Genomic DNA, 90,046 nt, shown 5'->3' with positions numbered 1-90,046 from the left:
TGTTTTTCCCCCCCCCCCTTGTCCCTCCCCCCCCCCCCCCCCTCCCCCCCCCCCCCCCCCCCCCCCCCCCCCCCCCCCCCCCCGGCCACGCGCACGCTCACCGCGTCAGAGCAGTCCGTCCCACATCTGCTCCAGCAGCACCGACCACCAGCTCTCCGGCGAAGCCAGCGCCGCACTGTCCAGACCGGCCAGATTCGCCTGGAAATCGACGGTCCAACGCCCCGCCTGTTCCGGCGTCAGATGCTGCCTCAGCCGCCACATGTGACCCAGCATCGCCAGCGAACGCGCGAACTGCGGCAGGCTCGAATTCACGAACTGCGGCGGCACGGGCGCCCCGCCGGGACCGGCCTCCACCGGCACCGCCACTATGTGCGCCGTCCCGTACTGCACGCACAGCGCCTTGCCGAAGTCGCTGCCGACCACCAGGTACGAGCCCGCGTCCGACGCCGGCTGCACACCGCGCTGCGCGGCCAGCTCGGCCAGCGTCGGCACCGGCTGGCCCGGCACCGCCTGCGCCCAGAAGAACGGCCCGAAATCGACCGGCAGACCCGCCCACATCAGGGTCTGCGCCACGATCTCCGGCACGCCCTGACGGGACACCGCCCGCTGGTCGAAACGGAAGACCCCCTGCGGCCCGAAGGCACCCGCCAGCTCCTGCGCGATCGCGTCCATCGGGATCGCCGGCTGGAGCGGGACCTGCTGCAGCGGCGCCCGGACCGGCGCGGGACGCGCGGGCCCGTCCGCCACCTGGTGCAGCTCACCCTGATGGGTGAGCAGATGGCGCATGCCCTGCTGACGGCCCGCGTGGTCGGTCCCGTACGGGGCCACGCTCGTGATCCGCACCTGCGGCCAGGTCTCCCGGATCATCCGGGCGCAGTAACCGCCGGGCAGCTCACAGGAAGCCAGCTCGGTGTGCAGCTCCAGCACCTGCTGCGGCGGCACGTTCATGGCGCGCAGCTCGTACAGGATCTGCCACTCCGGGTGCGGGGTACCGGGCGCCGAGCGGCGGATCAGCTGCTGCTCGGAGCCGTCGGGCGCGCGGTAGCGCAGCACGGCCTGGTAGCCGGGGCCGACCGTGGGCGCGCCGGACGGGGCCTGCGGCGGCTGCCCCGCCGGACCGGGCGGCGGGCCGGGGGGCGTGCCGGGCGGACCGGGCGGCTGCACCGCACCGGGACCGGCCAGCATGGTCGCGGCATGGTGCGCACCGGCCCCGGGCGCACCGGGAGCCCCAGGCGCACCGGGAGCACCGGGCGGCCCAGGCGGCTGCACGACGGCGGGACCGGCGAGCATCGTCGCGGCATGGTCCAGCCCCCCGCCCAGCGAACCGGACGCACCAGGAGCACCGGGCGGGCCAGGAGGCGTCGGCGCACCGGGAGGCCCGGGCGGGCCGGGCGGCTGCACCACACCGGGCGCCGCCAGCATGGTCGCGGCATGATGCGCACCGGCCCCGGGCGCACCGGGAGCCCCGGGAGCACCCGGGGGCGCCGGCGGAGCCGGAGGACCGGGAGGACCGGGCGGGCCGGGAGGAGCCGGCGGGCCGGGCGGCTGCACGACGGCCGGACCGGCGAGCATCGTCGCGGCATGGTCCAGCCCCCCGCCCAGCGAACCGGACGCACCAGGAGCACCAGGAGCACCGGGCGGGCCAGGAGGCGCCGGCGGACCGGGCGGACCGGGAGGCGCAGGCGGCGCACCCGGCGTCATGCCCGGCGCGGCCAGCATCGTGGCGGCGTACTGCGCCCCACCACCGGGCGCCCCAGGCACCCCGGGCGCACCCGGAGCCCCGGGCGCACCGGCCGGCGGCACCGGCGGCGCCACCGGGGGCTGCTGCGGGGCCGGCGGCGCCTGCGGAGGCTGCGGCGTCTGCGCGACGCCTCCCGGCGGGGACACCCGGGCCCGGCTCGTCGGCGCGTCGGCGATGGACCCGGCATCCGCCGGAACCGCCAACGCCGGGGCCACGGTCGTCTTCGGCAGCTGGCTGCCACCCGCCATCAGCGTGGTCTTGGCCTCCGGGGCCACCCGCGAGGCGGAGGGCGCGTCGTCCAGATCGGAGCCGGACAGCGGCGGCGCGAACACCGTGGCGGGCAGCGGAACGGAGCCGTCCTCGGCACCGGAGTTCACGTCCGTGCCGGCCCACGGCGTGGACCCGGCCGGCACCCCGTCGTTCGCGGTCGGCTCGTACGGCACCTCGCCCCCGCGCCCGAGCGGAACGGGACCCGCACCAGGAACCGGACCCGCACCGGAAGCCCCGGCACCGGCACCGGCCCCGGCCCCGGCGGCACCCGCCCCGGCAGCCGGTCCACCCGCCGGCGGGATCCCCGCCCGGTCCGCCGCCTCCTGCAGCCACTGCGGCGGCGTCAGCATGAACGAGGTCTGCTCCGAATCGATCCGCGGCGGCGGAACCGAAGCCTCCGAAGCCGCCGACGCGGCAGCGGCCCCGTACTCCTCCTCGTACCGCCGGATCACCTCACCCACCGGCAGCCCCGGCCACAGCGTCACCTCGCCGCTGTCCCGCGCGATGACCAGCCGCTGCCGCCCACCACCGGACACCGGACCGGCCGCCCGGTCCTCGGCCCACACCACGAACCCGAGCCCGAACTCCCTTACCCGCACCTCACGGTGCTGGTACGCGGGCACGTCCCCGTTGATCCACTCTTCGGCGCGCTCCTGCGCCTGCGCGAACGTCACCACGACGCCGTCACCCCTCACCCATGCCCGCGCCGGACACTGCAACCGAACGCGCGAATCCGCCGTCCACCATCAGACCGGCCACCGTCTCCAGCTCCGGCGGATTACCCGCCAACCGCTCCAGGAAGGCATCGAAATCGGCACCGCACGGCAGCAACAGACGCTCCACCCGCTCCTGCACCGTCCAGCCGTCCCGGTCGCGCGCGTCGTCGTACGGGGAGAACCAGACGGAGCCCACGCCCTCGCCCTTCACCTTCACCGCGAGCAGCCCGCCCTGTACGAAGGCCACGCACAGGTAGTCCTTCGTCAGGTGGTCCCGCAGACACTTGTTCACGTACACCAGGTCGTTGACCGCCGCCTCCTCACGCACCGTGAAGAACGGCTGGTCCACCAGCAGCCCCAGCTCCACCAGCAGCCCCGCGCCCACCGGCGCGCAGCCGCCCGCCGCCTTCAGGAAGGAGCGGTACGCCTCGGGCAGCCGGTAGCCGAGGTCCTCCTCGACGCCCTGCACCTGCGTCTCCGACACCGACACCAGGGCCTTCGGCAGCCCCAGGTGCGCCGGACGCGCCTCCTGGAGCGGGCGCGCCCCGCGCTTGTCGTGGTCCACCGGAGCCGTCGCCAGACCCGCGTGGTGCCGCAGCAGCGCCTTCACCTCGACCGGGACCAGCTCCATCCGCCGCGAGCCCGCGACGTGGTGCCAGGTCCAGCCGTGCGGGGTCGCCACCGGACCCACCGTGTCCCACAGCGGGTGCCCGGCGGCACGCATCGCCGCGTTGGCGGACACGAAGTCCGTCAGGCGCAGCTCGTCGACGCCGAAGCCCTCCGGGGGCTCGGCGATCTCCACGGCCGCGCGCGCGTAGCGCGAGAAATCGGGATGACCGTTGCCGTCCATCCGCACCCCGTGGGGATGCCGAGCGGCCCGGACCGGGTCCGGGAAATGCACGACCTGCCCCGAGTAAGCGGCGTTGGGTGGCGCGGCCTGCTGCCCGAGCCGACCTGTCGTCATGGCGGTAGCCCCCTGCTGGATCTGGCTGGTTCACCACAGCCTATGTGCTGCGGCAAGACCCTCACCCGCCCCCGGGTCACGCGTGTGCCGAGGGGGCGGGAACATCCGAATTGATACGAATATTCGACCCCGCTTCCGCGCGACAGGTGACATTTGACAGGCTGTCCCGCAGCACGGGGGCGTGCGCGACAGCGACCACCACCGCCGCCACGGGAGGGAAGAGCAACCATGCAGACCGCGACCACACGGACCGCGACCACACAGACTGCGGCCACACAGAACGCGGCACCCCGCACGGGCCGCCCGCAGCCGGCCGACACCGGCGCCGCCGGCGACCCCCGCCTGCGCTGGAGCAGCACCGGCACCGCCCAGACCACACCCGTGCTGCGCTTCCGCCGCGACGGCATCCTGCCCACCGTCGCCGCCGCGCTCTCCGTCCGCGGCGAGACCCTCACCGGCACCGCCGGCAAGGGCGACCAGCCGCCCGCCCTGCACCCCCTGGTCCAGGACTTCCACGACACCCTCACCAGCGGCCAGCGCGAACGCTTCACGGGACGGTGCCCCGAGGCGATCCTGCTCTCCCGCCACCTCACCGCCGTCGAGGGCGCCCGCAGCAAGCGCGCCTCCCGCAAGCCCCTCTCCGCGAGCGAGGCCCGCCGCTCCCTCAAGCACGCCCGCATAACCGCCCGCCACATCCGCGAGGACGGCGACCCCCTGCACGGCACCTACGCGCCGCCCTGCCGCTCCTGCGACGCGCTCCTCAACCACTTCGGCGTACGCCCCGTCGACCTCACCCACCCCGAGTAGCCACCATGACCGCGTCCTCCGCCTCCTACGACCGCTCCTCGGCCACCCGCTTCCCCGGGCCCGTGGACTCCGCCCTGCGCACCGCCGGATGGGAACCCGGCCGCTGGGACATCAAGCAGGCCGAATACTGGGCCGACGCCCTGCGCGACCACACCACCCCCGCCGGGCACCGGCACACCGTCTTCCCCGCCGCCGTCGAGGCCTGGGCCGAATTCGGCGGCCTCACCCTCGGCGCACCGGGCCCGGGCCGCCAGATAGCCCCGACGGCCGTCCGCGTCGACCCGCTGACCGGCCTCCACCTCGCCCGCACCTTCGCCGACCTCGGACGCGCCCTGTCCACTGAGCTCAGTCCGCTCGGCGCCGGCACCGACGGCGGCTCCCACCTCGCCATCGACCGCGAGGGCCGCGTCTACCTCGTCGACCACACCGGCGACTGGTACCTCGGCTCCGGACTCGACGAGGCCCTCACCCTCCTCCTCACCGGCCTCCAGCCCGCCCGCCTCACCACCGGCTGACCCGCCCGCCGCAGCTACCGGGCCGGCAGCACCGCCGACACCTTGAACCCGCCCCCGTCCGTCGGCCCGGAGACGAACACCCCGCCCAGCCCCACGACCCGCTCCCGCATCCCGAGCAGCCCGTTCCCCCCGCTGGGCAGATCGGCACCCCGCGCCTCCCCCTCGCACGGCCCGTTCTCCACCTGCATGGCCACCTCCCCCTCCCGGTGCGCCAGCCGTACGACGACCCGCGCGCCCGGAGCGTGCTTGTGGCAGTTGGTCAGCGCCTCCTGCACCACCCGGTACGCCGTCTGCTCCACCTCCGGCCGGTAACCGCCGCACTCGCCCTGCACCAGCACCTCCACGGCCATCCCGGCCGCCCGCGACTGCCCCACCAGCGCCTCCAGCTCCTTGAGCGTCGGCCCCTCCTCCAGCGCCACCGGCGCCGCCGGCACCGCCCGCGCCGCCGGCTGCTTCTCCGGGGCCCGCAACACGCCCAGCATCTCCCGCAGCTCCGTCAACGCCTGGCGCCCCATGTCACCCACCAGCGCCGCGTTCCGCACCGCCTTCACCGGGTCCTTCGCCGCCACCGCCTGCAGCGCCGCCGCGTGCACCACCATCAGCGACACCCGGTGCGCCACCACGTCGTGCATCTCCCGCGCGATGCGCGTCCGCTCCTCCTGACGGGCCCACTCCGCCCGCTCCTCCGCCCGGTCCGCCAGCAGCGACAGCTCCCGCTCCAGCGAGTCCGCCCGCTCCTGCAGGCTCTCCATCAGCCGGCGCCGCGCGCCCACGTACAGCCCGAGCAGCACCGGCGGCACGGTCAGCGCCACCGCCATGAACACGGACAGCACGATCACGAGCGTGCCGTCGGCCTCCACGTCCCCGCGGGTCTGCACGTACGTCACCACGAACGTCCCGGCCAGCGACATCGCTGCCAGCGTCGCCAGGACCCGCCGCGACACCTCGCACGCCGCCAGCGTGTACAGCCCCACCACGCCGAGCAGGAAGCCCATCGTGGCCGGCGCGACGGCGATGCCCACGAGCACCACCGCCACCGGCCGGCGCCGGCGCAGCACCAGGGTGGACCCCGCCAGCGCCCCGAAGAGCACCCCGGCCCACACCGGCACCCCGGCCTCACGCGCGGTCGGCACCCCTTCGAAGGCGCACTCGACGGCCGAGACCACCCCGAGCCCCACGTCGAGCACGGCCCCCCGCCGCCGCTCCCACCACCAGGGCCCGTCCCGGCCCGTCCCCTCGCGCTCATCCCCCGTACTGGTCATGCCGTCCAGCGTACGCAGCGGGCCCCGCCCAGCGGCGGGCCGAAATCCCGTGAACCGCCGACGGCCGAAAGGCGCCGGTCCGCACCGCCGATTGACCGTCGCGTCGAGGGGGCAGGGTGCGGCATAGTAGGAGCGATCAACTTGGACCAGGACGATGAGCTGTCCCATTCGAGTTGATTGGCTGTCCCCTGTGGTGTAATTGGCAGCACTGAGGCTTTTGGTGCCTTATGTCCGGGTTCGAGTCCTGGCGGGGGAGCCACGCACGTCCGGGTCCCGACCTCACGGTCGGGACCCGGCCTCGTTTTCGGACTGTGACCCCCCGCTATCCTTCACGGGTCCACCCCCGAAGCCGAAGGGCCCACCCGTGAGCGCAACCCGCCCGGCAGCCGTCGTCGTACTCGCAGCGGGTGAGGGCACCCGCATGAGGTCGGCCACACCCAAGGTTCTGCACGAGATCGCCGGGCGCTCGCTCGTCGGTCACGTGGTCGCGGCCTCCCGCGAGCTGGACCCGACCCACCTCGTGGTCGTCGTGGGCCACGCCCGCGAGCAGGTCACCGCGCACCTCGCCGACGTAGACGCCGGCGTCCGCACCGCCGTCCAGTACGAGCAGAACGGCACCGGCCACGCCGTCCGCATGGCCCTGGAGGAGCTCGGCGGCCAGCTGACCGGCACCGTGATCGTCGTCTGCGGCGACACCCCGCTGCTCACCGGCGAGACCCTGCGCGCCCTCGCGGCCACCCACGAGGCCGACGGCAACGCCGTCACCGTGCTCACCGCCGAGGTCCCCGACTCCACCGGCTACGGCCGCATCGTCCGCGACCCGGCCACCGGCGCCGTGACCGCCATCGTCGAGCACAAGGACGCCACCGACGCGCAGCGCGCGATCCGGGAGATCAACTCCGGGGTCTTCGCCTTCGACGGCGCGCTGCTCGCGGACGCGCTCGGCAAGGTGCGCACGGACAACAGCCAGGGCGAGGAGTACCTCACCGACGTGCTCGGGATCCTGCGCGAGGCGGGGCACCGCGTCGGCGCGGCGGTCGGCAGCGACCACCGGCAGATCCTCGGGATCAACAACCGGGTGCAGCTGGCCGAGGCGCGCGCGCTGCTGAACGCGCGGCTGCTGGAGCGGGCGATGCTGGCGGGCGTGACGGTGGTGGACCCGGCGAGCGTGTTCGTCGACGTGACGGTCACCTTCGGGCAGGACGCGGTGGTCCACCCGGGCACGCAGCTGCTCGGTGCGACGCACATCGGCGAGGGGGCCGAGGTCGGCCCGAACACCCGCCTGAAGGACACGCGCGTGGGCGCCGGCGCCCGGGTGGACAACGCGGTGGCGGACTCGGCGGTGATCGGGGACCTGGCTTCGGTGGGTCCGTTCGCGTACCTGCGTCCGGGGACGAACCTGGGTGTGAAGTCGAAGGCCGGCACGTACGTCGAGATGAAGAACGCGACGATCGGCGAGGGCACGAAGGTGCCGCACCTGTCGTACGTGGGTGACGCGACGATCGGCGAGTACTCGAACATCGGCGCGGCGAGCGTGTTCGTCAACTACGACGGTGAGCACAAGCACCACACCACGGTCGGCTCACACTGCAAGACGGGTTCGGACAACATGTTTGTGGCTCCCGTCACCATCGGGGACGGCGCCTACACGGCCGCCGGCTCGGTGATCACGAAGGACGTGCCGCCCGGCGCGCTGGCCGTGGCCCGTGGCCAGCAGCGGAATATCGAGGGTTGGGTGGCCCGCAAGCGTCCCGGCAGCGCGGCGGCGACGGCCGCGCAGTCGTCGGCGGAGAAGGACTCCGGCAGCCATTGAGGTGAACTGACCGGAAACAGGTACGCCCAGGACGGCGTACCGTGATAGGTGCACGCAATTCGGCTGGCTCACCGTGTGCGGGACGGACGCACACGGGGGCGAGCAGCTTTCACACGTCTGAGGAGACAGTGCTGTGACCGGGATCAAGACGACCGGCGAGAAGAAGCTGATGCTCTTCTCCGGCCGCGCCCACCCCGAGCTGGCCGAGGAGGTCGCGCACCAGCTCGGTGTCGGTCTCGTGCCGACCAAGGCTTTCGACTTCGCGAACGGCGAGATCTACGTCCGCTTCCAGGAGTCGGCTCGCGGCGCGGACTGCTTCCTGATCCAGAGCCACACGGCTCCGATCAACAAGTGGATCATGGAGCAGCTGATCATGATCGACGCGCTGAAGCGCGCGTCGGCCCGCTCCATCACCGTGATCATCCCGTCCTACGGGTACGCCCGCCAGGACAAGAAGCACAAGGGCCGCGAGCCGATCTCGGCCCGCCTGGTCGCGGACCTGCTGAAGACCTCGGGTGCGGACCGCATCCTGACGGTTGACCTGCACACCGACCAGATCCAGGGCTTCTTCGACGGTCCGGTGGACCACCTGTCGGCCCTGAACGTCCTCGCGGACTACGTGGGCGCCAAGGTGGACCGCTCGAAGCTGACGGTCGTCTCCCCGGACGCCGGCCGCGTCCGCGTGGCCGACCGCTGGTGCGACCGCCTGGACGCGCCGCTGGCGATCGTGCACAAGCGCCGCGACAAGGACGTCGCCAACCAGGTGACCGTCCACGAGGTCGTGGGTGAGGTCAAGGGCCGCGTCTGCGTCCTGGTCGACGACATGATCGACACGGGCGGCACGATCTGCGCCGCCGCCGAGGCGCTGTTCGCGCACGGCGCGGAGGACGTCATCGTGACGGCCACGCACGGCATCCTGTCGGGTCCGGCGGCCGACCGCCTGAAGAACTCGAAGGTCAGCGAGTTCATCTTCACCAACACCCTGCCAGACCCGTCCGACCTGGAGCTCGACAAGATCACGGTCCTGTCGATCGCCCCGATGATCGCCCGCGCGGTGCGCGAGGTCTTCGAGGACGGTTCGGTGACGAGCCTGTTCGAGGAACAGCAGTAGGGCTCGATGCCCCAGGGCTAGATCCTTTTGGGCGCGGCCTCCCCGCCGGGTACACTCGATGAGTTGCTCGGCGAGGGAGGCCGTACCTGTTTTCCGGTACGGGTACTCCGTTATCGACGCGCTCTTCGTAGCAGGCCGTTCCGGCCGGGTGACTCAGTCCGCATTTCCGTCACCCCACGAGGAGTGAACATGTCCGAGATCAAGCTTTCCGCGAAGCTCCGCGACACCTTCGGCAAGGGCTCGGCCCGCCAGGCGCGTCGCGACGCCCTGACCCCGGGTGTCATCTACGGCCACGGCAGCACCCCGAAGCACGTCAACGTCGAGGCCCACGCCCTGATGATGGCCCTGAAGACCCCGAACGCGCTGCTCTCCCTGGACATCGAGGGCGACGGCACCGAGCTGGTCATCCCCAAGGCCGTCCAGCGCCACCCCCTCAAGCGCACCATCTCGCACGTCGACTTCCTGATCGTCCAGAAGGGCGAGAAGGTCACGGTCGAGGTCCCGGTCGTGACCGAGGGCGACCTGGCCGCCGGCGGCAACCTGCTGGAGACCCTCCTCGCCACCGTCTCCGTCGAGGCCGAGGCCACCCACATCCCGACCGAGATCACCGTCTCGATCGCGGGCCTGGAGGCCGGTGCCACGGTGCACGCCTCCGACCTGGTCCTGCCGGCCGGCACCACGCTGGCCGTCGACGGTGAGACCGCCGTCCTGCAGGTCGTGGCCCCGCAGGCCGAGGAGCCGGCCGCCGAGGCCGCCGAGGGCGACGAGGCCTGAGCCTCGCCCCACCTCAGCAGTTGCTGACCGACCGCCGTCCGGCTCCACTGGAGCGGGACGGCGGTCGTTCTCGTTCACGGGCTGGTTCACGGGTTTAAGGAGCTTTTGATGTCGGACGACGCGGCGCCGTGGCTGATCGTCGGTCTCGGTAACCCGGGCGCGGAGTACGCCGGCAACCGCCACAACATCGGTTTCATGGTGGCGGACCTGCTGGCGGAGCGGATCGGCGGCAAGTTCAAGGCGCACAAGGCGCGGGCGCAGGTGCTTGAGGGCCGGATGGGCCCGCCGGGACCGCTGAACCGCCGGGTGGTGATCGCGAAGCCCATGTCGTTCATGAACCTGTCGGGTGGTCCGGTGACGGCACTGCGGGACTTCTACAAGGTTCCGCTGGAGCGGATCGTCGCGGTCCACGACGAGCTGGACATCGACTACGCGACGCTGCGGCTGAAGCTGGGCGGCGGGGACAACGGCCACAACGGGCTGAAGTCGATGACGAAGTCGATGGGCGCGGACTACCACCGGGTGCGGTGCGGGATCGGCCGTCCGCCGGGCCGGATGCAGGTCGCGGACTTCGTCCTGAAGGACTTCTCCTCGACGGAGCGCAAGGAGCTGGACTGGTTCGTGGACCGGTCGGCCGACGCGGTGGAGTGCCTGGTCCAGGAGGGCCTGGAGCGCGCCCAGTCGGCGTACAACTCCTGATCCGACGCTCCACGAGGAAGCCCCCCGCCTGCGGCGGGGGGCTTCCTGCGCGTACGGGGCCGGTCAGCCGGTGTTGCGCAGGCCGGCGGCGACGCCGTTGACCGTGAGCAGCAGGGCCCGGGCCAGCAGCGGGTCGGGGTCCTCGCCGCGGGCGGCGGCCTGGCGCTGGCGGGCCAGCAGGGAGACCTGGAGGTAGGAGATCGGGTCCAGGTAGGCGTCGCGGACGGCGAACGTCTGCTGGAGGGCGGGCTGGGAGTCGAGGAGCTGCTCCCCGCCGGTGATCCGCAGCACCTCGCGGACGGTCAGCTCGTGTTCGGCCTGGATGCGGTCGAAGACGTGCTTGAGCTCGTCGGGGACGAGGGTCTCCACGTAGTGGCGGGCGATCCGCAGGTCCGTCTTGGCCAGCGTCATCTCGACGTTGGACAGGAAGTTGCGGAAGAAGTGCCAGCGCTCGCCCATCTCGGCGAGGACGGTGTCCTGGCCGGCTTCGCGCAGGGCCTTGAGTCCGGAGCCGACGCCGTACCAGCCGGGGACGATCTGGCGGGACTGGGTCCAGCCGAACACCCACGGGATGGCGCGCAGGCCGTCGAGGCCGGCGCCGGAGTCGGGGCGGCGGGAGGGCCGGGAGCCGAGGTGGAGGTCGGCGAGCTGGTCGACGGGGGTGGCCGCGAAGAAGTACGCGGGCAGGTCGGGGTCCTCGACGAGCTCGCGGTAGGCGCCGTGGGCGGCGTCCGAGACGATCTCCATGGCCGCGTCCCAGCGGGTGAGGGCGTCGTCGGACTGGCGGGGGGCGGTGTGCAGGGCGGAGGCCTGGAGGGTGGCCGCGACGGTCAGCTCCAGGTTCTCGCGGGCCAGGGAGGGGACGAGGTACTTGTCCGAGATGACCTCGCCCTGCTCGGTGACCTTGATCTCGCCTTCGAGGGTGCCCCAGGGCTGGGCGAGGATCGCGTCGTGCGAGGGGCCGCCGCCGCGGCCGACGGTGCCGCCGCGGCCGTGGAAGAGGCGCAGGCGGACGCCGTGGCGGTGGGCCACGTCGCGCAGGCGCCGCTGGGCCCGGTGGATCTCCCACTGGCTGGTGGTGATGCCGCCGAACTTGCTGGAGTCGGAGTAGCCGAGCATGACCTCCTGGACGTCGCCGCGCAGGGAGACGAGGCGGCGGTAGGAGGGGTCGGCGAGCATCTCGTCGAGGATGACGTCGGCGGCGCGGAGCTCGTCGGTGGTCTCCAGGAGCGGGACGATGCCGATCTTGGCCCAGCCGGCGTGCAGGTCGACGAGGCCGGCCTCGCGGGCGAGGACGGCGGCCGCGAAGACGTCGTCGGCGCCCTGGCACATCGAGATGATGTAGGACTCGATGACCTCGGGGCCGAACTTCTCGAAGGCGTCCTTGACGGCGAAGAAGACGCCGAGGGTCTTCTGGCCGGCCGCGTCGAGGGGCGCCGGGGTGGGGGCGAGGGGGCGGCGGGAGCGGAGTTCCTTCGCGAGGAGCTTCTGCCGGTAGTCGCGCGGCATGTCGGCGTAGCGCCAGGACTCCTCGCCGAGGCGGTCGAAGAGCTGGCCGAGGGCGTGGTGGTGGGCGTCGGCGTGCTCGCGTACGTCCATCGTGGCGAGCTGGAGGCCGAACGCGGCCAGGGTGCGGATGGTGCGGTCCATGCGGCCGTCGGCGAAGAGGGCGCCGCGGTGTTCGCGCAGGGAGGTCTGGATGAGGGTGAGGTCGGCGAGGAGCTCGGCGGTGCCGAGGTAGTCGCGGCCTTCCTCGTGGGGCGTGCCCTTGGCGAGGCGTTCGCGGGTGTTGAGGAGCTTCTGCCGGATGCAGGTGGCCTTGAGCCGGTAGGGCTCCTCGGCGTTCAGCCGCTTGTAGCGGGGGCTGATCTCGGGGAGGCGCTCCAGGTCGGCCTGGAGGGAGGCGAGAAGCTCCTCGGTGGCGCCGGCGATGCGGATGGAGTTGGAGAGCAGGCTCCGCAGGAAGTCGACGAGTTCGAGGGCGTCGGTGATGCCGTGCTCGTGCTGGAGGATCAGCACGTCCCGGGTGACCTGGGGGGTGACGTTGGGGTTGCCGTCGCGGTCGCCGCCGATCCAGGTGCCGAAGGTGAGGGGGCGGGTGCCGGCGGGCAGTTCGACGCCGACGCGCTGGAGTTCGGCGGCGAGGTCCTCCAGGACGTCGCCGACGGCGCCGGCGTGGAGCTCGTCGAGGTAGTAGATGGCGTTGCGGGCCTCGTCGGCGGGCTCCGGGCGTACGACGCGCAGTTCGTCGGTCTGCCAGACGAGGTCGATGTTCTCGGCGAGCCGCAGGTCGTGGCGGCGGCGGTCGCCGGCACCGGAGACGGGCTCTTCGAGGAGGGCGGCGATGCGGCGCAGCTTGTTCAGGACGCTGCGGCGGGCCGCCTCGGTCGGGTGCGCGGTGAAGACGGGGCGGACGTTGAGGTTCTTGACCGTCTCGCGCAGGTGCTCGGGGTCGGCGTCCTTGAGCATGTCGGCGGTGCGGGCGAGGAGCCCGCCCTCGGCGGCGCGGTGGGCGCGCAGTTCCTTGCCTCGGTGCACCTGCTCGGTGACGTTGGCGAGGTGGAAGTAGGTGGAGAAGGCGCGCACCAGCTTGGCGGCGGTCTCCAGGTCGATGTCGCCGAGGAGGGCCGCGGCGGCCTCGCCGTCGGTGCGGGTCAGGGCGCGGACCCGTTCGACGAGGTCGAGGAGTTCCTGGCCTTCCTGGCGGACGAGGGTCTCGCCGAGGAGGTCGCCGAGGCGGCGGATGTCCGCGCGCAGCTCCGCGTTCGCCGTCTGCGCCGTCCGCGTGGGGGCGGAGGGGTCGGCGGGCTGGTTGACGGGGGCCTGGGCGGCCTGGTCAGCACTGCTCACAGGTGCGGCTCCTTGCAGTGTTCGAGCGCTACTGGGCTGTGGGCTCCCGGGGGTGTGCGGCCGTGCCGGTCGTGCTGCGCAGCCCGGGCTGCCCGTGCGGACCGCGCTGTCCGACGACACCAGGATAGGTGGACCGTCCCTGTGCCCTGGCAGAGCGCCCGCTCTTTGGACTCGGGTCGCGCGGGTGGCGTCGTCGTGTTGCCGCGAGGGCCGTCTTTGCCATACTTACGTTGCCGTAGGTTACGGATCCGTAGGTCCGTGGCGCGGCGCCTGCCGGCTTCTCACCCCCCAGGGGAACCCCACCATGACCATCAGTCCCGGATTGATCGAGGATTCCGCGGCGGCTTCCACGCCCTCCGCGACGCGCGGGGGTGAGCAGAAGCGCTCCGTGGAGCAGGTCGCGCTGCTGCTGTTCATCACCGTGCCGTTCCTGGCGCTGCTGGCGGCGGTGCCGCTGGCCTGGGGCTGGGGGGTGACCTGGCTGGACCTGGGCCTGATGGTGTTCATGTACTTCCTGGCGTGCCACGGGATCACCATCGGCTTCCACCGCTACTTCACGCACGGTTCCTTCAAGGCGAAGCGGCCGCTGCGGATCGCGCTGGCGGTCATGGGGTCGATGGCGGTGGAGGGGCCGCTGGTGCGGTGGGTGGCCGATCACCGCAAGCACCACAAGTACTCCGACCACGAGGGCGACCCGCATTCGCCGTGGCGGTTCGGGGAGACGTTGCCGGCGCTGATGAAGGGCCTGTGGTGGGCGCACATCGGCTGGCTGTTCGACGAGGAGCAGACCAACCAGCAGAAGTACGCCCCGGACCTGATCAAGGACCCGGCGATCCGGCGGATCAGCCGCGACTTCGTGTTCTGGACGGTGCTGTCGCTGGCGATCCCGCCGCTGGTGGGCGGTCTGGTGACGATGTCCTGGTGGGGTGCGTTCACGGCGTTCTTCTGGGGTTCGCTGGTGCGCGTGGCGCTGCTGCACCACGTGACGTGGTCGATCAACTCGATCTGTCACGCGGTGGGCAAGCGGCCGTTCAAGTCGCGGGACCGCAGCGGCAACGTGTGGTGGCTGGCGGTGCTGTCGTGCGGTGAGTCGTGGCACAACCTGCACCACGCGGACCCGACGTCCGCGCGGCACGGCGTGCTGCGCGGCCAGGTGGATTCGAGTGCGCGGCTGATCCGCTGGTTCGAGCTGCTGGGGTGGGCCTCCGACGTGCGCTGGCCGTCCGGGGCGAGGATCGACGCCCGGCGCAGGGAAACGACGTCGAACGCGGCATGATGGGGGACGTGGCGATCGACGGCAGCAGTTCCAGCAGCGACAAGCCCAGGCGAGGACGCCGGGTCCGGATGACGGGCGCCGAACGGCGCCAGCAACTGCTGGACATCGGCCGCACCCTGTTCGCGGAGAAGGGTTTCGAGGGCACTTCGGTGGAGGAGATCGCGGCGAAGGCCGGGGTGTCCAAGCCGGTGGTGTACGAGCACTTCGGCGGCAAGGAGGGCCTGTACGCGGTGGTCGTGGACCGCGAGATGCGGCAGTTGCTGGACGGGGTGACGGGCGCGCTGACGGCCGGGCATCCGCGGGAGCTGCTGGAGCAGGCGGCGTTCGCACTGCTGGACTACATCGAGAGCTACACGGACGGTTTCCGGATCCTGGTGCGGGATTCGCCGGTGGCGCAGTCGACGGGCACGTTCGCGTCGCTGATCAGTGACATCGCCACGCAGGTGGAGGACATCCTGGGGCTGGAGTTCAAGGCCCGGGGGTTCGATCCGAAGCTGGCGCCGCTGTACGCGCAGGCGCTGGTCGGGATGGTGGCGCTGACGGGCCAGTGGTGGCTGGAGACGCGGCGGCCGAAGAAGGCGGAGGTGGCGGCGCACCTGGTGAACCTGGCCTGGCACGGGCTGGAGAACCTGGAGCCGCGGCCGCGGCTGGTGGGCCACCGCAAGAGCTGAGGCCGTAGGGATACGGACGCGGACGCGACGGCGCCCCGTCACCGGGTTTCCCCGGCGGCGGGGCGCCGTCGCGTCGTCGTGCCGTCGTACCGGGCCGGGCGGGCCGGGCGGTACGCCACCGTCCGCGGGGCCGTCAGCCGTCCGTCGGGCCGTCAGCCGTCCGTCGGGCCGCCGGCGTCGGGGGCGTGGGGCTCCAGGAATTCGAGCCGGTTGCCCACGGGGTCGTGGGAGTAGAAGCGCCGGTGGCCCGGCAGGTTGTCGTCCCAGACGACGTCGGCGCCGCGTTCGCGGAGTCTGTCCGCGTACGCCTCGATGCCGGTCACCCGCAGGCCGGGGTGCGCCTTGCGGGCCGGCCGGAAGTCCTCTTCCACGCCCAGGTGCAGCTGTACGCCTCCGGCGGTGAACCAGCAGCCCCCGCGCGCGGCGAGGACGGGGGGTTTGGAGATCTCCCGCATGCCCAGGACGTCTTGGTAGTACGCGCGCAGCTTGTCCTCCGATCCGGGCGGCGCGGCGAGTTGGACGTGGTCGACTGCGGTCAGCACGGTCATGCCTCCTTGTGGGCGACGGCGAAGATGCGGCGGAACGGGAAGACGGTGCCCCGGGGGCCCGGCGGGTAGGCGGCGCGCAGGGCCTCGCGGTATTCGGCGAGGAAGCGGTCGGCGGCCTCGCGGTCGTCGCCGAGGGCGGTGAGGACGGGCCGCAGGGCGGTGCCCTTGACCCAGTCGAGGACGGGGTCGGCGCCCTGGAGGAGCTGGGAGTAGGTGGTCTCCCAGACGTCGACGGCGCAGCCGAGTTCGGTGAAGCGGGCCAGGTACTCGGCGGGTTCGAGGATGTGGATGTAGCGGGCGCCGTGTCCGGCGAGGCGGTCGCGCCAGCGCGGGGTGTCGCACAGTTCGGCGAGGAGCCGGTGGCTGGGGGCCGTGAAGTTGCCGGGGATCTGGAAGGCGAAGGTGCCTCCGGGGCGCAGGCCGTTGATCCAGGCGGCGAAGGAGCCGGGGTGGCTGGGCACCCACTGCAGGGCCGCGTTGGAGACGATCAGGTCGTACGTCTCCTCGGGCATCCAGTCGGCGAGGTCGGCGTGGCGGAAGTCGAGCCGGCCGCCTCCGGGGGTGGGTCCGGCGTGCTCGTCGGCGGCGCGCTGGAGCATCTGCGGGGAGAGGTCGAAGCCGGTGATGCGCGCGTCGGGCCAGCGCTCGGTGAGGAGCGCGGTGACGTTGCCGGGGCCGCAGCCGAGGTCGGCGATGCGGGCGGGGGCGGTGGGGAGCTCGGGTATGCGGTTCAGCAGGTCGAGGAACGGGCGCGTGCGGTGGCCGGCGTGGCGGAGGTACTGCTGGGGGTCCCAGACGGGTGCGGAGCCGTCCAGGGAGTGGTGACGCACGGCCGGCGCGATATCGGAATGCATGTTCGAGCCTCCCTACTGGTGGGGCGGTCGGAAGCGGAAGCTGTTCCGGCCCCCTCCATGCCCCATGCTCGGCCAGACTATATCTCGATGTCAAGATTCTCGATTTGAAGAGACTTCATGTCGACAGACCCCGTACACTGATCGGCATGGAGGACGAGGTCGACCGACTGGTCGCGGCATGGCGGCGAGAGCGCCCTGACCTCGACGTGGAACCGCTCGAAGTGCTCAGCCGCGTCAGCCGGCTCGCGCGCCATCTCGACCGGGCCCGCAGGCTCGCCTTCTCCGAGCACGGCCTGGAGCCGTGGGAGTTCGACGTCCTGACCTCGCTGCGGCGCGCGGGCGCGCCCTACCAGCTCTCCCCCGGACAGCTGCTGACGCAGACGCTCGTCACCTCCGGCACCATGACCAACCGCATCGACCGGCTGGCCAAGAAGGGCCTCGTCGAGCGGCTGCCGGACCCCAGCGACCGGCGCGGGGTGCTGGTCCGGCTGACGCCCGAGGGGCGCGACCGCGCCGACCAGTCCCTGGCGGGGCTGCTGGCCCAGGAACGCGCGATCCTGGTCCAGCTCTCCACCACGCAGCGGGGCGAGCTCGCCGGGCTGCTACGCCAGTTGACCGCTCCGTTCGACAACATCCCCGGCTAGCTCCGCGGGGCGTACGCCGGCCCGCCGGGCCAGCGCCACGGCGGCCAGGGTGGAGTGCACCCCGAGCTTGCCCAGCACGTTCTGCATGTGCGTGCGGACGGTGTGCGGGGACAGGAACAGCCGCGCGGCCACGTCCTTGCGGCCCAGCCCCGCCACCATGCAGCGCAGCACCTCGTGCTCGCGCGGGGTGAGGGACTCCACGAGCCGCTCGCTGTCCGTGCGGTGCTTGCGCGCGGCGGTCAGCTCCCGCAGCACCCCGGTCAGCAGCGCGGGCGGCAGATGGGTCTCCTCGCGCAGCACCCCGCGGATGACGGCCAGCAGCCGGGAGAGCGAGCAGTCCTTGGCGACCCAGCCCGCCGCGCCCGCCTGGAGGGCCAGCGCGGCCCGGCGCGGATCGTCGCGCTCGGCGAGGACCACGGTGCGCACGCCGGGGTGCGCCACCCGTACGCCCGCGACGAGGGCGATCCCGTCGGCCGGCGGCGGGGCCGGGCCGGAGCCCGCTTCCCGCTGGCCGGGCACGGCGCCCGACGCGGCCGCGCCGGCGCCGAGGTCGGCGTCGACGAGCAGCACGTCGTAGCGGCGGCCTTCCGCCACCGCGCGCTCCAGGCAGCGCGAGGCCGCGGGACCGCTGCCGGCCGCGGACACGTCCACGTCCGGCTCGGCCGCGAGCGCGGCTGCCAGAGACTCGGCGAAGATGCGGTGGCCGTCGACCACCAGGACCCGGATACGAACCACAGAACCCCCAAGGGTCGGGGAACGGACGACTACGGGTACGGCGTCCGGCCGGGTGGCCCACAGCCCCCGCGGCCGCCGCCGCGACATCTGTGCACTACCCCGGACCGGACGCCGTACCCGGCGTGTCTCGACCCCTGAATCAACACCGGCCCCCACCGGTGTCACGCATCAGCGTAGAGCGGGCGGCGTCCCGCGGTTGGCCGAATAGCAGAAGTTTTTCGAGCGATTTTCCGGTGGGACGGTCCGCAACGGCCTTCGTGGTGGCTTGTTTTCGACCCTCCGGGCGGTCCTGGAGGCGGATTTCCGACCGGCGCGTGCCACGGGCAGTTGCACGGGGGGCATTTCACCCGGCGTACGCACGCCGGGCGCCCGCGCGCGGCGCCTGCCCGCCGCGCCCGGCTCCAACGCGCGCGCCCCCCGCACCGGTCGGGTGCGGGGGGCGCGCGGCAGGGGTCCGCGGGGGCCCGGGAGGGGCACGGAGGAAACCTGCGGGGTCCGGGGGCCGGACGGGTCAGGAACGGCGCTCGCGGGCGAAGTTCCAGGCGTCCGTCACGATGTTGGTGAGGTCCGAGCGGGTCGGGGTCCAGCCGAGGCGCTCGTGCGCCCGGCGGGCGGAGGCGACGAGGACCGCCGGGTCCCCGGCGCGGCGCGGGGCGACGACCTCGGGGATCTCCCGGCCGGTGACCTTGCGGACCGTCTCGATCACCTCGCGGACCGAGAAGCCGCTGCCGTTGCCGAGGTTGCACACCAGGTGCTCGCCCTCGGCGGCGACGCGCAGCGCGGACAGGTGGGCCTCCGCGAGGTCGGCGACGTGGATGTAGTCGCGGACGCAGGTGCCGTCGGGGGTCGGGTAGTCGTCGCCGAACACCGAGATGGACTCGCGCTGCCCGAGGGCGACCTGGAGCACCAGCGGGATCAGGTGCGTCTCGGGGTCGTGGCGCTCGCCGAACTCGCGGTAGGCGCCGGCCACGTTGAAGTAGCGCAGCGAGACGGCGGCGAGGCCGTGCGCCGCGCACTCCCCCGCGATCATGTGGTCGACGGCCAGCTTCGAGGCGCCGTACGGGTTGGTCGGCGCGGTCACCGAGGTCTCCGTCAGCGCGCCTTCGGCCGGCTCGCCGTAGGTGGCGGCGGTGGAGGAGAAGACGAGCCGGCGCACCCCGGCCTCCCGCATCGCGGTCAGCAGGGCGAGGGTGCCGCCGACGTTGTTGTCCCAGTACTTGCCGGGGTTCACCACGGACTCGCCCACCTGCGAGGAGGCGGCGAAGTGCAGCACGGCGTCGTAGGAGGCGTCCAGGTGGTCGGCGGCGTCCTGGATACGGCCGTCGATCAGCGTGGCGCCGGCGGGGACGCCCTCGGCGAAGCCGGTGGAGAGGTTGTCGAGGATGGCCACCTCGTGTCCGGCCTCCAGCAGATGGGCGGCCACGACGCTGCCCACGTATCCGGCACCGCCGGTCACCAGGTACTTGCTCACTCGCACTCCTCCGTATCGCGCAGGCACGCGGATGCGCGTGCTCTGGTGACTGGCTTACCGGATTCCGCGCTTCCGAGGAAATCGCGGCCCCCGGGCACGGTACCCGCCCGCCCGGACGGGCCCCGCGGGCCGTACCCGCGCGTACCCCCCGCGGGCCGTACCCCGCGCGTGCCGGGACCCGGTGTGCGGAGGTCAGTCCCCGTCCGGCCCGTCCCCGGGACCCTGCGGCCGCTGCCGCACGGGCAGCGCCGCCCGGTCCAGCAGCCCGGTGCGCGCGGCCAGCGCGGCGGCCTCCAGCCGCGACCCCACGCCGAGCTTCATCAGTACCCGCTGCACATGTGTACGGGCTGTGCTCGGCGCGATGGCCATGCCGGCCGCGATCAGCCGGGTGTCCTCACCCTCCGCGACCCGGACCAGCACCTCGACCTCCCGCGGCGTCAGCAGCCGCAGCAGCCGGCTGCCCTCGTCGTCGGGCTGCGCGGAGGGGTTCAGCAGCTCCGCGAAGGCCCCCTGGAGCAGCTGGGGGGCGATGGCGACCTCCCCCGCCCGGGCCTTGGCCAGGGCACGTTCGACGCCCTCGATGCGCTCGTCCTGGCGTACGTATCCCGAGGCGCCGGCCGCGAAGGCCGCGGCTATCCCGCGCGGGCTCGGTACGGGGCCCAGCACCACCACGGCGATCTGCGGGCGCTCCCGCTTGATCCGCACCACCGGTTCGAAGACCCCGGGCCCGGCCGGGGCGGCGGTACCGAACAGGCACACCTCCGGGGCGCGGCCGATGACCAGTTCGGCGGCCCCGGCCGCCGGCGCGGCCGCCGCGAGCACGCGGTGCCCGCGCAGCTTCAGGGCCGAGGCGAGCGCCTCGGCCAGCAGACGGTGCTCGTCGACCACCATGACCCGTACGCCCATCAAGGCTCCCACCCCAGATCCTTCTGACCCGGCAAGCTACACGCTTGTTCGACGGGGCGTGCCGGTTACCGCGCGAAAGCCCCCGATCGGTGGGGACCGTCCGGGGGCTCTGCGCGCAGGGGCGGGGCGGGGGTCAGCTCGCCGCGAAGGAGACGAAGAGGAACTCGGGGTCGGACTTCTCCGAGTACGGCTTGCGCACCGTGGTGCGGGAGATGAACAGGCGCCCGTTGTGGTAGCGGAACTCCGAGTGGTCCAGCGAGAACGCGGTCTCCACGCGCTGGCTGGCCCTGTCCACCGGGTTCTGCATGAGCAGGGTCTCCTTCATCGTCTTGCCGTCGATGCTGACGATCTGGCCGCCGCCGTCGTACGGGGGCACCTTGTAGGCGATGATGTTGGACCCGTCCATGCGCAGCGGGTACATGGTGTACTTCTCGCCCGCGTCGGCGCGGTCACTGGTGGCCTTGCCGGTCTCCAGGTCGAAGGAGACGATCTCGTTGGTGCGGCCGACCGAGGCCGAACCCTGGTGCTCGTACGTCGGCAGGTAGACCTTGCCGTTGCCGACGACCATCTTCGAGCACTGCTCGACCTCGGTGGCGGGGCACTTGGGGGCGTAGCTGCCGGCCGCGAGGCCGATGCGGGTCTTGAGCTGGCCCGCGTCGTCGAGGACGAACAGGTCGCTGACGTTGGTGGCGTTCTTGGCGGTGTTGCCGACGTTGGCGGCGATGATGAGCGGCTTGGTGGAGATGATGCCGGCCCACTCGATGCCCGCGGACAGTTTGTACTGGTACTTCGGCGCGCCGCTGGCGGGGTCGAGGGCCTGCGCGTACAGGGTCGGGCTGGAGCCTCGGCCGCACTTGCGCAGGACGGCGAGGGCCTCGCCGCCGGCGTAGCCCATGTCGTAGCAGCCTTCGCCGTCGGTCTTCGGGGTCCACAGGGACTTGCCGTCGGCGAGGTTCCAGGCGGCGCCGCCGTAGAGGCCGCCCGCGGCGACGGTCTGGCCGCTGATGGTGACCTCGCTGAAGGCGACCGGCTTGTCGCCGCCGGTGGCCGACTTGGCGGTGGCGGACCACAGGAGCTTTCCGGTGTTCAGGTCGACGACGCCGACCTGGGTGCACTGGGGGTACTTCTTCTCGTTGGTCGCCATGCCCTCCTCGAAGAGGATGGCGGTCTTGTTGTCGCTGATGTGCTTGCTGGCGCCGCAGACGTTGGCGGGGAGCGGGAGCTCCCACTTCTTGCCGCCGTCGACGAGGTTGTAGCCGACGACCTTCGCCACGTCCGACTTGACGTAGGTGGTGTCGGTCAGCCAGGAGCCGTCGACGGAGACCACGTCGGCCGGGGCCGGGCTGGGCACGTTGACCAGCGTCTTCGACTTGGGGTTGGACGGGACCTTCTCGCTGCCGGGGGTCCCGGCGGGGGCCTTGTCGCCGTCGGGGGAGCCGCTGGCGCCGTTGGCCGTGGGCTGCCCGGAGCCTCCCTCGTCGCCGGAGACGTACCAGAAGCCGCCGCCGATGATGAGCGCCATGGCCAGGACGGCCGCGCCGACGATCGCCAGCTGGTTGCGCTTGTCGTTGCCGCCGCCCGCGGGCGCGGCGGGCTGGGGCTGCGCCGGGGCCTGGAGGGTGCCGGGCTGCTGCGGGTAGCCGTAGCCGGGCTGTGCCTGGGGCTGCGGGTAGCCGTATCCGGCCTGGGGGGACGGGACGGTGGGCGGCTGGGCGGGGGGCTGCGGGGGGCCGGCCGGCGGCGGGCCGCCGAAACCGCCGGAGGGCGGCTGGTTCGGGGGCGGCGGGGTACTCATCGCTTGCTACTGCCTCTCGGTGGGGCGCTCGGTGGGACGCTCGGTGGGCTCGTTCACTTGCCGAAGACCATCAGGAGCCGCTCCTCCGTGTTGTTGCCGTTCAGCCTGGTGGCGGAGGTGAAGTACCGGCCGTCCTCGAAGGCCCGCACCTGGAAGGTGACCATCGAGCTCTCGATGTTCGCGGAGGGGCCGGAGGGCATGCGCAGCAGCGTCTTGGGCTGGCCGCCCGCGGCCGCCATGGAGACGATCTCGCCGGGCTCGCGCAGGGCGCCGGCGCGGTAGGCGATGAGCTGGCCGTTCGCCGCCTTGACCGGGTACCAGTTGCGCTTGTCGCCCGCCTTCTGGCGCCACTTGGCCTTGCCGGTGGCGAGGTCGAAGGCGACGACCTCGTTGTCGGTGCCCTTGCTGGTGGTGGTGCGCAGGTAGAGGGTGTCGCCGTCGACGACGGAGTTGCCGCAGCCCTGGAGGTTGTCGGAACTGCCGGCGTTGCAGTTGGTCTCGAAGGAGCCCTCGGCGGACATGCTGGCGCGCTTCTTGCCGTCGGGCGTCAGGGAGATGATGGCCCGCTTGTTGTCGTCCGCGTTGTTGAGGTCCCGGTTGCTGATGTCGAGGACGATCGGGGAGACGGACAGGACGCTGGTGACGCGGAAGCCCTTGGGGAGCCGGTAGGACCAGGTCTTCTTGCCGGTGACCGGGTCGGCGTCCTGGATCTCGATGGTCTTGTCGGCGTCCATGCACAGGGCGATGCCGAGCAGCTTGCCGTTGCCCGCGGCGTACTGGCTCGGCTGGCAGCCCTCGGGGGCGGCGCCGGAGAAGAGCTTGTCGCCGGTGGCGAGCTTGTGGACGGTGGTGGTGGCCATCCGGTTGACGGCGAAGACGTCGCCGGTGAGGGCGATGGAGACGGAGCCGCCGCCGTCGAAGAGGTTCTCCTTGGCGAGTTCCTTGGTCCATCCCTCCTTGCCGGCCTTCAGGTCGAAGAGCTTCATCTGGTTGCAGGTGGCGTTGGAGCCCTCGCCGTCCTTGAGGGCGAGGACGGTCTTGCCGTCGGCGGTGGTCTGCTCGGCCCAGCCGCAGATCTCCGTCTTGAAGTCGACCTTCCACTTCTCCTTGCCGTCGGTGACGGCGTAGGCGATGACGGACTTGCCGACGGTCTTGACGACGCTGTCGCCGGCCACCCACATCGCCGGGGCGGGGATGCCCGTGTCGCCGTCGGCCAGGAGCTTGGCCGTCTTGAGCCACAGCGCCTTGTCCTCGCCGGGCTTGCGGCCCGCGTTGAGGTCGGTCTGCTCGCCCATGCCGTTGCCGCTGCCGTCGCCCTTGTCCACGGACGGGGAGCCGGCCGGCTTGGGGTCGGCGGGCGCCGAGGGCTGCGCGGCGGGCTTCTTGGAATCGTCGTCACTCAGGAAGGTGAACCAGGCGCCGGTGCCGAGTACGAGGACGCCCGCGACGGCCGCGGCGACGATGACCGCGCCCTTGCGCCGGCCGCCCCGTCCGCCGGGGGCCGGCGGGCCGGGGGGCATCCCCGGCCCGGGCGGCGGGAAGCCGTACCCGCCCTGCTGGGCGAGCGGCTGCGGCACCGTGGGCGGCTGCTGCGCGTACGGGTTGGGGCCTTGCGGCGGGTAGCCGTAGCCCGGCTGCGGCGGTCCGGGCAGGTGCCCGTAACCGGAAGGGGACGGCGGCTGGTTCGGCGGCTGGGGCGGCTCGGTCATCAGCGCATACCTTCGGTTTCGGGCGGTGGGGGCGGTCCGGGAGATCGAAAAGAACCGACCCTTTGTATCACTCGTGGCCGGTACGCACCGGGCCGGTCGCACCCCTGTTCCCAAGGGAGGACCGGCCCGTGACACGGCCGTTATGCGTCCGGCCGACGTGTTCCGGGGCCCTCGCGGGCCCCCTGGACTCAGGCCTCCTCGGCCAGTTCCAGCCAGCGCATCTCCAAGTCGTCGCGCTCGGAGATCAGTTCCCGCAGCTCCGCGTCGAGCTTGGCGACCTTGTCGTAGTCGGTGGAGTGCTCGGCGATCTGGGCGTGCAGGTTCGTCTCGCGGTCCGACATCTTGTTGAGCTGCCGCTCGATCTTCTGGAGCTCCTTCTTCGCGGCGCGCGAGTCCCCGGAGGACGTCGACTTGGCGGCCGCGGCCGGGGCCGGCGCCGGGGCGGCGGCCTCGATCATCCGCTGGCGGCGCTCCAGGTACTCGTCCAGGCCGCGCGGCAGCATCCGCAGGCTCGCGTCGCCGAGCAGCGCCATCACCGTGTCGGTGGTGCGCTCGATGAAGAACCGGTCGTGGGAGATCACGATCATCGAGCCGGGCCAGCCGTCGAGGAGGTCCTCCAGCTGGGTGAGGGTCTCGATGTCGAGGTCGTTGGTGGGCTCGTCGAGGAAGAGGACGTTGGGCTCGTCCATCAGCAGGCGCAGGATCTGCAGCCGGCGCCGCTCGCCGCCGGAGAGGTCGCCGACCGGCGTCCACTGCTTCTCCTTGGTGAAACCGAACTGTTCGCACAGCTGGCCGGCCGTCATCTCGCGGCCCTTGCCGAGGTCGACGCGGTCGCGGACGCGCTGGACGGCCTCCAGGACGCGCAGCGAGGGGTCGAGCTCGCCGACCTCCTGGGAGAGGTAGGCCAGGCGCACGGTCTTGCCGACGGTGACGGAGCCTTCGGCGGGCTGGGCCTCGCCCTGGGTGCGGGCGGCCTCGGCGAGGGCCCGCAGCAGGGAGGTCTTGCCGGCGCCGTTGACGCCGACGAGGCCGACGCGGTCGCCGGGGCCGAGGTGCCAGGTGAGGTGCTTGAGCAGGGTCTTGGGGCCGGCCTGGACGGTGACGTTCTCCAGGTCGAAGACGGTCTTGCCGAGGCGGGCGTTGGCGAAGCGCATCAGCTCCGACTTGTCGCGCGGCTCCGGCACGTCGGCGATCAGCTCGTTGGCCGCCTCGATGCGGTAGCGGGGCTTGGAGGTGCGGGCGGGGGCGCCGCGGCGCAGCCAGGCCAGCTCCTTGCGCATCAGGTTCTGCCGCTTGGCCTCTTCGGTGGCGGCGATCCGCTCGCGCTCGGCGCGGGCGAAGACGTAGTCGCTGTAGCCGCCCTCGTACTCGAAGACGTCACCGCGCTGCACGTCCCACATGCGGGTGCAGACCTGGTCGAGGAACCAGCGGTCGTGGGTGACGCAGACGAGGGCGGAGCGGCGGGCCTGGAGGTGGCCGGCCAGCCAGGAGATGCCCTCGACGTCGAGGTGGTTGGTGGGCTCGTCGAGGACGAGGAGGTCCTGGTCGGCCATGAGCAGCTTGGCGAGCGCGATGCGGCGGCGCTCGCCGCCGGACAGCGGGCCGATGACGGTGTCCAGGCCCTGGCCGAAGCCGGGCAGGTCCAGGCCGCCGAAGAGTCCGGTGAGGACGTCGCGGATCTTGGCGTTGCCGGCCCATTCGTGGTCGGCCATGTCGCCGATGATCTCGTGCCGGATGGTGGCGGCCGGGTCGAGGGAGTCGTGCTGGGTGAGCACGCCCATCTGCAGGCTGCCGCTCTGGGTGACGCGGCCGGAGTCGGGCTCCTCCAGCTTGGCCAGCATCCGGATCAGGGTGGTCTTGCCGTCGCCGTTGCGGCCGACGACGCCGATCCGGTCTCCCTCGGACACGCCGAGGGAGATGCCGTCGAGCAGGGTACGGGTGCCGTACACCTTGCTGACTGCCTCGACATTGACCAGATTGACGGCCATCAGACGCGCTCCAGGGAAAGGGTGTGGATCAGCCCCTCAGCCTAACCCTCCGGGCCGACGCGGAACGTTCCACCAGCCAGGCGCCCCCCACTGCCATGCCGATGGCGGCGGGTGCGGTCACCGGGAAGGCGATCAGGACGGCGGTGTGGCCCTCCAGGAGCCCGCCGAGGCCGGTCATGGACAGGCCGAGGATGCCCAGCAGGCACAGGGTGGTGCCCAGGGCGGCGGTGGGCCCGCTGCCGGGGGCCGCCTCCGCGGTCCGGGCCCGGGCGGCGGGCGGGGCGGCCTGGGCGGCGGGCGGGGCGGCCTGGGCGGCGGGCGGGGCGGCGGGTACCGCGGCCGGCGCCGGGCGGGGTGCCTCGAAGCGGCGGAAGCAGGCCACGAGCGCGGCCGTGAGGGCGGCGGCGAGCAGGATCCGCGGCGGCACCTGCGCCCACCAGGCGGCGGTGGCCGGTTCGGGCAGTGCCAGGCCGGCGGCGAGCTGGGCGGCGTACACGCCGAGCATGGCGGTGAGGTGCCACAGGAACGCGGTCATGGCGACGCCGTTGGCGGCGACGACCCCGCGCCATACCCGCGGCCGGGCCAGCCACGCCGTCGCGGGCCGCGCGAGCAGCTGGACCGCGCCGACCAGCCACATGCCGTGGCAGAGCAGGGCGAGGGTGGGCGGGGCCATGTTGGAGACCTTCTCCCCCGGCATCCCGACCATGGACAGCGGGTACGGTCCGGCCGCCACCAGCAGCACGGCCCCGGCGAGCCCGGCGGCGCCGAGGAGCGCGGGACGGGTGATGCGGCCGTCGGCGCGCAGGAAGCCGAGCTGGTGCACGGCGAGCCAGACGAAGGCGAAGTTCAGGAACTCCGCGTAGGGCGTGCCGAGCGCGAAGCGCAGTACGTCGACCAGGGCCGCGGCACCGGCCAGGGCGGCGAAGGCGCCCCAGCCCCAGCGGGCGTGCAGCCGCAGCAGCGGCGGGGTGAGGGCCACCATCGCCAGGTAGATCCCGATGAACCACAGCGGCTGCGTGACCATCCGCAGCGCGGCACCGGCCAGCCGGCCGCCGTCCGCCCCGGCGAGCTGCACGAGCAGTGCGAGCGCGGCCCAGACGAGGACGAACACCAGGGTGGGCCGCAGCAGCCGCTGGAGGCGGGCGCGCAGGAAGGCCGCGTAGACGGGCCGGCCCTCGCCGCGGCGTTCCAGCGAGCGGTACGACAGGGCGTGCGAGAACCCGCCGACGAAGAAGAACACCGGCATGACCTGGAGCCCCCAGGTGAGCACCTGGAGCGGGGGCACCAGCGCGAGCAGGTTCCCTATGCCGTCGGTGCTGACGGCGGCCATCAGCCAGTGCCCGCACACCACGGTGGCGAGCGAGGCGACCCGGAGCAGGTCCACGTACCGGTCGCGGGAGGCGGGCGTGGCGGCGGCCATGGCGCGTGCGCTGACTGTCATGCTCACTACGGTCGCGGGCGCGCCCGGTGCGGCGACAGGGCGCGGGTACTCATCCGCGCACTAGGTACCCGGCGCCCGTACCGTGCCCGGCACGCCCGCCGGCCGTGCGCCGTCCGTGCCCGGCGGCCGTGCCCGGGACGGCGCACGGCCAGGCCCGGCCGGGCACGGGACGGCGCCTCAGGAGACGGCCGTGGCCCCCGGCGCCGGGGAGGAGGTGACGCGGGTGGCGCGGCAGGTGCCGGAGGCCTCCAGCGCGGCGGCGACCTTCGCGGCCGACTCCGCGTCCCGGACCAGGAACGCCGTCGTCGGCCCCGACCCGGACACCAGCCCGGCCAGCGCCCCCGCGTCGGCGCCCGCCGCGAGGGTGGCGGCCAGCTGCGGGCGCAGCGACAGCGCGGCGGCCTGGAGGCCGTTCGAGCCGGGCAGTACGGCGGCCAGCGCGTCGGCGTCACCGGAGGCGAGGGCCGCGAGCAGCGCCGGGGAGGCCTCGGGGGCGGGCACGTCCGTACCGGCGGTCAGCCGGTCGAACTCGCGGAACACCGCCGGGGTGGACAGGCCGCCGTCGGCGACCGCGAACACCCAGTGGAACCGGCCGGCGTCCACGGGGGTCAGGAACTCGCCGCGGCCGGTGCCGAGCGCGGCGCCGCCCACGAGGCTGAAGGGGACGTCGCTGCCCAGTTCCGCGCAGATCTCCAGGAGCTCCTCGCGCGGGGTGTCCAGCTTCCACAGCAGGTCGCACGCCAGCAGCGCGCCCGCCCCGTCGGCGCTGCCGCCGGCCATGCCGCCGGCGACGGGGATGTTCTTCGCGATGTGGAGGTGGACGGCAGGCTCGATGCCGGCCCGGGCCGCGAGCAGCTCGGCGGCGCGGGCCGCGAGGTTGCTGCGGTCCAGCGGCACCTGGTCGGAGTCGGGGCCCTCGCAGGTCACCGTCAGCGCGTCGGCCGGGGTCGCGGTGACCTCGTCGAACAGGGAGACGGCCAGGAAGACGTTGGCGAGGTCGTGGAAGCCGTCGGGGCGGGCGGCGCCCACCGCCAGCTGGACGTTGACCTTCGCGGGGACGCGTACCGTCACGCTCGCGCTCACAGCGCGGGCCTCTCGACGGCGGGCTTGTGCTCGGCGATCGCGGCGAACTCCTCGACCGTCAGGGACTCGCCGCGGGCCAGCGGGGAGACGCCGGCGGCGGTCAGCGCCTGCTCGGCGGCGGCGGCCGATCCGGCCCAGCCGGCGAGCGCGGCGCGCAGGCCCTTGCGGCGCTGCGCGAACGCGGCGTCGACGACCGCGAACACCTCGGCCTTGGAGGCGGTGGTCTTCACCGGCTCGGTGCGGCGCACGAGGGAGACGAGTCCGGAGTCGACGTTCGGCGCGGGCCAGAAGACGTTGCGGCCGATGGCCCCGGCGCGCTTGACGTCCGCGTACCAGGCGGCCTTGACCGAGGGGACCCCGTACACCTTGTTGCCGGGGCGGGCGGCGAGCCGGTCGGCGACCTCGGACTGCACCATGACCAGGGTCCGCTCGATGCTCGGGAAGCGGTCGAGCATCGTGAGCAGGACCGGCACGGCCACGTTGTAGGGGAGGTTGGCGACGAGCGCGGTCGGCGCCGGGCCGGGCAGCTCGGTGACGAGCATCGCGTCGGAGTGGACCAGCGCGAACCGGTCCTTCTTGTGCGGCATCCGCGCCTCGATGGTGGCGGGCAGCGCGGCGGCGAGGATGTCGTCGATCTCGACGGCGGTCACCCGGTCGGCGGCCTCCAGCAGCGCGAGCGTCAGCGAGCCGAGGCCCGGTCCGACCTCCACGACCACGTCGTCCGGACGCACCTCGGCGGTGCGCACGATCCGGCGCACCGTGTTGGCGTCGATGACGAAGTTCTGGCCCTTCTGCTTCGTCGGGCGGACGCCGAGGACGGCGGCCAGCTCTCGGATGTCGGCCGGCCCGAGGAGGGCGTCGGAAGGGACCTCGGAGGTCTCGTGGGGCTGCTGCTCTGCGGTGCTCACCGCTCAAGCCTACGGCCGCAGTGCGGCCACGGACTCGCCCCCCGCTGCACGTAGAGCTTCTTCGCCCGGTACGTCTGCTCCGAGGCGGGCGCGTCCTGCGGGCGGCCGCTGCCGCCGAGGGCCTGCCAGGTGCTCACGTCGAACTGGTAGAGGCCGCCGTAGGTGCCGGACGGGTCGGTGGCGGAGGGGCGGCCGCCGGACTCGCACTGGGCCAGCGCGGACCAGTTGAGGCCGTCGGCGCCGGCGACGGAGGTGGGCAGCGGCTTGGTGCCGACCAGGACCCGCTGGCTGACGGGCTCCCGGACGACCTCCTCGGCGATCTTCCGGGGCTGCTGGCGGACCCCGTTGACGGTGCGCAGGGCGTACGTGACCCGGCGGGCCCCGGGGCGGCCGACGCGCTCGACGACCTCGGTGCCGGCGAAGAGCCCGGCGTCCTCGACGCGTTCGGTCTCGTAGGGGATGCGTTCCTCGCGGACTTCGCGGGTGCCGGTGATGCGCAGCACGGTGACGGTCTGGCCGTCGCGGGGGAAGGAGTCCGGGGGGACGGAGGTGGTGTCCTGGCCGTGGAGGGTGATGCCGGCCTGGTCGAGGGCTTCCTTGACGGTGGCGGCGTTGGTGCGGATGGTGCGTTCGCGGCCGTCGGCCATGAAGGTGACGCCGCGTTCGGTGCGCACGCCCAGGGTGAGGCCGGAGCGGGGGACGGTGGCGGTGCGGGGGGCGGAGAGGAAGGCGCCCTCGACGCGGACGCCGAGCTGGCGCAGGGCGCCGTCGACGGTGCGTGCGGTGGTCCACACCTGGCGGGTGGTGCCGTCGAGGGTGAGGCGCAGGGGGCGGCCGTAGCGGACGACGACCTGCTGGCCGTCGTCGAGGGCGGAGCCGGGGGCGGGGGCGACGAGGTCGTGGGGGCCGACGCCGAGGCCTTCGGATGCGAGGAGTTCGTCGACGTTCCCGGCGAAGGTGTGGAGGGTGCGGGGCACTCCGTCGACGGTGAGGCGGACGGCCTTGTCGGCGGCGACGAAGGCGGTGGTGCCGCCGGCCAGGAAGGCGACGACGAGGGCTTGCGGGACGATGCGCCGCCAGCTGTCGCGGGAGGGGGCGGCGGCGCGGCCGGCCGGGGCGGGGGCGGAGGCGGGGGCGGAGCGCCTGCGGCGGCCGGATCCGGCGCCGGGGGCCGGGGCCGGGGCCGGGGCCGGGGCCGGCGGTGGCGGGGGTTCCGCGGTGGTGGCGCGGCGGCGGCCGCCGGCGGGGGCGGCCGCGCGGCGGCGGGCGGCCCGGCGGCCCTCGCCGCGGGGGGCGGGGACCTGCGGCTCGGGGGCGGCGGCGCCGTACGGGTCCGCGGGCGGGTCCGCGTACGTCTCCTCGTGCGGCGGCGCGTCGTACGGGTCGGCGTACGGGCCCGCGTACGGGGCGTCGTGCGGGTCCGGGCCGGGGGCGGTGTCCGGCCACGGGGCACGGCGGTGACTGCCCTGCGTTTCGCTCACGTCGCTCGCTCCACTGGTCCGGCCCCCGGCTGCTCGGGCACGGCACCCTAGCGGCAGGGGGCATCACGCACCAAAGCCGTTCGACTACCCAGCGTGTCGGGCGAACTGCTGCGCGAAGGACGGGGTGGAGCGGGGCCGGCGGCGGGTCAGTAGTCGAAGGCGCGCGCGGTGTTGGCGGCGAGGGCGGTGGCCATGGCGTCCTCGTCGATGCCGCGGACCGCGGCCATGGCGCGGACCGTCAGCGGAATGAGGTACGGGGCGTTGGGCCGTCCGCGGTAGGGCGCGGGGGTGAGGTACGGGGCGTCGGTCTCCACCAGCACCAGTTCCAGCGGGGCCACGGCGAGGGCCTCGCGCAGCGGCGCGGCGTTCTTGAAGGTGACGGTCCCGGCGAAGGACATGTAGTAGCCGGCGGCGGCGCACTCGCGGGCCATCTCGGCGTCGCCGGAGTAGCAGTGGAAGACGGTGCGCTCGGGGGCGCCCTCCTCGCGCAGCACGCGCAGGACGTCGGCGTGGGCGTCGCGGTCGTGGATGACGAGGGCCTTGCCCTGCCGCTTGGCGATCTCGATGTGGGCCCGGAAGGAACGCTCCTGCGCGGCCATCCCCTCGGGGCCGGTGCGGAAGTAGTCCAGGCCGGTCTCGCCGACCGCCTTGACGTGGTCCAGTGCGGCCAGCGCCTCGATCTCGGCGAGCGCGTCGTCGAGCGCGCCCTGTCCGCCCCCGGGGCGGGCGCCCTGCCGAGACCATCCGTCGGGGTCGCCGTGGACGATGCGGGGGGCCTCGTTCGGGTGGAGCGCCACGGCGGCGTGGACGTTGGCGTACGCGGCCGCCGTCTCGGCGGCCCAGCGCGAGCCCTTCACGTCGCAGCCCACCTGGACGACGGTGGTCACGCCCACGGACGCGGCCTTCGCGAGGCCCTCCTCGACGGTGCCGGACTGCATGTCGAGGTGGGTGTGCGAGTCGGCCACCGCCACCCGCAGCGGCTCGGGCAGCGGGGGCGGGACGTCCTTCGACGCGGCCTTGGCGGCGGCGGCCGGGGAGGAGGGGCTAGAGCTCATGAGCCGATCTTATGACCGCCCTCGCGAGGGCTCCTACGACCGCCCGAAGAAGCGGAGGAGGCGCGACAGCGGCCCGCGGCGCCGCTCGGACGCGTCCACGGCCACCGGCCCCGGCGAGTCGTGCGACGGCGTCCGGCGCTGCTTCGGCGGGCGGGGGGCGTTCTCGCCGGCCGGTACGGGGCCGGCGATCCCGGGGGCGATGCGGTGGTGGTAGAGCCGGTCGATCGTGCCGAGCACCGTGGAGACCTGGCCCGCGCGCATGATCCGTACGACGTGTCCGCCGCAGTTGAGGCAGGTCGGGTTCGACAGCGGGGACGGGACCCGCTCGCCGTTCACCGTGTACATGATGAACGGCTCGCCCTTGCCGTCGACGTGGTGCTCTATCGCGTACGCCTGCTCCCAGCCGTAGCCGCACTTCATGCACGCGAACGAGTAAGCCTCGTGCACGGTCTGCACGCCGGAGGTGGGAACGGGTGCCGGTGCCGCGGCCGTGACGGGTACCGGGGTGTCTGCGATCTCACTCATGCCAGCTCCTCTTGTTCCACTGGTGCCATTGCCAGTGGACGCCTCTTCGGGCGGGAGCGCATCAGGCCCTGTCCAGTAATGGACGGTCCTTGGCCGAGTCATGCCCAAAGGGGCCGGTGCGCGGTCTGAGCTTTGCTTTTCAGGTTAGCTCTTTACCGACCTACGGCATCTTTTGTGTCGCGTTCTTTGCCGCGACGACCGCGTCGAAGACCTCTCGCTTGGGTACGCCGGCCTCTGCCGCGACCGCCGCGATGGCCTCCTTGCGGCGCTCGCCGGCCTCCTCGCGCACGCGCACGCGGCGCACCAGCTCCTCGTCGTCGACGTCGCCGGGCGCGGCCGCGGGGGCGCCCTCCACCACGATGGTGATCTCGCCGCGCACGCCCTCGGCCGCCCACGCGGCGAGGTCGCCGAGTCCGCCGCGCTTGACCTCCTCGTAGGTCTTGGTCAGCTCGCGGCACACGGCGGCCCGCCGGCCGGCGCCGAACACCTCGGCCATGGCCGCCAGGGTGTCGTCCAGCCGGTGCGGGGCCTCGAAGTAGACGAGGGTGCGCCGCTCGCCCTCCACCTCGCGGAGCCGGCCCAGGCGCTCGCCCGCCTTGCGCGGCAGGAAGCCCTCGAAGCAGAAGCGGTCCACCGGCAGCCCGGACAGGGCGAGCGCGGTGAGCACGGCGGACGGCCCGGGCACGGCCGTGACCTTGATGTCCTTCTCGACGGCGGCGGCGACCAGCCGGTAGCCGGGGTCGGAGACCGAGGGCATCCCGGCGTCGGTCACCAGCAGCACCCGCCGGCCGGCCTCCAGGGCCTCGACCAGTTCGGGGGTGCGGGCGGACTCGTTGCCCTCGAAGTACGACAGGACGCGCCCGGTGGTGTGCACACCGAGCCCCTGGGTCAGCCGGCGCAGCCGCCGGGTGTCCTCGGCGGCGATCACGTCGGCCCGCTCCAGCTCGGCCGCGAGCCGGGGCGGGGCGTCGGCGAGATCACCGATGGGGGTCCCGGCGAGGACGAGTACGCCGTGGGAGGAGGAGGCTTCGGCACCGCGGGGCTGTTCAGCTGTCACCGGCCCATCCTCTCATTGGGGCTCGTGGGGGCTGGGGCTCCACAGGGGCGTTCCCTACGATGATCCGGTGACCAGTACCGCGACGCCGCCGCCCAGCCCCGCGGGGGCCCCGCCCGTCCGGCCGGGCGGAGGCGACTCCGACTACGAGCCGCCCGTGTGGCTGCGCCGCCTGCGCGGGTTCGGCTACGCGCCGGCCGCACCGGTGACCGACGTCCGCACCCGCCTCGTGCCCCCGTACGCCCGGCCGTCCGCGCAGCTGTGGACGGCGCTCGGCATCCCCGAGTCCGGCCGGCGGACCTGGCAGCGGGTGATGGCCTGGGCGGGGCCGCTGCTGGTCACGCTGGTGGCGGGGGTGCTGCGGTTCACGCACCTGGGCAGCCCCAAGGCGGTGATATTCGACGAGACGTACTACGCCAAGGACGCGTGGGCCACCATCAGGCAGGGCTACGAAGCCAGCTGGCCCAAGGATGTCGACAAGTCGATCCTGGCGAATCCCGACGCGGTACCGCTCCCCCTGGATCCCGGCTACGTCGTGCACCCGCCCGTCGGCAAATGGGTGATCGGCCTCGGCGAGTGGATGTTCGGCTTCACCCCCTTCGGCTGGCGGTTCATGACGGCGCTGCTCGGCACCCTCTCGGTGCTGATGGTCTGCCGCATCGGCCGGCGGCTCTTCCGCTCCACCTTCCTCGGCTGCCTGGCGGGCGCGCTGCTGGCGGTCGACGGGCTGCACCTGGTGATGAGCCGGACCGCACTGCTCGACCTGGTCCTGATGTTCTTCGTCCTGGCGGCCTTCGGGGCGCTGGTCGTCGACCGGGACAAGGCGCGCGCCAGACTCGCCGCCGCCCTGCCCGTCGACGACGAGGGCCGCGCCCACCCCGACGTCACGGTCGCCGAGACCCTGCGGCTGGGCTGGCGCCCGTACCGGCTGCTGGCCGGCGTCTGCCTCGGCCTGGCCTTCGGCACCAAGTGGAACGGCCTCGTCGTCCTGGCCTTCTTCGGGATCCTCACCGTCCTGTGGGACGCGGCCGCGCGCCGCACCGCCGGCGCGGGCGCCCCGTACGCGGCGATGCTGCGCCGCGACGCGCTGCCCGGCTTCCTGTCGACGGTGCCGGTGGCGATCGCCGTGTACCTGGCCTCGTGGACGGGCTGGATCCTCAGCCCGGACGACGGCAAGGGCGGCTACTTCCGTGACTGGGCCGCCAAGTACGACCAGAACAGCCCGCTGTCCTTCCTCCCCGAGTGGCTGCGCAGCCTGTGGCACTACGAGACGGAGGTCTACAAGTTCCACGTGGGCCTGACCTCCGGCCACACCTACGAGTCGAACCCGTGGAGCTGGCTGGTCCTGGGCCGGCCCGTCTCCTACTTCTACGAGTCCCCCGCGCCCGGCACCGACGGCTGCCCGGCGTCCGAGGCCGGCAAGTGCGCCCGCGAGGTGCTGGCCCTCGGCACGCCGCTGCTGTGGTGGGCGGGCTGCTTCGCGCTGCTGTACGTGCTGTGGCGGTGGTTCTTCCGCCGCGACTGGCGGGCGGGCGCGATCGCGTGCGCGCTGGGCGCCGGCCTGCTGCCCTGGTTCAACTACCAGGAGCGGACCATCTTCTACTTCTACGCGGTGGTCTTCGTCCCCTACCTGTGCCTGGCGGTGGCGATGCTGGTGGGCGCCCTGCTGGGCCCGGCGGGCTCCTCGGAGCGGCGGCGCACGGTGGGCGCGATCGGCGCGGGCGTCCTCGTCCTCCTGATCATCTGGAACTTCATCTATTTCTGGCCGATCTACACCGGCCAGACCCTGCCCATGGACTCGTGGCGTGGCCGGATGTGGCTGGACACCTGGATCTGACCCATTACTGAGAGGTAAGGTCCCCTCACAGGTTCTTTGAACATGTTCAGAGAACGGGGGCTCCTGGGGAGGGGACGCAGTGAACGGGGCGGCGAAGGGTGCCATCGTCGGCGGGGTGTTCCTCGCGATGGCCGGCGGCACCGCGTACGGGGTGTACGCACTGGTCGGGGACGCCGGCAACGGCGGCGCGGGCGACCGAGGCACGAAGAGCAGCGCGGCGACCGCCGCGAAGGGGAGCGGGCCGGTCACCGAGAAGGAGGCCGCCGCCACCGCGAAGGCCTTCCTCGCCGCATGGGCGGCGGGCGACGACGCCACGGCCGCCGCGCTGACCAACAACACACAGGCCGCGCAGACCGCAGTGGCCGACTACCGGGCCAAGGCGATGGTGTCCAAGGCCGTCATCACCCCCGGCGCGGCGGAGGGCGCCTCGGTACCGTTCAAGGTCGAGGCCGAGATCAGCCACCAGGGCACGGCCAAGCCCCTCGTCTACGACTCCCGCCTGACTGTCGTGCGCGGCGTCGAGACCGGCAAGGCGCTCGTCGACTGGCAGCCCTCGGTGATCCACCCGGAGCTCCAGAAGGACGAGAAGCTGCGCGCGGGCACTCCGGCCAGCCCGCCGGTCAAGGCCGTCGACCGCAACGGCAAGGAACTGACGCCCGAGCAGTACCCGTCGCTGCGGCCGGTCCTGGACTCGCTGCGCAAGACCTACGGGGAGAAGACCGGCGGCACGCCCGGCGTCGAGCTGTGGATCGAACCGGCGGCCCAGGACGCGCCGAAGCGGAGCCTGCTGACCCTGGTGGAGGGCAAGCCGGGGCAGCTCCGGACCGTGCTGGACGCCGACGTGCAGGCGGCGGCGGAGAAGGCCGTCGCCCAGCACCCGGAGGCCTCCGTGGTAGCCGTCCAGCCGAGCACCGGCGACATCCTGGCGGTGGCGAACCACCGCAGGGACGGCTTCAACGCCGCGATGCAGGGCCGGCGGGCACCCGGCTCGACCATGAAGATCGTGACGGCGGCGATGCTGCTGGAGAAGGGTCTGGTGGCGGCCGACCGCCCGGCGGACTGCCCGCAGAGCGTCTCGTGGGACGGCAAGGTCTTCCACAACCTGAACAACTTCTCGCTCAAGGGCCAGCCCTTCTCGACCAGCTTCGCCAAGTCCTGCAACACCGCCTTCATCGGCCTGATCGACGAGGTGCACGACAACGGCGCGCTGCCGCGGACCGCCAAGGAGGCCTTCGGCATCGGGCTGGACTGGAAGACCGGCATCCCGTCCCAGGACGGCAGCGTGCCGGTGGCCTCCGGCCCGGCGGCGGCCGCGGAGTACATCGGCCAGGGCGCGATCCAGATGAACCCGCTGAACGTCGCGTCGATCACGGCGACCGCCCGGACCGGGGTGTTCCGGCAGCCGGTGCTGGTGAAGGCCTCGCTGGACGGCCGCGCCCTGGCAGCGGCCCCGCGCGCGCTGGCACCGGGGGTGTCGGCGCAGCTGGTGAAGATGATGAAGCAGGCCGCCGGCCCCGGCGGCACAGCGGCGGGCGCCATGTCCTCCGTGGGCGGCTCCGACAAGGGCGCGAAGACCGGCTCGGCGGAGGTCGACGGAGCGGCGGCCCCGGACAGCTGGTTCACGGGCTTCCGGGGCGACGTGGCAGCGGCCGCCATGGTCGAAGGCGGCGGCCACGGCGGCGACTCGGCGGGCCCCATCGTCGCCACGGTCCTGAACGCCTCCTGACGGGGGCGGGGGCCGGGGCCGGGCGCCAGGGGCCGGCGGCACCGGAGTAAACGCGTGGCCCCGGCCTCCGCCCAGCGCTAGCGTCCCGGCATGACGACCAGCACCCCGCACCCCCTCTTCGCCCGGGCCCTCACCGAGCTGGGCCTCGACCTCGACGTCCGGGCCTTCCCCGAAGGGACCCGTACGGCCGCCGACGCCGCCGCCGCGATCGGCTGCGAACTCAGCCAGATCGTGAAGTCGCTGATCTTCGCGGCGGACGGGGTCCCGGTGCTGGTCCTCATGGACGGCGCCTCCCGGGTCGACGTCGAGGCCGTCCGGCGTCAACTCGGCGCCGCGAAAGTCACCCGCGCCGACGCCGCGCTCGTCCGCGAGACCACCGGCTACGCCATCGGCGGCGTCCCGCCCTTCGGCCACCGCACCCGCACCCGGGTGCTGGCCGACCGCTCACTCCTGGAGCACGACGTGGTCTGGGCCGCCGCCGGCACCCCGCACACCGTCTTCCCCATGGCCCCGAAGGAGCTCATCGAGCACGCCGCGGCCGCGCTGGCCGACGTACGCGAAGGCGCCTGACCGCACCCGGCCGCCCCGCAACCGCCCCACGGCGTCAGAGGCAGGACCGCAGCGCCCGCACCAGCGCCTGCGCGCGCGGGTCGGCGGTGACCGACTTGGCGTGGGCGTTGGTGACGTAGCCGAAGCCGATCCCCGCCTCCGGGTCCGCGAAGGCCAGCGACCCGCCCCGCCCCGGATGGCCGAAGGAGGCCTGCGACAGCAGCGGGGACGCCGCACCGTGCAGCATGTAGCCCGGGCCGAACCGGGTGTTCACGACCAGCACCCGGTCCGGCCCGGACGCGAACTCCGTGCCGGCCAGCGCGGTGGTGGCGGGGGTGAAGATCCGCGCCCCGTCCTCCACCACGCCGATGGTCGCCCCGTAGAAGCGGGCCAGGGCGCGCGCCGTGCCGATTCCGGCGGAACCGGGGAGTTCGGCCGCCTGGTAGACGGGGTCGTTCTCGTCCGGCTGGGGGTCGATGGCCGCGAAGGCGCGCCGGGTGAGGGAGTCCGGGTCGGCGTACGCCTCGGAAACGTTTCTCCTCGGCCGGGTCTTCAGCAGCCCCGCGCTCGCCGGCGGCTCCACCGGCGCCACCCGGCCCACCCTCGGCACCTCGCTCTCCGGCAGGCCTATCCAGAAGTCCAGCCCCAGCGGCTCGGCGATCTCCTCCGCGAGGATCCCGCCGACGGTGCGGCCCGTCGCCCGCAGCACCAGCTCGGAGACCAGCCAGCTGAAGGTCTGCGCGTGGTAGCCGTGCTCGGTGCCCGGTTCCCAGAAGGCCCGCTGCGCGGCGACCGCACGCGCCCCGCTCACCCCGTCGGCGGCCTGCGCCGTGGTGAGCCCCCGGTCCAGCGCGGGCACGCCGGCCTGGTGGGCGAGGAGGTGGCGGACCAGCGTCCGGTCCTTGCCGCCGGCCTTGAACTCGGGCCAGTACGAGCCCACCGGCGCGTCCAGGTCCAGCAGTCCGCGCTGGTGCAGGAGCAGCGGGACGGCGGCGGCCACGCCCTTGGTGGCGGAGCGCACGATCGTCGCGGTGTCCTCGGTCCAGGGCCCGGCGGCGTCGCCGTCGGCGTCCTTCGTGCCGCCCCACAGGTCGACGACCTTGCGGCCGTCCCGGTACACGGCCACGGCCGCACCCCGGTCCCCGAGGACCTCGAAGTTGCGCGCGAAGGCGTCTCTGACGGGCTCGAAGCCCTCGGTCACCACACCCTGGATGTTCACGAGGAGGCCAACAACCATCGGCCGCCCCTTATGCCGCCGACGGCGCGCGTCCGGTGCCCGGACCACGGCCCCACACACCGCCGGCTAATGCCACATCGTCACGCCGTGACATTAGCCGCCCGTGTCGATCGCCTCGCCGCCGGGCTGCGCCGCCCTACGCCGCCGCCACCGATCGCGGGTCGAAGCCGAACGGCAGCTCCAGCCGGTGCTCCCGCATCAGCGCGTCGTCGCACAGCAGGTCGCTGGTGCGGCCGTCGGCGGCGATGACGCCCTCGCTCAGGATCACCGAGCGCGGGCAGAGCTCCAGCGCGTACGGCAGGTCGTGGGTCACCATCAGCACCGTCACGTCCAGTGAGCGCAGGATGTCGGCGAGCTCGCGCCGCGAGGCCGGGTCCAGGTTGGAGGAGGGCTCGTCCAGGACGAGGATCTCCGGCCGCATCGCCAGTACGGTCGCCACCGCCACCCGCCGGCGCTGGCCGAAGGACAGGTGGTGCGGGGGCCGGTCGGCGAAGCCGGCCATGCCGACCAGTTCGAGCGCCTCGCGGACCCGCTCCTCCAGTTCGGCGCCCCGCAGGCCGGCCGCCGCCGGGCCGAAGGCCACGTCCTCCCGCACGGTCGGCATGAACAGCTGGTCGTCGGGGTCCTGGAAGACGATGCCCACCCGGCGCCGGATCTCGGCGAGGTTCCGCTTCTCCACGGGCAGCCCGGCCACGCTGACCGAGCCGACCCCGCCGCCGAGGATGCCGTTGAGGTGCAGCACGAGGGTGGTCTTCCCCGCGCCGTTGGGGCCGAGCAGCGCGACCCGCTCCCCGCGTCCGACGGTGAGGTCGACCCCGAAAAGGGCCTGGTGCCCGTCGGGGTAGGCGTAGGCGACCCCGGACACCTCCAGGGAGGGCGCCGAGGAGGCCGAGGAGGAAGAGGAAGCGGAGGCGGAGGCGGAGGCGGAGGCGGAAGGAGACGTCACAGCGTCCATCCCATCAGACAGACGGCGAGCGCCGTCACGGGGAGCACGGCCGAGTACGCCCACTGGGCGCGGGTGGCCGTGACGTCGTCGATGACCGGCATGGAACCGGCGTAGCCGCGGCTGACCATGGCGAGGTACACCCGCTCGCCGCGTTCGTAGGAGCGGATGAAGAGGGCGCCGGCCGTCTTGGCGAGCACCCCCCAGTGCCGGACGCCGCGCGCCTCGAACCCGCGCGAGCGGCGGGCGATGGACATGCGGCGCAGCTCGTCGGTGATGACGTCGCCGTACCGGATCATGAAGGAGGCGATCTGGACGAGCAGCGGCGGCAGCTTCAGCCGCTGGAGCCCGAGCAGCAGGGCGCGCAGTTCGGTGGTGGAGGCGAGCAGTACGGAGGCGGCCACGCCGAGGGTGCCCTTGGCCAGGACGTTCCAGGCGCCCCAGAGGCCGGAGACGCTCAGGGACATGCCGAGCACCTCCACCCGTTCGCCCTGGGACACGAAGGGCATGAGCACGGCGAAGAGTACGAACGGCACCTCGATCAGCATCCGCCGCAGCATGAAGCCCGCGGGGATCCGGGCCGCCGCCGCGACGGCGGCGATGAGGACCGCGTACCCGGCGAAGGCCCACATGGCCTCGCGCGGGGTGGACACGACGACGACCACGAACGCGAACGTCGCGGCGATCTTGCAGTGCGGCGGCAGCTCGTGCACGGGCGAGTGCCCGTGCCGGTAGAGCTTGTGCGCGTGGCCGGCCCCCATGTCAGCCGGCCGTCGGGGCGGCCGTGGACGTCGCGGTCAGGTCCTGGGCGCGGCGGCGGCGAACGGCCCAGAACACGCCGGTGCCGACGGCGACGGTCGCGCCGACGCCGATGACGCCCGCGAGGCCGCCGGACAGCCGGGCGTCGGAGACGTCCTTGACGCTGTAGTCGGCGAGCGGCGAGTCCGCGGCGGCGTGTTCCTCGACCTTGGTGTCGATGCCCTTGTCGGCGGCGACCTTCTCCAGGCCGTCGGGGCTGGCGGAGGCGTAGAAGGAGACGAAGCCGGCCAGGACGAGGGCGGTGGCCAGGCCGGCCAGCCAGAGCTTGCGGGTGGAGCGGGCGGCGGCCGGCACCGGGGTGGCGGCGGGTGCGGGGGCGTCGACCAGTTCGCCGCCGACGCGCAGCTTGAGCGGGGTGGTCAGTCGGCGCGCGCCGTGCACCAGGTCGGGGCGTACGGCGATCACGGCGCCGACGGTCGCGGCGGTGATGGCCGCCTCGCCGATGCCGATGAGGACGTGGACGCCGACCATGGCGGTGACGACCTTGCCGATCGGGACGTCGGTGGTGCCGCCAAGGGCGTAGAGGAGGGTGAAGGCTGCGGCCGCGGCGGGCACGGAGAGCAGTGCTCCGGCGAAGGCGGCGACGGTGACCGAGCGGCGGCCGGCGGGCAGCAGCTTGAGGAGGCCGCGGAAGACGGCGTAGGCGACGACCACGGTCACCACGGCCATGTTGAGGACGTTGACGCCGAGCGCGGTCAGGCCGCCGTCGGCGAAGAGGATGCCCTGCATCAGCAGGACGACGGACACGCAGAGCACGCCGGTGTACGGGCCGACGAGTATGGCGGCGAGCGCACCTCCGAGGAGGTGGCCGCTGGTGCCGGCGGCGACCGGGAAGTTCAGCATCTGCACGGCGAAGATGAAGGCGGCGACGAGGCCGGCCAGCGGGGCGGTGCGCTCGTCGAGCTCGCGGCGGGCGCCGCGCAGGCTGACCGCGACAGCGGCGGCGGCCGCTACTCCTGCGGCCACCGAGACGGGTGTGTTGATGAATCCGTCGGGCACATGCATGGAGTAGCTCCGCATCCTCTTTCTCGCACAAGTCTTTAACCGTTCAAGAGTAGTGCCCAGTTGCAAACCGTTGGCAAGAGCAGCGAGGTCACAAATAGATCCGTGCGGTTTCGTCGGAATGTGCGAGGCTGGACGGACAAACGGACGTAAATGTTCCGATTAGAGGAGTCTTGTCGATGTCAGCCACCGCCGAGAATCCAGCAGCCACCGCCACCGCGACCGCCGTCGAAGAGCGGGTGCGCGCCCGCGTGATCACCGACGACCCCCTCTACCGGGCCATTCCGGTGGCCCTGCGCTTCACCCCCGCCGAGCCGCTGGCCGTGCGCGTCGTCTTCCCCGCCGAGCTGTCCCCCGAGGACACCGACAACGAGTGGGTGTTCCCCCTGGCCCTCTTGGAGGCCGGCCTGCTGGCCCCGTCCGGGAGCGGGGACGTACGCGTCTGGCCGTGCGGGCGCGTGCAGGCGGTACTGGAGTTCCACTCTCCCGAGGGAGTCGCCGTCCTCCAGTTCGACAGCGCCGCGCTGCGCCGCTTCCTGCGCCGCACGTACGCCACCACCCGGACGGCGTAGCGGAACGCCACCGGCCCCGCACCTGGGGTTCCAGGTGCGGGGCCGGCGTTCGACAGGTGTGACTTTCCGGGCCCGATGTTGACCCGGAGTGTTGACCCCGGGTGGCAGCCCAGGCGGACCAGGGGGCCCGGGCCGCCACGGCCCTCGCGTGCGGCTCAGGCGTTGACGAGCTCGCGCTGCTTGTCGGGGTCCTCCGGCGAACCGGCGTCGGCACCGGACTCACCCAGGTGCTTGCGCAGGCTCTCGCCCTCCACGTCCACGTTGGGCAGGATCCGGTCGAGCCACTTCGGCAGCCACCAGGCCTTGTGGCCGAGCAGCGCCAGCACCGCCGGCACGATGGCCATGCGGACCACGAAGGCGTCGAAGAGGACGGCGACGGCCAGGCCGAAGCCGATCATCTTCACCATCGAGTCGCTGGCGCCGAGGAAGCCGGAGAACACGGCGATCATGATGACGGCGGCGGCCACGACCACGCGGGCGCTGTACTGGAAGCCGGTCACCACGGCCTGGCCCGGCCGCTCGCCGTGGACGTACGCCTCACGCATGCGGGTGACCAGGAAGACCTCGTAGTCCATGGCCAGGCCGAAGACCACGCCCACCATGAAGATCGGCATCATCGACATGATCGGACCGGTCTGCTCCACGCCGAAGAGCGAGCCGAGCCAGCCCCACTGGAAGACCGCGACGACCGCGCCGAGGGCCGCGACCACCGACAGCAGGAAGCCGAGCGCCGCCTTGAGCGGGACCAGGATGGAGCGGAAGACCAGCATCAGCAGCAGGAAGGCGAGGCCGACGACGAGCGCCAGGTAGGGCAGCAGCGCGTCGTTCATCTTCTGCGAGAAGTCGATGTTCATCGCGGTCTGGCCGCTGACGAACACGTCCTTGCCGTTGCCCTCGCGGATCTTGTGGACCAGGTCCTCGGTCTCGGTGGAGGACGGCCGGTCCTTCGGGATCACGCTGACGATCGCGGCGTCCTTGGCCTCGTTCTGGAGCGGGGGCATCACTGCCGCCACCCCGTCCAGGCCCTTGATCCGGTCGGCGGTGCGGTCGGCCAGCGCCTTGTCGCCGTCGACGACCACCATCAGCGGACCGTTGAAGCCGGGGCCGAAGCCCTCGGAGAGCATGTCGTACGCCTTGCGCTGGCTGGTGGACACCGGCTTGGAGCCGTCGTCCGGCAGGCCCATCTCCAGCTTGGTCGCCGGGATCGCGATCGCGCCGAGGCCGATCACACCGGCCAGCAGCACCACGACCGGGCGGCGCAGCACGAAGCGCGCCCAGCGGGTGCCGCCGTTGGCCTTGGGCTCGGCGCCGGCCGGGCGGCCCTTGCCGAACAGCTTGCTCTTCTGGCCGGCGGGCAGCACCTTCTTGCCCGCGAAGCCGAGGATCGCGGGGACGAGCGTCAGGGCGACGAGTACCGCGATGACCACCGTTCCGGCGGCGGCGACACCCATCTTCGTCAGCATCGGGATGTTGACGACGGCCAGGCCCACCAGGGCGATGACCACGGTCAGACCGGCGAAGACCACGGCGGAGCCGGCGGTTCCGGCGGCGCGGCCGGCGGCCTCGTCGCGCTCGCGGCCCTCGGCGAGCTCCGCGCGGTAGCGGGAGACGATGAAGAGCGCGTAGTCGATGCCGACCGCGAGGCCGATCATCATCGCGAGGGTGGAGGTGGTGGAGCCGAGGTCCAGGACGTTGGCGAGCGCGGTGATCGAGGACACGCCGATGCCGACGCCGATCAGCGCGGTCAGCAGCGGCAGCCCGGCGGCGACCAGCGAGCCGAAGGTGATGACGAGGACGATGCCGGCGACCAGGATGCCGATGGCCTCACCGGAGCCCGTCTCCGGGGCCTCCATCAGCGCGTCGCCGCCGATCTCCACCTGGAGGCCGGCCTTCTGGGCCGCGTGGCCCGAGTCCTTGAGCGCCTCCCGGGTGTCGTCCTTCAGCTCCATGCCGCTGACCTTGTACTTCACGCTGACGTAGGTGGTGGAGCCGTCCTGGCTCACCGCCTGCGTCTGGTACGGGTCGTCGACGGTGGCGATCTGCGCGGCGCCGTCGCCGCTCTTCAGGCCGGAGATGAGCTTCTCGACCTCGGCCTTGGGGCCCGGGTCGGTGACCTTGGCGCCGGCCGGGGCCTTGACGACGATGCGGGCGGTCGCGCCGTCGGCGGACATGCCCGGGAACTTCTCGTCCAGCAGGTCGAAGGCCTTCTGGGCCTCCGTGCCGGGTATCGAGAACGAGCCGGAGGTGGGCGCGGAGGCCGTCGCGGCGCCGAAGCCCGCGGCGACGAGCAGCGCCACCCATACGAGGGCGACCAGGCCGCGGCGCCTGAAGGCACCGCGGCCGAGCCGGTAGAGGAAGGTGGCCACGTCGTGGTTCTCCCGTTTCAGGTCGTGGGATGGATCCGGGACGGATCTGGGCGTGTAAAGCCGGCCCGACGACGAGAGCGGCGTGTCAGGAGCAGCAGGAAGGACGTTCTGTACTTCTGGGGAGCTGTGCTTCGCGCGTTCGTGCGGCCGGGGAGCCGGCCGCGGGCGAAGCACCCGGGCGGGACGTCAGACGCCGAGGGCGGGGAAGACCACGGCGTCGATGAACTGGCCGAGGAAAGCCCGGTCGACGGACCGGTCCTCGATCAGCGGCAGTGCGATGAACGCCCCGATGAGCATGTGCGGCACGAAGTCCAGGGCCGGGCAGTCCGGCCGGATCTCGCCCCGCTCGACGGCGCGCCGCAGCATCGCCTGGAGACCGTTGATCTCCGGGTCGACCAGCAGGTCGCGCAGTGCCCGGTGCAGCTCCGGGCTCTCGTGGACGGCATGGGCCAGGCCCCGCATCAGTGCGGTGTCCTTGGCCATCTGCGCGTCGTCGGAGCGCTCGACCATCATTGCGAAGTCCCCGCGCAGGGTGCCCGTGTCGATCTCCCGGAGGGAGACCGGCTGGGTACATCGCAGGGCCTTGGCGACCAGCTCCGGCTTGCTCCCCCACTGGCGGTAGAGGGTGGCCTTGCTGGACTTCGTACGGGCGGCGACGGCGTCCATGGTCAGTGCCTCGTAGCCGACCTCGCGCAGGAGGTCGAGGACCGCCCCGTGGAGTTCGGCTTCCCGTTCGGGGGTGATCCGGCTGCGGCGGGCCGACGACATGACGTCGGTCACCCGGCAACTCGCCTTCATCGCGGCCTCCTCCGAACGAAACGGTTCCGTACTCCTCAGAGCCTACCGGTCCGACTAACGAAACGAAACCGTTCCGTTTCGCTAGCGGGGTGGCGTGGGTCACGCCACGAACGCGAGTCGCGCGGCGCGGATCACGCAGCGCGGGTCGCTCAGCGCGAGTCGCGCGGCGCGGGTCAGCCCCCGTCCCCCTCCGCGCGTCACCCAAACGGGCGCCACACGGTCACCTGTACGAGTTGCCGGGCCCCTCCGGCGCGGAAAGCATTGGGGGGTGAGTCACGACGTCGCGTACCTCCGCTTCCCGCACCTCCACGACGACCTGCTGTGTTTCGCCACCGAAGACGACCTCTGGGTCGCCCCCCTGGTCCCCGAGGGCCAGACCCCCGGCCGCGCCTGGCGCATCACCGTCGACCGCACCCGGGTCGGCCACCCGCGCTTCTCCCCCGACGGACGGCACATCGCCTTCACCACCTGGCGCAGCCTCGACCCGGAGATCCACCTCGCCCCCGTCGACGGCGGCCCCGCCCGCCGGCTCAGCCACTGGGGCTCCACCGACACCCGGGTCTGCGGCTGGGACCCGGACGGCAACATCCTGGCCGTCTCCTCCCACGGGCAGCCCTTCTCCTACTACTCCTGGGCCTACAAGCTGCCCACCGACGGCAGCCCCGGCGGCCGCCTCCCCTGGGGCCCGGTCTCCGACATCCAGGTCGCCGACGTCGACGGCGAGCACCGCAGCCTGCTGCTGACCGGCAAGCCCCCGCACGAGCCCGCCGCCTGGAAGCGGTACCGGGGCGGCGCCACCGGCCGGCTCTGGCTGCACGGGCAGCGGCTCCTGGAGGACATCGAGGGACACCTCGAATCCCCGATGTTCGTCGACGGCCGGATCGCCTTCCTCTCCGACCACGAGGGCATCGGCAACCTCTACTCCTGCCTGCCCGACGGCACCGGCCTGCGCCGCCACACCGACCACGACGAGTTCTACGCCCGGCACGCCTCCAGCGACGGCTCCCGCGTGGTCTACCAGTGCGCGGGCGACATCTGGCTCGTCGACTCCCTCGCCGAGGGGACCTCGCCGCGCAAGCTGCCGGTCCGCCTCGGCGGCCCGCGCGCGGGGCGGCGTACGTACCAGGTGCCGGCCGCCAGCAACGTCGACTCGCTGTCCGTGGACACCACCGGCCGGGCCAGCGCCGTCGTCGTGCGCGGCAGCCTGTACTGGCTCACCCACCGCGACGGCCCGGCCCGCACCATCGCCGACACCCCCGGCGTACGGGTACGGCTGCCCGAGATGCTCGGCAGCGGCGGGCAGGTCGCGTACGTCACCGACGCCGAGGGCGAGGACGCGATCGAGATCGCCTACCTGCCGCGCGCCTCCGGCGACCGCGAGCCGCGCCGGCTGGCCTCGGGCGAGCTGGGCCGCGTCACCGAACTGCTGTCGGACCCCGACGGGGAACGGCTCGCCATCGCCTCCCACGACGGGCGGCTGCTGCTGCTCGACGCGACGGAGGAGTCCAACGGCGAGGTCACCGAACTCATCCGGTCCATCAACGGCCCCGTCACCGACCTCGCCTTCTCCCCCGACGGCTGCTGGCTGACCTGGTCGCACCCCGGCATCGGACGCTCCCTGCGGCAGATCAAGATGGCGAAGATCTCCGGTCCCGGCGCGCGCGTCGTCGTCGACGTCACCAACGGCCGCTTCGAGGACGAGAACCCGGTCTTCACGCGGGACGGCCGCTACCTCGCCTTCCTGTCCTGGCGCGGCTTCGACCCGGTGTACGACGTCCACACCGGCGACCTTTCCTTCCCGCTGGGCTGCCGCCCCTACCTGGTGCCGCTGTCCTCGGCCACCCCCTCCCCCTTCGCCTTCTCCCCCGACGGCCGGCCCGCCGCCGGCGGACTCGACCCCGTCGAGGGCGAACCGGGCGAGGGCGACGGCACCGTCACGGTGGAGGTGGAGGGCCTGGAGAGCCGGGTCACGCCCTTCCCCGTCTCCGCGTCGAAGTACTCGGCCCTCCACCCGGTGCACGGCGGCGGACTGGTCTGGCTGCGCTGGCCCATCTCGGGCGCGCTCGGCGAGACCTTCGCCAACCCGGCCGACACCAGCGGCAAGCCGACACTCGAACACTTCGACATGACCAAGGCCCGCAAGACGGAACTGGCGTCGGGGCTGGACTGGTTCGCGGTCAGCGGCGACGGCACCCGGCTCGTCGTCAACGACGACGGTGACCTGCGCGCCGTGCCGGCCACCGAATCGGGTGACGGCGACTCCACCGTCTACCTCGACCTGCGGCGCATCCTGCACGAGGTGGACCCGGCGGCCGAGTGGCGCCAGGCCTTCGAGGAGGCCGGCCGGCTCATCCGGGCGTACTTCTGGGAGCCGAAGATGTGCGGCATCGACTGGGACGGCGTGCTGCGCCAGTACCGGCCGCTCGTCGAACGCGTCGCCTCCCCCGACGAGTTCGCCGACCTGCTGCGCGAGGTCCTCGGCGAACTCGGCACCTCGCACGCCTACGTCTCCCCCGCCCGCCGCAACGAGGGCCCGCCCCACTACCAGCGGGCCATCGGGCTGCTCGGCGCCAACCTCGTGCACCGGGAGGAGGGCTGGGTGGTCAAGCGGATCCTGCCCGGCGAGTCCTCCGACTCCAAGGCCCGCTCCCCGCTCGCGGGCACCGGCATCCGCGACGGCGCGGTCCTCACCCACGTCGACGGCCGGCCCGTGGACCCCGTCGCCGGCCCCTACCCGCTGCTGTCGGCGGCCGGCGGCACCACCGTCGAACTCACCTTCCAGCCCGCCGAGGGCGAGGGCCGGGCCCGGCGCGTCGCGGTCGTACCGCTGATCGACGAACGTCCGCTGCGCTACCAGGACTGGGTCTCCAAGCGCCGCGCCGTGGTCCGCGAGGTCAGCGGCGGCCGCTGCGGCTACCTGCACATCCCCGACATGGGCGGCTCCGGCTGGGCGCAGTTCAACCGCGACCTGCGCATGGAGATGTCCCGGCCCGCCCTGATCGTGGACGTACGCGGCAACGCGGGCGGGCACATCAGTGAACTCGTCGTGGAGAAACTCACCCGTTCGATCCTCGGCTGGGACCTGACGCGCAACGCGCAGCCGGTCTCGTACGCCTCGAACGCGCCCCGCGGCCCGATCGTGGCGCTGGCCGACGAGGCGACCTCCTCCGACGGGGACATGATCACCGCCGCGTTCAAACTGCTGGGCCTGGGCCCGGTGGTGGGCCAGCGCACCTGGGGCGGGGTGGTCGGGATGACCGGCCGGCACACCCTGGGCGACGGGACGGTGATCACCGTGCCGATGAACGCCGCCTGGTTCCCGGAGTACGGCTGGTCGGTGGAGAACCACGGCGTGGAGCCGGACCTCGCGATCCTGCGCACCCCGCTCGACTGGGCGGAGGGGCGGCACGCACAGCTGGACGACGCCGTGCACCTGGCGCTGGAGCTGCTGGAGCAGGACCCGGCGGCCGTGCCGCCCGGCTACACCGACGTACCGGACCGCCGGCGTCCGAAGCTGCCGCCGCGGGAGTAGCGGCAGGCGTACGGGCGGCGGTGCACGCGGAAGGGGCGCGGTCCGGCGGACCGCGCCCCTCGGCGCTGTGTGCGACGGCGCCGTGTGCGTCGGCGCCGGGTGTGTCAGGGCCTGGTAGCAGTCAGGCCCGAAGGTTCGTTCCGGTTCATTCCGGTTCATTCCGGTTCGTTCCGGTGGGTCCGGTCGCTCCCGGACCTCAGGTCCGGTCGTCGAGCTCGTCCCTGATGTCGTCGATCGGCTGCTGGGACTTGGACCGCATGTCCTTCTTCTGCTGCTTCGCCTTCGCGGTGCGCTCGGACATCTCGTCCTTGGCGCCCTGCTTGGCCTGTTCGGCACGTTCCTTGATCTCGTTGGCCTTGTCCTGGAACTGGTCCTTGATACCCATGCTTCTCACTCCGTACGGGGTGTCGGTGGTTGGGCCTCGACCAGACTGACATGCAGCGACAAAGCACGCATTTCGATCAGAGGTGGGCCGATCGCTCCTGTTCGTCGGCCGCCCCGCCGGCCCCCACGAGCCCCCTGGGGACCTCGGCGAGCCTCGGTTCGAAGCGCTTCATCTCGCGTTTCCCGCCCGCCGCGATGACCGCCGGCAGGTAGCCGCGGACGCCCTGCATGCCGCGCAGCCACCACTGCGCGTACACGTGCGCCGAGCGCCGTTCGATGCCGGCCACGATCCGGTCGACCGCCGGACCCAGCGGGTAGGTGCGGTTGGCGGGCCAGGGCAGCCGCCCGCGCAGCTCGCGCATGACCTCGTCCTGGTCGGCGCCGCGCACCATGTCGGTGTCGGTCCAGGAGAGGTAGCCGACGCCGACCTTGACGCCCTTGTAGCCGACTTCGGCGCGCAGGCAGTGCGCGAAGGCCTCGACGCCCGACTTGGAGGCGCAGTACGCGGTCATCATCGGCGCCGGGGTGATCGCGGCGAGCGAGGCGATCTGCAGGAAGTAGCCGCGGCTCTCCATGAGGACGGGCAGGAAGGCGCGGGCGGTGACCGCCCCGCCGATCAGGTTGACCTCGATGACGCGGCGCCAGGCCTCGGGGTCGGAGTCCCCGAGCGGACCGCCGGCCGCGACGCCCGCGTTGGCGACGACGATGTCGACTTTTCCGAAGCGCTCCTTGACCTCCCGCGCGACCCGGGCCATGGCCACGTGGTCGGTGACGTCGGCGTGCCAGTGGTCGCTGTCGGTGTGCAGCCGCCCGGAGACCTCCTTGAGCGCCTCCGGCTCCAGGCCCACCAGAGCGATCCTGGCGCCGCGCGCGGACAGCTTGCGGGCGAGCAGTTCGCCGACCCCGCGGGCGGCGCCGGTGACGACGGCGACCTGGCCTTCCAGACTCCTGCGAGCGCTCACGCGGTTTTCTCCTTCTCTGCGTCGGATGCGGCGGATGCGGCTGACGTGGCGGGGAGGTAGCGGCCCGTCAGTTCGCGGACGGCGCGGGTGACGGCCTCGGGGGCCTCGACGGGGGTCATGTGCCCCATGCCGGTGAGTTCGGTCAGGCCCACGCAGTTCGGCAGCGCCACCGCCAGCCGCCGGGCGTGCACGACCGGGGTGAGCCGGTCGTCCCGGCCGGCGACGACGGCGGTCGGCACGGTCAGCCGGGCCAGTTCGGCGTCGAGGTCCAGCCCCGCCAGCACCTCGGACCAGGCGTGGCGCACCCCCGCCGGGCAGGCGTGCACGATGCGGGCGCAGGCCTCCACCCGGTCCGGCGCGGATCCGGGGCCCATGGTGGCGTACTTGAGCACCGCGCGGGCCACGGGCGTGACGGGCCCGAGGGGGGCGCGTGAGCCGAGCACGGCGCGGGTCGTACGGGTCCTCGCGCGCCCGGCGCGCAGCGGCAGCACGGTCGCCTCCGCGACCAGCCGCGAGCTGCCGGTGCTGCACAGCAGGGCGGCCGCGGCGTGCTCGGCGAACTCGGGGCGTCCGGCGGCGGCCATGACGGTCATGCCACCCATCGAGTGCCCGGCGACCACGGCACGTTCGCCGGGGGCGAGGGTCGCCTTCAGCACGGCGGCCAGGTCGTCGGCGAGGGCGGTGGTGCCGTAGGCGGCGGCCGCCGGGCTGCGGCCGTGGCCACGCTGGTCGTAGGCGACGACCCGGTGGTCGCGGGCCAGGTCACGGATCTGCGCCGCCCAGAAGGCGGTGGAGCAGGTCCAGCCGTGGGAGAGCACGACGGCCGGGGCCCCTTCCGCGCCGTGCACCTCCACGTGCAGCCGGGACCCGTCGGCGGATACGGCGACCAGCTCGCGGGCCGCGGCCGGGGGCGCGTACCGGCCGGCGGTGACGTGCCCGGGCCGGCTCACGCGGCCCCCTCCTCGGCGGGGGCGGCCGCGGAGCCCGACGGAGCGGCCGTCGCCGCGGCGGGGGCGGCAGCGGCGGCGGGGGCCGGGACCCGGCCGCGCTCGCGGTCCCGTACGCGTACGACCTCGTACTCGGCCAGGTCGACCGTCAACGTGGCGCGCCGGAACTCACCCGTCGTACCCGGCCACACGGTGGTGTTGCGGCCCTGGGCGTCCAGGTACCAGCTGGTGCAGCCGCCGGTGTTCCACACCGTCCGCTCCATCCGCGCCTGGACGTTCCGGTTCCACTGGTTGACGGCGGACGGCCGGGCCGCGAGCGCGGTGCGCCCGCCCAGGCTGCCGCCGTCGAGGAGGGTGAGCTGGCGGAGGTAGTCCGCCATGTAGTTCAGCTGGGACTCGATCATCAGGATCATCGAGCTGTTCCCGAGGCCGGTGTTCGGTCCGATGATCGTCATCCAGTTGGGGAAGCCGGCCGCGGTCGCCCCGCGCAGCGCCTGCATCCCGTCCTTCCACGCGTCCGCGAGGGTCTGCCCGTCGGCGCCCACCACCCGTTCGGCGATCGGCATGTCCGTGACGTGGAAGCCGGTGCCGAAGATGATCGCGTCTACCTCGGTCTCGGTCCCGTCGGCGGCGACGAGCACCGAGCCCCTGATCTCCTTGAGCCCCGAGGCGACCACGTCCACGTCGGGCCGGGCCAGCGCCGGGTAGTACTCGCTGGAGAGCAGGATCCGCTTGCAGCCGATCCGGTACGAGGGCGTGAGCCTGGCCCGCAGCTGCGGGTCCTTGATGGAGCGCGCCATGTTGGCCTTGGCCAGGGATTCGATCAGCCCGAGCTGGTTGGGCCGCTTGGTGAACGCGCTGACCTGGAGCTCGCGGATCCCCCACAGCAGCCCGCGGCGGGCCGACTGGGTGAAGGGGAGCTGCCGGTGCAGCCAGCGCTCGACGGTGCTGATGGCGCGGTCGGTGCGCGGCATGACCCACGGCGGGGTCCGCTGGAAGAGCGTCAGGCGGGCCGTCCGGGGGGCGATGGCCGGCACGATCTGGATCGCGGAGGCGCCCGTACCGATCACGGCGACGCGCTTGCCGCTCAGGTCGTAGTCGTGGTCCCAGCGGGCGGAGTGGAAGACCTTGCCGGGGAACTCGGCGAGCCCGGGGATCTCGGGCGTCTTCGGGTCGGACAGCGGTCCGGTCGCCGACACCACGACGTCGGCGGTCAGGGAGCCCGCCGAGGTCTCGATCTCCCAGCGCAGCTCCCGCTCGTCCCAGCGCATCATCAGGACCTCGTGGCCGAGCCGGATGTGCGGGCGCAGCCCGAAGGTGTCGGCGACGCGCTCCAGGTAGGCGCGGATGGCGGGCTGCCCGGAGAAGGTCCGCGGCCAGTCGGGGTTGGGAGCGAAGGAGAAGGAGTACAGGTGGGAGGGCACGTCGCAGGCGCACCCGGGGTAGCTGTTGTCGCGCCAGGTGCCGCCGACGGAGTCGGCCCGTTCCAGGACGACGAAGTCCGTGATCCCCTCGCGCCGCAGCCGGACGGCCGCGCCGAGCCCGCCGAAGCCGGACCCGACCACCGCCACCCGTACGTGCTCGCGCGCGCCCTTGCCGACCTTCCTGCCCTTGCCGACCGTGCTGCCGCCCATGCCCGCCGCCTTCCGCACCGCAATCCGAACCGCAACGTTGCCAGCAATCACTGGCACAATCGGGAGGGTAGAGCAGCTCCGTACCCATGGGTAGGGGTCGCGCCGGGAAAGTTACCGCGAGTACTCCCGACGGACGCCCCGCGTACCGGCCCCGGCGTGATCCACAGGACACCCCCTAGGCTGCGGGTGTGCAGAGACCGGCGACGAGAGGGGCGCGGCCCGCCGTGGAGACCGTGGAGCCCGTGGAGCGCGAGGGCGGGCGCGAGTACCGGACGGAGGAACTGGCCGAGGCGGCCGGCATCCCGGTCCGCACCCTGCGTTTCTACCGCGAGCGCAAGCTGCTCCCGCCGCCGCGCCGCGAGGGCCGCATCGCCTGGTACGACGAACGCCACCTGGCCCGGCTGCGCACGATCGCCGCCCTGCTGGACCGCGGCCACACCCTCGGCGGCATCGCCGAGCTGACCGCCGCCTTCGAGAAGGGCCGCGACGTCGGCCAGCTCGGCGAGCTGCTCGGGATCGGCGGGTCGGAGGAGACCCCGGTCCGGCTCTCGCCCGAGGTGCTGGCCGACTACTTCGAGGGCGAGGTCACCCCGGAGAACCTGGCGGCCGCGCTCGACCTCGGCTACGTCGCCACCGACGGCGAGGAGATCGTGCACGTCAGCCGGCGCCTGCTGGACGTCTCCTCGGCACTGGTACGCGAAGGCGTGCCGCTGTCGGCGGTGCTGGAGACGGGCCGCCGGGTCCGCGAGCACGCGGACGCGCTGGCGGAGCTGTTCACCGGGCTGATCTCCGCCCACCTCGGGCAGGACGCCGTCACCCGGCTGCGCCCGCTGGCCAAGAGCGTGGTCGAGGCGGAGCTCACGATGGCGATGGACCGCCTGCACCAGCAGCACGCCCGGCCGCCCGGGCCCGATCAGCCCCACGATCCCCAGACGCCCCAGACGCCGCAGCCGCCCCCGGCCCCGCAGGGCCCCGCAGCCGCAGCCGCCCCGGCCCCTCAGACGCCCAGCTCGTAGACCACCGTCACCGGCGCGTGGTCCGACCACCGCTCGGGGTGCGTCTCGGCGCGCTCGACGAAGGCCTTCACGGCCTTCGCCGCCAGCCCCGGGCTCGCCACCTGGAGGTCGATGCGCCATCCCGCGTCGTTGTCGAAGGCCCGGCCCCGGTAGGACCACCAGGAGTACGGCCCCTCCGTGTCCGGGTGCAGCCCGCGCACGACGTCGACGTAGCCGGCCTCCGCGTACACCTTCCCCAACCACTCCCGCTCCTCCGGCAGGAAGCCCGCGTTCTTGCGGTTGGTCTTCCAGTTCTTGAGGTCGGCCTCCTGGTGGCAGATGTTCCAGTCGCCGCACACCACGACCTCCCGCCCGTCGGCGGCGGCCCGCGCCTTCAGCTCCCCGAGGTAGCCGAGGAACTCCTCCATGAACCGGTACTTCTCGTCCTGCTTCGCGGTGCCCGCCTCCCCGGACGGCAGGTACAGGCTCGCCACGGTGACGCCCGGCAGGTCGGCCTCGATGTAGCGGCCCGAGGCGTCGAACTCGTCACTGCCGAAGCCCACCCGCACCCGTTCGGGCTCGCGCCGCGTGTACAGCGCGACACCGGCCCGTCCCTTGGCGGCGGCCGGCGCGAACACGGTGTGCCAGCCCTCGGGCTCCCGGGCCTCCGCGGGGATCTGCGCCTCCTCGGCACGCACCTCCTGGAGGCACACGACGTCGGCGTCGGATCCGGCGAGCCACTCCACGAACCCCTTCTTGGCGGCGGCGCGGATCCCATTCACATTCACGGAGGTCACGGTGAGCATCCCTGCACCATAGCGGGATGGATCCGTACGATATTCGAATGTCTCACGGTATAAACATCCGCGCCGTGCCGTACGACCACCCGGACGCGGCGGCGCTCGACGCGCAGGTCCAGGTCGAGTACCAGCAGCGCTACGACGGCGAGGGCGACGCCACCTTCCTCGACCCGGCGATGTTCCTCCCGCCGAACGGCCTCTACCTGCTCGCCTACGACGACGCGGACAACCCGGTGGCCAGCGGCGCCTGGCGCCGCCAGGAGAAGAACGACGAGGGCTACTCGGACGGCGACGCCGAGATCAAGCGCATGTACGTCGTCCCGCAGGCGCGCGGCCTGGGCCTGGCCCGCCGCATCCTGGCCGAGCTGGAGACCGACGCGCTGGCAGCGGGCCGCACCCGCATGGTCCTGGAGACCGGCGACAAGCAGCCCGAGGCCATCGCCCTCTACCTCTCCTCCGGCTACGCCCTGTCCGAGAAGTTCGGCTACTACCGCGACTACCCGTCCAGCCGCTGCATGGCGAAGCCGCTCCGGGCAGCCGTCGGCTCCTGACCCCCCGCGGGGCCGTTCCACCGGTTCAGCGGCCGAGCCAGACGGCTCCGTCCGCGCCCCACCGGGACGGCCCCCGCCCCCAGTCCCCGAACGGGCTCGCGGCGTACCGCAGCACCCCGTACCCGGAATCCGCCTCGCGCAGCCACGGCTCCGGCGCGTACCCCGGTTCCGCCGCCCCCGCGGCCGGCACCTCCCGCACCAGCCACGACGCCGTCCCCGCCAGGGAGAACCGCAGCGCCCGGCCGCCGCCCTCCGCCAGCGCCCGCAGCACGCCGGCGGCCAGCAGGTACCCCGTACCGTGGTCCAGGGCCTGCGCGGGCAGCACTCCCGGCTTCCCGTCCTCGCCCGCGCACCGCGCGGCGATCCCGTACCCCGCCTGCACCAGCGAGTCGAAGCCCCGCCGCCCCGCCCAGGGCCCGCTCCATCCCCACGCGCACAGCTGCGCCACCACCAGCCGCGGGAACCGCTCCAGCAGCTCCTCCGCGCCCAGCCCGAACCGCTCCAGTGCGCCCGGCCGGTATCCCGTCACCACCACGTCGGCGGTGGCGAGGAGCCGCTCCAGCGCCGCCCGGCCGGCCGTGTCCCCGAGGTCCAGCAGCGCGGAACGCTTCCCGAAGCCGGTGTCCGCGTGCGCGTCGTCCGCCTCGCGCAGTGCCGGGGAGTCGATCCGCAGCACGTCGGCGCCCAGCAGCCCCAGCGTCCGCGTCGCGACGGGCCCGGCGATGACCCGGGTCAGGTCCAGCACCCGTACCCCGGACGCGGGCAGCGCGCCCGGCCCCGGCAGCCGGCCGCCGCCCGGGCCCCGCACCCACTCCACCAGCGGCCGCGGCTCCCCGTACTCCGGCGCGACCGCGACGGCGAGCCCGCCCTCCGCGTAGACGGCTTCCTGCGCCTCGGCGGCGCTCCGGCCCGCCAGGGCCTCCCGCACCGCTTCCGGGGTGCCGGGCACGCCGAGCGCCCGTACCAGGGCCGCCTGGTGGTGCGGGTAGTTGGCGTGGGTCCGAACCCAGCCGTCGGCCGCCCGCCAGAACCCGGACAGCGGCGCGAAGCTCACCGGCGCCCGGCCCTCCACCCGAAGGTGCCGCTCGCTGACGAACGCCGTGGCCACGGCGCCCTCGTCCACGGTGACCGCGGCCGCGTCCAGCGCCGTGCCCCCGGCCCGTACGGCGGCCAGCTCGGCCGCGGCCAGCCCGCACGCCCCGACGCAGGCCCGCGCCAATTCCCGTACCGGCAGCGGACCCTCCAGCCCGCCCGGCCCCGCGAATCCGACCCGTCCCGCCAACTCGCCGTCCCCGCCCAGCGCTTCCCACGCCTGGGCGACGGCCCCGTCCCCGTTCACCATGCGGACCATTGTCGCGATGGAGTACGCCGCCCAACCGGCCGGGTTCCCGACGCGTTTCGGCGACGGCACCGAAACACGGCCCCGAAAACGCGACTCCGGAAACACGGCCCCGAAAACGCCGAGATCCCGCCCCGCCTTGCGGCGGAACGGGATCTCGTGACGATTCCCGGTAGCTATCCGGAAACTGTCGTCTGTGGACCTGTGGGGATTTGAACCCCAGACCCCCTCGATGCGAACGAGGTGCGCTACCAGACTGCGCCACAGGCCCTTGCGACGTGTGAAACATTAGCATCCCCGCGCGGGTGCTCCAAAACGCGTTGTCCGGAGGGTCCGCGCAGGTCACCCGTCACTCGTTCGCGGCGCGCGGCCGGTCGTCGCTCTCGTACTGGTCGAAGAGCGGCGTACGGCCGAGGTCGCGGCCCCGGGGGCGGGGCGGAGCGGGCTGCGCGCCCGGGCCCGCGCCCGGGTCCGCCGGCTTCGGTACGGCCGGCTGGGCGCGCAGGCGGGGGTCGGTCGGCTCGGCGGTGCTGGAGCGGGCCGCGCTCCAGCCGTCCGGGTTGACCGGGCCGGTGGCGCGGGGGGCGACCGGGGCCGTGACGTACGTCGGCAGCGGGACCGGTACGGGCTCCCAGCTGTCGCCGCGGGCGGGGCCGCGCTCGCGTTCGCGCTGCTGGTCCACCCACTCGGCGTGGTCGGTCTGCTCGACGAGCGCCCGGCGCCCGGCTTCCTGCGGGGAGACCGGCGGGGCGGGGTCCGGTTCGGCGCCGGTGTCGGTGGCGACGGGCTCGGGCTGCGGGCGGTGGCGCTGGGGGCGGTTCTCGCGCAGGCTGCGGGCGGCCGCCTCGGCGCGCCGCCGGTCCATCGTGAACTCGTAGCGGCGCCGCTCCTGGACCCGCAGGTGCACGATGTAGGCGCTCAGCAGCAGGGCGGGGACGGCCGGGGCCCACAGGTAGCGGATCCCGCCGACGGCCGCGGCGACGGCGCCGCCGCTGAAGGCGAGGAAGAGGAGTGCCGTGGTGCGCCGGCGGCGTGCGAGCACCTGGAGGCGCTGCTGCCGGCGGACCCGTTCCGCCTCGGCGGATCTCGGCTCGGCCCTGGTCGGGGACACGCCGATGGCCCGGGCGTCGGCGTCCACGGAGTTCACCGTTTCCGTCGCCGCTTCCGGGTCCGCGTGGGGCTGGGCCTCCGCCTGATCCTCACCGCGCTCACGCAGCCCCTTGGCGTAACGGCGCTCCATTCCCGCCCGGCCGGAAAGCAGCCGGATGGCGGTGGAGAAGCGTTCCGTCGGACGTGCTTCGTTCAGCTCGTCCTGCCTCCGGAGCCACATGGGCACCAAGTAGGCGGCCCAGGCCCCGACGATGACTGCGTAGATGAGGCCGCTGCTGCTCACACCTCACACCGTAGAGGGGCGCGCCCGGAAGGATCAGCCAATTGGGCCGGTGTGTCGCACGATCCGGCTGATATCACCGACTTTTTTTGTGATTCTTCGGATCAGGTTATGGGCGAATCGACCAACAATTCGAACGCTTTTGCGATTACCTGCTTTACGGCGTGGGTGTCGGCGGCGGACTTTCCCGCTTGCGCGTGCGGTGCCAGCGGCGCAGCAGCCCCTGCGGGACCTCCTCCGCCGTCAGCGCGAAGACCAGGTGGTCGCGCCACGCCCCGTCGATGTGCAGATAACGCGGCCGCAGCCCCTCCTCGCGGAAGCCGAGCTTCTCCACGACCCGGCGGCTGGGCCCGTTCTCGGGGCGGATGCACACCTCGATCCGGTGCAGCCCGACCTTCTGGAAGCAGTGGTCCACCACGAGCGCGACCGCCGTCGGCATCACCCCGCGGCCGGCCACGTCCCGGTCCACCCAGTAGCCCACGTGGGCGGCGCACATCGAGCCCCAGGTGATCCCGGCGACCGTCAGCTGACCGACCAGCCGCCCCTGGTACTCGATGACGAAGGGCAGCATCCGGCCCGCGTTCGCCTCGGCCCGCAGATGGCGGACCATCTGTCGATATGTCGGCCTATGGATAACGGGACCCCACGGCGCGGGCGGCGGGATCGTCGCCTCCCACGGCCGCAGCCAGTCGCGGTTGCGCTGGTTGACCTCGCGCCAGGCGCGCTGGTCCCGCAGCTTTATCGGCCGGAGCGTGACATCGCCGTCCGCCAGCACCACCGGCCAGGAGGGGCCGTTCAGCTCGTGCTCCCGGGCGCCGCGTCAGGTCTGGGGTGGTCGCCGCCCCGGAGCTGGTCGACGGCGTGCGGCAGGATCCGCGAGAGCACCGCGAGGCCGTCCTTCACCCCGCCCGTCGAACCGGGCAGGTTCACGATCAGGGTGCGGCCGGCCACGCCCGCCAGGCCCCGCGACAGGGCGGCGGTGGGCACCTTGGCCAGCCCCTCCGCGCGAATGGCCTGCGGGATGCCGGGGACCTCGTAGTCCAGTACGCGGGCGGTCGCGTCCGGGGTCCGGTCGGTCGGCGAGATGCCGGTGCCGCCGGTGGTCAGGATGACGTCGTACCGGCCGGCCACGCCCTCGCGCAGCGCCTGCTCGACGGGGTCGCCGTCCGGCACCACCCGCGGGCCGTCGACCGCGAAGCCGAGCCCCTCCAGCGCCTCGGCCAGCAGCGGGCCGCCCTTGTCGGCGTACACGCCCTGCGAGGCCCGGTTCGAGGCGGTGACGACCAGGGCGCGCCCCACCGGGTGCCGCGGGGCCGCGTCCGCCTCCGCCGGCGCCGCAGCCGCCGCGTGGCTGTCGCCGTGGCTGTGGCTGTGACTGTGGCTGTGGACCTCGCCGCCGCGCGGGGGGTTCACGCGCGGGTCCAGTCGCCGGACTTGCCGCCGGTCTTCTCCTCCACCCGCACGTCGGTGATGACCGCGCCCTTGTCGACGGCCTTCACCATGTCGATCACGGTGAGGCCGGCGACGGCGACCGCGGTCAGCGCCTCCATCTCGACGCCCGTGCGGTCGGCGGTCTTGACGGTGGCGAGGATCTCGACGGCGTCGTCGGCGACCGTCAGGTCCACCTTCACCCCGGAGACCGCCAGCGGGTGGCAGAGCGGGATCAGGTCGGGGGTCTTCTTCGCCCCCATGATCCCGGCGATCCGCGCGGTGGCGAGGGCGTCGCCCTTCGGCACGCCCTCGCCGCGCAGCAGCTCGATCACCCGCGGCGAGACGAGGACGCGTCCGCTGGCGCGCGCCGTCCTGGTGGTGACGTCCTTCTCGGAGACGTCGACCATCCGGGCCGCGCCGGCCTCGTCGATGTGCGTCAGCCTGCTCTGCGTACTCATATCTGCGTGCCGCTCCCGCTCCGGGCCCCCTGGAGCCTGGGGCCTGTGTGATGCAACACGCTACCCGCACCGGCGGCCGCTCAGCCGAGCAGGATCACTTCCAGCTCGGCCCCGGGCTCCACCGAGGTGACGTCCTCCGGTACGACCATCAGCGAGTCGGCGTGCGCGAGCGCGGCGATCAGGTGCGAGCCCGATCCGCCGACCGGGGTGACGGTCCCGGCCTCGGCGTCGTACTTGCCGCGCAGGAACTGGCGGCGGGCCGCCGGGGAGCCGAGCGGCGCGTCGGCCTTCAGCACGGCGCGCACGCTGGGCCGGGACACCTCGGACTCCGGCAGGCCCATGAGCGTCCGGATCGCGGGGCGCACGAACAGCTCGAAGGAGACGTACGAGGACACCGGGTTGCCGGGCAGGGCCAGCAGCGGGGTGTGGTCGGGGCCGACGGTGCCGAAGCCCTGCGGCTTGCCGGGCTGCATGGCGAGCTTGCGGAAGTCGACGCCGCCGCCGGAGGGCCCGTCGCCGTCGCTTTCGCCGGAGCCGGCGGCTGCGGCGGTCAGGGCCTCCTTGACCACGTCGTACGCGCCGACGGAGACCCCGCCGGTGGTGACGAGCAGGTCGGCCCGGATCAGCTGGTCCTCGATGGTGGAGCGCAGGGTCTCGGCGTCGTCGGCGACCGCGCCGACGCGGTAGGCGATGGCGCCGGCGTCGCGGGCGGCGGCGGCCAGCGCGAAGCTGTTCGAGTCGTAGATCGTCCCGGCGGTCAGCGCCTCACCCGGCTGGACCAGCTCGCTGCCGGTGGACAGGACGACCACGCGCGGGCGCGGCCGGACCCGTACGGTGCCGCGTCCGATCGCGGCGAGCAGCGCGATCTGCGGTGGGCCGAGGACGGTGCCGGCCGCGAGCGCCAGGTCACCGGCCTGTACGTCGCTGCCGCGCGAGCGCACGTGCGCCCGGGCCTCGGCCGCGCGGTGGACGCGGACCTCGCCGGCCGCGCCCTCGGGTGCGGCGCTGGCCGGGGTCATGCCGGAGGCGGAGCCGCCGCCCGTGCCGCCGTCGGTCCACTCGACCGGTACGACGGCTTCCGCGCCGGGCGGCAGCGGGGCGCCGGTCATGATGCGGGCGGCCTGGCCGGGGCCGACGGTGGGCAGCTCGCCGCTGCCCGCCGCCACGTCGCCGATGACGGCGAGCACCGCGGGGAACTCCTCGCTCGCACCCTGGACGTCGGCCGTGCGGACGGCGTACCCGTCCATCGAGCTGTTGTCGAAGGGCGGCAGGGCGACGGGCACGGTGACGTCCTCGACCAGGACACAGCCCTGGGCGTCCAGCAGCTGGAGCTCGATGGGCTCCAGCGGCCGGACGGCGGCGAGTACGTCCGCGAGGTGCTCGTCCACCGACCACAGACGGTGCCGGCCGGTGTCCTGCGGTGCGGAACTGCTCAAGGTCCTACATCTCCTCCGTGACGTAACGGTGAAGCCAGGTGCGGAACTCCGGGCCCAGGTCCTCACGTTCGCACGCGAGTCGGACGATGGCCCGCAGGTAGTCCCCGCGGTCCCCGGTGTCGTAGCGGCGGCCGCGGAAGACCACGCCGTGCACCGGGCCGCCCACGCTCTCGTCGGCGGCCAGCTTCTGCAGGGCGTCGGTGAGCTGGATCTCCCCGCCGCGGCCCGGCTCGGTCTCCCGCAGTATGCCGAAGATCGCCGGGTCGAGGACATAGCGTCCGATGACCGCGTAGTTGCTGGGCGCCTCGGCGGGCTCCGGCTTCTCGACGAGGCCGGTGATCCGGACGACGCCGTCCTCGCCGGTCGGCTCGACGGCGGCGCAGCCGTAGAGGTGGACGCTGGACGGGTCGACCTCCATCAGGGCGATGACGGTGCCGCCGGTGCGGGCGTGCACGTCGACCATCTGCCGCAGCAGCGGGTCGCGCGGGTCGATCAGGTCGTCGCCGAGGAGGACGGCGAAGGGCTCGTCGCCCACGTGGGGCTCGGCGCACAGGACGGCGTGGCCGAGGCCGCGCGGGTCGCCCTGGCGGACGTAGTGCATGGTGGCCAGGTCGCTCGACTCCTGGACCTTCTTCAGCCGGTCGTCGTCACCCTTGGCGATCAGAGCCGATTCGAGCTCGTAGTTCCGGTCGAAGTGGTCCTCCAGGGCCCGCTTGTTACGGCCGGTGATCATGAGTACGTCGTCCAGCCCGGCCGAGACGGCCTCCTCGACGACGTACTGGATGGCCGGCTTGTCCACGACCGGGAGCATTTCCTTGGGGGTCGCCTTGGTCGCCGGGAGGAACCGAGTGCCGAGCCCCGCAGCCGGGATGACGGCCTTCTTGATCACTGGGTGCGACTGAGTCATGGGCAGAACGATAGTGGGTCGTACAGGAGACCCAGCGGGGTTCCGGTGAATATGTCCGACTTGATCCATATGTGAAAGGAATTGTGACGAGACTGTGGTAGAAAACCCGCCCGGGAACCACCCCTTCGTACCCGAAAAGGCCTCCCTGCGCCGGGAGCTCCTCGCCGCCCGCCGCGCCCTGCCCCCCGAGGCCCGCGACACGGCGGCCCGCGCCCTCTCCCGCTCCGCCCTCACCCTGCCCGAACTCGACGGCGCCCACACCGTCGCCGCGTACGTCTCCGTCGGCGCCGAACCGGGCACCCGCGAACTGCTCGACGCGCTGCGGGCCGCCGGCAAGCGGGTGCTGCTGCCCCTGCTGCTCCCGGACAACGACCTGGACTGGGCCGCGTACGAGGGCCCGGACAGCCTCGCCGAAGCCGCGCACCCGGGGAAGATGCGGCTGCTGGAGCCCTCCGGCACGCCGCTCGGCCCGGACGCCGTGACCGGCGCCGACGCCGTACTGCTGCCCGGGCTCGCGGTCGACGGGCGCGGGATGCGGCTCGGCCGCGGCGGAGGCTCGTACGACCGGGTGCTCGCCCGGCTGGAACGGGCCGGCGCGCACCCCGCGCTGGTGGTGCTCCTGTACGACGAAGAGGTGGTCGCGCGGGTCCCGGAGGAACCGCACGACCACCCCGTCCAGGCGGTGGCCACCCCGTCGGGGGTGGTGCGCTTCACCGCGTGATCAGCCGGCCGGCCGCCGTCGCGCTCAGGCCGGCGCCGGCGCTCGCGCTCACGGCTTGAGCGTCAGAGTCTCCTTTGTCGACTTGTCGACGGCGTCCTTCCCGAAGGACCACTCCAGCAGTTCGCCCTTGGCCCACATCTCCGTCTGGTCCGTGTACGTGCCGGCGTACGCGTGACCGGAGGCGCCGGTCAGGTTGATCCAGCGGGACTTGTCCAGGTCGCCGAGGTTGACGACCATCCGCATCGACGGCACCCAGGTGACCCCGTAGCCGCTGGAGGCGTTCCAGCCGGTCGCGTTGACGGTGGCCTCGCCGCCGCCCACGTTCCACGGGCCGCGGTTGAGGAGCCACTGCATGAAGCCCGGGCCCTCCTTGCCGATCGTCTGGTTCTTCAGCGTCAGCTGGTGCAGCCGGCCCCAGCTCCACGTCGACTGGTCCTTGCCGAGCTTGGCCGTCAGCTCCCAGCGCGCGTCCTCCATGGCCCGGGCGAAGAGCTCGTCACGGGTCTTGATCGGCTTGTCGTGGACGGTCTTCGGGGTGGCGGTCCACCACTGCGACTTCTCGTCCTTGACCAGCCGGCGGACCACCTCGAACCAGCGGTCGCCGCCGTCGGGCTGCGCCGAGTCGGGGCCGCGCGTACCGCACTCGCGGACCGTCTTGGTGAGGTCGTCGTTCGGGCCGGTGCTCTCCTCGCTGACGTTCATGCAGCTGCCCTCGACCCGCAGCTCCTTCGGCATCTTGTCGCCGAAGGCCAGCTTGAGGATGTTGCGCCAGACCGCGTTGAAGTACGCGGCCGCCGCGGAGTCGGACTCCTGCGTGTAGTTCCAGCCTTCGAGCAGCTTCTGCGCCGAGCGCACGTCCGGGTCCGAGACCTGGATCTTGGCCAGCATCGGGGTCAGCAGCGCGGCGATCTCGCTGCTGTTGTCCATCTGCATGGCGCGCATGTCGTCGGTGGAGATCTTGCCGTTGTCCTTGGTCTTCGCCTCGATGAGGTCGTTGATCCGCTGGCTCCGGGCGCCGTAGCCCCAGTCCGTGGTCAGGACGTACGGGTACTTGCCGGCGGCGGCACTCGCACCGGTGCTGTTGCTGTTGCTGTTGCCCGTGCCGGTGCTGCTGCCCGTGCCGGTGCCGGCGGGGGCAGCGCCGGCGGGGGCGGACTCGGTGACGGCCTGGTTGGCGGTGACGATGTAGCCGCGCGCCGGGTTGAGCTCCCAGGGCATCTCGTTCTGCGGGATGTAGCCGGCGTTGCCGTCCCGGCCGCCCTTCCACGCGTACTTGGGGTCCCAGCCGGGCGCCGGCAGGCGGCCGTCGCCCTGGTTGCGGATCGGGATGCGGCCGGGGGCCTGGTAGCCGATGTTGCCGTTCGCGCCCTTGTTGTCGGCGTAGATCAGGTTCTGCGAGGGGACCTCGAAGTCGGCCGCCGCGGCGCGGAAGCTGTTGAAGTCCTTGGCCCGGTTGAGCTTGAACACCGCGTCCATCGACTTGCCCGGGTCCAGGGCGGTCCAGCGCAGGGCGACGGCGTAGCCGTCGCCGCGGTCGGGGGCCGAGCTGGGAACGGGGGCGCGGGAGCCGACGGTCTCCAGCTCGTCGCTGCGGTCGGAGATCAGCGGCCCGTTGTTGGTGGTGCGGACGGTGATCTTCTTGCTCTTGCCGCCGGCGACCTTGATCTCCTCTTCACGGGTGGTGAAGGGGACGACCTTGTTGTCGTAGACGTAGCCCTCGGGACGGACCTGCTCCAGGTAGAGGTCGGTCACGTCGGCGCCGAGGTTGGTCATGCCCCAGGCGATGTCGGCGTTGTGGCCGATGACCACGCCGGGCATGCCGGAGAAGGTGTAGCCGGCCACGTCGTACTGGCACTGGGGCGATGTGGCGCGGCAGTGCAGGCCCATCTGGTACCAGACCGAGGGCAGCTGCGGGGAGAGGTGCGGGTCGTTCGCGAGGAGCGGCTTGCCGGTGGTCGTGTACTGGCCCGAGACGACCCAGGAGTTCGATCCGATGCCGCTGCCGTTGGGGCCGAGGATGGCCGGGATCTCGTCCAGGGTCTTGGCGAGGGAGCCGAGCTGCGTGCGCAGGCCGACGGTCGCGCCCTGGGCGGTGGCGTTGTCGGCGAGGCCGGTCGCGCCCGTGGCCCCGTTGGGGGTGGCCTGCGAGCCGGCACCGGGGGTGGTGCTGCTGCCCGTTCCCGTGCCGGTACCGGTGCCCGTACCCGTGCCCGTGGTGCCGTTGCCCGTGCCCCTGCCGGTGCCGGTCGAGCCGGAGCCCGGGGTGCCCTGGGGGTTGTACTTGCCACCGGAGACGGTGCCGCCCTCGACGATCGGCTTGTTCCGGTCGAAGGGGTACGGCGGGTAGAGCTCGTCGATCTGCGCCTGAGAGAGCTTGTTCGTCATCAGCGAGCGGTCGATCTCGTCCTGCATGTTGCCGCGCAGGTCCCAGGCCATCGCCTTGAGCCAGGCCACCGAGTCCACCGGCGTCCACTGCTCCGGCTTGTAGCCGTCGGTCAGCTTGAGGGCCGCGTGCTCGACGGAGAGGTCCTTGCCGGACTTCCCCTTCAGGTACGCGTTGACCCCGTCGGCGTAGGCCTGGAGGTACTTCTTCGTCTCCGGCGAGAGCTTCTTGTCGTACTCCTCCTGCGCCACGTGGCGCCAGCCGAGGGTGCGCAGGAAGGCGTCCGTCTCGACCTGGCCGGAGCCGAACATCTCCGACAGCCGGCCGGAGGTCATGTGGCGGCGGACGTCCATCTCCCAGAACCGGTCCTGGGCGTGCACGAAGCCCTGTGCGCGGAAGAGGTCCTCGTCGTTGTCTGCGTAGAGCTGCGGAATGCCGTGCTCGTCGCGCTTCACATCGACCGTCCCGGTCAGGCCTGGGACCTTGAGGGAGCCGGTCGTCTGCGGGAAGGAGGCGCGCACGGTGTCCACGCTCCAGTACGCGCCGTAGCCGAGGCCCGCCAAGAGCGCCAGGACCAAGACGAGCACGAGCAGGCGTGCGCGTCGTCCCTTCTTCTTGACGGAAGGTCCGGATTCATTGGCGGGCATCGCTGTCCTTAGAGGGGCAGGGTGGTCCTGGGGTTGCTGGGAGCAACCATAGGCGCAGGACCGCCTCCGTTGATCCGCCAGGGGTCGAGGTCCGTAGGACAGGCGGGAACCGGCGTTTCACAATGTGGTTATCGCGTAAAGAGTCCGTCAAAGATTAGGTAAGGTAACGAAGTACTTGCCGAATGCGCCGCCGGAGGAACGATCCACCAGGCACGCTCTGAGGAAAGGGCCGCCCGCTGACTGTCCACACGCTCAATGAGCTCCTGCTGGTCTGTTCGCTCGTGCTGCTCGTCGCGGTGGCGGCGGTGCGCATCTCCTCGCGCAGCGGACTCCCCAGCCTGCTCATCTACCTCGGCATAGGCATCGCGATAGGCCAGGACGGCATAGGCAACGTCGTATTCGACAACGCCGAGCTGACGCAGGTCATCGGCTACGCGGCGCTCGTCGTCATCCTCGCCGAGGGCGGTCTGGGCACCAAGTGGAAAGAGATCAAACCGGCGCTGCCGGCGGCGGTGGTCCTGTCGCTGCTCGGCGTCGCGGTCAGCGTGGGGGTCACGGCGGCCGGCGCGCACTACCTGGTGGGGCTGGAGTGGCGCCAGGCGCTGCTGATCGGCGCGGTCGTCTCCTCGACCGACGCGGCAGCGGTCTTCTCCGTACTGCGCAAGGTCCCGCTGCCGTCGCGCGTGACGGGCGTGCTGGAGGCCGAGTCGGGCTTCAACGACGCCCCCGTCGTGATCCTGGTCGTCGCCTTCGCGGCGGTCGGACCGGTGGACGAGTGGTACGTGCTGCTCGGCAAGATCGCGCTGGAGCTGGCGATCGGCGCCGGGATCGGCCTGGCGGTCGGCTTCCTGGGGGCGTACGGGCTGCGGCACGTGGCACTGCCCGCCTCCGGCCTGTACCCGATCGCGGTGATGGCGATCGCCGTGACCGCGTACGCGGCCGGCGCGATGGCGCACGGCTCCGGGTTCCTCGCGGTGTACCTGGCGGCGATGGTGCTGGGGAACGCGAAGCTGCCGCACTGGCCGGCCACGCGCGGGTTCGCGGACGGGCTCGGCTGGATCGCCCAGATCGGCATGTTCGTGCTGCTGGGCCTGCTGGTCACCCCGCACGAGCTGGTGAACGACTTCTGGCCCGCGGTGATCATCGGACTGGTGCTGACCATGGTGGCGCGGCCGCTGGAGGTCTTCGTCAGCCTGCTGCCCTTCCGGATTCCCTGGCAGGAGCAGGCCCTGATGTCGTGGGCCGGCCTGCGCGGTGCCGTGCCCATCATCCTGGCGACGATCCCGCTGGTGACCGGGATCGAGGGCAGCGACCGGGTCTTCAACATCGTCTTCGTGCTCGTGGTCGTGTACACGCTGGTGCAGGGACCGACCCTCCCGTGGCTGGCGCGCAAGCTGAACCTGCGCGACACCGACGAGGCGGCCTCCGACCTCGGGATCGAGTCGGCGCCGCTGGAGAAGCTGCGCGGGCACCTGCTGTCCTTCGCGATCCCGCCCGCCTCGCGGATGCACGGCGTGGAGGTCGGCGAGCTGCGACTGCCCGCGGGGGCGTCGGTGACGCTGGTGGTCCGGGACGCGAAGAGCTTCGTGCCGGCGCCGTCGACGGTGCTGCGGCACGGGGACGAGCTGCTGGTCGTGGCCACGGATCCGGTACGGGACGCGGCGGAGGCACGGCTGCGGGCGGTGGCGCGCGGCGGCAAGCTGGCGGGGTGGCTGGGAACCGGTGGCGGAACGTCACTCTAGGTGGCGGAGGGTGTCCGGAACGCCGCTCGACTGATCGTTTTTCGTTAGAGCGGCGCTCTAATTCGGCCATTTTCGCTGGCTTGTGACCGCGCTTGCACCCATTTCATCGGGCACGGAATGCAAAGTTCCAGTTAATCGCAGGTGAAGTCATGCCTTGTCACCGTAATCACAGGGCGTGGTAGTGGATTCCCCTGTACGATGAAGGCACACCACATCGAACCAACTCTGCCTGACGCAGAGCTGGCGCGACCGCAAAGCGGCCGTGGCTCCCTCCCGCAGTGGGCGCCCAGGTATCACTCGGTTCTGCGCAAGAGGACAGCTCTCGGGGCTCCCACATGTACGGGTGCGGTCGCTCACAAAGCGGCCCGCCGTCCGCAGACGGGGACGCTCTACCAGGCAGCGGAAAGGCCAGGCCGTGACATCCGCGGTCACGACCGACAAGTCCGCCCGACCCGGCTACGGGCAGCTGCTGCGCACGCCCGGCGCCCTCTCCTTCGTCCTCCCCGGCTTCGCCGCCCGCCTGCCGTTCGGCATGCTGACCATCAGCATCCTGCTGCTCGTCCAGCACGCCACCGGCTCCTACGGCGACGCGGGCATCGTGGCCGCCGTCACCGGCGTCTCCATGGCCCTCTTCGCGCCGGTCATGGGCAAGTTCACCGACCGCCGCGGCCAGAGCGCCGTCCTCGTGCCGGTCGTCCTCGCCCACGCCGCCGCGGTCTCCGCTCTGACCGCGCTGGCGCTCCTCGGCGCCCCGCTGTGGGCGCTCGCGCTGGCCGCCGTCCCGGCCGGCGCCTCCGTCCCGCAGGTCGGCCCGATGGTCCGGTCCCGCTGGGCGGCCAAGCTGGAGGGCTCGCCGCTGCTGCCGACGGCCGCCGCGTTCGAGTCCGTCACCGACGAGTTCACCTTCGTCGTCGGCCCGGTGCTCGCCACCGCGCTGTGCACCGGCGTCCACCCGGCCGCCGGTCTGGCGACCGAGGCGGCCCTGACCCTGCTCGGCGGCCTGTTCTTCGCCGCGCAGCGCGCCACCGAGCCGAAGGTCGCCCCGCTCGCGGCGGCCGGCGGCAAGCACCAGTCCGCGCTGTCCTTCCCGGGCCTGCGCGTCCTGATCGTCGCCTTCATCGGCATCGGCGCCGTCTTCGGCGGCATGCAGGTCTCGCTCGCCGCCTTCTCCAACGAGATCGGCAACCCGGGCGCCAACGGCCTGCTGTACGGCATCTTCGCGGCCGGCAACATGATCGCCGGCATCACCATGGGCGCCGTCGCCTGGAAGATCGGCCCGCGCCGCCGCCTGATCCTGGGCTACATGGGCCTGACCGCCGCCGCCTCGGTGCTGTGGGCGGCACACTCGATGATCCTGCTGGGTGCGCTCGGCCTGGTCGTCGGCCTGTGCATCGCCCCCGCGCTGATCACCGGCTACACGATGATCGAGCAGCTGGTCCCGGCCGCCTCGCGGACCGAGGCCTTCACCTGGCTGACCGGAGCGGTCGCGTTCGGGCAGGCCGGCGCCGTGACCCTGGCCGGCCGTCTGACGGACGCGCACGGGTCCTCGTACGGCTTCCTGGTGCCGCTGGTGGCCACGGCCCTGGCCCTGGTCACGCTGGTGGCGCTGCGCGCGAAGCTGGCGCCGAAGGCGCCGAGCCGGATCGTGAACTCGTCCGCGCCGGCTGCCCGCAACGCGGCGAACGAGCGTGGGATCGGTCACCGCACGCCCGTGACGGTGGACTGATCCGCCGGAATACGTCACCATGGAGCGTCGTTAGCACTCATTGAGTCAGAGTGCCAGGAGGAAATTCGTGCCGACCTACCAGTACCAGTGCACCGAGTGCGGTGAGGGCCTTGAGGCCGTGCAGAAGTTCACCGATGAGGCACTGACCGTGTGCCCGAGCTGCGACGGACGCCTGAAGAAGGTGTTCTCCGCGGTCGGCATCGTCTTCAAGGGCTCCGGTTTCTACCGGAACGACAGCCGTGGCGCCTCGTCGAGCAGCACCCCTGCCTCGAAGTCGTCCTCGTCGTCCACGACGACGTCGACCGCTGCCGCCGCCCCTGCCGCTTCGACCTCCTCGGCGACCTCGAGCACGGGCAGCAGCAGCTCCACCTCGGCTGCCTGATCCCGCAGTACGTCTCCGCTTTCCGCAAGGCCCCGCCGCCCTTCTGGGCGGCGGGGCCTTGTGCATCCCCCGTTAGGGTGAGGCCATGGTGAACGCAGAGATCGGTGTAATCGGCGGGTCGGGCTTCTACTCCTTCCTCGAGGACGTCTCCGAGATCCAGGTGGAGACGCCGTACGGGCCTCCGAGCGACTCCCTGTACGTGGGTGAGCTGGCCGGACGCCAGGTGGCGTTCCTGCCGCGGCACGGGCGCAGCCACACCGTGCCGCCCCACAAGATCAACTACCGGGCCAACCTGTGGGCGCTGCGCTCGGTCGGCGTCCGCCAGGTGCTGGGCCCCTGCGCGGTCGGCGGCCTGCAGGCGGAGTACGGGCCCGGCACGCTGCTGGTGCCGGACCAGCTGGTCGACCGTACGAAGGCGCGCGCGCAGACCTTCTTCGACGGTGAGCCGCTGCCGGACGGGACCGTTCCGAACGTCGTGCACACCACCTTCGCCGACCCGTACTGCCCCGTGGGCCGGTCGGTGGCGCTCGCGGCGGCGCGGGGACGGGAGTGGGAGCCGGTGGACGGCGGCACCATGGTCGTCATCGAGGGGCCGCGGTTCTCGACGCGGGCGGAGTCGCGGTGGCACGCGGCGGCCGGCTGGTCGGTGGTGGGCATGACCGGGCACCCGGAGGCGGTGCTCGCTCGTGAGCTGGGGCTCTGCTACACCTCGATGGCCCTGGTCACGGACCTGGACGCGGGCGCCGAGACGGGCGAGGGCGTTTCCCACACGGAGGTCCTCAAGGTGTTCGGCGAGAACGTCAGCCGGCTGCGCGAGGTCCTCTTCGACGCGGTGGCGGCGCTGCCGCGGACCGAGGACCGCGACTGCCTGTGCACCCACGTCCACGACGGCTGGGACCTGGGCATCGAACTGCCGTAGCGGCGGCCGAGGGCCGGTGGAGCCCCTCGGGCGGCTCCACCGTGCGGCGCCGGGCGGCGCCCGGGCGAAAAAAATGACTTCCGGGGCGGTGTCACATTCTGCGGGGCTGTCCTGTCTCCATGGCGAAGGGGTCAACGGGACCCCCGAGCCGGAAGAGGCCCGTCATGCCGCGCATCTCGCTCACCCCGCCCCGCACGCTGCTCATGCGCATCGGCGCCTGGTACTCGCGCCGCACCTACGGCAAGGTGCTGGACCCGGGTCAGGCGTACGGGCACAACTCGCGCGTGCTGTTCTCGTACGTGCGCATGGAGCAGCAGGCGGCCAAGTGGAACAAGCTCGACGCCGGCCTCAAGCACTTGGCGGTGATGGCTTCGGCCGCGCGCATCAACTGCTCGTGGTGCATGGACTTCGGCTACTGGGAGGGGCACGAGAAGGGGCTCTCGCCGGAGAAGATCGAGCGGGTGCCGCGGTGGCGGGAGTCGCGCGAGGTGTTCACCGAGCTGGAACTGCTGGTCATGGAGTACGCCGAGGCGATGACCGAGACCGAGCCGTCGGTCACGGACGAGCTGGCTGCCGAGCTGATCGGCCGGCTCGGTGAGGCGGCGTTCGTCGAGCTCACGGCCATGGTCGCGCTGGAGAACTGGCGTTCGCGGGTGAACAGCGCCTTCGGTCTGACCAGCCAGGGGTTCTCGGAGGCCTGCCAGGTGCCGACCGGGCGCTGACACCTGAGGGTGACGGCGTTGTCCACAGCCTGGGGATTGTCCACAGGCCGGAGCGGGCTCTGGCGGGGCGGCGGATCGTGGGGAAGGTCCGGGCACTGGGCCCGGACGCCGGACCACGACCAGCTTGGCGGTGCCCCTCATGTCCAGGACCTCTCCCCCGTTCCCCGTTTCCTCGTCTTCGCTCGCTTCCCGCACCTCCCCCGCTTCCCCGGGCTCGCGTCCCGTCTGTTCTTCCACGTGTCCCCCGGCGCGCCCGGTGCCTTCCTTTCCCCCGCTCCGGGTGGGCCGGGCCGGAGGGCGGCTGCGGCGGGCGGTGCGGCGCAGGCGTCGGGTCGTCTCGGCCGGGCTGGCCGTGGTGGCGGCCGCCCTGGCGGTGGGCGGGACGGAGGCCCGGGCCTCCCGGGGCGCCCCCTCTCCCGCGCCGGTGGTGAAGCCGGCGCCCGCGGCTGTGCGGATGGTGTCGGCGCCCGTGCGCATCGCGGATGCCGGGACGGTGCGGCTGTTGCGGCCCGGTGACAGGGTCGACGTGGTGGCGGCGGAGCGCACGGGGTCGCCGCGGGTGGTGGCGGCGGGTGCCCGGGTGGCTGAAGTGCCCCCCGTGGAAGCGGGTGCCGGGGACGGCGGGGCTCTGGTGGTGCTGTCCGTGCCCCGGGACACGGCGCGTGCCCTCGTGGGGGCGGGCGCGGTGGCGCGACTGGCGGTGACGGTGTGCTGATTCGCACTGAGGAGCAGTCAAGTCGCCCTGGAGGGGGCGCTGATTGGACACGCCGGGCCGTGCCTGCCGTAGCTTTCGGAACCGTTGGCTCCGTCTACAGCAGGCACAAGGAAAGGCTCAGTGGTGAGCGAGAAGAAGAAGGAGAGCGTACTGGCGGGCTTCAAGGCCTTCCTGATGCGCGGGAACGTGGTCGACCTGGCCGTGGCCGTGGTCATCGGCGCGGCGTTCACGAACATCGTGAACTCCATCGTCAAGGGCATCATCAGCCCTCTCGTGGGCGCCATCGGCACCAAGAACCTGGATGTCTACACCTCGTGTCTGAAGGCACCCTGTGGGGTCGACGCGAAGGGCGAGCCGACCGGCGTCAACATCATGTGGGGTTCGGTGCTGAACGCGGCGCTCAGCTTCCTGATCACCGCGGCGGTCGTGTACTTCCTGATGGTCCTGCCCATGGCGAAGTACCTCGCCAAGGTGGAGGCGCGCCGCAAGGCGAAGGAGGGCGTGCAGGAGAGCATGGAGATCACCGAGCTGGAGGTGCTCAAGGACATCCGCGACGTCCTGGTCGCGCAGCGGAGCGGGAACGGCGAGGGCGGCCGGGTGCAGGGGACGCCGGGGGCGCGCGACGCCTTCTGACGGCCGCGGAGGGTCAGATGTGGTGCGGGGGCTTCTCGTCGAGGAAGCGCGCCAGGTCGGCCGCGCTTCCTCCGGCGGGCGGCCGCTCGCCCCAGCCGCGGTCGGTGTCGTCCGAGGACTGCTGGTCCAGCGGGTCGTCGAAGACGAGCTTCGGCCTGGGCTTCGGCTTCGTCTCGGGCTTCGCCCCGGCGTCGGGCTTCGGGGACTGCGGGTCGGAGGCGGGGGCGGTGCTCATGCCCCAAGGGTACGGCCGCCCGCGCCCCCGGCCCCGGTCTGTGTCACGACCGCTGCCGCTGCCGCCGGCACCGGCGCCGGCGCCGGCACCGGCGCCGGCCGGGTCAGCTGGGGGCCTCCGCGCCCTTGCGAGCGTAGAACCACCAGCAGACCGCGAGGCAGGTCGCGTAGAAGCCGATGAAGAGCCACAGCGCGTGGGTGACCGCCATGGCGGCGAACATCGCGGGGATGAAGAAGAAGCCGTAGGCGGCGATGGCGGAGGAGAAGCCGGTGACGGCGCCCGCCTCCATCTCCGACTGCTTCAGCGCGGCCGCCTGCGCCTGGGGGCCCTGGCCCTCCACCTGGCGCATGTGCTGCTCGCGGAAGATCACCGGGATCTGCCGGAAGGTCGAGCCGTTGCCCAGTCCGGAGAAGGCGAAGGCCGCCAGGAAGCCGATGAAGAACGCCCAGAAGCTCCCCTGGTCGCCGCCGGACGGCAGCGCGAAGATCACGACCACCAGGGCCGCCGCCATGCCGACGAAGGACAGCATGGTCACCCTGGCTCCGCCGATCTTGTCGGAGAGCCAGCCGCCGGCCCAGCGCATGAGCGCGCCGATGAACGGGCCGATCCAGGCGTAGGTGGTGGCCTGGTAGCCCTGCGTCTCGAAGTTGTTCTTGATCAGCAGGGGAAGGCCGGCGGCGAATCCGATGAAGGATCCGAAGGTGCCGACGTAGAGCCAGGTCATCAGCCAGTTGTGCTTGCGTTTGAAGATGACCTTCTGCTGGCTGAAGGGGGCCGCGGCCACCTTCAGGTCGTTCATCAGGAACCAGGCCAGCAGCGCCATGATCACCAGCAGCGGCACCCAGAGGAAGGCGCCGTTCTGGAGCCAGATGTCCGTGTTCTCCTTCGCGTCGTGCTGCGGGCCTCCCGCCGGGGCGCCGAGCACGGCGGCGGTGACCACCAGCGGCGCGACCAGCTGGACGACGCTCACGCCGAGGTTGCCGAGGCCTCCGTTGAGGCCGTTGGCGCTGCCCTTCTCCCGCTTGGGGAAGAAGAAGCCGATGTTGGCCATGGACGAGGCGAAGTTCGCGCCGCCGATGCCGCAGACGGCCGCGATGAGCGCCAGCTCCCAGTAGGGGGTGCCGGTGTCCTGGAGGGCGAAGCCCAGCCACAGCATGGGGCCGATCAGGATGAAGGTGCTGAAGGCGGTGAACTTCCGCTCGCCGAAGATCGGGCCGATGAAGGTGTAGAGGATCCGGAAGGTGCCGCCGGTGATGCCGGGGATGGCGGTCAGCCAGAACAGCTGCGACTTGGAGAAGCCGAAGCCGACGTCGTTCAGCTTGACGACGGTGACCGACCAGACCTGCCAGACCACGAAGCCGAGCATGAGCGCCGGGATGGACACCCAGAGGTTGCGCTGGGCGACCCGGCGGCCGGTGGCCCGCCAGAAGGCCTCGTCCTCGGGACGCCAGTCACCGATGGCGGCGCCGGGCTTGTAGGTCTCGGCGCGGTGCGAACGCACCGCGGACGGGGTGGGCGTGGGTATCGACATGGTCATCGGTCCTTCGGGTCGAGGAACCACAGGGCGATCACGACGAGGAAGGACAGGACCAGGAACCCCGCCCCCCACCAGGCCGTGCCGGTGTTGCCCTTCATCCACTCGTTGACGGTGACGGTCAGGGCCCAGAGCTGCCCGATCACGACCGTGAGGGCCAGGGCCAGGCGGGCGTTGAGCTTGGAGGAGCGCTCCGGTTCCTGTTCGGTGCCGGCGCCCGGGCCGGGGCCGGTGTGCCGGACGCGCGGGTCGCCGTAGCCGCTGGTGGCGCGGATCTGCGGGTACCGCTCGTGGACCGGCCGGTTCAGCCGGGGCTGGGCGCTCCCCGGGTGGTAGGCGGGGCGGGGAGGGAACTGTGCGTCGCTCATGTGCGCCTGCTTTCGTCGGCGCGGGCCGCGCCTGGGCAGCCCAGGCGCTGTGCCATCTCGATCTGGGAGTCTCCGAACTGCCGGCACAGGGCTTCCTTGGCGGGCTCCCCGGAGCGGGCGGTGGCGATGGCCCAGACGCTGCCGTCGCTCCGCTCGGTCAGGAAGATCCTCGGGAGTGGGCGGGGTGGCGGGCCCGCGGTCACCTCACCGGTGCGGGCGTCGAAGACGCCTTCGTGGCAAGGGCAGTACAGCTCTCCTTCGGGGCCGCGGTCCTCGCGCCAGAGCACGGCGCAGGCCAGATGGGTGCATACGGCGGAGTAGGCGACGAGGCTGCCGTCGCCCAGCCGGACGGCGAGGGCCCGGTCCTCGTCGCCGGGGAACCTGAAGGCCACGGACTCGCCCGGTGCGAGCTGGTCGGTGACCTTCTTGGGTTCGGGCATCGTCTCGCTGTCGCCGTGCCGGTGGAGGATGCCGGAGGCGACTCCGACCCCTCCGATGGCCAGGCCGCCGGAGACGGTGGCGACGATCCGCAGGTAGTCGCGGCGGGTGGTGAGGGAGTCGGCGCTGATCCGGTCGCGCAGCTGGTCGGCGGCGGCGTCGCCGCCGGCGTCCGGGCCCGGTCCGGAGCCGGGTGCGGGCTGCTGGGTCACGCTCATCGGACATCCACCCCATTCACCTCCACGACGGGCAGTCCGCCGGGAACGGGCCACTGGACCTTGTCTGCGGGAACGACCATCGCCACGCCGGTGGAGACGACCACGTCGCCGAAGGCGAAGGAGTCGGCGACCTGGACGCCGGGGCGTTCGGCCTGGAGCTCTTCGAGCGTTCCGTAGAAGAGGGCCCCGGTCGGGCAGACGGTGGCGCACATGGGGGCCAGGCCGTAGGCGGTGCGGTCGTAGCAGAGGTTGCACTTCATCTGGAGCTTCGCCTGGAGGTCGATCTTCGGGACGCCGAAGGGGCAGGCGTTGACGCAGTTGGCGCAGCCGATGCAGCGGGTGGTGTCGGCCTGTTGGACCACGCCGTCCGCGGTGACGAGGATGGCGTCGGCGGGGCAGACCTCGGCGCACGGCGCGACGGGGTCCTCGCAGTGCATGCAGACGGTGGGGAGCGAGGCGACGGACTGGCCGGGGTCGGTGTAGTCCAGGTGGATCATCGACTTTCCGCGGTGCGAGTCGCATTCGCGGCAGGCGGATACGCAGGCCTGACAGCCGATGCAGCGGCCGGGGTCGATGAAGATCGTGCGGCCCATCATGGCGGTGTCAGTTCCTCTCCGCCGTGCCACGGCCCTGCGAGGACGTGGGGGGCAGGGGGTCGGTGCGGGAGACCTGGGTCTCCGGATAGGCCTGGCGGCCGGGGGCCGTGGGCGGTGCGGGCACCTCGTCGACGCGCTCGGCCGCCTCGATGCGGGCGGCGCACACCTTGTACTCGGGGATCTTCGAGCGGGGGTCGAGGGCGTCGATGGTCAGGGCGTTCGCGGCCGTCGGGACGGGCCAGTGGTAGGGGATGAAGACGGTGTCGGGGCGGATGGCCTCGGTGACGAGGGCCGGGAAGACCTCGCTGCCGCGTCGGGTGACCACCCGGACGGGGTCGCCGTCGCGGAATCCGTGGGAGGGGTGCACCTCCACCCAGGGGCGCGGGGTCTGTTCGACGAGGGCGCCCAGCCGGCGGGTCTGGTTGCCGGACAGGAAGTGCGCGACGGTGCGGCCGGTGGTGAGGGAGAGCGGGAACTCCTCGGTGTAGGCGTCCATGGGCGGGTGCCATTCGACGACCTGCATGTGGATCTTGCCGTCGGGGTGGTAGGTCCTGCCGCCTTCGAACAGCCGGGGCGTGCCGGGGTGGTCGGTGGACGGGCAGGGCCAGGAGATGCCTCCGGTCGCTTCGAGCCGCTCGTAGGTGATGCCGTAGTAGTCGTTGACGGTGCCGGCGGAGGCGATGCGGAGTTCCTCGAACACCTCGCGGGAGCCGGGGAAGTCGAACTTGTCGCCGGCGCCGAGGCGTCTGGCCAGTTCGCACATCACCCAGGTGTCGGTGCGCACCCCGGCGGGCGGCTCTTGTGCTTTGTTGTGTTTGACGACCCGGGCTTCGGTGTTGGCCATGACACCCTCGTCCTCGGCCCAGACGGTGACCGGGAAGACGACGTGCGCGTTGGCGGCGGTCTCGGAGAGGAAGAAGTCGAACTGGGCGTGGAAGTCGAGGGTGTCGTAGCCCTGCTTGACCGCCCCGTAGTTGGGGAGTGAGACGAACGGGTTGTTGCAGATGCCGATCAGGCCGCGGATCTCCTGCCGCTGCATCTGCCAGACCATTTCCATCATGGAGGTGCCGGCCGGCGGGAGGTCGGCCTCGTCGATGCCCCAGATCCGGCAGATCTGGCGGCGGTGCTCCTCGTTCATGATGGAACGGCCGCCGGGCAGGAGGTCGGCCTTCTGGCCGTGTTCGCGGCCGCCCTGTCCGTTGCCCTGGCCTGTGATGGTGCCGTAGCCGGCGCCCGGTTTGCCGAGGTTGCCGGTGGCCACGCACATGTTGATGACGGACAGGCAGTTCTCGACGCCCTGTGAGTGGTGTTCGATGCCGCGGGCGTGGAAGGCCATCGCCTTGTCCGCGCCGGCGAACATGCGGGCGACCTGGACGATCTGGGAGGCGGGGATGCCGCAGATCTCGGCGGACCGGGCGGGCGGGTATTCCCGGACGGTCTTCTTGACCTCGTCCCAGCCGGTGGTGTGGGCGGCGAGGTACGCCTCGTCGGTGAGTCCTTCGTCGACGATGACGTGGAGCACGGCGTTGAAGAAGGCCGAGTCGGTGCCGGGTTTGATGGGGACGTGGACGTCGGCGGTGCGGGCGATGGCCGTCTCGCGCGGGTCGACGACGATGAGTGTCGCGCCCCGGTCGCGGGCGCCCCAGACGTACTGGGTCATCACGGGGAAGCACTCCCCCACGTTCGACCCGGCGATCAGCAGGCAGTCGGTGAGGAGGATGTCGGAGAAGGGATTGGCGGCGCGGTCGATGCCGAAGGCGAGCTTGTTGGCGCCGGCGGCGCTGACCATGCAGAGGCGGCCGTTGTAGTCGACGTGCCTGGTCTTCAGGGCGACCCGGCCGAACTTGCCGACGAGGTAGGTCTTCTCGGAGTAGAGGCTGGCGCCGCCGAGCAGCCCGAAGGCGTCGTTGCCGTGGGCGGCCTGGATGCGCCGGACCTCGGAGACGGTGAAGTCGAGGGCCTCGTCCCAGGAGACCTCTTTGAACTCCTCGTCGCGGGATCGGCGCATCAGGGGCGAGGTCAGCCGGTCGGGGTGGTTGACCTGCTGGTAGGCGTTGATGCCTTTGGGGCACAGCCGCATGCGGTTGATGTCGTGGTTGCGGGGTTCGACGCCGAAGACTTTGCCGGCGTTGTCGACCCGCAGGTACATGCCGCACTGCACGCCGCAGAAGCAGCAGTGGGTGGGGACGAGGGTCTCGCCGTTCTGGTCGGCGTGCCACCGGTCGGCGGGGATGCCGCCGGCGTCGCGGAAGTTGCGGGTGCCGGGCGGTGCGATGGCCGGGTCGAGGGGCAGCCGTGCCGGCTTGGCGGGGTCCGTCGCGGTCACTTGAAGCCCTTCTTGACGTGGGTCAGGTAGGCGTTGCCGCGCAGGACCCGCTTGCAGCGGGGGCAGTATTCGGCGAAGGCGTTGAAGTCGAGCCGGAGGTCCTGCATCGTGCCGCGCAGGTTCTCCACGTACGGGGTGGTGTCGATGGGTTCGCCGCAGCGCCTGCAGGCGAAGATCTCCTCGTCCTGGCGGGCGGTGTACTTGAAGAGCTGCATGCCGACGGCCGCCGGCCGCTGGACGATGTGGAAGAACTTCCCGAAGGGGATGTAGATGAGGGTGAAGACCACCGAGACCATGTGGAGGATCGCCAGGAACTCGTAGCCTCCGCCGTGCAGGAAGATCGACGAGAAGGTGAGCAGCAGCCCGGTCACCGAGATCACGATCAGGCAGATCAGCGGGAGCAGGTCGTAGGCGAAGCGCTGGCCGGTGATGGCGCCGCGGTCCTTCATGCGGCGCCACAGGAAGTACGAGGCTCCGGGGATGACGAGGACGGCGGCGATGTCCAGGCCGTGGAACATCAGCCAGCCCAGGAGGTCGAGCGAGTTGAAGCCGAGGACTTTGAAGCCCCAGATCCGCATCTCGTAGCCGGGTCCGGAGCCGCTGCCGGAGGTGAACGTGAACCAGCCCCAGGTGAGGGGGAAGGTGATCGCGGCGGCGAGCAGGCAGCCCCAGAAGATCAGCTGGTGGGCGGCCCAGCGGGCGCGTGAGCGGGCGCCGAGGAACTTCTGGAAGCCGAGGTAGGTGGCGATCATCTTCGGCAGGGCGGTGGGTGCCTTCTTGAAGTTGGCGGCCGAGAAGAAGCTGCCGAAGCCCTTCTTGAAGAGGCGGCGCGCGCCGGGTGCGGACACCCAGACCGTGTACCGGTAGGCCACTCCGAAGGCGAGGAAGACCGTGGCGACGGCGTACGGGAGCAGGGCGGAGTCGAAGTCCCGCAGGAGGCGGCTGCCCAGCACGATCGCGGCGATGAGGAGGAGGGAGACGGCGGCGCCGGCCGCGGTGGCGCGTGCGGTGACGGACCGTCCGGCCGGTGGCGGGGGCTCGGGCGGCCCGGGGGGCGGGCCCGCGGCGAGTACTTCTGTGGGCTCGGACACAGCACCACGCTAGGTGGTCCATGCCGATTCAGCCCGTTATGCGGAGCTTGGAATTACTCCGAACGGGTCATACGGCTTTCAGTCCGTGCGCCTCGAAGACCGCCTTGGCCTCCTGCACGTCCGCGGGGGTGGGCGACGGGGTGCCGTGCAGGGTGTAGGGCATGTCCAGGGCTTCCCACTTGCTCTCGCCGAGGTTGTGGAAGGGCAGTACGTCGACCCGTGAGACGTTCCCGAGGCCGGCGGCGAAGGCGGCGACCCCTTCGACGTTCTCGTGCGCGTCGGTGAGTCCGGGAACGAGCACGAACCGCAGGTGCACCTCCTTGCCGAGGCCGGCGAGGCGGCGCGCGAAGTCCAGGGTGGGCTCCAGCGGCCGGCCGGTGACCTTCTTGTAGGTGTCCCGGTCCCAGGACTTGATGTCGAGCAGTACGAGGTCCACGTCGCGCAGCAGCGCGTCGCTGGCCCGGGATCCGAGGAAGCCCGAGGTGTCGAGGGCGGTGTGCAGGCCCAGGTCGTTCTTCATGCGGTGCAGGAGTTCGCCGGCGAAGACGGGCTGGAGCAGGGGTTCGCCGCCGGAGATGGTGGCGCCGCCGCCGGAGGCGGAGATGAACCGGGTGTACTTGCGCGCTTCGGCGATGACGGCGTCGGCCGAGGTGCGTCGGCCGTTGCGCATCCGCATGGTGTCGGGGTTGTGGCAGTACAGGCAGGTCAGCGGGCAGCCGGCGAGGAAGGTCACGAACCGGGTCCCGGGGCCGTCGACTCCGGTGGACAGATCCCAGGAGTGCACCGAGCCCTCGCTCGGCCTCTGCGTCGCGGCGGCGGCCAGGGTCTGCGCGGGGGTGGCCGAGGGGCGGGGGGTGCCGGCGAAGGCGGCGTTCTCGGGGCCGACGGGGAGGCTCGTACCGAAGTAGACGGTCATGGCAGGTGCTCCAGTCGTGTTCGGCGTGTACCGGTGCGTCCGGTGGGGGCGGTGCGTCCGGTGGAGGCGCGCGGCTCGGGGCCGGGGTGAGGGCCCGGCCCCGGGCCGCGCGGTCTGCGGACGGCGCTACAGCGCGCCGTGGAAGGTGCGGTTCAGCACGTCGAGCTGCTGCGCCCGGGTGAGCCGCACGAAGTTCACCGCGTAGCCGCTGACGCGGATGGTCAGCTGCGGGTACTTCTCCGGGTGCTCCATGGCGTCCATGAGGGTGTCGCGGTTCAGGACGTTGACGTTCATGTGGAAGCCGTCGACTGCCATGTAGCCGTCGAGGACGCCGGCGAGGTTGCTGATCCGCTCCTGCGGGGTGCGGCCGAGACCGTCGGGCGTGACGGTGTTGGTCAGCGAGATGCCGTCCTCGGCGTCCTCGTAGGGGAGCTTGGCGACCGACAGGGCCGAGGTGACGTAGCCGTGGGTGTCGCGGCCGTTCATCGGGTTGGCGCCGGGGGAGAACGGTTCCCCGGCCCGGCGTCCGTCCGGGGTGTTGCCGGTCTTCTTGCCGTAGACCACGTTCGAGGTGATCGTCAGCACGGACTGGGTGTGCTCGGCACCCCGGTACGTCTCGTGCTTGCGGATCTTCCTCATGAACTCCTCGACGAGCCAGACGGCGATCTCGTCGACGCGGTCGTCGTTGTTGCCGTACGCCGGGAACTCGCCCTCGATGGCGTAGTCGGTGGCGAGGCCGCTCTCGTCGCGCAGCGCGGTGACCTTGGCGTGCTTGATGGCGGACAGCGAGTCGGCTGCGACGGACAGGCCGGCGATGCCGCAGGCCATGGTGCGGCGCACGTCGCGGTCGTGCAGGGCCATTTCGAGGCGCTCGTAGGCGTAGCGGTCGTGCATGTAGTGGATGACGTTGAGGGCGTGGACGTAGGTCTCTGCGAGCCATTCCATCTGCTCGTCGAACTTGGCCATGACCTCGTCGTAGTCGAGGACGTCGGAGGCCGGCAGGCCGGTCCGCGGCCCGACCTGGACGCCGGACTTCTCGTCCCGGCCGCCGTTGATCGCGTAGAGGAGGGTCTTGGCGACGTTGACGCGGGCGCCGAAGAACTGCATCTGCTTGCCCACCGGCATGGCCGACACGCAGCAGGCGATGGCGGTGTCGTCGCCGAAGCGCGGGCGCATCAGCTCGTCGGATTCGTACTGCACCGAGGAGGTGTCGATGGAGACGCGGGCGCAGAACTCCTTGAAGCCCTGCGGCAGGCGCGGCGACCAGAAGACCGTCATGTTGGGCTCGGGAGCCGGGCCGAGGTTGTAGAGGGTCTGGAGGTAGCGGAAGGAGGTCCTGGTGACGAGCGGCCGGCCGTCTTCTCCCATGCCTCCGATGGACTCGGTGACCCAGGTCGGGTCTCCGGAGAACAGCTCGTCGTACTCGGGGGTCCGCAGGAAGCGGACGATGCGCAGCTTGATGATGAAGTCGTCGACGAGTTCCTGTGCCTGCTCCTCGGTGAGGATGCCGGCCTCGATGTCACGCTGAAGATATATGTCGACAAAGGTGGAGGTGCGGCCCAGGGACATGGCCGCGCCGTTCTGCTCCTTCACGGCGCCGAGGTACGCGAAGTACAGCCACTGGATGGCTTCGCGGCCGGTGGCGGCGGGTCCGGAGATGTCGTAGCCGTAGGAGGCGGCCATCGCCTTGAGCTCGGACAGCGCGCGCATCTGCTCGGCGAGTTCCTCGCGCAGGCGGATCGTCTCCTCCAGCGAGCGGCCGTCGGCGGGGAGGGAGTTGAGCTCCTCCTTCTCGTCCTTCTTGAAGGCGATCAGGCGGTCGACTCCGTAGAGGGCCACGCGGCGGTAGTCGCCGATGATGCGGCCGCGGCCGTACGCGTCGGGCAGGCCGGTCACGATGCCGGCCTTGCGGGCGGCGCGGATTTCGGGGGTGTAGGCGTCGAAGACGCCGGCGTTGTGGGTCTTGCGGTATTCGGTGAAGACCTTCTCCAGCTCCTCGGAGACCGGGTAGCCGTAGGTCTCCAGGGCGCCGGCGACCATTCGCCAGCCGCCGTAGGGCATGATCGCGCGCTTGAGCGGGGCGTCGGTCTGGAGGCCGACGATCAGGTCCTTGTCCCGGTCGATGTAGCCCGGGGCGTGTGCGGTGATCGACGACGGGATGTCGTGGGCGACGTCGTAAATGCCCTTCTCGCGCTCCTCCGGGAACTTGTCGGTGATCGCCTTCCACACCGCGGTGGTGCGCTCGGTGGGGCCGGCGAGGAAGGAGTCGCCGCCTTCGTACGGCGTGTAGTTCTGCTGGATGAAGTCGCGGACGTCGATGGCGTCGCGCCACAGGCCGCCCTTGAACCCTTCCCAGGCCTGGCCGTTCTTCGTGGTCTCCACAGGGGTGGCAGTCATCGCCGGCACCTTCTCCGAGTCGCCTCATTGCTTGTGTCCATTCCACGCCTTTTGATCGATCATTTGGCGCCGCGATGGTCCTGATCTCCGGCCCGAAAGTCCCCCGACTCTCGGGAGCCGACCGCCGGCACCGTCTTTGAGCTGGAGGTTTTCACGGGACTAAAGTCCGTAGTGCGCTTGTGAATGCATTCACAAGAATTTGGAATGGAGGCCGGAAAGTCGGAAAAGCTGTCTTTCGGCGGCGCCTGTGGATAGTGCGACGCACGTCGTGAACGGGCCCGGCAGCATGAAGGAAGTCGGCGCGAGAGAGAAGAGGCGGAGATGAAGAACCAGGGGTTGTCCTGCGCGATGCCGGTGCAGGACGGGCCGGACGGCCCGAAGAGTCCGATGACGGCACCCCGGCCGGGCCAGGTCCGCCTGCCGAGGAAGAGGAGGAGGAAGAGGTACGCGGCCCAGCGCGCCGGCGGCCGTGAAGGGCTTTCGGGGGCGGCGGGCCCGGCCTCCCCGGCGGGTGACCGGGGTTCCCCTCGGACCCCGGCCTGGGCGGAGGCCGCGAGGCAGTTTGGCGGGGCTGCCAGGACCACACCCGGTATCGGGCGGTGCGGATGCCGGCTGTCGCCGTCGTCCGGCCCGGAGGCGGGGCCCCTGACGGTGGAGACGGGGGACTCGGTGATACGGCAGCCGGCTGGGGTGGAGGGGCGGTAACAGCGCCCACGGGGCCCACGTTGTGGCTGACCGGGGCGAAGCCCGGCGCCCCGGGCGGAGCCCAACGCCCGGGGTGAAGCCTGATGCCCCGGGCGACGCCCGACGCCCGACGCCCGGGGTGAGGGTCCGGGGCGCCGGGGATTCGGGTCGCCCGCCTGGTGGGTGGGCGCGGGGGCTGGGGTTGGGGCGGGGTCAGCTGGGGGCTTCTGCGTTCTTGCGGGCGTAGAACCACCAGGTCACGACCACGCAGCTGGCGTAGAAGGCGACGAAGCCCCACATCGCGCTGGTCACCGCGAAGTTGGCGAACATCGCCGGGATGAAGAAGAAGCCGTAGGCGGCGATGCCGGCGGTGAAGCCCGTCACCGCGCCGGATTCGATCTCCGCCTGCCTCAGGGCGGCCGCGTACTGCGGCGTGCCCTCCGTCAGGCCCTTCAGGTGCTGGGCCCGGAAGATGACCGGGATCTGCCGGAAGGTCGAGCCGTTGCCGATGCCCGAGAAGAAGAAGGCGGCCAGGAAGCAGAGGAAGAAGCCTTGGAACGAACCGTGGTCAGAGCCCGCGGGCAGGAAGTTGATCACGCCGATGATCGATACGCCCATGCCCGCGAAGGAGAGGATCGTCACCCGGGCGCCGCCCAGCTTGTCGGCGATCCAGCCGCCCGCCCAGCGGGCCAGCGCGCCCAGGGCCGGGCCCATCCAGGCGTAGGCGGCGACCGAGTACGCGGGGAAGGTGGTCTTGATGAGCAGCGGCAGGGCTGCCGCGAAGCCGATGAAGGAGCCGAAGGTGCCGACGTAGAGCCAGGTCATCAGCCAGTTGTGCTTGCGCCGGAAGATGATCTTCTGCTGGCTGAAGGGGGTGGAGGCGACCTTGAGGTCGTTCTGCCCGAACCAGGCGACCGCCGCGAGGACGACCAGGACCGGGATCCAGACGAAGGCGGCGTTCTGGAGGTAGATCTCCGAGCCGTTCGCCTTCTTCTGGCCCGCTCCGACGGCCAGGACGGAGGCGGTGATCAGGATGGGGGTGAGCAGCTGGACCACGGAGACGCCGAGGTTGCCGAGGCCGCCGTTGATGCCGGTGGCGTTGCCCTTCTCCTGCTTCGGGTAGAAGAAGCCGATGTTGGCGAGGGAGGAGGAGAAGTTCGCACCGCCGATTCCGCAGAGGGCGGCGATGGCGACCATGGTGGTGTAGGAGGTGTCCGGGTCCTGCACGGCGAAGCCGAGCCAGAGCAGCGGGATGACCAGGACCACCGTGGAGAGGGCCGTGAAGCGGCGCTGGCCGACCATCGGGCCGAGGAAGGTGTAGAAGATGCGGGCGGTGCCGCCGGTGAGGCCGGGGACGGCCGTCAGCCAGAACAGCTGCGACTGGGAGTAGCCGAAGCCGACGTCCTTGAGGTTGGTCGCCGTGATGCTCCACACCTGCCAGACCACGAACGCCACGAGCAGGGCGGGGACCGCGATCCACAGGTTCCTGGTGGCGACCTTCTTCCCGGTGGACTGCCAGAAGGCGGGATCCTCGGGGGTCCACTGCGTGATGGTGCGGCCCGGGCGGTACTGCGCCGGGTCGGCGGCGACCTGTGGCGCTTGCTGCGTGGCGGAACTCATGGCGTGGTCCTGAACATCGAGACGGGTCCTGACTTATCCAGGCTCCGCCGCGGGGGGCGGGGCGCGGCAGGGGCGAATGTCGTGCGGGTGGGGGGACCTTGTCCCGCCGGGCGTGGTCCCTTCGGCTCGGGGTCGGGCGGGGCGGGCCGGTACGAGTCCGCCCGGGGTACCCGTGGGGCGTCGGCCGCGCGCCTCGCCGGTCGGGGGGCCGGGCCCTGGTGTGCTGGGCGGTATGACGTACGTACCGATGACAGCCCGCAGCCGCGACGAGGGGCACCGGACGGCGACCTCGCTGGAGCTGTTCTTCGACCTGTGCTTCGTCGTCGCGATCGCCCAGGCGGGGGCGCGGCTGGTGCACGCGCTGGCGGAGGGCCATCCGGGGAGCGGGGTGGTCGGCTATTTCTTCGTGTTCTTCGGCGTGTGGTGGGCGTGGATGAACTTCACGTGGTTCGCCTCTGCCTACGACTGCGACGACGTGCCGTACCGGGTCGCGACGCTGGTGCAGATCGCCGGTGTGCTGGTCTACGCGGCGGGGGTGAGCCGGGCCTTCGACGACAACGACTGGGTGGTGGCCGTCATCGGCTACCTGATCATGCGGGTGGCGCTGACGGCGCAGTGGTTGCGTGCGGCGGCCGGGGAGGTCGGCGAGGCACGGGCGGCGGCGTTGAAGTACGCGGCCGGGCTGGTGATCTGTCAGGCGGGCTGGGTGGGGCTGCTGTTCGCTCCGGAAGCTTCGAAGCGCTGGCTGTTCCTGGTGCTGGTGGTGGCCGAGCTGATGGTGCCGGTGCTGGCCGAGCGGGGGCATCAGACGCCCTGGCACGCCCATCACATCGTGGAGCGGTACGGCCTGTTCACCATCATCGTGCTGGGCGAGACCATCGCGGCGAGCACGGTGGCGGTGAAGTCGGCTCTGGACGAGCACGAGGCGTTGGACGTGCTGCTGCCCATCGCTGCGGGCGGGCTGTTGATCGTCTTCGCCGCGTGGTGGATCTACTTCGCGGTGCCGATGCACGAGCGGCTGAACTCCAACCGGGAGGCGATCCCGTGGGGCTACGGCCATCTGCTGATCTTCGCTTCGGGTGCGGCGATCGGCGCGGGCATCGAGGTGGCGGTGGAGCACGCGGTGGGGAAGGCGCACATCTCGCAGGTCGCCGCGAACGCGGCCGTGACCGTCCCGTCGGCGCTGTTCCTGCTGATGGTGTGGTTGCTGCACTCGCGCCACTTCAAGCGGGGTGCGGCCCAGCAGCTGGTGCTGCCGGTGTCCGCGCTGGCCCTGCTCGCCTGTACGTGGGCCGGTTCGTACGCGGTCCTGTACGCGGGGCTGGTGGCGACGGCCGCGGTGGTGGTCGGCATGACCCTGTCGGTGCGCGGCGGGCAGTTCGAGCGTGCCGGTGCCGAAGTCTGAGGCTCCGGCCGTCACCCCCGCGCCCCCGAAGGCGTTCAGCAGCTCAGCGGAACGGCTACAGGAAGAGACAGCCCCCATGACACTCCCCCCGCAACGGCACGGCTCCGGTACCGATCCCGGAGGGGAACTGGCCGAGCCGGGTTTCTGGCAGCGGCCCCCCGATCAGCGGCTCGCGGCGTTCGCCCGGCTGCGGGCGCTGGACTCCCCGGTGTTCGTCCCCGAGGGGAGCGGTCACTGGGCGCTCGTGCGCCACGCCGACGTGCAGGAGGCGAGCCGGCTGCCGAAGGTGTTCGCGAGCGCGCCCGGGGTGACGACGCCGGAGCCGGCCCGGTGGGTGCGGGCGCTGTTCGGGGACTCGATGGTCAACCTGGACGGCCCGGACCACGCGCAGCTGCGGAAGATCGTGCAGCGGGCGTTCACGCCGCGGCTGCTGGCGGCGGCCGAGGAGGACATCCACGCGGTGGCGGCCCGGATCGTGGACGACGTCCTGGCCGAGCGGCCGCAGGAGTTCGTCTCGGCGGTGTCCTCGCGGCTTCCGCTGGAGGTCATCTGCAACATGATGGGCATCCCGGAGCACTACCGTGCGGAGATCGCGGACCGGGTCAACCACGCGTCCGAGAACATCGGCGTGGAGCGCGGGCTGGCGGCCCGGCTGCGGATGCCCGGGCGGGGGCTGCGGGCCCTGGCGCGGATGCAGCGGATGGTCGCGGGCATCGGGCGGGAGCGGCGCAAGAACCCCACCGACGACCTGATCTCGGCGCTGGTGTGCGCGAACGTGGACGGCCAGGCGCTGGGGGCCCGCCAGTTGGGCGCGTTCTTCAGCCTGTTGATGGTGGCGGGGGTGGAGACGACCCGCAACGCCATCAGTCACGGGCTGAGCCTGCTGACGGACTTCCCGGAGCAGCGGGACCTGCTGCTGTCGGACTTCGAGAAGTACGCGGACGGTGCGGTGGACGAGATGATCCGGCACTCGACGCCGATCATCCAGTTCCGCCGGACGGTCACCGCCGAGCACACGCTGGGCGGGCATGCGTTCCGGCCGGGGGACAAGGTGGTGCTGTACTACGCGTCGGCCAACCGTGACGAGGCCGTGTTCCCCGATCCGGACGCGTTCGACATCACCCGCTCCCCCAACCCGCATCTGGGTTTCGGCGGCGGCGGGCCGCACTTCTGCCTGGGCGCGCATCTGGCCCGGGTGGAGATGAAGGCGCTCTTCCGGGAGCTGCTCACGCGGCCGGTGGGGCTGCGGGCGGTGGGTCTGCCCGATCTGGCGGGCTCGAACTTCGACAACCGGGTCCGCTCGCTGCGGTTCGCCTTCGAGCACCCGGCGTGAGGGGCCGGCCGCCGGGCAGGCTGGGAGCCCGGCGGCCGGAGCACGGCGGCCGCCGCAGGCGCGGCGGCGGCTGCCGTGGGCAGGGGCCGGCGTGGGCGGGGGCCGGCGTGGGGGGGTGTCCGGCTAGCGCTGCAGGCTCTGCACGGTGACGAGGCAGTGGGCGCACTCTGTCAGGACCTCTTCGTCGCCGGCGAAGGCCTTCAGGAGCTCGGCGCTCACCGGCTTGCCGGGGACGGCCTCGGGCCAGGCGCGGGTGGCGAACAGGAAGTACACCTGGCCGCCGTCGTTGGCGGCCTCCACCCACTCGTCCGGGGCAGTGCAGGTGGCGTTCAGTCCGGGCAGGGTGAGGGCGATCTGGTTGTCCGCGAGGATGACCTTCACGTCGAACTTCTGCGGGTTCGCGGTGCCGTCCGCGACCTCGACGCCGATAGGCAGGCCCATCCCCTCCAGCAGCGCGCGGGCGGCCGCCTCGCCCGCTTCCCGGCCTCCCGGTCCGTCGCCGAGCGTGTAGGCGAGGAGGTAGGGGAGCTTGTGGCCCTCGGCGGGGTCGCCGATCCAGGCGAGCACGGAAAGGGTGCCGAGCTGACTGCGGTCGATTTCGGCTTGCGTAGAAGTCATGCGCGCACCTTAGTGCTCCGGCGCCGGGCCCTTTCACGGCCTTTCACCCGCGCGGGCTAGACCGACCAGAATCCCCCTCCGGAATTCGCCTGCATGTTCGCGTCCTGGTACTGGAGCCGCACGATCTTCTGGCTTTCCGGAATTTCGAACACGACCCATCCTTCGGCCCGCTCGCCGACCGCGAGGGAATCGAAGACGAGTGGTTTGCCGGTCGTCAGTTCGCCGGTGCGCACCACCGGGTGGCGCTTGCCCGCGCCGTCGTACGCCCACATGCGCCCGAGTGCCCCGTACGAGGCTCCTCCGACGTTGACGAACGACATCGAGGCGGCCACCCAGCGCTTGCCGGCGGGCGGCTGGTAGTTCGGTTCGACGCTGACCGCCGGGTCCACGAACGCGCTCAGCACCACCTGGAGGTGGCGGCCCACTTCGTGTCCTTGCACCCGTACGGAGTCACCCACATGGGCGTCCTTCGCCGCGCCGGGTACCGCGCCCGCCCGGTCCTGGGCGGCGGGGTCCTCGTCGGCGCCGGGCGCTCCGTCGTCGACGGGGACGGCCGGGGCCGCGGCGGGGGCGAGCGCGGCGCCCTCGGGGGCGCTCTGGCAGGCGGTGGCGGTGAGCAGCAGGAAGGGCATCAGGGCGGCGGCGGCGAGGACGGAGAACGAGGTGGGGACGGAGGCGGGCTGACGCATGCGGGAACCCCTTCGGGGATCTTCGGGGCGGTGAGTATTTCCGGCCAGTCTCACGCGCCCGAGCGGGGAATTGCACACACCGACACGAGCGCGCGGAACGAGTAGCCCGCCAATTGCCAGCACAATGCGTTCCGGTGGATTCCCGCCACCCGCACCCACCTGGAGGAAGAATGCGCACGTCCGCCCGCCGAATGACCCTGGGGGCCTTCTCCGCCCTGGCCGCGACGGCCCTGTTCGCGGCTCCCGCCCACGCCACCGTTTTCAATCAGGGAATTTCCGTACAGTCGGAAGCTCACATCACCGGGGACGGTTCCATCACCCTTTCCGGCACCTACCACTGCGAGGCCGCGTCACCCTCGGGGGCGGTTCAGATCAAGGCCACCGTCATCCAGGACAACACGCGGCTGAGCATCGGCGCGGGCGAGGTCGTCTGCGACGGCGCCGAGCACGAGTGGGTGGCCGGCAGCCCGCTCACCGGCGGCATCCACCCGGGTGCCGCGAGGGCCGTCGTGGAGCTCCAGGAGATCCACTTCTCGGGCGGTCTGCTGCCCCGCGGCATCGACACGGTCGCGCAGGACGACGAGGTCATCCAGGTCGTCGAGCGCGCGTAGAGGGGGCGGGGGGGGGGGGGGGGGGGGGGGGGGGGGGGGCGGGGGGTGGGGGGGGGGGGGGGGGGGGGCGCGACACGAACCCATCCCCACGGCAAC

77 protein-coding genes and 2 tRNA genes are annotated in these 90,046 nt (G+C 72.3%); 28 read left to right on the top strand and 51 right to left on the bottom strand.

All coding sequences use genetic code 11. The annotated features are described in order from the left end of the window. Nucleotides 1-105: 105 nt before the first annotated feature. Nucleotides 106-2,688 (bottom strand): SUKH-4 family immunity protein, encoded by a 2,583-nt coding sequence (locus AC07A6_RS11365; RefSeq protein ID WP_478776942.1) that lies wholly within the window; start codon nucleotides 2,686-2,688, stop codon nucleotides 106-108. Between the two features lie 7 nt (nucleotides 2,689-2,695). Continuing rightward, nucleotides 2,696-3,691 (bottom strand): SMI1/KNR4 family protein, encoded by a 996-nt coding sequence (locus tag AC07A6_RS11360; RefSeq protein ID WP_362459163.1) that lies wholly within the window; start codon nucleotides 3,689-3,691, stop codon nucleotides 2,696-2,698. Between the two features lie 228 nt (nucleotides 3,692-3,919). Here AC07A6_RS11360 and AC07A6_RS11355 point away from each other — a divergent pair, with 228 nt between their 5' ends. Together AC07A6_RS11355 and AC07A6_RS11350 are read left to right on the top strand one after the other, a co-directional pair. Then, a complete protein-coding gene (locus tag AC07A6_RS11355) occupies nucleotides 3,920-4,498 on the top strand; it encodes a YwqJ-related putative deaminase (protein ID WP_478776941.1) in 579 nt (192 codons plus the stop codon). Between the two features lie 5 nt (nucleotides 4,499-4,503). Then, on the top strand, nucleotides 4,504-5,013 hold the full coding sequence (locus AC07A6_RS11350) for an SUKH-3 domain-containing protein (protein ID WP_362459169.1): 510 nt from the start codon (nucleotides 4,504-4,506) through the stop codon (nucleotides 5,011-5,013). Nucleotides 5,014-5,027: 14 nt separating this feature from the next. On the opposite strand, the gene AC07A6_RS11345 is transcribed toward AC07A6_RS11350, so the two are convergent. Then, the gene (locus AC07A6_RS11345; protein WP_362459173.1) at nucleotides 5,028-6,275 is read right to left on the bottom strand and encodes a histidine kinase; all 1,248 of its coding nucleotides are present in this window, start codon (nucleotides 6,273-6,275) and stop codon (nucleotides 5,028-5,030) included. Nucleotides 6,276-6,459: 184 nt separating this feature from the next. On the opposite strand from AC07A6_RS11345, the gene AC07A6_RS11340 reads away from it, so the two are divergent. From AC07A6_RS11340 to pth, 5 genes are all read left to right on the top strand, one after another. Continuing rightward, a tRNA-Gln gene (locus tag AC07A6_RS11340) sits at nucleotides 6,460-6,534 on the top strand. Between the two features lie 105 nt (nucleotides 6,535-6,639). Beyond that, entirely contained in the window at nucleotides 6,640-8,088 is a 1,449-nt protein-coding gene (glmU, locus tag AC07A6_RS11335; protein ID WP_478776940.1) for a bifunctional UDP-N-acetylglucosamine diphosphorylase/glucosamine-1-phosphate N-acetyltransferase GlmU, read from the top strand. 133 nt (nucleotides 8,089-8,221) lie between these two features. Then, nucleotides 8,222-9,199, top strand: a complete 978-nt coding sequence (locus AC07A6_RS11330; RefSeq protein WP_362459180.1) for a ribose-phosphate diphosphokinase — start codon at nucleotides 8,222-8,224, stop codon at nucleotides 9,197-9,199. 189 nt (nucleotides 9,200-9,388) lie between these two features. Continuing rightward, nucleotides 9,389-9,973, top strand: coding sequence for a 50S ribosomal protein L25/general stress protein Ctc (locus tag AC07A6_RS11325; RefSeq protein ID WP_362459185.1), 585 nt, complete (start codon nucleotides 9,389-9,391; stop codon nucleotides 9,971-9,973). A 108-nt stretch (nucleotides 9,974-10,081) separates the two neighbouring features. Beyond that, nucleotides 10,082-10,672 carry an aminoacyl-tRNA hydrolase gene (gene pth / locus AC07A6_RS11320; protein ID WP_478776939.1) on the top strand — a complete coding sequence of 197 codons (591 nt, stop codon included), beginning with the start codon at nucleotides 10,082-10,084 and terminating at the stop codon, nucleotides 10,670-10,672. Nucleotides 10,673-10,735: 63 nt separating this feature from the next. Here pth and ppc read toward each other — a convergent pair whose 3' ends face one another. After that, complete coding sequence (gene ppc, locus AC07A6_RS11315; protein ID WP_362459359.1) at nucleotides 10,736-13,429, bottom strand: phosphoenolpyruvate carboxylase; 2,694 nt, start codon at nucleotides 13,427-13,429, stop codon at nucleotides 10,736-10,738. A 397-nt stretch (nucleotides 13,430-13,826) separates the two neighbouring features. Here ppc and AC07A6_RS11310 point away from each other — a divergent pair, with 397 nt between their 5' ends. Continuing rightward, nucleotides 13,827-14,798: an acyl-CoA desaturase gene (locus AC07A6_RS11310; protein ID WP_386270817.1), complete on the top strand. Its 972-nt coding sequence runs from the start codon at nucleotides 13,827-13,829 to the stop codon at nucleotides 14,796-14,798. Further along, nucleotides 14,795-15,469, top strand: a complete 675-nt coding sequence (locus AC07A6_RS11305) for a TetR/AcrR family transcriptional regulator (protein WP_362459195.1) — start codon at nucleotides 14,795-14,797, stop codon at nucleotides 15,467-15,469. Before AC07A6_RS11310 ends, AC07A6_RS11305 begins: the two co-directional genes overlap by 4 nt. Nucleotides 15,470-15,621: 152 nt before the next feature. Here AC07A6_RS11305 and AC07A6_RS11300 read toward each other — a convergent pair whose 3' ends face one another. After that, entirely contained in the window at nucleotides 15,622-16,011 is a 390-nt protein-coding gene (locus AC07A6_RS11300; RefSeq protein WP_362459362.1) for a VOC family protein, read from the bottom strand. A 2-nt stretch (nucleotides 16,012-16,013) separates the two neighbouring features. Beyond that, nucleotides 16,014-16,871 carry a trans-aconitate 2-methyltransferase gene (locus AC07A6_RS11295; protein WP_362459198.1) on the bottom strand — a complete coding sequence of 286 codons (858 nt, stop codon included), beginning with the start codon at nucleotides 16,869-16,871 and terminating at the stop codon, nucleotides 16,014-16,016. A gap of 146 nt (nucleotides 16,872-17,017) precedes the next feature. On the opposite strand from AC07A6_RS11295, the gene AC07A6_RS11290 reads away from it, so the two are divergent. After that, entirely contained in the window at nucleotides 17,018-17,515 is a 498-nt protein-coding gene (locus AC07A6_RS11290; RefSeq protein WP_478776938.1) for a MarR family winged helix-turn-helix transcriptional regulator, read from the top strand. Here the strand turns inward: AC07A6_RS11290 and AC07A6_RS11285 are convergent. The 13 genes from AC07A6_RS11285 to rsmI all read right to left on the bottom strand — a co-directional run bounded on the left by AC07A6_RS11285 (nucleotide 17,474) and on the right by rsmI (nucleotide 33,669). After that, a complete protein-coding gene (locus tag AC07A6_RS11285; protein ID WP_362459203.1) occupies nucleotides 17,474-18,250 on the bottom strand; it encodes a response regulator transcription factor in 777 nt (258 codons plus the stop codon). The two genes, AC07A6_RS11290 and AC07A6_RS11285, sit on opposite strands and share 42 nt — an antisense overlap. Before the next feature lie 511 nt (nucleotides 18,251-18,761). Continuing rightward, nucleotides 18,762-19,721, bottom strand: a complete 960-nt coding sequence (gene galE, locus AC07A6_RS11280; protein WP_362459206.1) for a UDP-glucose 4-epimerase GalE — start codon at nucleotides 19,719-19,721, stop codon at nucleotides 18,762-18,764. 192 nt (nucleotides 19,722-19,913) lie between these two features. Continuing rightward, the gene (locus AC07A6_RS11275; RefSeq protein ID WP_478776979.1) at nucleotides 19,914-20,627 is read right to left on the bottom strand and encodes a response regulator transcription factor; all 714 of its coding nucleotides are present in this window, start codon (nucleotides 20,625-20,627) and stop codon (nucleotides 19,914-19,916) included. 133 nt (nucleotides 20,628-20,760) lie between these two features. Then, the gene (locus tag AC07A6_RS11270) at nucleotides 20,761-22,422 is read right to left on the bottom strand and encodes an outer membrane protein assembly factor BamB family protein (protein WP_478776937.1); all 1,662 of its coding nucleotides are present in this window, start codon (nucleotides 22,420-22,422) and stop codon (nucleotides 20,761-20,763) included. Nucleotides 22,423-22,475: 53 nt separating this feature from the next. Further along, nucleotides 22,476-24,131, bottom strand: coding sequence for an outer membrane protein assembly factor BamB family protein (locus AC07A6_RS11265; RefSeq protein ID WP_478776936.1), 1,656 nt, complete (start codon nucleotides 24,129-24,131; stop codon nucleotides 22,476-22,478). 188 nt (nucleotides 24,132-24,319) lie between these two features. Beyond that, nucleotides 24,320-26,119 (bottom strand): ABC-F family ATP-binding cassette domain-containing protein, encoded by a 1,800-nt coding sequence (locus tag AC07A6_RS11260; RefSeq protein ID WP_285341292.1) that lies wholly within the window; start codon nucleotides 26,117-26,119, stop codon nucleotides 24,320-24,322. A 28-nt stretch (nucleotides 26,120-26,147) separates the two neighbouring features. Next, nucleotides 26,148-27,560: an acyltransferase family protein gene (locus AC07A6_RS11255; protein ID WP_478776935.1), complete on the bottom strand. Its 1,413-nt coding sequence runs from the start codon at nucleotides 27,558-27,560 to the stop codon at nucleotides 26,148-26,150. A 177-nt stretch (nucleotides 27,561-27,737) separates the two neighbouring features. Beyond that, nucleotides 27,738-28,643 (bottom strand): 4-(cytidine 5'-diphospho)-2-C-methyl-D-erythritol kinase, encoded by a 906-nt coding sequence (locus tag AC07A6_RS11250; RefSeq protein ID WP_362459218.1) that lies wholly within the window; start codon nucleotides 28,641-28,643, stop codon nucleotides 27,738-27,740. Beyond that, nucleotides 28,640-29,551: a 16S rRNA (adenine(1518)-N(6)/adenine(1519)-N(6))-dimethyltransferase RsmA gene (rsmA, locus tag AC07A6_RS11245; protein ID WP_362459220.1), complete on the bottom strand. Its 912-nt coding sequence runs from the start codon at nucleotides 29,549-29,551 to the stop codon at nucleotides 28,640-28,642. Before rsmA ends, AC07A6_RS11250 begins: the two co-directional genes overlap by 4 nt. After that, the gene (locus AC07A6_RS11240) at nucleotides 29,548-31,032 is read right to left on the bottom strand and encodes a ubiquitin-like domain-containing protein (protein ID WP_478776934.1); all 1,485 of its coding nucleotides are present in this window, start codon (nucleotides 31,030-31,032) and stop codon (nucleotides 29,548-29,550) included. The genes rsmA and AC07A6_RS11240 overlap by 4 nt, the downstream gene beginning before the upstream one ends. Nucleotides 31,033-31,178: 146 nt before the next feature. Then, entirely contained in the window at nucleotides 31,179-32,087 is a 909-nt protein-coding gene (locus tag AC07A6_RS11235; protein ID WP_362459226.1) for a TatD family hydrolase, read from the bottom strand. Nucleotides 32,088-32,120: 33 nt separating this feature from the next. Further along, nucleotides 32,121-32,612 carry a hypothetical protein gene (locus AC07A6_RS11230; RefSeq protein ID WP_478776933.1) on the bottom strand — a complete coding sequence of 164 codons (492 nt, stop codon included), beginning with the start codon at nucleotides 32,610-32,612 and terminating at the stop codon, nucleotides 32,121-32,123. Between the two features lie 160 nt (nucleotides 32,613-32,772). After that, nucleotides 32,773-33,669 (bottom strand): 16S rRNA (cytidine(1402)-2'-O)-methyltransferase, encoded by an 897-nt coding sequence (rsmI, locus tag AC07A6_RS11225; RefSeq protein WP_386271443.1) that lies wholly within the window; start codon nucleotides 33,667-33,669, stop codon nucleotides 32,773-32,775. A 67-nt stretch (nucleotides 33,670-33,736) separates the two neighbouring features. Between rsmI and AC07A6_RS11220 the strand changes: the two genes are divergently transcribed. The 3 genes from AC07A6_RS11220 to AC07A6_RS11210 all read left to right on the top strand — a co-directional run bounded on the left by AC07A6_RS11220 (nucleotide 33,737) and on the right by AC07A6_RS11210 (nucleotide 37,799). After that, entirely contained in the window at nucleotides 33,737-35,503 is a 1,767-nt protein-coding gene (locus AC07A6_RS11220; RefSeq protein ID WP_478776932.1) for a dolichyl-phosphate-mannose--protein mannosyltransferase, read from the top strand. A gap of 79 nt (nucleotides 35,504-35,582) precedes the next feature. Beyond that, nucleotides 35,583-37,229 (top strand): penicillin-binding transpeptidase domain-containing protein, encoded by a 1,647-nt coding sequence (locus AC07A6_RS11215; RefSeq protein ID WP_478776931.1) that lies wholly within the window; start codon nucleotides 35,583-35,585, stop codon nucleotides 37,227-37,229. Nucleotides 37,230-37,319: 90 nt separating this feature from the next. Next, the gene (locus AC07A6_RS11210) at nucleotides 37,320-37,799 is read left to right on the top strand and encodes a YbaK/EbsC family protein (RefSeq protein WP_125818511.1); all 480 of its coding nucleotides are present in this window, start codon (nucleotides 37,320-37,322) and stop codon (nucleotides 37,797-37,799) included. 34 nt (nucleotides 37,800-37,833) lie between these two features. Here the strand turns inward: AC07A6_RS11210 and AC07A6_RS11205 are convergent, their stop codons facing one another. From AC07A6_RS11205 to AC07A6_RS11190, 4 genes are all read right to left on the bottom strand, one after another. Continuing rightward, nucleotides 37,834-39,015 (bottom strand): serine hydrolase domain-containing protein, encoded by a 1,182-nt coding sequence (locus AC07A6_RS11205; RefSeq protein WP_478776930.1) that lies wholly within the window; start codon nucleotides 39,013-39,015, stop codon nucleotides 37,834-37,836. A gap of 136 nt (nucleotides 39,016-39,151) precedes the next feature. Beyond that, on the bottom strand, nucleotides 39,152-39,970 hold the full coding sequence (locus AC07A6_RS11200) for an energy-coupling factor ABC transporter ATP-binding protein (protein ID WP_478776929.1): 819 nt from the start codon (nucleotides 39,968-39,970) through the stop codon (nucleotides 39,152-39,154). Further along, entirely contained in the window at nucleotides 39,958-40,719 is a 762-nt protein-coding gene (gene cbiQ / locus AC07A6_RS11195; protein WP_478776928.1) for a cobalt ECF transporter T component CbiQ, read from the bottom strand. Before cbiQ ends, AC07A6_RS11200 begins: the two co-directional genes overlap by 13 nt. A 1-nt stretch (nucleotide 40,720) precedes the next feature. Continuing rightward, nucleotides 40,721-41,782, bottom strand: coding sequence for an energy-coupling factor ABC transporter permease (locus tag AC07A6_RS11190; RefSeq protein ID WP_478776927.1), 1,062 nt, complete (start codon nucleotides 41,780-41,782; stop codon nucleotides 40,721-40,723). Between the two features lie 176 nt (nucleotides 41,783-41,958). On the opposite strand from AC07A6_RS11190, the gene AC07A6_RS11185 reads away from it, so the two are divergent. Beyond that, complete coding sequence (locus AC07A6_RS11185) at nucleotides 41,959-42,351, top strand: SsgA family sporulation/cell division regulator (RefSeq protein ID WP_362459253.1); 393 nt, start codon at nucleotides 41,959-41,961, stop codon at nucleotides 42,349-42,351. A 155-nt stretch (nucleotides 42,352-42,506) separates the two neighbouring features. On the opposite strand, the gene AC07A6_RS11180 is transcribed toward AC07A6_RS11185, so the two are convergent. Together AC07A6_RS11180 and AC07A6_RS11175 are read right to left on the bottom strand one after the other, a co-directional pair. After that, entirely contained in the window at nucleotides 42,507-44,717 is a 2,211-nt protein-coding gene (locus AC07A6_RS11180; protein WP_362459255.1) for an MMPL family transporter, read from the bottom strand. Between the two features lie 186 nt (nucleotides 44,718-44,903). Further along, nucleotides 44,904-45,515, bottom strand: coding sequence for a TetR/AcrR family transcriptional regulator (locus tag AC07A6_RS11175; RefSeq protein ID WP_362459258.1), 612 nt, complete (start codon nucleotides 45,513-45,515; stop codon nucleotides 44,904-44,906). 268 nt (nucleotides 45,516-45,783) lie between these two features. On the opposite strand from AC07A6_RS11175, the gene AC07A6_RS11170 reads away from it, so the two are divergent. Further along, complete coding sequence (locus tag AC07A6_RS11170) at nucleotides 45,784-49,047, top strand: S41 family peptidase (RefSeq protein WP_478776926.1); 3,264 nt, start codon at nucleotides 45,784-45,786, stop codon at nucleotides 49,045-49,047. A gap of 196 nt (nucleotides 49,048-49,243) precedes the next feature. On the opposite strand, the gene AC07A6_RS11165 is transcribed toward AC07A6_RS11170, so the two are convergent. The 4 genes from AC07A6_RS11165 to AC07A6_RS11150 all read right to left on the bottom strand — a co-directional run bounded on the left by AC07A6_RS11165 (nucleotide 49,244) and on the right by AC07A6_RS11150 (nucleotide 52,974). Then, nucleotides 49,244-49,432 (bottom strand): hypothetical protein, encoded by a 189-nt coding sequence (locus AC07A6_RS11165; protein ID WP_362459264.1) that lies wholly within the window; start codon nucleotides 49,430-49,432, stop codon nucleotides 49,244-49,246. A gap of 76 nt (nucleotides 49,433-49,508) precedes the next feature. Then, nucleotides 49,509-50,393, bottom strand: a complete 885-nt coding sequence (locus tag AC07A6_RS11160) for an SDR family oxidoreductase (RefSeq protein WP_478776925.1) — start codon at nucleotides 50,391-50,393, stop codon at nucleotides 49,509-49,511. Further along, on the bottom strand, nucleotides 50,390-51,343 hold the full coding sequence (locus AC07A6_RS11155; RefSeq protein ID WP_386271441.1) for an alpha/beta fold hydrolase: 954 nt from the start codon (nucleotides 51,341-51,343) through the stop codon (nucleotides 50,390-50,392). Before AC07A6_RS11155 ends, AC07A6_RS11160 begins: the two co-directional genes overlap by 4 nt. After that, the gene (locus AC07A6_RS11150; protein ID WP_478776924.1) at nucleotides 51,340-52,974 is read right to left on the bottom strand and encodes a flavin-containing monooxygenase; all 1,635 of its coding nucleotides are present in this window, start codon (nucleotides 52,972-52,974) and stop codon (nucleotides 51,340-51,342) included. Before AC07A6_RS11150 ends, AC07A6_RS11155 begins: the two co-directional genes overlap by 4 nt. A gap of 224 nt (nucleotides 52,975-53,198) precedes the next feature. On the opposite strand from AC07A6_RS11150, the gene AC07A6_RS11145 reads away from it, so the two are divergent. After that, nucleotides 53,199-53,990: a MerR family transcriptional regulator gene (locus AC07A6_RS11145; RefSeq protein ID WP_478776923.1), complete on the top strand. Its 792-nt coding sequence runs from the start codon at nucleotides 53,199-53,201 to the stop codon at nucleotides 53,988-53,990. Here the strand turns inward: AC07A6_RS11145 and AC07A6_RS11140 are convergent. After that, nucleotides 53,972-54,775, bottom strand: coding sequence for an exodeoxyribonuclease III (locus AC07A6_RS11140; RefSeq protein ID WP_478776922.1), 804 nt, complete (start codon nucleotides 54,773-54,775; stop codon nucleotides 53,972-53,974). The two genes, AC07A6_RS11145 and AC07A6_RS11140, sit on opposite strands and share 19 nt — an antisense overlap. A 38-nt stretch (nucleotides 54,776-54,813) precedes the next feature. Between AC07A6_RS11140 and AC07A6_RS11135 the strand changes: the two genes are divergently transcribed. Beyond that, nucleotides 54,814-55,320 carry a GNAT family N-acetyltransferase gene (locus tag AC07A6_RS11135; protein ID WP_478776921.1) on the top strand — a complete coding sequence of 169 codons (507 nt, stop codon included), beginning with the start codon at nucleotides 54,814-54,816 and terminating at the stop codon, nucleotides 55,318-55,320. 25 nt (nucleotides 55,321-55,345) lie between these two features. Here AC07A6_RS11135 and AC07A6_RS11130 read toward each other — a convergent pair whose 3' ends face one another. The 8 genes from AC07A6_RS11130 to galU all read right to left on the bottom strand — a co-directional run bounded on the left by AC07A6_RS11130 (nucleotide 55,346) and on the right by galU (nucleotide 62,281). Beyond that, on the bottom strand, nucleotides 55,346-56,671 hold the full coding sequence (locus tag AC07A6_RS11130; RefSeq protein WP_478776920.1) for a CoA transferase: 1,326 nt from the start codon (nucleotides 56,669-56,671) through the stop codon (nucleotides 55,346-55,348). Nucleotides 56,672-56,856: 185 nt separating this feature from the next. Beyond that, nucleotides 56,857-56,930: transfer RNA gene (locus tag AC07A6_RS11125), tRNA-Ala, on the bottom strand. 78 nt (nucleotides 56,931-57,008) lie between these two features. Next, nucleotides 57,009-58,052 carry a divisome protein SepX/GlpR gene (gene sepX, locus AC07A6_RS11120; protein WP_478776919.1) on the bottom strand — a complete coding sequence of 348 codons (1,044 nt, stop codon included), beginning with the start codon at nucleotides 58,050-58,052 and terminating at the stop codon, nucleotides 57,009-57,011. Between the two features lie 154 nt (nucleotides 58,053-58,206). Then, nucleotides 58,207-58,827 carry a GNAT family N-acetyltransferase gene (locus AC07A6_RS11115; RefSeq protein WP_362459288.1) on the bottom strand — a complete coding sequence of 207 codons (621 nt, stop codon included), beginning with the start codon at nucleotides 58,825-58,827 and terminating at the stop codon, nucleotides 58,207-58,209. A 17-nt stretch (nucleotides 58,828-58,844) separates the two neighbouring features. After that, nucleotides 58,845-59,348, bottom strand: a complete 504-nt coding sequence (locus tag AC07A6_RS11110; RefSeq protein WP_362459373.1) for a MogA/MoaB family molybdenum cofactor biosynthesis protein — start codon at nucleotides 59,346-59,348, stop codon at nucleotides 58,845-58,847. 110 nt (nucleotides 59,349-59,458) lie between these two features. Continuing rightward, nucleotides 59,459-59,938, bottom strand: a complete 480-nt coding sequence (gene moaC, locus AC07A6_RS11105) for a cyclic pyranopterin monophosphate synthase MoaC (RefSeq protein ID WP_007264601.1) — start codon at nucleotides 59,936-59,938, stop codon at nucleotides 59,459-59,461. An 80-nt stretch (nucleotides 59,939-60,018) separates the two neighbouring features. Then, nucleotides 60,019-61,374, bottom strand: coding sequence for a molybdotransferase-like divisome protein Glp (gene glp, locus AC07A6_RS11100; protein WP_362459292.1), 1,356 nt, complete (start codon nucleotides 61,372-61,374; stop codon nucleotides 60,019-60,021). Nucleotides 61,375-61,378: 4 nt separating this feature from the next. Then, nucleotides 61,379-62,281, bottom strand: coding sequence for a UTP--glucose-1-phosphate uridylyltransferase GalU (gene galU, locus AC07A6_RS11095; RefSeq protein WP_125818495.1), 903 nt, complete (start codon nucleotides 62,279-62,281; stop codon nucleotides 61,379-61,381). Nucleotides 62,282-62,375: 94 nt separating this feature from the next. On the opposite strand from galU, the gene AC07A6_RS11090 reads away from it, so the two are divergent. Continuing rightward, nucleotides 62,376-63,002 (top strand): 5-formyltetrahydrofolate cyclo-ligase, encoded by a 627-nt coding sequence (locus AC07A6_RS11090; protein WP_362459298.1) that lies wholly within the window; start codon nucleotides 62,376-62,378, stop codon nucleotides 63,000-63,002. 48 nt (nucleotides 63,003-63,050) lie between these two features. Here AC07A6_RS11090 and AC07A6_RS11085 read toward each other — a convergent pair whose 3' ends face one another. Further along, entirely contained in the window at nucleotides 63,051-66,032 is a 2,982-nt protein-coding gene (locus AC07A6_RS11085; RefSeq protein WP_478776918.1) for a penicillin acylase family protein, read from the bottom strand. Nucleotides 66,033-66,313: 281 nt separating this feature from the next. Here AC07A6_RS11085 and AC07A6_RS11080 point away from each other — a divergent pair, with 281 nt between their 5' ends. From AC07A6_RS11080 to mscL, 7 genes are all read left to right on the top strand, one after another. Continuing rightward, nucleotides 66,314-67,774 (top strand): potassium/proton antiporter, encoded by a 1,461-nt coding sequence (locus AC07A6_RS11080; protein WP_478776917.1) that lies wholly within the window; start codon nucleotides 66,314-66,316, stop codon nucleotides 67,772-67,774. Between the two features lie 415 nt (nucleotides 67,775-68,189). Beyond that, nucleotides 68,190-69,500, top strand: a complete 1,311-nt coding sequence (locus AC07A6_RS11075) for an MFS transporter (protein ID WP_478776916.1) — start codon at nucleotides 68,190-68,192, stop codon at nucleotides 69,498-69,500. 67 nt (nucleotides 69,501-69,567) lie between these two features. Beyond that, nucleotides 69,568-69,882 carry an FmdB family zinc ribbon protein gene (locus tag AC07A6_RS11070; RefSeq protein WP_478776915.1) on the top strand — a complete coding sequence of 105 codons (315 nt, stop codon included), beginning with the start codon at nucleotides 69,568-69,570 and terminating at the stop codon, nucleotides 69,880-69,882. An 85-nt stretch (nucleotides 69,883-69,967) separates the two neighbouring features. After that, on the top strand, nucleotides 69,968-70,801 hold the full coding sequence (locus AC07A6_RS11065; RefSeq protein ID WP_478776914.1) for an S-methyl-5'-thioadenosine phosphorylase: 834 nt from the start codon (nucleotides 69,968-69,970) through the stop codon (nucleotides 70,799-70,801). A gap of 164 nt (nucleotides 70,802-70,965) precedes the next feature. Further along, nucleotides 70,966-71,523, top strand: a complete 558-nt coding sequence (locus AC07A6_RS11060; RefSeq protein WP_362459311.1) for a carboxymuconolactone decarboxylase family protein — start codon at nucleotides 70,966-70,968, stop codon at nucleotides 71,521-71,523. Nucleotides 71,524-71,779: 256 nt separating this feature from the next. Next, nucleotides 71,780-72,238: a hypothetical protein gene (locus AC07A6_RS11055; protein ID WP_478776913.1), complete on the top strand. Its 459-nt coding sequence runs from the start codon at nucleotides 71,780-71,782 to the stop codon at nucleotides 72,236-72,238. Nucleotides 72,239-72,361: 123 nt separating this feature from the next. Further along, nucleotides 72,362-72,871, top strand: a complete 510-nt coding sequence (mscL, locus tag AC07A6_RS11050) for a large conductance mechanosensitive channel protein MscL (protein WP_362459317.1) — start codon at nucleotides 72,362-72,364, stop codon at nucleotides 72,869-72,871. Between the two features lie 13 nt (nucleotides 72,872-72,884). On the opposite strand, the gene AC07A6_RS11045 is transcribed toward mscL, so the two are convergent. The 10 genes from AC07A6_RS11045 to AC07A6_RS11000 form a co-directional block, all read right to left on the bottom strand. Continuing rightward, entirely contained in the window at nucleotides 72,885-73,106 is a 222-nt protein-coding gene (locus tag AC07A6_RS11045; protein WP_362459320.1) for a hypothetical protein, read from the bottom strand. A 103-nt stretch (nucleotides 73,107-73,209) separates the two neighbouring features. Further along, nucleotides 73,210-74,637, bottom strand: a complete 1,428-nt coding sequence (locus AC07A6_RS11040) for a NarK family nitrate/nitrite MFS transporter (protein ID WP_478776912.1) — start codon at nucleotides 74,635-74,637, stop codon at nucleotides 73,210-73,212. A gap of 2 nt (nucleotides 74,638-74,639) precedes the next feature. Continuing rightward, nucleotides 74,640-75,008, bottom strand: a complete 369-nt coding sequence (locus tag AC07A6_RS11035; protein WP_478776911.1) for a hypothetical protein — start codon at nucleotides 75,006-75,008, stop codon at nucleotides 74,640-74,642. After that, on the bottom strand, nucleotides 75,005-75,664 hold the full coding sequence (locus AC07A6_RS11030) for a QcrA and Rieske domain-containing protein (RefSeq protein WP_362459329.1): 660 nt from the start codon (nucleotides 75,662-75,664) through the stop codon (nucleotides 75,005-75,007). Before AC07A6_RS11030 ends, AC07A6_RS11035 begins: the two co-directional genes overlap by 4 nt. Next, nucleotides 75,661-76,260: a 4Fe-4S dicluster domain-containing protein gene (locus AC07A6_RS11025; RefSeq protein WP_042801027.1), complete on the bottom strand. Its 600-nt coding sequence runs from the start codon at nucleotides 76,258-76,260 to the stop codon at nucleotides 75,661-75,663. Before AC07A6_RS11025 ends, AC07A6_RS11030 begins: the two co-directional genes overlap by 4 nt. A 7-nt stretch (nucleotides 76,261-76,267) precedes the next feature. Further along, nucleotides 76,268-78,586, bottom strand: coding sequence for a molybdopterin oxidoreductase family protein (locus tag AC07A6_RS11020; RefSeq protein WP_386271431.1), 2,319 nt, complete (start codon nucleotides 78,584-78,586; stop codon nucleotides 76,268-76,270). Further along, nucleotides 78,583-79,677 (bottom strand): MFS transporter, encoded by a 1,095-nt coding sequence (locus tag AC07A6_RS11015; RefSeq protein WP_362459334.1) that lies wholly within the window; start codon nucleotides 79,675-79,677, stop codon nucleotides 78,583-78,585. Before AC07A6_RS11015 ends, AC07A6_RS11020 begins: the two co-directional genes overlap by 4 nt. Nucleotides 79,678-79,744: 67 nt before the next feature. Next, a complete protein-coding gene (pflA, locus tag AC07A6_RS11010) occupies nucleotides 79,745-80,593 on the bottom strand; it encodes a pyruvate formate-lyase-activating protein (protein ID WP_478776910.1) in 849 nt (282 codons plus the stop codon). Nucleotides 80,594-80,719: 126 nt separating this feature from the next. Next, nucleotides 80,720-82,990 carry a formate C-acetyltransferase gene (gene pflB, locus AC07A6_RS11005; protein WP_478776909.1) on the bottom strand — a complete coding sequence of 757 codons (2,271 nt, stop codon included), beginning with the start codon at nucleotides 82,988-82,990 and terminating at the stop codon, nucleotides 80,720-80,722. An 897-nt stretch (nucleotides 82,991-83,887) separates the two neighbouring features. Further along, nucleotides 83,888-85,294, bottom strand: coding sequence for an MFS transporter (locus AC07A6_RS11000; protein ID WP_478776908.1), 1,407 nt, complete (start codon nucleotides 85,292-85,294; stop codon nucleotides 83,888-83,890). A gap of 232 nt (nucleotides 85,295-85,526) precedes the next feature. On the opposite strand from AC07A6_RS11000, the gene AC07A6_RS10995 reads away from it, so the two are divergent. Together AC07A6_RS10995 and AC07A6_RS10990 are read left to right on the top strand one after the other, a co-directional pair. Beyond that, on the top strand, nucleotides 85,527-86,699 hold the full coding sequence (locus AC07A6_RS10995) for a low temperature requirement protein A (RefSeq protein WP_362459347.1): 1,173 nt from the start codon (nucleotides 85,527-85,529) through the stop codon (nucleotides 86,697-86,699). 76 nt (nucleotides 86,700-86,775) lie between these two features. Further along, entirely contained in the window at nucleotides 86,776-88,032 is a 1,257-nt protein-coding gene (locus tag AC07A6_RS10990) for a cytochrome P450 (RefSeq protein ID WP_362459350.1), read from the top strand. Between the two features lie 123 nt (nucleotides 88,033-88,155). Here AC07A6_RS10990 and AC07A6_RS10985 read toward each other — a convergent pair whose 3' ends face one another. Beyond that, nucleotides 88,156-88,650 (bottom strand): DUF5949 family protein, encoded by a 495-nt coding sequence (locus tag AC07A6_RS10985; RefSeq protein ID WP_362471333.1) that lies wholly within the window; start codon nucleotides 88,648-88,650, stop codon nucleotides 88,156-88,158. 56 nt (nucleotides 88,651-88,706) lie between these two features. Continuing rightward, entirely contained in the window at nucleotides 88,707-89,339 is a 633-nt protein-coding gene (locus tag AC07A6_RS10980; protein WP_478776907.1) for a DUF4352 domain-containing protein, read from the bottom strand. 170 nt (nucleotides 89,340-89,509) lie between these two features. Here AC07A6_RS10980 and AC07A6_RS10975 point away from each other — a divergent pair, with 170 nt between their 5' ends. Then, nucleotides 89,510-89,950: a DUF6299 family protein gene (locus AC07A6_RS10975; protein ID WP_478776906.1), complete on the top strand. Its 441-nt coding sequence runs from the start codon at nucleotides 89,510-89,512 to the stop codon at nucleotides 89,948-89,950. Nucleotides 89,951-90,046 lie beyond the last annotated feature (96 nt).

The sequence above is a fragment of the Streptomyces sp. NPDC044002 genome, from assembly GCF_056434525.1.
The sequence above is the reverse complement of the archived record's forward strand: the minus strand, read 5'-3'. Positions and strand labels throughout refer to the sequence as shown.

Bases quoted from the DNA above. Each gene is read 5' to 3' on its own strand.
- AC07A6_RS11255 (WP_478776935.1), bottom strand. From the start codon at position 27,560: ATGACAGTCAGCGCACGCGCCATGGCCGCCGCCACGCCCGCCTCCCGC.
- AC07A6_RS11175 (WP_362459258.1), bottom strand. From the start codon at position 45,515: ATGAAGGCGAGTTGCCGGGTGACCGACGTCATGTCGTCGGCCCGCCGC.
- AC07A6_RS11200 (WP_478776929.1), bottom strand. From the start codon at position 39,970: ATGGACGCTGTGACGTCTCCTTCCGCCTCCGCCTCCGCCTCCGCCTCC.
- pth (WP_478776939.1), top strand. From the start codon at position 10,082: ATGTCGGACGACGCGGCGCCGTGGCTGATCGTCGGTCTCGGTAACCCG.
- AC07A6_RS11130 (WP_478776920.1), bottom strand. From the start codon at position 56,671: ATGGTCCGCATGGTGAACGGGGACGGGGCCGTCGCCCAGGCGTGGGAA.
- AC07A6_RS11205 (WP_478776930.1), bottom strand. From the start codon at position 39,015: ATGGTTGTTGGCCTCCTCGTGAACATCCAGGGTGTGGTGACCGAGGGC.
- AC07A6_RS11235 (WP_362459226.1), bottom strand. From the start codon at position 32,087: ATGAGCTCTAGCCCCTCCTCCCCGGCCGCCGCCGCCAAGGCCGCGTCG.
- AC07A6_RS10975 (WP_478776906.1), top strand. From the start codon at position 89,510: ATGCGCACGTCCGCCCGCCGAATGACCCTGGGGGCCTTCTCCGCCCTG.
- AC07A6_RS11345 (WP_362459173.1), bottom strand. From the start codon at position 6,275: ATGACCAGTACGGGGGATGAGCGCGAGGGGACGGGCCGGGACGGGCCC.
- AC07A6_RS11060 (WP_362459311.1), top strand. From the start codon at position 70,966: ATGCCGCGCATCTCGCTCACCCCGCCCCGCACGCTGCTCATGCGCATC.
- AC07A6_RS10980 (WP_478776907.1), bottom strand. From the start codon at position 89,339: ATGCGTCAGCCCGCCTCCGTCCCCACCTCGTTCTCCGTCCTCGCCGCC.
- moaC (WP_007264601.1), bottom strand. From the start codon at position 59,938: ATGAGTACGCAGAGCAGGCTGACGCACATCGACGAGGCCGGCGCGGCC.
- AC07A6_RS11275 (WP_478776979.1), bottom strand. From the start codon at position 20,627: ATGGGCGTACGGGTCATGGTGGTCGACGAGCACCGTCTGCTGGCCGAG.
- cbiQ (WP_478776928.1), bottom strand. From the start codon at position 40,719: ATGGGGGCCGGCCACGCGCACAAGCTCTACCGGCACGGGCACTCGCCC.
- AC07A6_RS10995 (WP_362459347.1), top strand. From the start codon at position 85,527: ATGACGTACGTACCGATGACAGCCCGCAGCCGCGACGAGGGGCACCGG.
- pflA (WP_478776910.1), bottom strand. From the start codon at position 80,593: ATGACCGTCTACTTCGGTACGAGCCTCCCCGTCGGCCCCGAGAACGCC.
- AC07A6_RS11135 (WP_478776921.1), top strand. From the start codon at position 54,814: ATGTCTCACGGTATAAACATCCGCGCCGTGCCGTACGACCACCCGGAC.
- AC07A6_RS11030 (WP_362459329.1), bottom strand. From the start codon at position 75,664: ATGAGCGTGACCCAGCAGCCCGCACCCGGCTCCGGACCGGGCCCGGAC.
- AC07A6_RS11150 (WP_478776924.1), bottom strand. From the start codon at position 52,974: ATGGGCGGCAGCACGGTCGGCAAGGGCAGGAAGGTCGGCAAGGGCGCG.
- AC07A6_RS11325 (WP_362459185.1), top strand. From the start codon at position 9,389: ATGTCCGAGATCAAGCTTTCCGCGAAGCTCCGCGACACCTTCGGCAAG.
- AC07A6_RS11040 (WP_478776912.1), bottom strand. From the start codon at position 74,637: ATGTCGATACCCACGCCCACCCCGTCCGCGGTGCGTTCGCACCGCGCC.
- AC07A6_RS11065 (WP_478776914.1), top strand. From the start codon at position 69,968: ATGGTGAACGCAGAGATCGGTGTAATCGGCGGGTCGGGCTTCTACTCC.
- AC07A6_RS11350 (WP_362459169.1), top strand. From the start codon at position 4,504: ATGACCGCGTCCTCCGCCTCCTACGACCGCTCCTCGGCCACCCGCTTC.
- AC07A6_RS11165 (WP_362459264.1), bottom strand. From the start codon at position 49,432: ATGGGTATCAAGGACCAGTTCCAGGACAAGGCCAACGAGATCAAGGAA.
- AC07A6_RS11085 (WP_478776918.1), bottom strand. From the start codon at position 66,032: ATGCCCGCCAATGAATCCGGACCTTCCGTCAAGAAGAAGGGACGACGC.
- AC07A6_RS11305 (WP_362459195.1), top strand. From the start codon at position 14,795: ATGATGGGGGACGTGGCGATCGACGGCAGCAGTTCCAGCAGCGACAAG.
- galU (WP_125818495.1), bottom strand. From the start codon at position 62,281: ATGACTCAGTCGCACCCAGTGATCAAGAAGGCCGTCATCCCGGCTGCG.
- AC07A6_RS11265 (WP_478776936.1), bottom strand. From the start codon at position 24,131: ATGACCGAGCCGCCCCAGCCGCCGAACCAGCCGCCGTCCCCTTCCGGT.
- AC07A6_RS10985 (WP_362471333.1), bottom strand. From the start codon at position 88,650: ATGACTTCTACGCAAGCCGAAATCGACCGCAGTCAGCTCGGCACCCTT.
- pflB (WP_478776909.1), bottom strand. From the start codon at position 82,990: ATGACTGCCACCCCTGTGGAGACCACGAAGAACGGCCAGGCCTGGGAA.
- AC07A6_RS11230 (WP_478776933.1), bottom strand. From the start codon at position 32,612: ATGAGTGAGATCGCAGACACCCCGGTACCCGTCACGGCCGCGGCACCG.
- AC07A6_RS11000 (WP_478776908.1), bottom strand. From the start codon at position 85,294: ATGAGTTCCGCCACGCAGCAAGCGCCACAGGTCGCCGCCGACCCGGCG.
- AC07A6_RS11260 (WP_285341292.1), bottom strand. From the start codon at position 26,119: ATGGCCGTCAATCTGGTCAATGTCGAGGCAGTCAGCAAGGTGTACGGC.
- AC07A6_RS11295 (WP_362459198.1), bottom strand. From the start codon at position 16,871: ATGCATTCCGATATCGCGCCGGCCGTGCGTCACCACTCCCTGGACGGC.
- AC07A6_RS11185 (WP_362459253.1), top strand. From the start codon at position 41,959: ATGTCAGCCACCGCCGAGAATCCAGCAGCCACCGCCACCGCGACCGCC.
- AC07A6_RS11270 (WP_478776937.1), bottom strand. From the start codon at position 22,422: ATGAGTACCCCGCCGCCCCCGAACCAGCCGCCCTCCGGCGGTTTCGGC.
- AC07A6_RS11355 (WP_478776941.1), top strand. From the start codon at position 3,920: ATGCAGACCGCGACCACACGGACCGCGACCACACAGACTGCGGCCACA.
- AC07A6_RS11290 (WP_478776938.1), top strand. From the start codon at position 17,018: ATGGAGGACGAGGTCGACCGACTGGTCGCGGCATGGCGGCGAGAGCGC.
- AC07A6_RS11210 (WP_125818511.1), top strand. From the start codon at position 37,320: ATGACGACCAGCACCCCGCACCCCCTCTTCGCCCGGGCCCTCACCGAG.
- AC07A6_RS11360 (WP_362459163.1), bottom strand. From the start codon at position 3,691: ATGACGACAGGTCGGCTCGGGCAGCAGGCCGCGCCACCCAACGCCGCT.
- AC07A6_RS11035 (WP_478776911.1), bottom strand. From the start codon at position 75,008: ATGAGCGACGCACAGTTCCCTCCCCGCCCCGCCTACCACCCGGGGAGC.
- AC07A6_RS10990 (WP_362459350.1), top strand. From the start codon at position 86,776: ATGACACTCCCCCCGCAACGGCACGGCTCCGGTACCGATCCCGGAGGG.
- AC07A6_RS11190 (WP_478776927.1), bottom strand. From the start codon at position 41,782: ATGCATGTGCCCGACGGATTCATCAACACACCCGTCTCGGTGGCCGCA.
- AC07A6_RS11140 (WP_478776922.1), bottom strand. From the start codon at position 54,775: ATGCTCACCGTGACCTCCGTGAATGTGAATGGGATCCGCGCCGCCGCC.
- AC07A6_RS11025 (WP_042801027.1), bottom strand. From the start codon at position 76,260: ATGATGGGCCGCACGATCTTCATCGACCCCGGCCGCTGCATCGGCTGT.
- AC07A6_RS11310 (WP_386270817.1), top strand. From the start codon at position 13,827: ATGACCATCAGTCCCGGATTGATCGAGGATTCCGCGGCGGCTTCCACG.
- AC07A6_RS11045 (WP_362459320.1), bottom strand. From the start codon at position 73,106: ATGAGCACCGCCCCCGCCTCCGACCCGCAGTCCCCGAAGCCCGACGCC.